Annotated in this window: 101 protein-coding genes, 9 pseudogenes, 2 riboswitches and 1 other annotated feature (1 of these 113 running past the window's edge); of the genes and pseudogenes, 89 read left to right on the plus strand and 21 right to left on the minus strand. The window is 54.7% G+C overall.

Annotated elements, in window-relative coordinates; genetic code table 11:
- Positions 1–521: 521 nt before the first annotated feature.
- The 3 genes from AC3WQH_RS05750 (at position 522) to AC3WQH_RS05760 (ending at position 3955) form a co-directional block, all read left to right on the plus strand.
- On the plus strand, positions 522–1772 hold the full coding sequence (locus AC3WQH_RS05750) for a GNAT family N-acetyltransferase (RefSeq protein WP_005836153.1): 1251 nt from the start codon (positions 522–524) through the stop codon (positions 1770–1772).
- A gap of 428 nt (positions 1773–2200) precedes the next feature.
- Positions 2201–2677 (plus strand): PilZ domain-containing protein, encoded by a 477-nt coding sequence (locus AC3WQH_RS05755; protein ID WP_007776518.1) that lies wholly within the window; start codon positions 2201–2203, stop codon positions 2675–2677.
- A 129-nt stretch (positions 2678–2806) separates the two neighbouring features.
- Positions 2807–3955, plus strand: coding sequence for a DUF2087 domain-containing protein (locus tag AC3WQH_RS05760; RefSeq protein ID WP_005836149.1), 1149 nt, complete (start codon positions 2807–2809; stop codon positions 3953–3955).
- 50 nt (positions 3956–4005) lie between these two features.
- On the opposite strand, the gene AC3WQH_RS05765 is transcribed toward AC3WQH_RS05760, so the two are convergent.
- From AC3WQH_RS05765 to AC3WQH_RS05775, 3 genes and pseudogenes are all read right to left on the minus strand, one after another.
- Positions 4006–4314: a hypothetical protein gene (locus AC3WQH_RS05765; RefSeq protein WP_310670035.1), complete on the minus strand. Its 309-nt coding sequence runs from the start codon at positions 4312–4314 to the stop codon at positions 4006–4008.
- A gap of 121 nt (positions 4315–4435) precedes the next feature.
- Positions 4436–4855: a spore coat protein GerQ gene (gene gerQ, locus AC3WQH_RS05770; protein ID WP_007776523.1), complete on the minus strand. Its 420-nt coding sequence runs from the start codon at positions 4853–4855 to the stop codon at positions 4436–4438.
- 26 nt (positions 4856–4881) lie between these two features.
- Positions 4882–5304 (minus strand): annotated as a pseudogene (locus tag AC3WQH_RS05775) (cell wall hydrolase).
- A gap of 183 nt (positions 5305–5487) precedes the next feature.
- On the opposite strand from AC3WQH_RS05775, the gene AC3WQH_RS05780 reads away from it, so the two are divergent.
- From AC3WQH_RS05780 to AC3WQH_RS05790, 3 genes are read left to right on the plus strand one after another with little or no spacing between them, the layout of a single operon-like run.
- Entirely contained in the window at positions 5488–5904 is a 417-nt protein-coding gene (locus AC3WQH_RS05780) for a MerR family transcriptional regulator (RefSeq protein ID WP_005836143.1), read from the plus strand.
- Positions 5901–7472, plus strand: coding sequence for a class I adenylate-forming enzyme family protein (locus tag AC3WQH_RS05785; RefSeq protein WP_310670034.1), 1572 nt, complete (start codon positions 5901–5903; stop codon positions 7470–7472). Before AC3WQH_RS05780 ends, AC3WQH_RS05785 begins: the two co-directional genes overlap by 4 nt.
- Positions 7469–9280 (plus strand): acyl-CoA dehydrogenase family protein, encoded by a 1812-nt coding sequence (locus AC3WQH_RS05790; protein ID WP_122953456.1) that lies wholly within the window; start codon positions 7469–7471, stop codon positions 9278–9280. The genes AC3WQH_RS05785 and AC3WQH_RS05790 overlap by 4 nt, the downstream gene beginning before the upstream one ends.
- A 74-nt stretch (positions 9281–9354) precedes the next feature.
- Here AC3WQH_RS05790 and AC3WQH_RS05795 read toward each other — a convergent pair whose 3' ends face one another.
- The gene (locus tag AC3WQH_RS05795; RefSeq protein WP_005836138.1) at positions 9355–9921 is read right to left on the minus strand and encodes a YqaA family protein; all 567 of its coding nucleotides are present in this window, start codon (positions 9919–9921) and stop codon (positions 9355–9357) included.
- A gap of 311 nt (positions 9922–10232) precedes the next feature.
- Between AC3WQH_RS05795 and AC3WQH_RS05800 the strand changes: the two genes are divergently transcribed.
- From AC3WQH_RS05800 to thrS, 4 genes are all read left to right on the plus strand, one after another.
- Positions 10233–10451, plus strand: coding sequence for a hypothetical protein (locus tag AC3WQH_RS05800; protein ID WP_005836136.1), 219 nt, complete (start codon positions 10233–10235; stop codon positions 10449–10451).
- Between the two features lie 163 nt (positions 10452–10614).
- On the plus strand, positions 10615–11721 hold the full coding sequence (gene mqnC, locus AC3WQH_RS05805; RefSeq protein ID WP_005836134.1) for a cyclic dehypoxanthinyl futalosine synthase: 1107 nt from the start codon (positions 10615–10617) through the stop codon (positions 11719–11721).
- 182 nt (positions 11722–11903) lie between these two features.
- Positions 11904–12824 carry a putative sporulation protein YtxC gene (ytxC, locus tag AC3WQH_RS05810; RefSeq protein WP_007776531.1) on the plus strand — a complete coding sequence of 307 codons (921 nt, stop codon included), beginning with the start codon at positions 11904–11906 and terminating at the stop codon, positions 12822–12824.
- 28 nt (positions 12825–12852) lie between these two features.
- Positions 12853–13116: a binding site (T-box leader), on the plus strand.
- A gap of 55 nt (positions 13117–13171) precedes the next feature.
- Positions 13172–15085, plus strand: coding sequence for a threonine--tRNA ligase (gene thrS / locus AC3WQH_RS05815; protein WP_007776535.1), 1914 nt, complete (start codon positions 13172–13174; stop codon positions 15083–15085).
- A gap of 74 nt (positions 15086–15159) precedes the next feature.
- Here thrS and AC3WQH_RS05820 read toward each other — a convergent pair whose 3' ends face one another.
- A complete protein-coding gene (locus AC3WQH_RS05820; RefSeq protein WP_327953587.1) occupies positions 15160–16890 on the minus strand; it encodes a methyl-accepting chemotaxis protein in 1731 nt (576 codons plus the stop codon).
- 136 nt (positions 16891–17026) lie between these two features.
- A riboswitch (cyclic di-GMP riboswitch) is annotated at positions 17027–17110 on the minus strand.
- Positions 17111–17407: 297 nt separating this feature from the next.
- On the opposite strand from AC3WQH_RS05820, the gene moaA reads away from it, so the two are divergent.
- From moaA to leuB, 12 genes are all read left to right on the plus strand, one after another.
- Positions 17408–18421 carry a GTP 3',8-cyclase MoaA gene (moaA, locus tag AC3WQH_RS05825; RefSeq protein ID WP_193373869.1) on the plus strand — a complete coding sequence of 338 codons (1014 nt, stop codon included), beginning with the start codon at positions 17408–17410 and terminating at the stop codon, positions 18419–18421.
- Positions 18422–18683: 262 nt separating this feature from the next.
- Positions 18684–19187, plus strand: coding sequence for a translation initiation factor IF-3 (gene infC, locus AC3WQH_RS05830; RefSeq protein ID WP_005829338.1), 504 nt, complete (start codon positions 18684–18686; stop codon positions 19185–19187).
- A 30-nt stretch (positions 19188–19217) separates the two neighbouring features.
- Complete coding sequence (gene rpmI / locus AC3WQH_RS05835) at positions 19218–19415, plus strand: 50S ribosomal protein L35 (protein ID WP_005829336.1); 198 nt, start codon at positions 19218–19220, stop codon at positions 19413–19415.
- 91 nt (positions 19416–19506) lie between these two features.
- Complete coding sequence (gene rplT / locus AC3WQH_RS05840) at positions 19507–19866, plus strand: 50S ribosomal protein L20 (RefSeq protein WP_005829335.1); 360 nt, start codon at positions 19507–19509, stop codon at positions 19864–19866.
- 273 nt (positions 19867–20139) lie between these two features.
- Positions 20140–20370, plus strand: coding sequence for a hypothetical protein (locus AC3WQH_RS05845; RefSeq protein WP_025844160.1), 231 nt, complete (start codon positions 20140–20142; stop codon positions 20368–20370).
- 159 nt (positions 20371–20529) lie between these two features.
- Positions 20530–21231 (plus strand): phosphoadenylyl-sulfate reductase, encoded by a 702-nt coding sequence (locus tag AC3WQH_RS05850; protein WP_283858922.1) that lies wholly within the window; start codon positions 20530–20532, stop codon positions 21229–21231.
- Between the two features lie 23 nt (positions 21232–21254).
- Entirely contained in the window at positions 21255–22406 is a 1152-nt protein-coding gene (gene sat, locus AC3WQH_RS05855) for a sulfate adenylyltransferase (RefSeq protein ID WP_007776549.1), read from the plus strand.
- A gap of 605 nt (positions 22407–23011) precedes the next feature.
- On the plus strand, positions 23012–24748 hold the full coding sequence (gene ilvB, locus AC3WQH_RS05860; protein WP_025844158.1) for a biosynthetic-type acetolactate synthase large subunit: 1737 nt from the start codon (positions 23012–23014) through the stop codon (positions 24746–24748).
- 1 nt (position 24749) lies between these two features.
- Positions 24750–25256, plus strand: coding sequence for an acetolactate synthase small subunit (ilvN, locus tag AC3WQH_RS05865; protein WP_005829326.1), 507 nt, complete (start codon positions 24750–24752; stop codon positions 25254–25256).
- A 57-nt stretch (positions 25257–25313) separates the two neighbouring features.
- Complete coding sequence (gene ilvC / locus AC3WQH_RS05870) at positions 25314–26336, plus strand: ketol-acid reductoisomerase (RefSeq protein WP_005829324.1); 1023 nt, start codon at positions 25314–25316, stop codon at positions 26334–26336.
- A gap of 56 nt (positions 26337–26392) precedes the next feature.
- Entirely contained in the window at positions 26393–27928 is a 1536-nt protein-coding gene (locus tag AC3WQH_RS05875; protein WP_005829322.1) for a 2-isopropylmalate synthase, read from the plus strand.
- Between the two features lie 78 nt (positions 27929–28006).
- Positions 28007–29101 (plus strand): 3-isopropylmalate dehydrogenase, encoded by a 1095-nt coding sequence (leuB, locus tag AC3WQH_RS05880; protein ID WP_492331941.1) that lies wholly within the window; start codon positions 28007–28009, stop codon positions 29099–29101.
- A gap of 155 nt (positions 29102–29256) precedes the next feature.
- On the opposite strand, the gene AC3WQH_RS05885 is transcribed toward leuB, so the two are convergent.
- Positions 29257–30699 (minus strand): aminotransferase-like domain-containing protein, encoded by a 1443-nt coding sequence (locus AC3WQH_RS05885; protein WP_005829318.1) that lies wholly within the window; start codon positions 30697–30699, stop codon positions 29257–29259.
- A 178-nt stretch (positions 30700–30877) separates the two neighbouring features.
- Here AC3WQH_RS05885 and AC3WQH_RS05890 point away from each other — a divergent pair, with 178 nt between their 5' ends.
- The 19 genes and pseudogenes from AC3WQH_RS05890 to AC3WQH_RS05980 all read left to right on the plus strand — a co-directional run bounded on the left by AC3WQH_RS05890 (position 30878) and on the right by AC3WQH_RS05980 (position 47013).
- Entirely contained in the window at positions 30878–31384 is a 507-nt protein-coding gene (locus tag AC3WQH_RS05890; protein ID WP_005829317.1) for a MogA/MoaB family molybdenum cofactor biosynthesis protein, read from the plus strand.
- Between the two features lie 140 nt (positions 31385–31524).
- A complete protein-coding gene (locus AC3WQH_RS05895) occupies positions 31525–33303 on the plus strand; it encodes a B12-binding domain-containing radical SAM protein (protein WP_005829315.1) in 1779 nt (592 codons plus the stop codon).
- Between the two features lie 51 nt (positions 33304–33354).
- A complete protein-coding gene (locus tag AC3WQH_RS05900) occupies positions 33355–34020 on the plus strand; it encodes a DNA alkylation repair protein (protein ID WP_035423007.1) in 666 nt (221 codons plus the stop codon).
- A 181-nt stretch (positions 34021–34201) separates the two neighbouring features.
- Positions 34202–34819: a DedA family protein gene (locus AC3WQH_RS05905; RefSeq protein ID WP_025844155.1), complete on the plus strand. Its 618-nt coding sequence runs from the start codon at positions 34202–34204 to the stop codon at positions 34817–34819.
- 3 nt (positions 34820–34822) lie between these two features.
- The gene (locus AC3WQH_RS05910) at positions 34823–35182 is read left to right on the plus strand and encodes a DUF1294 domain-containing protein (RefSeq protein ID WP_026557750.1); all 360 of its coding nucleotides are present in this window, start codon (positions 34823–34825) and stop codon (positions 35180–35182) included.
- Between the two features lie 181 nt (positions 35183–35363).
- Positions 35364–36128: an IclR family transcriptional regulator gene (locus tag AC3WQH_RS05915; protein ID WP_327920771.1), complete on the plus strand. Its 765-nt coding sequence runs from the start codon at positions 35364–35366 to the stop codon at positions 36126–36128.
- 235 nt (positions 36129–36363) lie between these two features.
- A pseudogene (locus tag AC3WQH_RS05920) lies at positions 36364–36902 on the plus strand (3-hydroxyanthranilate 3,4-dioxygenase).
- Positions 36903–36911: 9 nt separating this feature from the next.
- Positions 36912–37355: pseudogene (locus tag AC3WQH_RS05925) on the plus strand (amidohydrolase family protein); the annotation flags it as partial.
- Positions 37356–37640: pseudogene (locus AC3WQH_RS05930) on the plus strand (acetaldehyde dehydrogenase (acetylating)); the annotation flags it as partial.
- Between the two features lie 25 nt (positions 37641–37665).
- Positions 37666–38345 (plus strand): annotated as a pseudogene (locus tag AC3WQH_RS05935) (hydroxymethylglutaryl-CoA lyase-like TIM-barrel protein).
- 3 nt (positions 38346–38348) lie between these two features.
- A pseudogene (locus AC3WQH_RS05940) lies at positions 38349–39073 on the plus strand (2-keto-4-pentenoate hydratase).
- Between the two features lie 56 nt (positions 39074–39129).
- Positions 39130–39324: a 4-oxalocrotonate tautomerase gene (locus AC3WQH_RS05945; protein ID WP_007776590.1), complete on the plus strand. Its 195-nt coding sequence runs from the start codon at positions 39130–39132 to the stop codon at positions 39322–39324.
- Positions 39325–39346: 22 nt separating this feature from the next.
- Positions 39347–40630, plus strand: coding sequence for a kynureninase (gene kynU, locus AC3WQH_RS05950; RefSeq protein ID WP_197187647.1), 1284 nt, complete (start codon positions 39347–39349; stop codon positions 40628–40630).
- Between the two features lie 56 nt (positions 40631–40686).
- A pseudogene (locus AC3WQH_RS05955) lies at positions 40687–41133 on the plus strand (amino acid permease); the annotation flags it as partial.
- A 262-nt stretch (positions 41134–41395) separates the two neighbouring features.
- Positions 41396–41878, plus strand: a pseudogene (locus AC3WQH_RS05960) (LVIVD repeat-containing protein); the annotation flags it as partial.
- 140 nt (positions 41879–42018) lie between these two features.
- Positions 42019–43554, plus strand: coding sequence for a spore germination protein (locus tag AC3WQH_RS05965; protein WP_492331942.1), 1536 nt, complete (start codon positions 42019–42021; stop codon positions 43552–43554).
- Between the two features lie 11 nt (positions 43555–43565).
- Positions 43566–44711, plus strand: a complete 1146-nt coding sequence (locus AC3WQH_RS05970) for a GerAB/ArcD/ProY family transporter (RefSeq protein ID WP_242507395.1) — start codon at positions 43566–43568, stop codon at positions 44709–44711.
- Entirely contained in the window at positions 44704–45849 is a 1146-nt protein-coding gene (locus AC3WQH_RS05975; protein WP_026557756.1) for a Ger(x)C family spore germination protein, read from the plus strand. The genes AC3WQH_RS05970 and AC3WQH_RS05975 overlap by 8 nt, the downstream gene beginning before the upstream one ends.
- A gap of 12 nt (positions 45850–45861) precedes the next feature.
- A complete protein-coding gene (locus tag AC3WQH_RS05980; RefSeq protein WP_005829292.1) occupies positions 45862–47013 on the plus strand; it encodes a GerAB/ArcD/ProY family transporter in 1152 nt (383 codons plus the stop codon).
- 41 nt (positions 47014–47054) lie between these two features.
- On the opposite strand, the gene sspI is transcribed toward AC3WQH_RS05980, so the two are convergent.
- Positions 47055–47291, minus strand: a complete 237-nt coding sequence (gene sspI / locus AC3WQH_RS05985) for a small acid-soluble spore protein SspI (protein WP_005829290.1) — start codon at positions 47289–47291, stop codon at positions 47055–47057.
- 191 nt (positions 47292–47482) lie between these two features.
- On the opposite strand from sspI, the gene AC3WQH_RS05990 reads away from it, so the two are divergent.
- Positions 47483–48136 carry a potassium channel family protein gene (locus tag AC3WQH_RS05990; protein WP_005829288.1) on the plus strand — a complete coding sequence of 218 codons (654 nt, stop codon included), beginning with the start codon at positions 47483–47485 and terminating at the stop codon, positions 48134–48136.
- A 2-nt stretch (positions 48137–48138) separates the two neighbouring features.
- Positions 48139–48954: a 23S rRNA (guanosine(2251)-2'-O)-methyltransferase RlmB gene (rlmB, locus tag AC3WQH_RS05995; RefSeq protein WP_492331943.1), complete on the plus strand. Its 816-nt coding sequence runs from the start codon at positions 48139–48141 to the stop codon at positions 48952–48954.
- Between the two features lie 300 nt (positions 48955–49254).
- On the opposite strand, the gene AC3WQH_RS06000 is transcribed toward rlmB, so the two are convergent.
- Positions 49255–50139 carry a LysR family transcriptional regulator gene (locus AC3WQH_RS06000; protein WP_007776612.1) on the minus strand — a complete coding sequence of 295 codons (885 nt, stop codon included), beginning with the start codon at positions 50137–50139 and terminating at the stop codon, positions 49255–49257.
- A gap of 411 nt (positions 50140–50550) precedes the next feature.
- Between AC3WQH_RS06000 and AC3WQH_RS06005 the strand changes: the two genes are divergently transcribed.
- Positions 50551–51093, plus strand: a complete 543-nt coding sequence (locus AC3WQH_RS06005) for an NADPH-dependent FMN reductase (protein ID WP_283858942.1) — start codon at positions 50551–50553, stop codon at positions 51091–51093.
- Positions 51094–51134: 41 nt separating this feature from the next.
- A pseudogene (locus AC3WQH_RS06010) lies at positions 51135–51368 on the plus strand (alcohol dehydrogenase catalytic domain-containing protein); the annotation flags it as partial.
- A gap of 214 nt (positions 51369–51582) precedes the next feature.
- Here AC3WQH_RS06010 and AC3WQH_RS06015 read toward each other — a convergent pair.
- Positions 51583–52302, minus strand: coding sequence for a DUF2225 domain-containing protein (locus AC3WQH_RS06015; RefSeq protein ID WP_025844144.1), 720 nt, complete (start codon positions 52300–52302; stop codon positions 51583–51585).
- A 455-nt stretch (positions 52303–52757) separates the two neighbouring features.
- Here AC3WQH_RS06015 and pheS point away from each other — a divergent pair, with 455 nt between their 5' ends.
- The 5 genes from pheS to larB all read left to right on the plus strand — a co-directional run bounded on the left by pheS (position 52758) and on the right by larB (position 58273).
- The gene (gene pheS / locus AC3WQH_RS06020; RefSeq protein ID WP_005829276.1) at positions 52758–53792 is read left to right on the plus strand and encodes a phenylalanine--tRNA ligase subunit alpha; all 1035 of its coding nucleotides are present in this window, start codon (positions 52758–52760) and stop codon (positions 53790–53792) included.
- Positions 53793–53807: 15 nt separating this feature from the next.
- A complete protein-coding gene (pheT, locus tag AC3WQH_RS06025; protein WP_122952555.1) occupies positions 53808–56231 on the plus strand; it encodes a phenylalanine--tRNA ligase subunit beta in 2424 nt (807 codons plus the stop codon).
- Positions 56232–56312: 81 nt separating this feature from the next.
- Positions 56313–56588: a cell division protein ZapA gene (gene zapA / locus AC3WQH_RS06030; protein WP_005829271.1), complete on the plus strand. Its 276-nt coding sequence runs from the start codon at positions 56313–56315 to the stop codon at positions 56586–56588.
- 73 nt (positions 56589–56661) lie between these two features.
- Positions 56662–57528, plus strand: a complete 867-nt coding sequence (gene larE / locus AC3WQH_RS06035; protein ID WP_005829270.1) for an ATP-dependent sacrificial sulfur transferase LarE — start codon at positions 56662–56664, stop codon at positions 57526–57528.
- On the plus strand, positions 57521–58273 hold the full coding sequence (larB, locus tag AC3WQH_RS06040; RefSeq protein ID WP_007776633.1) for a nickel pincer cofactor biosynthesis protein LarB: 753 nt from the start codon (positions 57521–57523) through the stop codon (positions 58271–58273). The genes larE and larB overlap by 8 nt, the downstream gene beginning before the upstream one ends.
- A gap of 69 nt (positions 58274–58342) precedes the next feature.
- Here the strand turns inward: larB and AC3WQH_RS06045 are convergent, their stop codons facing one another.
- Entirely contained in the window at positions 58343–58717 is a 375-nt protein-coding gene (locus AC3WQH_RS06045) for a phage holin family protein (protein ID WP_005829266.1), read from the minus strand.
- A 198-nt stretch (positions 58718–58915) separates the two neighbouring features.
- Here AC3WQH_RS06045 and AC3WQH_RS06050 point away from each other — a divergent pair, with 198 nt between their 5' ends.
- From AC3WQH_RS06050 to AC3WQH_RS06070, 5 genes are all read left to right on the plus strand, one after another.
- Complete coding sequence (locus AC3WQH_RS06050) at positions 58916–61273, plus strand: endonuclease MutS2 (RefSeq protein ID WP_005829265.1); 2358 nt, start codon at positions 58916–58918, stop codon at positions 61271–61273.
- Positions 61274–61293: 20 nt separating this feature from the next.
- Positions 61294–61704, plus strand: a complete 411-nt coding sequence (locus AC3WQH_RS06055) for a DUF350 domain-containing protein (RefSeq protein ID WP_005829263.1) — start codon at positions 61294–61296, stop codon at positions 61702–61704.
- Positions 61705–61750: 46 nt separating this feature from the next.
- Positions 61751–62068 carry a 2Fe-2S iron-sulfur cluster-binding protein gene (locus AC3WQH_RS06060; RefSeq protein WP_005829262.1) on the plus strand — a complete coding sequence of 106 codons (318 nt, stop codon included), beginning with the start codon at positions 61751–61753 and terminating at the stop codon, positions 62066–62068.
- A 299-nt stretch (positions 62069–62367) separates the two neighbouring features.
- Positions 62368–63666 (plus strand): nucleotide sugar dehydrogenase, encoded by a 1299-nt coding sequence (locus tag AC3WQH_RS06065; RefSeq protein WP_007776639.1) that lies wholly within the window; start codon positions 62368–62370, stop codon positions 63664–63666.
- Positions 63667–64010: 344 nt separating this feature from the next.
- Entirely contained in the window at positions 64011–64211 is a 201-nt protein-coding gene (locus AC3WQH_RS06070; protein ID WP_005829259.1) for a cold-shock protein, read from the plus strand.
- 267 nt (positions 64212–64478) lie between these two features.
- On the opposite strand, the gene AC3WQH_RS06075 is transcribed toward AC3WQH_RS06070, so the two are convergent.
- Both AC3WQH_RS06075 and AC3WQH_RS06080 read right to left on the minus strand, forming a co-directional pair.
- Positions 64479–65306 (minus strand): M55 family metallopeptidase, encoded by an 828-nt coding sequence (locus AC3WQH_RS06075; protein WP_007776642.1) that lies wholly within the window; start codon positions 65304–65306, stop codon positions 64479–64481.
- Positions 65307–65473: 167 nt separating this feature from the next.
- Positions 65474–66607: a glycosyltransferase gene (locus AC3WQH_RS06080; protein ID WP_005829255.1), complete on the minus strand. Its 1134-nt coding sequence runs from the start codon at positions 66605–66607 to the stop codon at positions 65474–65476.
- A gap of 232 nt (positions 66608–66839) precedes the next feature.
- Between AC3WQH_RS06080 and AC3WQH_RS06085 the strand changes: the two genes are divergently transcribed.
- Positions 66840–68195 carry a glycosyltransferase family 4 protein gene (locus tag AC3WQH_RS06085; RefSeq protein ID WP_492331944.1) on the plus strand — a complete coding sequence of 452 codons (1356 nt, stop codon included), beginning with the start codon at positions 66840–66842 and terminating at the stop codon, positions 68193–68195.
- 79 nt (positions 68196–68274) lie between these two features.
- Positions 68275–69432, plus strand: coding sequence for an MFS transporter (locus tag AC3WQH_RS06090; RefSeq protein ID WP_007776646.1), 1158 nt, complete (start codon positions 68275–68277; stop codon positions 69430–69432).
- Positions 69433–69534: 102 nt separating this feature from the next.
- On the opposite strand, the gene AC3WQH_RS06095 is transcribed toward AC3WQH_RS06090, so the two are convergent.
- From AC3WQH_RS06095 to AC3WQH_RS06105, 3 genes are read right to left on the minus strand one after another with little or no spacing between them, the layout of a single operon-like run.
- On the minus strand, positions 69535–70353 hold the full coding sequence (locus AC3WQH_RS06095; RefSeq protein ID WP_007776647.1) for a hypothetical protein: 819 nt from the start codon (positions 70351–70353) through the stop codon (positions 69535–69537).
- Positions 70346–71974, minus strand: a complete 1629-nt coding sequence (locus AC3WQH_RS06100; RefSeq protein WP_005829249.1) for a DMT family transporter — start codon at positions 71972–71974, stop codon at positions 70346–70348. The genes AC3WQH_RS06095 and AC3WQH_RS06100 overlap by 8 nt, the downstream gene beginning before the upstream one ends.
- 4 nt (positions 71975–71978) lie before the next feature.
- Positions 71979–73241, minus strand: a complete 1263-nt coding sequence (locus AC3WQH_RS06105) for an O-antigen ligase family protein (protein ID WP_122952549.1) — start codon at positions 73239–73241, stop codon at positions 71979–71981.
- Positions 73242–73495: 254 nt separating this feature from the next.
- On the opposite strand from AC3WQH_RS06105, the gene murJ reads away from it, so the two are divergent.
- On the plus strand, positions 73496–75022 hold the full coding sequence (gene murJ / locus AC3WQH_RS06110) for a murein biosynthesis integral membrane protein MurJ (protein ID WP_005829246.1): 1527 nt from the start codon (positions 73496–73498) through the stop codon (positions 75020–75022).
- Here the strand turns inward: murJ and AC3WQH_RS06115 are convergent.
- A complete protein-coding gene (locus tag AC3WQH_RS06115; protein WP_492331945.1) occupies positions 74997–76130 on the minus strand; it encodes a phenylacetate--CoA ligase family protein in 1134 nt (377 codons plus the stop codon). The genes murJ and AC3WQH_RS06115 overlap by 26 nt on opposite strands.
- Before the next feature lie 431 nt (positions 76131–76561).
- Between AC3WQH_RS06115 and AC3WQH_RS06120 the strand changes: the two genes are divergently transcribed.
- Positions 76562–78199: a polysaccharide biosynthesis protein gene (locus AC3WQH_RS06120; protein ID WP_005829244.1), complete on the plus strand. Its 1638-nt coding sequence runs from the start codon at positions 76562–76564 to the stop codon at positions 78197–78199.
- 41 nt (positions 78200–78240) lie between these two features.
- Here AC3WQH_RS06120 and AC3WQH_RS06125 read toward each other — a convergent pair whose 3' ends face one another.
- Entirely contained in the window at positions 78241–79098 is an 858-nt protein-coding gene (locus AC3WQH_RS06125) for a class I SAM-dependent methyltransferase (RefSeq protein ID WP_005829242.1), read from the minus strand.
- Between the two features lie 27 nt (positions 79099–79125).
- Positions 79126–80223, minus strand: coding sequence for a polysaccharide pyruvyl transferase CsaB (gene csaB / locus AC3WQH_RS06130; protein ID WP_005829241.1), 1098 nt, complete (start codon positions 80221–80223; stop codon positions 79126–79128).
- Positions 80224–80685: 462 nt separating this feature from the next.
- Between csaB and AC3WQH_RS06135 the strand changes: the two genes are divergently transcribed.
- From AC3WQH_RS06135 to AC3WQH_RS06220, 18 genes are all read left to right on the plus strand, one after another.
- Complete coding sequence (locus AC3WQH_RS06135; RefSeq protein ID WP_005829239.1) at positions 80686–81633, plus strand: 50S ribosomal protein L11 methyltransferase; 948 nt, start codon at positions 80686–80688, stop codon at positions 81631–81633.
- A 38-nt stretch (positions 81634–81671) separates the two neighbouring features.
- On the plus strand, positions 81672–82847 hold the full coding sequence (locus AC3WQH_RS06140) for a thiolase family protein (RefSeq protein ID WP_025844136.1): 1176 nt from the start codon (positions 81672–81674) through the stop codon (positions 82845–82847).
- Positions 82848–82986: 139 nt separating this feature from the next.
- Positions 82987–83982, plus strand: a complete 996-nt coding sequence (locus AC3WQH_RS06145) for an LCP family protein (RefSeq protein WP_005829236.1) — start codon at positions 82987–82989, stop codon at positions 83980–83982.
- A gap of 213 nt (positions 83983–84195) precedes the next feature.
- A complete protein-coding gene (locus AC3WQH_RS06150; protein ID WP_007776675.1) occupies positions 84196–85896 on the plus strand; it encodes an AMP-binding protein in 1701 nt (566 codons plus the stop codon).
- 205 nt (positions 85897–86101) lie between these two features.
- Positions 86102–86692 carry a fatty acid metabolism transcriptional regulator FadR gene (gene fadR / locus AC3WQH_RS06155; RefSeq protein ID WP_005829233.1) on the plus strand — a complete coding sequence of 197 codons (591 nt, stop codon included), beginning with the start codon at positions 86102–86104 and terminating at the stop codon, positions 86690–86692.
- A gap of 117 nt (positions 86693–86809) precedes the next feature.
- The gene (locus AC3WQH_RS06160; protein WP_005829231.1) at positions 86810–87583 is read left to right on the plus strand and encodes an enoyl-CoA hydratase; all 774 of its coding nucleotides are present in this window, start codon (positions 86810–86812) and stop codon (positions 87581–87583) included.
- A gap of 54 nt (positions 87584–87637) precedes the next feature.
- The gene (locus AC3WQH_RS06165; protein ID WP_005829229.1) at positions 87638–88405 is read left to right on the plus strand and encodes an electron transfer flavoprotein subunit beta/FixA family protein; all 768 of its coding nucleotides are present in this window, start codon (positions 87638–87640) and stop codon (positions 88403–88405) included.
- Positions 88406–88425: 20 nt separating this feature from the next.
- Complete coding sequence (locus AC3WQH_RS06170; protein WP_005829227.1) at positions 88426–89385, plus strand: electron transfer flavoprotein subunit alpha/FixB family protein; 960 nt, start codon at positions 88426–88428, stop codon at positions 89383–89385.
- A gap of 122 nt (positions 89386–89507) precedes the next feature.
- On the plus strand, positions 89508–89900 hold the full coding sequence (locus AC3WQH_RS06175; protein ID WP_492331946.1) for a hypothetical protein: 393 nt from the start codon (positions 89508–89510) through the stop codon (positions 89898–89900).
- Positions 89901–90059: 159 nt separating this feature from the next.
- Positions 90060–90377 carry a thioredoxin gene (gene trxA, locus AC3WQH_RS06180; RefSeq protein WP_005834940.1) on the plus strand — a complete coding sequence of 106 codons (318 nt, stop codon included), beginning with the start codon at positions 90060–90062 and terminating at the stop codon, positions 90375–90377.
- 257 nt (positions 90378–90634) lie between these two features.
- A complete protein-coding gene (locus AC3WQH_RS06185; protein WP_005834938.1) occupies positions 90635–91831 on the plus strand; it encodes an ABC transporter substrate-binding protein in 1197 nt (398 codons plus the stop codon).
- Between the two features lie 159 nt (positions 91832–91990).
- Complete coding sequence (locus AC3WQH_RS06190) at positions 91991–92857, plus strand: branched-chain amino acid ABC transporter permease (RefSeq protein WP_007776691.1); 867 nt, start codon at positions 91991–91993, stop codon at positions 92855–92857.
- A gap of 5 nt (positions 92858–92862) precedes the next feature.
- Positions 92863–93819: a branched-chain amino acid ABC transporter permease gene (locus AC3WQH_RS06195; RefSeq protein ID WP_035316637.1), complete on the plus strand. Its 957-nt coding sequence runs from the start codon at positions 92863–92865 to the stop codon at positions 93817–93819.
- Between the two features lies 1 nt (position 93820).
- The gene (locus AC3WQH_RS06200; RefSeq protein ID WP_026557763.1) at positions 93821–94582 is read left to right on the plus strand and encodes an ABC transporter ATP-binding protein; all 762 of its coding nucleotides are present in this window, start codon (positions 93821–93823) and stop codon (positions 94580–94582) included.
- Between the two features lies 1 nt (position 94583).
- Positions 94584–95297 carry an ABC transporter ATP-binding protein gene (locus tag AC3WQH_RS06205; RefSeq protein ID WP_026557764.1) on the plus strand — a complete coding sequence of 238 codons (714 nt, stop codon included), beginning with the start codon at positions 94584–94586 and terminating at the stop codon, positions 95295–95297.
- A gap of 132 nt (positions 95298–95429) precedes the next feature.
- On the plus strand, positions 95430–95681 hold the full coding sequence (locus tag AC3WQH_RS06210; protein WP_005834928.1) for a DUF2164 domain-containing protein: 252 nt from the start codon (positions 95430–95432) through the stop codon (positions 95679–95681).
- 36 nt (positions 95682–95717) lie between these two features.
- Positions 95718–97499: an excinuclease ABC subunit UvrC gene (uvrC, locus tag AC3WQH_RS06215; protein ID WP_492331947.1), complete on the plus strand. Its 1782-nt coding sequence runs from the start codon at positions 95718–95720 to the stop codon at positions 97497–97499.
- An 86-nt stretch (positions 97500–97585) separates the two neighbouring features.
- Positions 97586–97772: riboswitch (Lysine riboswitch) on the plus strand.
- A gap of 244 nt (positions 97773–98016) precedes the next feature.
- A complete protein-coding gene (locus AC3WQH_RS06220) occupies positions 98017–99258 on the plus strand; it encodes an aspartate kinase (protein WP_005834924.1) in 1242 nt (413 codons plus the stop codon).
- Between the two features lie 127 nt (positions 99259–99385).
- Here AC3WQH_RS06220 and AC3WQH_RS06225 read toward each other — a convergent pair whose 3' ends face one another.
- Positions 99386–99838 carry a DUF2507 domain-containing protein gene (locus AC3WQH_RS06225; protein ID WP_005834922.1) on the minus strand — a complete coding sequence of 151 codons (453 nt, stop codon included), beginning with the start codon at positions 99836–99838 and terminating at the stop codon, positions 99386–99388.
- Between the two features lie 325 nt (positions 99839–100163).
- Between AC3WQH_RS06225 and AC3WQH_RS06230 the strand changes: the two genes are divergently transcribed.
- The 3 genes from AC3WQH_RS06230 to sdhB are packed head-to-tail and all read left to right on the plus strand — an operon-like array spanning position 100164 to position 103319.
- A complete protein-coding gene (locus AC3WQH_RS06230; protein WP_005834920.1) occupies positions 100164–100775 on the plus strand; it encodes a succinate dehydrogenase cytochrome b558 subunit in 612 nt (203 codons plus the stop codon).
- Positions 100776–100793: 18 nt separating this feature from the next.
- On the plus strand, positions 100794–102551 hold the full coding sequence (gene sdhA, locus AC3WQH_RS06235; RefSeq protein ID WP_005834917.1) for a succinate dehydrogenase flavoprotein subunit: 1758 nt from the start codon (positions 100794–100796) through the stop codon (positions 102549–102551).
- 18 nt (positions 102552–102569) lie between these two features.
- Positions 102570–103319, plus strand: coding sequence for a succinate dehydrogenase iron-sulfur subunit (sdhB, locus tag AC3WQH_RS06240; protein WP_005834915.1), 750 nt, complete (start codon positions 102570–102572; stop codon positions 103317–103319).
- A gap of 32 nt (positions 103320–103351) precedes the next feature.
- On the opposite strand, the gene AC3WQH_RS06245 is transcribed toward sdhB, so the two are convergent.
- Positions 103352–103813 carry a MarR family winged helix-turn-helix transcriptional regulator gene (locus AC3WQH_RS06245; RefSeq protein WP_005834913.1) on the minus strand — a complete coding sequence of 154 codons (462 nt, stop codon included), beginning with the start codon at positions 103811–103813 and terminating at the stop codon, positions 103352–103354.
- Positions 103814–103992: 179 nt separating this feature from the next.
- Here AC3WQH_RS06245 and AC3WQH_RS06250 point away from each other — a divergent pair, with 179 nt between their 5' ends.
- The 8 genes from AC3WQH_RS06250 (at position 103993) to AC3WQH_RS06285 (ending at position 113927) form a co-directional block, all read left to right on the plus strand.
- Positions 103993–107757, plus strand: a complete 3765-nt coding sequence (locus tag AC3WQH_RS06250; protein ID WP_429782467.1) for a S8 family serine peptidase — start codon at positions 103993–103995, stop codon at positions 107755–107757.
- 66 nt (positions 107758–107823) lie between these two features.
- Positions 107824–108219 (plus strand): hypothetical protein, encoded by a 396-nt coding sequence (locus AC3WQH_RS06255; RefSeq protein WP_122952547.1) that lies wholly within the window; start codon positions 107824–107826, stop codon positions 108217–108219.
- 79 nt (positions 108220–108298) lie between these two features.
- The gene (locus AC3WQH_RS06260; RefSeq protein ID WP_005834907.1) at positions 108299–108757 is read left to right on the plus strand and encodes a chemotaxis protein CheX; all 459 of its coding nucleotides are present in this window, start codon (positions 108299–108301) and stop codon (positions 108755–108757) included.
- A gap of 303 nt (positions 108758–109060) precedes the next feature.
- Entirely contained in the window at positions 109061–109924 is an 864-nt protein-coding gene (locus tag AC3WQH_RS06265) for an ABC transporter permease subunit (protein ID WP_025844125.1), read from the plus strand.
- A gap of 34 nt (positions 109925–109958) precedes the next feature.
- Positions 109959–110882: an ABC transporter permease gene (locus tag AC3WQH_RS06270; protein WP_005834904.1), complete on the plus strand. Its 924-nt coding sequence runs from the start codon at positions 109959–109961 to the stop codon at positions 110880–110882.
- 468 nt (positions 110883–111350) lie between these two features.
- The gene (locus tag AC3WQH_RS06275; protein WP_003387736.1) at positions 111351–111572 is read left to right on the plus strand and encodes a helix-turn-helix domain-containing protein; all 222 of its coding nucleotides are present in this window, start codon (positions 111351–111353) and stop codon (positions 111570–111572) included.
- A 292-nt stretch (positions 111573–111864) separates the two neighbouring features.
- Entirely contained in the window at positions 111865–112881 is a 1017-nt protein-coding gene (locus tag AC3WQH_RS06280; protein ID WP_242507393.1) for a hypothetical protein, read from the plus strand.
- 167 nt (positions 112882–113048) lie between these two features.
- Entirely contained in the window at positions 113049–113927 is an 879-nt protein-coding gene (locus tag AC3WQH_RS06285; protein ID WP_025847156.1) for a hypothetical protein, read from the plus strand.
- Between the two features lie 663 nt (positions 113928–114590).
- Here AC3WQH_RS06285 and AC3WQH_RS06290 read toward each other — a convergent pair.
- Positions 114591–114803 carry a PLDc N-terminal domain-containing protein gene (locus tag AC3WQH_RS06290; RefSeq protein WP_005836646.1) on the minus strand — a complete coding sequence of 71 codons (213 nt, stop codon included), beginning with the start codon at positions 114801–114803 and terminating at the stop codon, positions 114591–114593.
- A 466-nt stretch (positions 114804–115269) separates the two neighbouring features.
- On the opposite strand from AC3WQH_RS06290, the gene AC3WQH_RS06295 reads away from it, so the two are divergent.
- Positions 115270–115343, plus strand: the beginning of a protein-coding gene (locus AC3WQH_RS06295) for an ROK family transcriptional regulator (RefSeq protein WP_005836648.1). Its footprint extends 1132 nt past the window's final position; the window shows 74 of its 1206 coding nt (coding positions 1–74); the start codon lies at positions 115270–115272; its stop codon lies off the right edge, out of view.

Genomic DNA, 115343 nt, shown 5'->3' on the forward strand with positions numbered 1-115343 from the left:
CCAAATCATTCCTAGCGTTTGTATATGTCGCGTCCATCTTTAAACTAACTCAATAATGAGTTTTCAGACACATCCTAGATTTGGTTGAACTATTTTCTTTCCTTCGTCAGCGGCAAATGTCGGAGAAATTGAAGTAGCTAAAGACAGCGTAAGAGAAAGTGCAGCAACAAACCCCTCTTGCATATTTTTGGATGATATAGAATATATTTTATATATTAAAGGAGATCTGATGGAAAAAACGTAGAAATATGTAAAATTATGAAGTTTTTATATTCTGAACATTATTTCTTTAATTGATTTAATGGATGAATTCATTTAATTAATGAATGCGTTACTCTCTTTAGCTGCATAATCTAGGCGTCGGCCGCCCGGTCGGCGCTTTTTGCGGTAGACAGACAAAGGTGGCTGAATAGGGAGTTTTCCAAAATATCCAAAAATATGTTGCCATGCCCCACTATGATTCTATAAAATTTTTTTAGACGGAAGTTCATTCGAGCGTGTACAGACAGGAGTGTGTGACGATGGACGAGATTCGCCCTGTTTCTCGAAACGATATTGACGAGGTAGTCAGAATAGCCGCCATGGCCTATCCGGGAAGCAACCTCCTGGGGACGGAAAGCAGACAGCAGTTCGCAGAACGCGTCAAAAGCACGCTGGAAAATGACCCGAATGTCAGCTATCACGGGTGCTATCGGGATGGTCGGCTCGTAGGGATCATGAAGTGGTACGACCTTTCCATGTATGTGTACGGCATCCCGCTGCTGACGGGGGGAATCGGTACGGTGGCCGTGGACCTGCTGCACAAAAAGGAAAAGGTCGCAAAAGCGATGCTGCATGGATTCCTCTCGGCTTATCGGGAGCGGGGGATTCCGCTCGTCTCGCTCTATCCGTTTCGTGTCGATTTTTACAAGCAGATGGGCTTTGGCGCAGGCAGCAAAATCTATCAATACAAATTCAAGCCGGCGAGCCTGCCCTATACAGGCAAGGAACAGATCGTGTACTTAAAAAAAGAAGACAAGGAGCAGGTGCTGGCCTGCTACCAGCGCGTTGCCCGGCAGACGCACGGGATGATCCGGCGGACGGAGCGGGATATCGACAGCCTCTTGAACGTGCCGGAAAAAGTCGTGGTCGGCGTCCAGAAAGAAGGCAAGCTGACAGGCTATATCGCCTTCCAATTTGAAAGCGCTCACGCGGAAAACAAGATTTACAACAACCTCGTGGTCAAGGAGCTTTTGTACGAGTCGCGCGAATCGCTGGCCCAGCTCCTTTCGTTCCTGCACAGTCAGGCAGACCAAATCCAGCGGATCGTCTTGACGACGCCTGACGAAGATTTTCACCTGCTCTTGTCTGACCCGGGAAATGGCACCGACAGGCTTTTGCCCGGCGTCTACCATGAGAGCCATGTCTCGGGAGTCGGGCTGATGTACCGGGTGATTGACGTGCCGGGCTTTTTCCGCCAGCTCGCCGAGCATCGCTTTGGCGCAGAGACAATAAGCTTGCGCCTGACCGTGCGCGATTCGTTCCTGCCGGAAAACGAAGGGACGTGGCTGGTGCAGTTCCAGCACGGACAGGCTCATGTCGCCCGCGATGGACAAGCCGACGTGTCGGTCGAACTGGACATTTCCGATTTCTCCTCGCTCGTGATGGGGGTTGTCCGTTTCAGCAAGTTGTACGAGTACGGAATGGTCGAGCTGGACGATACAGCTTTCTTGCCGCAGTTGGATCGGCTCTTTTCCTCCGCGCAGAAGCCGCAGAGTATGACCGCTTTTTAATTTTGGAATTGTCATTATTTTGCCACGAATGGTAATCTTATTTTGCTCCTCCCCATATCTTGGTAACAAATGGGGAGGGGGCGGAACTTATGATTTATTTTACCATGGTCATCTTTTTTGCTTTTTTGCTGGTTGTCTGGTTTGTGATAAAGCTCCTCTTTCGATTGGAAAAGCGCGACTCGATTGAGTATGACCAAAGAGAGCTGTGGGAACAATTTGGCACAAAGTTGCAGGAAATACGGCACAAGAAGCAGAAAAAATAAGCGAGGCGTCAGCTATAACGACGCTTGTTTTTCTTTTGCGGCATAAGCGCTTCCAGTCGATGGCGACGCTTGCGAATAAGCGGCAGAGGCAAGCTGGTGCCGGACGCGTAAAAGCGCTTCACTTGACTGTTTGGCCGAAGTACAATGTAAAGGAAGATGGGGACAATGGCAGGTAGACCAGAGGGCAATCGACGCGAACATTTCAGACTGAAGCTGGAGTATCCCCTCTGTGCGGACATGACTATTGTCCTGGTAAAAGGAAGAACCATGGAAATTGGTAGTTCGAAGGTATTGGTTCAGGATATCGGGGCAAGAGGATTGTGTTTTTTGTCTCACCTCAAAATGCCTGCCAGCGATCAGCTCGTCCTGCAGTTTGAGATGAAGCTGTGCGCAGTCCCGCTGAAAATATACGGACATGTGGTGCGCTCCCGCTTGTGGGAGCAGGCGTTTTATGAATATGGGGTTTTTTTCACGATGGACGAAATCCGGCATCTGGAGGTCAGTCGATTGGTGAACCGGCTGGCGATTCGCTATCGGCAAAATCGGGGAATAACAGAGGGAAACTATTGGAAGGGTGATCGGCAAGCCTTCCTGCGAGAGCTTGCCCTCGTCAGCCAGACTTTGGAGACGATAAAAGCATAGCGGAGGCGATAGACAAAAAGCTCCCTTGTTTGCGCAGTTGCGCGGCATGGAGCTTTTTTCTTTTGACATAAAACAAACATAGTGTTAAATTGCCTATAATAAAACAAACGAATTGAGGATGTGTTTGATTTGAACGTGATGGAACAGTTTTGGAACGCATCTTTGCAGGAAGCCAAGCAAGGGTTTGTGGAGCGGACGCACGATTACTTGTGCCTGCTGTGTGGGGAGCAAGTGGAAAAAGGCATCATTTACCCGGTCGACGGCGCCCTGTTCGAAGCGTCTCGCTATATGCGCCACCATATCGAGCAAGAGCATGAATCGGTGTTTGCCCATCTGAGCGGGCTGGACAAACGGCTGAGCGGGCTTTCCGACCATCAGGCAAGCCTGCTGCGTCTGTTTTTTGCCGGCAAGTCAGACGCCGAGGTGCAGGCGGAGCTGGGCATTGGCAGCGCTTCTACGATCCGCAACCATCGCTTTGCGCTAAAGGAAAAGGAGCGGCAGGCAAAAGTGTTTTTGACGCTGATGGAGCTGCTGCGCGAAGCGGATCAGGACGGCCCGCCTGCTGCCGCGAAAAAGGGGAAGCCGCAAAAGCAGGAGGAAGTCCAGGTGGAGTCCGGCTCTGCCGAGTATGAAGCGATTTTGCAAAAATATTTTCCGCAGGGGCGAAGCCATGCTCTGGACCGGATTCCGCGCAAGCACAAGCACAGGCTCGTCGTTTGCCGCGAAGTCGCCAAGCACTTTGCGCCGGACAAAATTTACAGCGAGCAGGAAGTCAATGACATTTTGCAAGCTGTCTGCGCCGATTACGTCACGCTGCGGCGGTATTTGATCGATTACGGCTTTTTGACCAGAGAGGCAGATGGCAGTGCCTACTGGCGCACGGATCAGGACAGCGGCGAAGAGGCGCAGGAGGAGAAGTCTGCGAATCGCAAGCAAGCGCTCAAGCAGATGTACAAAGAAGTCAAAAGCGAAGCGGGAGTCTACCAGATTCGCAACAAGGTGAACGGCAAAATTTTGGTGGCGAGCAGCGCGAACTTAAAAACGATCAACGGGAAAAAATTCATGCTGCAGCACGGCTCGCATCCGAATCGCGAACTGCAAAAGGAATGGAACGAGCTGGGGGCGGACGCGTTCGAGTTCGAGGTGCTGGAAGTGCTGAAGCACCAGGACGACCCGAATGTAGATGTCAAGGATGCTTTGGAAAAACTGGAAGAAAAATGGGTGGAGAAGCTCGCTCCGTACAACGAGCGCGGCTACCATCAGGAAAAGCGGATGTAGTGGGGCCGATCAGCAGCAGGCTGCCTTTTTGCGGGCGGCCTGTTTGCCGTTTAGTCGTCCAGCAGGCGAAAGCGCTCCAGATGGTCGCAAAGCCCTGTCCGCTGCAAAATCTCTTTTTGTCTGGGCCCGATCAGGTCAAAGTGGGGAAACGGCTGGCGATGGTGGATATAGGCGGGGTTCAGCCCGTTCGCTGTGCACCAGTCCGCCAGCTTTTGCGTGTCGGCACAGCCTACCTTCGTCACCGTCTTTATCCCGGGAAAACGCGGGTCCAGCCAGTAATGAGTCAAAAAAGCGATTTCCCCGCGCAGTACGGCCTGTTTCCATTGGTGCAACTCGGCGCGTGAAATGCCAAATGCCACGAAGGCTCCTCCTCTTCTTTTCCAGCCGGCTCGCCAACTGGTCGTTCCCCCTATTATAACAAAAAGACAGCTTCTGTCCGGCGCGAGACGGAAGCTGTCTTTTTGGGTTTGCAACCAAAGCTTAGCGCACTCCTGGCGGGAGGGAAGGAGGAATGTAGTTCAGTTCTTCATCTGCCGTGATGTAGTCAGTATTGACCATGAGCAGCAAGTAGCGCTTGCCTGTTTGCGGGTCGCTGAGGATGATGTGGTCGCGCCCGGCTGTCTCCAGCACGCCGCGGAAAATTTTGGCGTTCCATTGGCTGTTGTTTTCAAACGTTTGGTAAACCGTAATCACTTTGCCGCGATTCATGCGCAAAATGTTTTCGATGTACGATTCTTCCATGACTTGCCCAGGCGTGTAAGGCGTGCCGGGGATCAGCGCGCCGCTTGGCTGCATAGGAACCAATTGCGGCTGCTGTTGCTGCATCCCGTAGGGAAACTGGGTGGAAGGATACATGTCATACCCGTATGGATAAGGTTGGTAGGGGATTTGCTGACTCATGATGAACTCGCTCCTTTATCTATCTGCTAGTAAACGCGCGGACAATCCTCTCGTGAGGGAACGTAGAAGCAGTGCGCCTTGTAACGCCCGGAATTCGCCTGATTCCACCAGGTAGGGGGGCAGTTTCCGGTCGGGCGGTAAAACCAAAGCGCATTGGTGGCGGGACGGGTTCACTCCCCGTTAATTGTGCGCTGGGCCAAACGTCTTTCCCGATCGCGGGCGCGCTGGTAAAAGTACGGTTTTTGGACGGCTTCATACCCGCCGGGAGATTGGTACACCATATCGCGCATCGTCCGAATGTTTTTAAAATCGAGGCAGTTGGCGAGAATGCGGTTCACGCCGACGTTGCCGACCATGAGCATGCCCAGCTCGCCTTCTCCTTCGGCTTCAGCGCGGATCAATCGGGCAAGCATATCGACGTCATTACTGTTCGCTTTGATGACGGCCATTGCTTCACCTCCTCCTAAAACTCACAATGACAATATATGGGCGTATAACAGATCGGTGAATGTTCCTACGAATTTTTTCGCAGCAAGGAAGCTTCCGTTGACGTTAACGTAAACGGGAGGTAAAATATGGTTAGTCAATTATTTCTGAATATTTAAAAAAGTGTCGTGAAGGAGCAGGCGTACATGAACAGAGAAGCCGACGAAAAGCGAACATCATGGTCGATCTCTGATCTTGCCCAAGAATTGGATGTCAGCACGAGAACGATCCGCTACTACGAGGAAGTCGGCTTGATTTTGCCGGCGCGAACGGAGCGGGGAATCAGGTACTACAGCCGCCAGGACCGGGCCAGGCTGCGCTTGATTTTGCGGGGAAAGCGCTTCGGGTTCTCCCTGGAGCAAATTCGCGAGATGATCGAGCTGTTTGGCGAGGACCGCAGCGGACGCGCCCAGCTTTTGCGCGCGATTGAGTACGGCAACCAGAAGCTCGCGGAGATTGATGAAAAAATCAGGGAGCTGGGCCAACTGAGGGAAGACATTCTCGCCTACAAGCAAGGATTCGAACAAAAACTGCTGGAAGAACATGGGGAGGGAAAACGATGAACGTATCAGCTTTGCTTGCTGCCAACGGACGCAAATATCCCGACAAGCCTGCGCTTGTTGCGGGAGAGGTGGAAGTTACTTTTTCCGAGTGGAACGAGATCGCAAGCAGGTGGGCTTACCGCTTGAGACAGCAAGGGGTCGAGCCGGGCGATCGCGTCGTGATGATGCTGCCGAACTGCCCGGAGTTTGCTTTCTTTTACATAGCCGTCATTCACTGCCACGCGCTTGTCGTGCCGATCAATGCGCGGTCGACGAAGGAAGAGGTGCGCTATATTTGCGAGCACGCACAGGCAAAAGCGCTGATCGTTCACGAAGCTCTCGTCCATGCCGTCAATGAGTGGATCGAAGAGGAGCCAGGGCTGATCGCGATCAAGACGGGGAACAGCCAGGGAGCGTGGGTAGGGACCGCGGCCTGGGAGACGGAAGAAGACGTCCTGACGCGGCTGGATGAATTTGCGATCAACCCGGACGCTCCCGACCTGACGGAAGACAGCGAAGTCAGCATTTTGTACACGTCAGGCACGACCGGGCGGCCAAAAGGTGTGCTCTATACGCACAGAAGCTTGCTGACCGTCGCCAAGATGATGGCGATCGAGCTGTCGATCCAGCATCGTTCGCGGATTCTCCAGCTCATGCCGCTCAGCCATTCCGCACCGCTGCATCTGTTCTTCATCTCGGGGCTGATGGTGGGAGCGACGCAGGTGATGGCGCTCACCTTTTCTCCGGAGCTGCTTTTGTCGCTCGTGCAAAAACACCGGATTACGCATTTCTTCGGGGCGCCAGTTGCGTACTTGCTGACGATGAAGCATCCCGAGTTTGCCAAGTACGATTTGTCGTCGATCGAATATTGGATGTACGGCGGCGCTCCTTTGTCCAAGGAAATGGCTACGCAGATGGAGCAGGCATACGGGCGGGACAAACTGGCGTGCGTCTACGGCCTGACCGAAGCCGGGCCTACTGGCACGCGCTTGCTGCATCGCGAGCACCCGGACAAGGTGGGCAGTGTCGGGAACCGCGGCGTTTTGTTTGCCGAAGTGGAAGTCGTGGATGAAAACGGCCTTCCCGTCCCGGCGGGTACCCCCGGCGAAGTGCGCGTGCGCGGCGAAGGCTCGATGAAGGGCTACTATAACACCCCCGAAGCGACCATAGAGACGCTGCGCGACGGCTGGATTTACACGGGGGACATCGGGCGCTTCGACGAGGACGGCTTCCTGTGGATCATCGACCGGAAAAAAGACGTCATGATTACGGGCGGGATCAATGTTTACCCGAAGGAAATTGAACAACTGCTGGAGCGCCATCCGGCGATTGCCGAAGTGGCCGTCGTAGGCTTGCCGCATCCGGAGTGGGGCGAGACGGTGACCGCCTATCTGGTGCTGCGCCCGGACGTGGACGCGAACCGCGATTGGCTGGCGGAGGTGCGCGGCTTTTTGAGCGGCCATCTCGCCGATTACAAGCTGCCGCGGCAGGTGGCAGTCATTCCTCAGTTGCCGAGAAATACGAGCGGAAAAGTGCTCAAGCACGTCTTGCGCGATTCGACCTCGGAAAAGGAAGTGGAGCTGACATGAGCGAGCTGCAAGCGAAAATCGACCAGCGCCGGTACAGTGACAACATCCCTCATCCGCGCCCGGGCAGCGAGCAAAACTTTTTCGCCGCCGATCCAAATCTTCATTATTTGCTCCAACGCTATTTGCCTGCCGCCATGCACGAGTGGGCGACACAGCAACTGCATTGGCTGGGAGCACAAGCGGCGGGGCCATTGGAAGAGCGGGCCGCCTATACGGATCGGGAAGGCAAGCCGCGCCTGCGCAAATACAACCGGCTGGGCGAGGACGTCTCGGAGATCATCACGAACGAAGGCTACAAGGAAACGGTGGCGGACGTGTACGGAGCGGGGATTGTCAGCTATTTGTACCACGACATTCCGGAGCTTGGACGCAAGGCGCCCTACAGCTATTCGTTCTTGATGGGCTATCTCGTCAGCCAGACCGAGCCGGGCTTTTATTGCCCTGTCACGCTCACGATGTCGGCGGCGTACTTGATCGACCGCTACGGAAGCGACGCGCAGAAAAAGCAGTATCTCAGCGGACTGACCTCGCGGGATCGCACCCGGTTGTACGAGGGCGCGACCTGGCTGACGGAGCGCCAGGGCGGCTCGGATGTGGGAGCGAATCTCACGGTGGCGAAGCCCGTGGAGGGGCAGTCTGGCGTCTATCGGCTGACAGGCGAAAAGTTTTTCGCGAGCAATGCAGGGGCGATGGTCGCCACCGTGCTGGCGCGAATCGACGAGAGCAAGCCGGGCACAAAAGGGCTGGGACTGTTTCTCGTCCCGTGGCTCAAGCCGGATGGGACGCGCAATCAGATCGAGGTGCGGCGCCTGAAGGATAAGCTCGGCGTGAACGCGGTGCCGTCTGCCGAGATCCTGCTCCATGGAGCGGAAGGCTACTTGATCGGCCAGCCGGAAAACGGCTTCAAATACATGGCGGAGGCGCTTAACCTGTCGCGCATTTGCAACGCGGTGGCATCCATCGGCATTATGCGCCGGGCGCTGTACGAAGCGAAATATTACGCGAGCCAGCGCCGGGCATTCCAAAACCCGATCGACCAATATCCGATGGTCAGAGAGATGCTGGTCAGCCTGCTGCTCGATACGGAAGTGAGCACTGGCGCGGTGTTTGACATGATTGCCGTGTACGACCGCCTGCAGGATGGCTCGGGAAGCCGCGAAGACATGGCGCTCGCCCGGCTGCTGATTCCGCTGCTGAAATACCGGACCGGAGAGGAAGCTGTCGAGGCCGCCCATGCGGCGATCGAGATTCACGGCGGCAACGGTTTTATCGAAGAGTACGTTACGCCGCGCCTGCTGCGTGACGCCCAGGTTTTGACGGTCTGGGAGGGCACGTCCAACATCCTCGCCCTGGACATTTTGCGCGTCATGCAAAAAGAAAACAGCCATGTCGTGTTCGCCCGGCTGCTGCGCTCCCGTATCGAAGGCTGGCGTCACGCCTTTTCACAGCCGTTTGCCGAGCTATTGCAAGCAGAGCTTGCGGTTTTGGAGGAAAATATCGCCTATCTTTTCCGGCAGTCGCCTGATTATGTGACATATAAATTGAAGGCGCTCGCCGACCACATGATCGACCTGTACGCGCTCTCCTGCATCGTCAGCGAGGCCGAGGACCAGGTGGCCAAAGACAACAACGCGCGCAAATACGTGCTGGCAAAGCTGTATGCGCAAAAGCATTTGACGCCAAAAGCAAAGCGCGGCATTCAAGGCGACGAACTGCTGGACGTCCAGTTTTTCCGCGAGCTGCTGGACTGCGAGCCGATCCCGGTGGAAGCGCTCCAGCAGCAGACGGCCTTTGCTTCCGCTACCTGAAAAAAACAAGCGAAAAAACGCCCGGGCAGTTGCACATGGCACGCCCGGGCGTTTTTGGTTGTCACGACAGCTTTTCAGGCATAGCGTTTTCGGCGCTTGTTCCAGATGAACCAGCCGATCGCCACAAGCGCGGCGGCGCCCAGCAGAGTGACCTCCAAGTATTCATCCAGCAGCACTTTGGCATGCTTGCCGTACAGGTGAAACAAGGTTCCGATCAGAAAAAATTTCAAGCCCCGGCCGACGATGGCAAAGAGCATGAGCTTTGTCAGCGAGTAGTTGAACACGCCGCTCAGCACGGTAAACACCTTGAACGGAATCGGAGTAAAAGCGCCGATCAGCACGGCAGCGTCCCCGTTTTTGGCGAATTTCTCGGTGGCGACCACGACCCATTTTTCCGGAAGCAGCTTTTGCAAAATCGGTTTGCCGAGCCATTTGCCGAGCAAAAAGCCGATCGGCGCGCCGAGAATCGAGGCGGTAAAGGCCACGGTCGCAAAGCGGAGCGCTGAACCGGGGTCGAGCAGACTCATCGCAATTTGCATAAAAAAGGGAGGAATCGGACTGATGAACGAATCCAAAAATGCCATGCCAAAGAGTCCCCATATTCCATATTGCATGAACAGTTGTGTGATTTGATCGAGCATGAGCATCTCCTTAGGACGTTTCCTCTCGGGTTTCCATTATACAGGAAAAAATCGCATTTCAGTAGTTAGGATATGCCGCTTTGTCCAAACACAGACCGCCAATTGGCTGATCCAACAGTAGGGGATACGTTTTTCTACGCCGGGGGGTTACGTTTTCCTGGCGTCTTCTCGCTTTGGGGAGATTCGTCCTGCGCGATTCGGCCCGGAAGAAGAGGAGGCGGGTGGTAAAGAAGTCCCTCGCTTTTTCATTGACGATAGGAAATAATATCCATTAGTATAGAAAAGAAGGACATACAGTATTGGAGGAACCCATGAAGACATTGGGATCGGGGAAAGTCGTTTTTTATGCGCCGGATGGAACCAGCTTGCAGTTGACGGGAGAAATTGACGTGCGCGGAGATCGGGTAGCCGTGACGGAAATCATTTACTTTAACGGCCAGCCGAATGGCGCGCGCGAAACCAATCTGCCGCTTTCGCAAACCGTCATTTATTGGGAACCGGAAGTGTATGAGCAGATCGGATATGAATGATACCTATAGCAACAGAAACGGACAGCCCTGCTTTTGGCGGGGCTGTTTTTCGTCGTACCATCGTCGCGCCCTGTTTGTGCCAGCACCCCGAACTATAGCCGTTATGTCCCGATTGTGATATCATGTGGAATGGAATTTACGTAAGGTACGAGGAGTGATCCTTATGATCGATGCTATATTGGAACGTGCCCTTGCCGGGGAACGACTGGGCCTGGAAGACGGCCTCGCTCTGTTTGCCAGCAATGAAATTGAGAAGATCGGACACTACGCCAATCTGGTGATGCAAAAGCACCACCCAGAGCCCATTGCCACGTTTGTCATCAGCCGAAATGTGAACTACACGAACATTTGCGATACGTATTGCCGCTTTTGCGCCTTTTACCGTCGTCCCGGTTCAAGCGAAGGCTATGTATTGCCCAGAGAGACTATTTTCCAAAAGATTCAGGAGACAATTGACGTCGGCGGCACGGAAATCTTGATGCAGGGCGGGACCAACCCGGATCTGAAGATCGACTATTTCACCGACCTGCTGCGCGCGATCAAGCAGCGCTTCCCGCAAATTACGATGCACTCCTTGTCGGTAGCGGAAGTGATTAAAATCGCGGAAGTTTCCAACATGACGGTCGAAGACGTGCTCAAGGAACTGAAGGCCGCAGGGCTGGATTCGTTGCCGGGAGCGGGCGGCGAAATTCTCGACGACCGTACCCGCCGCAAAATTTCCCGCCTGAAAGGCTCGTGGAAAGAGTGGATCGACACGCAAAAAGCTGCTCACCGCATCGGCTTGCCAGGTACGGCGACGATGGTCATCGGCTTCGGCGAGGAAATGGAAGAGCGCGTGCTATCCCTGATGCGCATTCGCGAAGCACAGGACGAGACGCACGGCTTCAAGGCGTTTATCGTCTGGACGTTCCAGCCGGACAACACGAACATGAAAGCCGTGAACAACACGCCGGAGGAATACCTCAAGACGCTGGCGATCAGCCGACTGATGCTGGACAACTTCGAAAATCTCCAGGCTTCCTGGGTGACGATGGGTCCAGAGTACGGCCAGCTTTCCCTTTCCTACGGGGCAAACGATTTCGGTCAGACGATGATGGAAGAAAACGTCGTCTCGGCAGCCGCATGTACCTACAAGGTGAACACCAACCAGATTCTCGAACTGATCCGCGGCGCAGGCAAAATCCCGGCGCAGCGCAACACCCAGTACGACATCTTGCGCGTGTTCAAGGACGGCGAGATGGCGGAAAGAGATTTTGTGATGCAAAACTAAATGAAAAAACGTTCAGCAACACGCTGCCAGATCGTCTTTTCGCAAGAGCGGAACAGACGATCTGGCAGCGTGTTTTTCTATCCCCACGAGCAACTTCCAATCCCCGGTTTCCAATCGTTTAAAAGTATATCGCCCATAAAGGGACATATACTGTAACTACAATTGCGGTTGGGGGGATGAAAATGCAAACGTTTCGCGTCTTGCTGGAGAATGTCCCTGAGCATAGTGGCACGTATCGCGTTATCGTAAATGAGATGATGGAGCGGGTCAATACTGCCCCGGTGCGCATTACATACAAGGAGCAGGAACAGGACGACTACTGCACGTTCCTTTTTCAAAGCTGGTGCGAAGAGGAATACGATGCGCAGACGATAGAGTGGGCGAGAGCTTTTGTGGCATTGACATTGGCGGAGTGGGTGACGCAGGTCAAAGAGCCGGCGATCATGCAGGAAATGGCTGCCGATCTGTTGGCGGCGGAGCAGATGGAAGAAGAATGGCCGGAAATTTTTCCCTACATTGAGCGCATGTGCCGAGAGATCGAGCTGGACGGACGCGAACTGCTGGCCGCCACGACTCGAAAGGCAAACGTCTACCGCAAAGCCTTTTTATACTTGGAGCAGGAGCGAACTATCAACGTATTGGGGTTCGTCAGGTTCCGGCTGCAGGAGCATTGGAATGAACTGTTCGAGCTGGTCGAATCGGGAATCGACGAATATTTGGAAGACAAGCAATACCAGGAATTTGTCGAGCTTCTGCGCTATTTTATCGCCGTACAGGAAGTGAAACAGGAAGTGGTCCATGTTGTTCCTAGTGTGGACAAACCTTTCCATCTTTATGACAAAAAGGGAGACCGCCTTTGGCTGGAACAGCTCGATTCCGTGCTGAGCATGGACGAACAAAAATGCCGCGATGAAGATTACTTGGTCAGCGCGCTGGTTACACTGGCACCGGAGAGCATCGTTCTGCACATGGCCGGGGAGAAGCCGGGGCTTGTGCAAACGATCCGCAGCATTTTTGACAGCAGGCTCATCACCTGCCATTCCTGTTCGTTATGCCTTGGGCAAAGACGTGTACTTGACGGGAACAATCCGACTAAACTATAATTAGCAGCAACAAGAGTGAATATCGCTTACAAATACGATGAGAAGGACATGGACGATATCGAGATCGCTCTAGAGAGGCGGGCCTTGGCTGGAAGCTTGCTGCGAGACGATATGGATCTACCCCCTTCGAGTAGCAGCCGGGAACGAAGCGTACGCTTTTACTAACGGCTTGCCGGTTCCATACCGTTACCATGTCAATGAGGAGTTTGTTCGGGCATCCGTTTTGCACGGCCCGTTTTGTAAAAACAGACTTGAATTAGGGTGGTACCGCGAGAATACACTCGTCCCTTCTGGGATGGGTGTTTTTTATTTTCTCAAAAACAACAAACAGGAAGGAAGAATCCAAGGTGGCACAAATTAACGTAACGTTCCCGGATGGAGCAGTCCGTCAGTACGAAGCTGGGATCACCATCGAAGAGATCGCAGGCTCCATCAGCGCGAGCCTGAAGAAAAAAGCAGTAGCCGGCAAAAAAGACGGCAAAGTCGTGGATCTGTACACGCCGCTTGAGGATGACGCAGCAATTGAAATCGTGACCCTCGATTCGCCGGAAGGCTTGGAAGTTTACCGTCACAGTACCGCTCACTTGCTCGCCCAGGCAGTAAGACGCCTGTACGGCAGCGAAGTCAAATTCGGGATCGGTCCTGTGATCGAAGACGGCTTCTACTACGACATGGACATTCCGGTCTCGCTCTCGCCAGAAGACTTGGGCAAGATTGAGGCGGAAATGGAAAAAATCGTGAAGGAAGACTTGCCGATCCGCCGCAGAGTCGTCAGCCGCGACGAGGCGACAAGAATTTTCCAAAACCTCAACGACCATCTGAAGCTGGAACTGATCCGCGACTTGCCGGCGGATGCGACGATCACCCTGTACGAGCAGGGCGAATTTTTCGACCTCTGTCGCGGCCCGCACTTGCCGTCCACTGGCTACATCAAAGCGTTCAAGCTGATGAGCGTGGCAGGTGCATACTGGCGCGGAAAAGCGGAAAACCAGGTGCTGCAGCGCGTCTACGGTACCGCTTGGCCGAAAAAAGCGGATATGGACGAATATCTGCACTTCATCGAAGAGGCGAAAAAGCGCGACCACCGCAAACTGGGCAAAGAGCTGGAGCTGTTCATGTTCTCCGAGGAAGCGCCTGGCATGCCGTTCTACCTGCCAAACGGCTTCACTGTCCGCAACGAGCTGGAGCAGTTCTCCCGCCGCCTGCAACAGCTTGCCCAATACACAGAGGTGCGCTCGCCGTTCCTCATGAACGAGCGCCTCTGGAAAGAATCCGGTCACTGGGATCACTACAAGGAAAACATGTACTTCTCTGAAGTCGACAACGCGACTTACGCCTTGAAGCCGATGAACTGCCCAGGACACATGCTCATTTACAAAAACGCAATGCATTCCTACCGCGACTTGCCGATTCGCTATGCCGAGTTCGGCCAGGTTCACCGCCACGAATATTCCGGCGCGCTGAACGGCATGCTGCGGGTTCGCACCTTCTGCCAGGATGACGCACACGTATTCGTCCGCCCTGACCAGATCGAGAGCGAAATCAAAAACATGATTAAGCTGATCGACAAAATCTACAAAGTGTTCGGCTTTGAATACAGCGTAGCACTTTCGACTCGCCCGGAAGATTCCATGGGCTCCGACGAGCTGTGGGAAACAGCGGAAAGCTCCTTGAAAAAGGTGCTGGAGCAACTGGAAATGCCGTATGAAATCAAGGAAGGCGACGGTGCGTTCTACGGACCGAAGATCGACTTCCAAATTACCGACGCGCTGAAACGCCGTCACCAATGTGGAACCATCCAGCTCGACTTCCAAATGCCGGAGAAGTTCGACCTGACTTACGTGGGCCAAGACAACGAAAAGCATCGTCCGGTTGTCTTGCACCGTGCGATGTACGGCTCCATGGAGCGTTTCATCGGCATCCTGATCGAGCACTACGCAGGCGCATTCCCTGTCTGGTTGACTCCAATCCAGGCGCGCTTGATGAACATCAGCGAGGTGCACATTCCGTACGCCGAGCAAGTCAAAGAAAAGCTGCAACAAGCTGGCATCCGCGTAGAGCTGGATGCGCGCAACGAAAAAATCGGCTACAAAATCCGTGAAGCGCAAGTGCAAAAAATCCCGTACATGCTGGTTATCGGGGAAAAAGAAGTGACAGACGGCACTCTGTCTGTACGCAGACGCGGAGTAGGCGATGAAGGCGCCATGACCGTTGATGAGTTCGTGGAAAAAATCCGCGCCGAAATCAACGAAATGAAGTAAAGCAAAAAGGGCAGTTCTCACCCGAACGGTGGGAACGGCCCTTTTGTTTTTGGCGAAAACGGTGGCGACAACTGCTACAGCTCATTTTCCAGACGGGCAAGCAGTGTTACGACTTCATGGGACGCCCGTTGAAGCTGCTCGTACGCTTCCTGGGCGCCGGCGAGATCCTCGGCCTGGTATTTTTCCACTGCCTGCTTGGCGTAAAAATGTACTAATTTGTGCGGCTCCTCCAGCTTTTTGAATGTCGGGTTGTTGCGCACAAGCGGCGGCAAGTCGCTGTAGTACCACGTCCCCAGTCGGCAGTGATGGTGCGAGGCCATTTCTGCGGCGACCAGGTTTTCCAAACCAAGGAACATGTTGTAAATTTTCCATTTCCACAGCAAATGATCCGTTTTGGCCACGCGCACGATGTCTTTGTAGCTCAATTTGACATTGATCGTAAAGAACGTCTTGCGGTACTCATCCATTTTCCGGCTCAGTTCGAGAATGATTTGCGCGGTGTCTTTGGCGATTTGCTGCGAATGTGTGCTCAGGTCAAAAATCGTGGAGTTGCGGTGGGCGATATCCGTGACAGAAGAAGCCTGTTCCTCGGTCATGGCGGCAATTTGCGAGGTGGATTGGCTGATTTCCTGCATGGTGGACACAATCTTGTTCAGGGCGACATCGGCGAACTGGGCTTCCCCGACGCTGCGCTCCACCAGCTTGCTCGTGCTGTCCATCTGCTCCGTCACTCGCTTCGAAACTTGTTGCAGCGACTCCATGTTGTCTGTGATCCGGTTGATCTGTTCTTTTGTATGCTCGGCCAGCTTGCGCACCTCAGTGGCTACGACCGCAAAGCCGCGCCCTTGCTCTCCGGCCCGGGCGGCCTCGATACTGGCGTTCAGCGCGAGCAGGTTGGTCTGCTCGGCGATTTCCCGAATGATGCGGATGACGTCCTGTGTCTGATGAATCTCCTGATTGAGCTGGTTTACCCTGCTCATGACCTCGACAAAGACGTGGCCCACCTGGCGGATGTCGCCGAGAGCGGCATTGATGATCTGTTTGCTCTGTTCAGCGGATTGCACCGCTTCGTCTGTCCCTTCTGCGACTTTGACCGCGTGGTTGGCGACTTCCTGAATCGAGGCGCTCATTTCTTCCGTTGCGGCGGTGACGCTGTGGCTTTCCTCGATCTGCTCGTCCATTCCCGAGATAAGCTGCTTCGTCGTGTCGAGCTGGGTCATATGGTTGAGCATGCCGGAGATGCCGAACAAAAACGATTTGAACGTCTCTTCCATATACACTTCCACAATCAGTTGCTGATCGAATGCTGCCAATTTTTGCACAGCGGTGACCATTTTCATCATCTGATGCGGCTGATTGCTCCATTTTTCCATCAAAATCGTGGTCATGATCTGAATCAGCAGATGGTGTGCAGAAATAAAATGATCGGCTGTCAGATGAATGCGGCTGTGAACTTGCCCGATGACAATTCTCGTTTTCACGTACTCATGGTTGACTTCTGCTGTGAGAAACTGCTCCAGGTGGACCTCCAAAGTTTTTTTCAACCGCTCCAGGCTGGAGTTGTCGAGGATGATCTTCTGGAGGTGGGGAACGTTAGTGATCGACTGGTAAAACTTGGATACGATCTCTGCTTTAAAGGGGTAAAGCGTGGTAGCAGCCTCTTTGACGTGCGCCAATGTATCCTGATCCACGCCCAAAAAAGACAGGCGCTCTTTCACGCGTTCGCCCACTTCGGTAATGTCAGTTGCGTGGGAAGCTTTCACATACTCATTCCATGGCTTTGCTTTCTTTGCAAAAAATTGCATGCAGACCTCCGAATTTTACATTTTATTGATTTACTCAAAAATTGAGAAAGAGGGGGCGATTGCCATTGCTGCAGCTTGCCGTTTCTGAGCAGTGGACAAGGCCTTTGTTCTGGGATAAAATAAACCGACCCTACAACGAAAATAGGGTCGGTTGCACTACTCGCTCCCAGCCATTCAAGTGCCCACATACAAACGGCTGATCTTCGCTTTCCTTATTGAAGGGGAATATATAGAGCATAATATATAGTCATATTATCCTATGTTTATACAAAAGGGAATAGTCAAAAAAACGGTTTGCACATTGGCGTGCACCGGGTCATTTTTCCGATTTTCATCGGCTTGCGACCGCTTTTGCAACAGCGAAAAGTGCAGGAACAGGAGCCGTTCGCAGGCGGAATATGGTACGCTAATAAAAAGCCGGAATCGCATGTTGGACATCAATACGAGACAAACTGGAGATAGAGTGGCATGCCAGGCTCAGCCAGGAAAAGGAGGGTGACCACCAGTGCTAGAGCAGATGCAAGTACGTGACACACGAAAGCGTCCTCTCCGTGATCTGCGCATTTCCGTGACAGACAAATGCAATTTTCGTTGCCGGTACTGTATGCCGGCTGAAATTTTCGGGCCGGAGTTTGAATTTTTGCCGCAGCACAAACTGCTGTCATTTGAAGAAATTACCCGCTTGACCCAAATATTCACAGCGCTCGGCGTGCGGAAAATCCGGATTACGGGCGGAGAACCGCTCGTGCGCAGGGATTTGCCTGAATTAATACGAATGATTCGAAAAATAGAGGACGTTCACGATATCGCCATGACGACCAATGGCTCGCTGCTCGCCCGCCATGCCCAGGCTTTGAAGGAAGCCGGGCTTGATCGCGTCACCGTCAGCCTCGACAGCCTGGACAACGAGCGGTTTGGCATGTTAAACGGCAGAGGCTATCCGGTGGATGCCGTGCTCGACGGGATTCGCGCGGCGGCGGAAGCGGGACTCGGGGTGAAAATCAACATGGTCGTCCAGCGCGGTGTCAACGACCAGGACATTTTGCCGATGGCCCGTTATTTCCGCGAGCAAGGCCATACGCTGCGCTTCATTGAGTTCATGGACGTAGGCAACAGCAACGGCTGGAAGCTCGATCAGGTCGTGCCTTCCAGCGAAATCGTCCGGATGATCGACGCAGAAATGCCGCTCGTCCCGGTCGAGGCGAACTACTTCGGCGAGGTCGCTTCGCGCTACCGCTACGAGGGGAGCGATCAGGAGATTGGGCTGATCTCGTCGGTGACACAAGCCTTTTGCTCTACCTGTACGCGGGCGCGGCTGTCGGCAGAGGGGAAAATGTACAACTGCCTGTTCGCCTCCGCCGGCTATGACTTGCGCGAGCCGCTGCGCAGCGGGCGAAGCGACGAAGAAATCCAGGAGCAGATTCGCGCGATCTGGGAAAAGCGCGACGAGCGCTATTCGGAAGAACGGCTGGACGAAACGCCGGGGCTGCAAAAGCGTCCGAAGGTGGAAATGTCCCACATCGGAGGATAAAAAGCGATAAGCCTTGACAAAGACAACTCTACCTTGTATTATAAGTTGCGTGTATAAACACTTCATACTTCGAGAACAAGCAGAGGCGCCCAGCTTCTCACCTGGGTCGACGTCCGACACGACTGTTGACAGGTAACTCTTATGCAAAGATCCTTGGATCTGATGAAATTGCTTAGGTGAGATATGTGCGGGCGCAGATGCGTTCGCACATTTTTGTTCCTTCTCGAAATTGACGGAGGTGGCAAGTATTAGCAAGGATCAAATGTTAATCAACGAAGCGATCCGTGCCCGTGAAGTCCGTTTGATCGGCGCTGACGGGAGCCAATTGGGAGTCGTACCCTTCAGGGAAGCGTTGCGCATTGCCCAGGAAGCCGAACTGGATCTGGTAAACGTTGCTCCGACAGCCAAACCGCCTGTATGCCGTATCATGGACTACGGAAAGTTCAAGTACGAGCAGGCGAAAAAGGAGAAAGAAGCACGGAAAAACCAGAAGATCATCGAGCTGAAAGAAGTGCGTTTTTCTTCTAACATCGAAGAACACGATTTTCAAACCAAGCTTCGCAACGTCCGCAAGTTCTTGGAGGATCACCACAAGGTGAAGTGTACGATCCGTTTCCGTGGACGTGAAATCACCCACTCCGAAATCGGGCTTGGCGTTATGGAGCGTGTAGCTGCTCAGTGTGAAGATCTCGCTACGCCTGAGCGTAAACCGAAGATCGAGGGCCGCAGCATGATTATGATTCTGGCTCCGAAAGCGGAAAAGTAAGATAGTAGTTTAGACAGGAGGACTTTTCAGATGCCTAAAATGAAAACCAACAAGGCTGCTGCAAAACGTTTCAAAAAGACTGGAAGCGGCCAATTGAAGCGCGACCGCGCATTTGGTAACCACATGTTCGCCAACAAAACGACTAAGCAAAAGCGCCACCTGCGCAAAGCTGCACTCGTTTCCAAAGGCGATCAAAAACGCATGGAGCAAATGCTCACTTACCTGTAAGTTTTCGCATCATTACACACATTACGCAGCATGAGCTCCCTAAGCGCCTAGCAGTAGGCCGCCATGCTGGAAAGACCAGGAGGAGTTTAGTATGCCAAGAGTAAAAGGTGGCATTGTTACACGCCGTCGTCATAAGAAAATCCTGAAGCTGGCGAAAGGATACTTCGGTTCCAAACATCGCCTGTTTAAATCCGCTAATGCGCAAGTAATGAAATCCCTGCTTTATGCATACCGCGACCGTCGTCAAAAGAAACGCGACTTCCGCAAACTGTGGATCACCCGTATCAACGCGCAAGCTCGCCTGAACGGTCTGTCCTACAGCCGTCTGATGCACGGCCTGAAAGTGGCTGGCATCGAAGTGAACCGCAAAATGCTGGCTGACCTGGCTGTGAACGACAAAGCTGCGTTCAACGAACTGGCAGCAGTTGCAAAAGGCAAACTGAACGCGTAAGCACATACGCAAAAAGCAAAGCCGATCTTTCCTGGTGGGGAAGGTCGGCTTTTTTTGCTTGTCGGAGAGGCTCTCCCCTATGAATGAACATCCGAAAAGCGCAAGGGCAGCAAGGAAACGCCATCGTTTTTTTAAAGAAAATGGACAACGGGCGTAGAGGCGGCTCCGTCTCAGGTTGGAGCAAAAAACAATCTCCCGTCCGTGTCGAGAGGATGGCTCCCTGCCGTACAATAAAAAGCGTCAAAGGAAAACATTGGATAGGAGAGAGTAGAGATGAAAAAACAAAAGTGGATGGTAATGATGGGTGCAACTGCGGTGATCTGTTCGGCGCTGTTCGTTCCGGGAGCGTTCGCCAAAGAAAAGGATGATGCCTACGTAGCACCCGTCGTCTTCATCACAGGAGCACCGGCGGCACAAAATGTAGACCAGGCGAATCTCAACACGATTCCGACAGGCAGTTCGTTTATTTTCCCGGCAGCAAACAGTGACTCTGACAAAAAATAAGAGGGAGCAATCCGCGAGGAGCGATCGGGCTACAGGTCTGGTCGCTCTTTTCGATTCTTTCGGTGCCGTCGCGGCAGTTTTGTCAGCAGGACGAATCGCCACTTCCTGCCTCCCGACATATGATGGTGGGGGAATCCTAGCAGGAAAGGAGTTTCGCTGATGAACAATCGCCAGAGGATGGCGGACGAAGAGCTGCAAGTGTGGGCGTACCGGATGGAAGCCAAATCCCCGCAGGATGTGCTTGTTCTGGCGGTGGAACACTTCGCAGGCAACCTCGTCCTCGCCTCAAGCTTCGGTGCCGAGGATGTCGTGCTGATCGACATGCTGCACAAACTGGCCCCGACGATACCTGTTTTTTATCTCGATACGAACAAACATTTTCCCGAGACGTACGAGACGCGCGACAAGCTGGAGGAGCGGTACCAGACGAAATTTATCCAGGTGCTGCCCCAGATGACTCTGGCTGAGCAGGAGAAGAGCCACGGAGACAAATTGTGGGAGACAGACCCGAATCTGTGCTGCCAAATCCGCAAAGTAGAGCCTTTGACACGGGTGCTGTCCGGCTACGACGCCTGGATTACCGGCATTCGCCGCGATCAGGCGCCTACCCGCGCCAATGCGAAAAAAGTGGAATGGGACGATAAATTCAAGCTGGTGAAGTTCAACCCGCTCGCGGACTGGACGATGGACCAGGTGTGGGCATATATACACGCGAACGATGTCCCCTACAACCCTTTGCACGACCGCAATTATCCAAGTATTGGCTGCAGTGTTTGCACCCGGCCTGTCCAGTCAGGGCAGGACCCGCGCGCGGGCCGCTGGGCCGGCTTTGACAAGACCGAATGCGGCCTGCACAAGTAAGGGAACAAAAGGGAGGACACGCTATGCATACGATCTCGCCACACGGTGGGACGCTGATTGAACGGCTGGAAAGTCAGCCGGAAGCGATAACCAGAGCCGCTGGCAAAAAAGCAATCGTGGTCGATCAATGGACGTTGTCTGACATAGACTGCCTCGCCATTGGCGCCTTTTCCCCGCTGACAGGCTTTCTTTGCGAGGACGACTACCATTCCGTCGTGGAGCGGATGCGGCTCGCAGACGGGACGGTTTGGCCGCTGCCCGTGACGCTGGCAGTCGATGCGGCCGAGCACGCGGACATCGAGCCGGGGGATGCGGTATGGCTGCGCGGCGAAGATGGCGAAGACTACGCCATACTCCAGGTGCAAAGCCTCTACCAGCCCGATAAAGCCCGGGAGGCAAGACAAGTGTTTCGGACAGCGGACCGGGCGCATCCGGGAGTGAAAAAGCTGATGGAAAAACCGGGGCTGTACGTGGGCGGTCCGGTGCATGTGCTCAAGCGGCCGCAGCCCGAGCGGTTTGCCGAATATTATTTGACGCCGCGCGAGACGAGAGAGCTTTTTTCCCAAAACGGCTGGAAGAGCGTCGTCGGCTTCCAGACGCGCAATCCCGTCCACCGGGCGCACGAATATATCCAAAAGGCGGCAATGGAAATCGTCGACGGGCTTTTTCTCAACCCGCTGATGGGGGAAACCAAGTCAGATGACATCCCCGCGCAAGTGCGGATGAAAAGCTACCTCGCCCTGCTGGAAAACTACTACCCGAAAGAGCGCGTGCTGCTCGCGGCCTTCCCGGCGGCGATGCGCTACGCAGGTCCGAGAGAAGCGGTATTCCACGCGCTCGTCCGCAAAAACTACGGCTGCACGCACTTCATCGTAGGCCGCGATCACGCGGGCGTGGGCGATTACTACGGGACATACGACGCGCAGCACATCTTCTCTGCATTTGCGCCAGAGGAGCTGGGCATCCAGTTGCTGTTTTATGAGCACAGCTTTTATTGCACAGCCTGCCAAGGAATGGCGACGGCCAAGACGTGCCCACACGCTGCAAGCGAGCATCTGACGCTGTCCGGGACAAAAGTGCGCGCGCTTTTGCGCAGCGGCCAGACCCCGCCGCCGGAATTTACCCGTCCCGAGGTGGCGCAAATTTTGATCGAGGGACTTCGCGACAATCTGTAAAACAAGTTTACGAACAAAAGGGAAGGGCGGGCATTGCCGGTCCGTTTCCTTGCCCGAGAAAGGGGACAAGCCGAAAGAAAATGTATCCGCTTTCACGCAAAAACCGCGCCGTTCCGGCATTTTCTACTGAGCATTCGTTCGGACGAAAGTATAGTAAAATCTTTTTGTTTTCGTTGACACCCCCAAAGTGCCTAGCTATAATCAGACGTAACACTTTATTTTCTGACAACAACAATATTAGAAATATTGTTATAATAGCAGGCTATGACGAGGATGGTGCGCGTCTCCCCTTTTACAGAGAGCCCTGGTTGCTGAGAACGGGCATAGGGTACGCTGCATTGCTCACCTCTGAGCTGTTTTGCTGAAATTTGCCTCGTGCAAAAAGTAGGGAAAACCGACTGACACCCGTTAGCGTGTTACAGTCCGCATTTGCTGTGACTGGCTGAGATCGGCTGACCGCGAGGCGCCGATAAAGTTGGGTGGTACCGCGAACCCTTTCGCCCCAAAAGACATGGAAACCGAACCGTGTCGGGGCGAAAGGGTTTTTCTATGTGTCCATAGGTATTTTTTATAGCTGCTTTAAGAAGTGGGAGGAGGAGAGGAAAATGAGTGTTGAAATGGCCGAATTGCAGAAAAAGAACGGCATTCCACCGATTCAGTTCGGGGAGGAAGTGACAGGAGCAGAAACGCTTCTGCGCTGTCTGATCCTGGAGGAAGTCGAATACATTTTCGGCTACCCAGGCGGAGCGGTGCTCCCGATCTACGATTCCTTGTACGGGAGCTACTTCAAGCACATCCTGACTCGCCATGAGCAGGGCGCGATCCACGCAGCAGACGGATACGCCCGCGCTACTGGCAAACCGGGCGTATGCATCGCCACTTCCGGTCCGGGGGCGACCAACCTCGTAACCGGAATTGCGACAGCCCAGATGGACTCGGTTCCGCTGGTGTGCATCACCGGAAACGTAGCCCAGTCGCTGATCGGAACCGACGCGTTCCAGGAAGCGAACATTACCGGAATCACCATCCCGATTACGAAGCACAGCTACTTCGTCCGCGATGTCCGCGAGCTTCCGCGCATCGTGAAGGAAGCGTTCCACATCGCTTCTACAGGTCGTCCGGGCCCGGTCCTCATCGACATTCCAAAAGATGTGGCCAACGCGAAGGCGCCGTTCACTTATCCCGACAAGGTCGAGATTCGCGGCTACCGCGACACGCTCGTGCCGACAGACGAAGAGGTGCAGACATTTGTTGACGCGATTGGCGAAGCGAAGCGCCCGGTCATTTTGGCAGGCGGCGGCATCATCGCCGCAAAAGCCGAAGCAGAGCTGCTCGCTTTTGCGGAGAAGACGCGCATCCCGGTTATCAACACGTTCATGGGGCTGGGCGGTTTCCCGGGCACGCACGAATTGGCGCTCGCCATGCCGGGCATGCACGGCAGCTACACAGCCAACCAGGCGTTGCTCAATGCGGACTGTGTCATCGGCCTCGGCGCTCGCTTCGATGACCGGATCACGATGGGACGCACCAAGGAGTTTGCTCCGAAAGCCCGCATCGTCCACGTCGACATCGACCCTGCCGAGCTGGGGAAAAACGTCGAGACAGCCGTCACTGTGGCAGGCGATGTGAAAAGCACCCTGGCCAAAGCGATTCCGGTTGCCCGCAAATGCGATTCCGAGGCGTGGATCAGCCAGTTGAAGGAATGGCAGGCACAGTATCCGTACAAGTACAAAAAAGACGGCGACGTACTGAAGCCGCAAGCGGTCATTGAGCTTCTGTACAGCTCCACAGATGGGGAAGCGATCGTCACGACAGACGTTGGACAGCACCAGATGTGGACAGCACAATACTACAAGTTCAAGCACCCGCGCTCCTTTATCTCTTCCGGCGGCCTCGGCACGATGGGCTTTGGCTTCCCGGCAGCGATTGGCGCACAGATCGCGCACCCGGATCGCACGGTAATCGCCGTAGTGGGCGACGGCGGCTTCCAGATGACCAACCAGGAGCTGGCGATCGTCTCCCAGTACAACATTCCGGTGAAGGTCGCGATTGTGAACAACCAGTGCCTGGGGATGGTTCGCCAATGGCAGGAGCTGTTCTACGACAATCGCTACAGCCAGATCGACCTGACGTGCAGCCCGGATTTCGTCAAGCTGGCGGAAGCGTACGGCGTCAAAGGCTTGCGGGCCACCACTCCGCAAGAGGCAGAAGCCGTTTGGGCCGAAGCGCTGCGCCATGATGGGCCAGTCGTCGTGGACTTCCGCGTCGCGCAGGAAGAAAACGTGTATCCGATGGTAGCGTCGGGCGACACATTAGATCAGATGGAATTGGGGGACGACTAGGATGCAAACACATACGATCGCCGTACTCGTCAACGATCACCCCGGCGTATTGACCCGAGTCGCGACCTTGTTCGGGCAACGCGGCTTCAACATCGACAGCATCACGGTGGGAGGAACAGAGGAGCAAGGGCTGTCCCGGATGATTATTACCACCGGAGCGGATGACCGCCAGATTCAACAACTGATGAAGCAACTGCAAAAGCTGATCGACGTCATCTCGGTGACGAACCTCAGCGAAAACCCGTACGTTTCCCGGGAGCTGGCGCTTATCAAGGTGAGCGCATCACCGAGCCAGTTGGCCGAGTTGAACGGGATTGTCGAGCCGTTCCGCGCCGCGATCGTCGATGTGGGACCTACCTCGCTGATCGTGCAAGTAACGGGTGACACCGAAAAAATCGACGCGCTGCTTGTGCTTTTGCAAAGCTACGGGGTGCTCGAACTGACGAGAACAGGATCAGTAGCGATGGCGCGCAGTATTGTTCCAGCAACAGCCGCAGCAACGGTTTAAATTGCAAAATTCAGAATAGGAATTCAAACTAAACATAATTTTAGGGAGGCTACACAAATGGTAAAAATGTATTATGAAGCAGACGTAAACAAAGAGGTACTGCGCGGCAAAACAATCGCCATCATCGGCTACGGCAGCCAAGGACATGCGCAAGCGCAAAACCTGCGCGACAGTGGCTATAAAGTAGTAGTAGGTCTGCGCCCAGGGAAGTCTTGGGACGTAGCGGCAAAAGACGGCTTCGAAGTGTTGACAGTGGCCGAAGCAACCAAACGCGCTGACGTGGTGCAAATCCTCATGCCAGACGAGCGCCAGGCGCAAGTGTACCGCGACGAGATCGCGCCAAACCTGAAATCCGGCGCAGCACTCTGCTTCTCCCACGGCTTCAACATCCACTACGCGCAAATCGTGCCGCCTGCTGACGTAGACGTTATCATGTCTGCGCCAAAAAGCCCGGGTCACCTCGTGCGCCGCGTGTACCAAGAAGGCTTTGGCGTACCTGGCCTGATCGCGATCTACCAGGATGCGACTGGCAATGCAAAAGACCTCGCACTCGCATACTCCAGCGGAATCGGCTGCACAAAAGCAGGCGTGATCGAAACGACTTTCCGCGAAGAGACAGAAACAGACCTGTTCGGGGAGCAAGCAGTATTGTGTGGCGGAGCAAGCGAGCTGGTAAAAGCAGGCTTCGATACGCTGGTAGAAGCAGGATACGCGCCAGAGATCGCCTACTTCGAGTGCCTGCACGAGCTGAAGCTGATCGTCGACCTGATGTACGAAGGCGGTCTGGCTCGCATGCGCTACTCCATCAGTGACACGGCTGAGTACGGTGACTACAGCACAGGCCGCCGCATCATCACAGAAGAAACGCGCAAAGAAATGAAAAAAGTGCTGGCTGAAATCCAAGACGGTACATTCGCTCGCAACTGGATCCTGGAAAACCAGGCAAACCGTCCTGGCTTCACTTCCCGCCGCCGTCTGGAAGCAGAGCACGGCATCGAGGTAGTCGGACAACAACTGCGCGGCATGATGTCCTGGCTGAACAAAGAAACGAAAAAAGAAGAAGCGAAAATCGGGCAATAAGGACCCGTATAGAGAGACATATATAATGTAGGAAAAAAAGTGGAGGTGAAAAGTTCATGCGGACCATTGAGATTTTTGATACGACATTACGCGATGGGGAGCAGTCTCCGGGCGTCAACATCAGCACGAACGAAAAGGTGGAGATCGCCCTTCAACTGGAAAAGCTGGGCGTAAACAGAATTGAGGCTGGCTTTGCGGCTGCTTCCCCAGGCGACCAAAAGTCTGTGGCCGAAGTGGCGAAGCGGGTGAAAAACTCCACCGTCGTAAGTCTCGCACGTGCCGTCAAAGACGACATGGATAAGGCGTACGAAGCGCTGCGCAACGCGCAAAACGCATCCCTCCACGTCTTTCTTGCAACGTCTCCGATCCATCGCCAGTACAAACTGAACATGAGCAAGGAGCAGGTCCTTGCTCGTGCGGTGGAGGCGGTCACCTATGCGAAAAAATACTTCACAGAAGTACAGTTTTCCGCAGAGGATGCGGCGCGGACAGAGATCGACTTTTTGGCCGAGGTAGTGGAAGCGGTCATCAAGGCAGGCGCGACAACCGTGAACATTCCGGACACCGTCGGCTACATGACGCCGTACCAGTACGGCAACATTTTCCGCGAACTGAAAAAGCGCGTGCCAGAGACAGAAGGAATCCGCCTGAGCTGTCATTGCCACGATGACCTGGGCATGGCTGTCGCAAACAGCTTGGCTGCCGTGGAAGGCGGAGCTACACAGGTAGAAGGTACGATCAACGGGATCGGCGAACGCGCAGGCAACGCGGCGCTGGAAGAAGTGGCGCTCGCACTGGAGACACGCAAGGACTATTACCAGGCGACAACCAAGCTTCATCTGAAGGAAATTGCGCGGACCAGCCAGCTCGTAAGCCGTTTGACAGGAATGATCGTGCCGGGCAACAAAGCCGTCGTAGGCGCGAACGCTTTTGCCCACGAGTCCGGCATTCACCAGGACGGCGTCTTGAAGGAAGTCACCACCTACGAAATCATTCGTCCGGAGTCGGTCGGCTTCAAGTCGAACAAACTGGTGCTCGGCAAGCACTCTGGCCGCCATGCGTTCAAGGAAAAGCTGGTGGAACTGGGCTACCACCTCGACCAAGAGGAAGTCAATGCCGCCTTTGCCGCCTTCAAGGCATTGTGCGACAAGAAAAAAGAAATTACGGACGACGACATTCTTGCCCTGATCGATACAAAAATGGTTCGCGGTGCCGAAGCGTTTCAGCTCGAATCGGTGCAGCTCGCCTACGGCAACATTTCCGTGCCGACGGCAAGCGTCCGCCTGAAGCGGGCTGACGACTCGGTCGTCGAGGAAGCGGCGATTGGCAACGGCTCCGTCGATGCGATCTACAAGGCGATTGACCGCGCCACAGGCGAAGAAGTCACCTTGATCGACTACAAAATTCTCTCGGTCACGCACGGACAGGACGCGCTCGGCGAAGTGTTCGTCCGCCTCCAGCAAGGCGAGCTGACCGTCACTGGCCGCGGAGTCAGCACAGACGTGCTGGAAGCGAGCGCGATCGCCTACGTGCGCGCGATCAACAAAATTTTGGAGCGCCGCGGGGAATCCGTGCCAGTCGCTGCAAACTAGAACAAAACGGATTGGATAGGAAAAAAGAAACCAGCAAGGAACGAAAAACCATTACAGAAAAGAAAAGCGGGATAAACGATGAAGAAAAATTATCGCATCGCCGTTCTTCCTGGTGACGGTATCGGACCAGAGATCATGCAGGAAGCAGTCAAAGTCCTTCAGCTTGTAGGAGAGCGAGAAGGCGTCACATTTACGTGCGAGGAAGGCCGGATCGGCGGAATCGCCATCGACACCGACGGAACTCCGCTGCCGGAAGCGACCGTCAAGCTGGCGAAGCAGGCCGACGCGGTGCTGCTCGGTGCAGTAGGCGGCCCGAAGTGGGATCAAAATCCGGGGCACCTTCGCCCGGAGACAGGACTTTTGGGGATTCGCAAGGAGCTTGGGCTGTTTGCCAACATTCGCCCGGCGACGATGCACAGCTCGCTCGTCGAAGCTTCTACGCTCAAGCCGGAAGTGGTGTCCGGCGTAGATTTGATCGTGGTGCGCGAGCTGACCGGAGGCATTTACTTCGGGGAGAAAAAGCGCTACGACGGTCCGAACGGCGAAGTAGCCGAAGACCAATGCATTTACACCGAAGCGGAAGTCGAGCGGATTATCCGTGTAGGCTTTGAGATCGCTCGCAAACGCCAAAAGCGTCTCGTGTCTGTCGACAAGGCGAACGTGCTGGAAAGCTCCCGCCTCTGGCGCAAGGTAGCAGAGCGGGTAGCGGCCGACTACCCGGATGTCGAGCTGTCCCACCAACTGGTCGACTCGTGCGCGATGCAGCTCGTGCGCGCTCCGAAGCAGTTTGACGTCATCGTGACGGAAAACATGTTCGGCGACATTTTGAGCGACCAGGCCGCGATGCTGACAGGCTCGATCGGCATGCTGGCCTCGGCAAGTCTGGCAGCGGGAAGCTTCGGGCTGTACGAACCGGTGCACGGCTCCGCTCCTGACATCGCCGGAAAAGGCATTGCCAATCCGCTGGCAACGATCCTCTCTGTCGCGATGATGCTCCACCTCTCGCTCGGCATGGATGAGGCTGCGGCGGCAGTAGAAAACGCCGTCTGGTCCGTCCTCGAAGCGGGACACCGCACAGGCGATATCGCGGCAGATCCGAGCAAGGCGATTGGCACAGTAGCAATGGGCCAACTCGTGCGCGACGAGCTGTCCAAACAATGGCAGCCTAAGTAAAAAAAGCAAAAAAGAACCCTGCCACGGCGTCCAGATGGACAGCGGCAGGGTTTTTGCGCGTTCAGCCGATGGTGATTGAGCCATTTTGGCGAGCGAAAATACGCCCTCTGCTCTCGCCGGCATACGGGCGTATCGTTGTCTGGCCCCCGATAATATTACCGCAGCAGCGCAGCTCCCAAGCGATGCAGCCAATGCTTCAGCTCCCGTTCCTCCATCGGAGCGAGCGGGAAGCGCACAGCCGGGCGGCGCTTCGTGTCAGCAGGCTCGTCGGCTACGCGGAACGCATGGCCGCAGGTCAGCTCCAGACCTTCTTCGCGCAGGATGGCGACGACTCTTTCTTCCAGCTCGGTCGCGTTTGCGGTCGGCGTGCCCCACTCGATCCACGTGTTGAGCCCGCCCGTGATCGGGTACATGCGCGCGTGGGCCGGGAGAGCGTGGTTCTTTTCCTTCCACAGCCGCAAAAAGCGGGATTGGAACAGTGCGCGGCGGTCCGCCAAATACACCTCGGAAAACCATGGATCGTCGAGCAGCCGGACCGCTGCCTCGACGACGAGCAAGGACGGCTCTGCTCCGGTCATGGACACGATCTGCCTGTAGCGTTCCAGTTCCTCTTCGCTAAAATCGGCAGGCAGCATCAGGACTCCTAGCTGCAGGTCGCGCGCCAATGTTTTCGACAGAGAGTGCAGGTAGTACACCTCGACAGGGCTTTTTTGCTGAAAAGCCATCTCGTAGATCGGCTTGCTCGGCTCCTCGAACCAGAGGTCGCCGTAGTGGTCGTTTTCCACGATGCGCACGCTGTGCCGTTCAGCCCAGGCGAGCAACTCTTCCTTGCGCTTCAACGAGTAGCTGATGCCTGTCGGGAAGTGGTAGTGCGGGTTGATTAACAGCCAGTTGGCCGGGTAGTGCTCCTGTTCGGCATCGAGCGCTTCGATGCTGACTCCTTCTTCGTCCAGGCGGATCGGGCGGACGGTGATCCCGCACTGGCTGAGCAGGCGCAAAAAGACCGGGTAGCTGTATTCCTCTACGTAGACGACATCGCGCGGATTCATGACACGCTGCGCGAGAAAGGCGAAGCCGCTGGTGCTGCGGTTGAACAGCAGCACGCGCTCGGGCGAGTGCGGCAAGCCGCGTCTCTTCAGGTGATCGGCGAATACTTTGGCCGCCTGTGTCCGTCTGATTTTCTTTTGCGCGGAAGGCTCGTCCAGCACGGTCAAACTGTCGTAAAAAGCGCCGCGCAGCCGCTTGACCAGCTCTTCGCCAGGGCGGGGCGAGGAGTCAGCCAGCGAGGCAATCGGGATGTCGGTCAACGGCAAGCGGCTTTCCAGACGAGCTTCCTTTGCGAGCGTCGTCAGGTAGTAGCCTTTGCCGTGCACGGCTTCCAGCCAGCCTTCCAGCGCGAGATGGTCGTACGCCTTTTTCACGGTTTCCAGCGAGCAGCCGCTGACGGTTTTCATGTCCCGCAGCGAGATCAATTGTTGTCCGTCTACAAGAAAGGCCCCGCGCAGAATAGCCGTTTTCAGTTGGTCGGCTAGCTGCACATAAATCGGCGTATGGGATTGCTTGTGAAAATGAAACGAAAAAAATGGGCGTTCTGCCATCCGGGTACGCCTCCTTGTCTGTCAAAAATAACTGTCACCAGCATTATATCGAAAACAGCGTCCTCTAGGGTAGAAGAAGTGAAGAAATCGTTGCAAAAGGACGGTTGGCAAGACCCGTGCCGAGAGAAAATGGTAGAATAAGAGAAACAAGCCAGCAGAAAATGAGGGAGATCACGATATGAGCACACAGGAGCACAAGGCGCTGTCACCAAAACAGGTGACGTGCATGGTCATTACCGTTTCCGATACGCGAACCGAAGAGACGGACAAGAGCGGACAATTAATGAGGCAACTATTAACCGAGGCAGGGCATCACGTCGCCCTCTACCAGATCGTCAAGGACGAGCCTGCCGAGGTGACTGCCGCGATTGAAGCGGGAATCGCGCATCCCGAGGTGCAAGTCATCCTGCTCAACGGCGGGACAGGCATCTCGCCGCGAGACAACACGTTCGAAGCCGTCTCCGGTTTGCTGGAAAAGGAAATGCCCGGCTTCGGCGAGCTGTTTCGGATGCTGAGCTATACGGAGGACATCGGGTCGGCGGCCATGCTCAGCCGCGCTGTGGCGGGCACCAGAGGGGGAAAAATGATCTTTTCCACGCCTGGCTCGACTGGGGCAGTCAAGCTCGCGATGAATCGGCTGATTGTGCCTGAGCTGGGGCATGTCGTGCGCGAACTGAATCGCTGAGCGGGGCCGGGCCGGATTTGCCGTGCTCTGGCCTCGTATGGTACTGTTACGAAAGGAATCGCCCGGTTGGACGCCAGACCATCGTTTGCCTGATGGTTTTTTTCGTCGCCGGATTTTGTGCAAGGAGAGTAGACCCATCCATGAAGATTGTACTATCGACCTTAAATGCCAAGTTCATCCACTCCTCGCTGGCCTTGCGCTATTTGCGCAGCTACGCCCAGAAAGCTTTTCCGGGCATCGAGCTGGTGGAGTACACGATTAACGATGTGACGCTCAACATCGTCGCAGACATCTACAAGCGACAGCCCGATATCGTCGCTTTTTCCTGTTATATCTGGAACATTCGCGAGACGCTCGATGTGATCCGCAATCTGAAAAAAGTATGCCCCGACGTCGCTGTCATTCTCGGCGGGCCGGAAGTGACCTACGACGCGGACGAGTGGATGAAAAAGCATCCGGAGATTGACGTGATCGCCATCGGAGAAGGGGAGCAGACTTTTTTGGAGCTGCTGCAAGCCTATCAGGAGGCGAAAGCCGAGGGCAAGCCTCCTCGCCTGCGGGATGTAGCGGGAATCGCCTATCGCGACGACGAGTACGTTCGTTTTTCGGCACCGAGAGCCCAGATTGAAGAGATGGATACGATTCCGTCGCCCTATGCGGATCATCTCGACGAGCTGAACAACCGCGTCGTCTATTTCGAGGCATCCCGGGGGTGTCCGTTCAAATGCCAGTACTGTCTGTCTTCCATTGAAGACGGGGTGCGCTACTTCAGCCTGGAGCGGGTCAAGGAAGACTTGCTGCGGCTGATTCGCCACGGTGTGAAGACGATTAAATTCGTGGACCGCACGTTTAACATCAATAAAAAGTATGCAATGGAGATTTTCCAGTTCCTCATCGACAACCACAATGGAACGGTGTTTCAATTTGAGATTACGGCCGATATTTTGCGGGCGGACGTGCTCGACTTTTTGACTGAAAACGCACCGCCGGGCATTTTCCGCTTCGAAATCGGCGTCCAATCCACCAACGACGAGACAAACCGCCTCGTACAGCGGATTCAACGCTTCGACCGTCTGGCCAGAACCGTGACGCAGATCAAGGAGTCGGGCAAAATCGACCAGCACCTGGACTTGATCGCAGGCTTGCCGGAGGAAGACTACCAGTCGTTCCGCAAGACGTTCAACGATGTGTTCGCCCTGCGCCCGGAGGAGTTGCAGCTCGGCTTTTTGAAAATGCTGCGCGGGACCGGAGTGCGAGCGCGTGCCGCCAACCACGGCTACGTGTTCATGGATGAAGCGCCGTACGAGATTTTGGGCAACAACGTCCTCTCGTTTGCGGACATGCAAAAGATCAAGCGGGTGGAAGACGTCCTGGAAAAATACTGGAACGCACACCGGATGGACCTCACGCTGGAGTGGCTGTTGGCGAATCAGTTCGAGACGCCGTTTGACTTCTTCCAGACGTTTGGCGACTATTGGGAGCAGCAGGGCTGGAGCCGCATCGGCCATCAGCTTGAAGATTTGTTTTTGCGACTGCAAGCTTTTTTGCAGCACGAGAACGTGGAGGGACTTGGGCATGTGCAGAGCTTGATGAAGTTCGATTACTTGCGCAACCAGAAGCATCGTCCGCGCAAGCTGTGGTGGGAGGACGTCCTGGACAAAGAGGCGATGCAAAAGACGTACGCCGCCATCTACGAGCAGCGCGACCGGCTGCGCGAAGACTTTGCCGCGCATGCCGCTCTGGAAAAAGACTATTTCAAGCACACGGTAACGGCGAAGGTGACGTTTGACATTGAGACGTGGCTGAGAACCGGGGAAGTTATCGAGGGCGATTTTACGCTGGTCGTGTACTATCCGTATAAAAAGGAAGATAAGAACGATTTTGCAGTCGTGAATCAGGAGGTACATGCTGCCGGCTGATCGCAGGGAAAGCGAAGCAGCACGAGCTTTCACGGGGAAGGAGGGAGCGCGATGACGTGTGCCTTTACGACAGCGGCTATCCGCTTGCTCGCGAGCCATGCGGATGCCAAGAACGCCGGGCCGATGGAGCGGTACATGAAAAATCAGTTTCCTTTTTTGGGGATCAAGGCTCCGCTGCGCCGCGAGCTGTCCAGACAGTTGTTTCGCGAGCACGGCATCCCGCAAGACTGGGAGCAGGTCGTGGCGCGCTTGTGGGCATTGCCTGAGCGCGAGTACCAATACGTGGCAATGGATCTGTTGGCAAAGACGAAAAAGCAACTGACACCCGAGCACCTGCCGCTTGTAGTCAAGTGGATTACAACGAAGTCGTGGTGGGATACGGTCGACTATCTCGCCGCACATACAACAGGCACGCTTTTTTCCCGCTACCCCGAGCTGATCCGCCCGAACACGACTGACTGGGTCAAAGGCGATAATATGTGGCTCGCGCGGACGGCGCTCCTGTTTCAGCTTTCTTACAAGGCCAAGACGGATCGGGAGCTGCTTTTCGCCTTGATTGAGTCCTGTGCGGCTTCCAAGGAGTTTTTTATCCAAAAAGCAATCGGCTGGGCTTTGCGGGAGTATGCCAAGACAGAACCGGAAGCAGTGCGTGGCTTTGTGGAAAGGACTGTGCTGTCGAACCTGAGCAGGCGGGAGGCGCTCAAGCATCTTGGCTGATGGACGGGCTGTTTTTGTCCGTGATTTCTTCGCTTGATAAAAATGGTTCATCTATTGCAAAATAGACAAGTACCTTTTTACGTGTTTGTACGTAATTACTAAGAGTCACATACTGCACGAGAGCCGCTGCCAGCCTGCGCAAGATTTTGCCGCCAGTGGCGAAGATAGGGGATTTTGCCTCATGGAAATCAACCTGCTGATGTCAATCATAGAGCAATACGGCTACGTCGCGATTTTTTTCCTGCTCTGGCTGGGAATCGTCGGCTTGCCCATTCCGGATGAGCTGGTCGTGGCGACCGGAGGCTTTCTCGCCTCGATCGGCCTTCTGGACCCGTTTTACTCGTTTTTGGCCGGGTACATGGGCGTTGCCTCCGGATTGACCATCGGTTTTTTGTTGGGAAAATACTTCGGAAAGCCGATCCTGCAATGGCTGTCCAAAAGCGAAAAGATGCGGCACGCCGTCGAGCGGTCCACGGGTCTTTTGGAGAAATACGGGACGACGGCTTTGTGCATCAGCTACCTGTTCCCGGTTGTCCGCCACGTCGTTCCGTATTTGGTGGCGCTGGGCGGCATGACGTATCGCCGCTACGCGCTGCTTTCGTATCCGATCGGGCTTGTCTGGACCATCGCGTTTTACTTCCTCGGCTACGTGTTCGGAAACAACGTGGAGGCGATTATCGGGATGATTCGCCAGTACGGCTTCTACGCCTTGCTGGTCATCGTAGTCGCGCTGGCCGCCTGGCTGATCGTGCGCAAGGTCATCGTCAGCAACCGGGCGTTTCGGGCAAAAGGAGAGTAGGCGATGAGACATGAGCAGGTGGCAATCCACAGGCGCAATCGCAATCTGGTGCTTGCGGCCGGATGGCTCCTCGTCCTTGCGGGGTATTTCAGCTACGAGGCGATCGTCGTGGCTGCGGGCGCCCTCGTTTTGAACGGCTATGCCTGGTTTTTGATGCGTGCGGACAAGCGTCTGGCGAAAAAGAAAAGCTGGCGGATTCCCGAGGCCAGTCTCCTTTTGGCCGCTTTTCTCGGCGGAGGGCCAGGCGCATTGGCGGGGATGCTGATTCATCGCCACAAGACCCGGCACGCCTCCTTTTTGTTTTTGGTCCCACTGTTTTGTATGTTGCAAATTGCGCTGGTCGTCTGGATCGGCCGACAATAAAGCAAGAATCTCGTGAGCAACGATGGCGCGAGGTTCTTTTTTTGTTTGGCTGCTTGCAAAAAAGATTACTGTCAGAAAACTCTGAATTGTAGATTGCGCATTTCGGGAATCAAGCCTATAATAAGAAATGTAGTCAACATTATCGAATATCGTTCGATAATATCGAACGAAGAGGAGGAACATGAGCGAGAAGTTTATCCAATCGGTAGATCGAGCCATCGACATCCTGGAGTTGTTTTCTCTCACCGAGCCAGAGCTGAGCGTCAAGGAGATCAGTGATCGCCTGAAGCTGTCGAAAAGCACGGTTCATGGCTTGATGAAAACATTGGAGCACAGGGGGTACCTGGAACAAAAGCCGACCGATCAAAAGTACAAGCTGGGGCTGCGCCTGTTCGAGCTGGGAAATCTGGTCGGCAGTGGAATGGAGCTGCGCAATCTCGCCTATCCGATCATTCAGAGCCTCGTGGCGACGCTGCAAGAGACGGTTCACCTGGTCGTGCTCGACAAAGACGAAGTGGTGTACGTGGAAAAAGTCGAGGCGCCTGCTTCTCTGCGGATGTACTCCATGCTCGGAAAGCGCGCTCCCTTGTACTGTACGGGGGGAGGGAAGGCGTTGTTCGCCTATTTGGACGAGGCGACTGTCGATCGCATCTTGCAACAAGCAGATTTGAGAGCGCTTACCCCGTTTACGCTGACCGACCCGGAGGCGATCAAGCGGGAGCTGCAAAAAATTCGCGAGCAAGGGTACGCGATTGACGACGAAGAGATCGAGATCGGCTTGAAATGCGTAGCCGCACCGATTTTCAACCACGAGGGGAAGGTGATCGCCTCCATCAGTTGTGCCGGGCCCAAGCACCGTTTCTCCGACGACAAAATGACGACGTTCATTCAGGAAGTCAAGCATGCCGCACTGGCGCTTTCCAGGCGGTTTGGGTATCGAGGCTGATGGGCAAAAAAAGAGACTTCCCTCTTGCTGGAGCAGTTTTCAAGCGGCCACCCGAAAACACCACAGAAAGAAGTCTGTACAGAACCATTCGTCAACCATACCCAAACCCCTGCCGCCTGTTCGAAGAAATGTGCCGTTTTGCCAGGGAGAGCTGCTGCTTTTGCCGCCCCCGGCCGACGATGACGTTGTTTTGCAGCAAACCAATCCAAACCAGCCAAAGGGAGCGTGTCGTATCATGAGCACCATCACCAAACCGGTCAACATCTGGAAGTTTATCGAGGAAAACAAGGACAGTTTGAAACCGCCAGTGAACAACAAGGTCGTCTGAAAAATGCCGAGCTGATGATGATGGTGCTGGGCGGCCCGAACAAGCGCCGCGACTTCCACGTCGACCCGTCCGAAGAAATTTTTTACCAGCTCAAGGGCGATTGCTACGTGGAAATCATCAACGCCGAAGGCAAGCGGGAGGTAGTGACGGTGCGCGAGGGGGAAATGTTTCTCTTTCCAGCGAATGTCCCGCATTCCCCGCATCGCGTGGCAGATACGATCAGCCTGGTCATCGAGCGCAACCGCGATCACGGCGAGCTGGAAGACCTCGTCTGGTTCTGCGAAAAATGCGACCACGAGATGCATCGGACACGCGTGCAGTTGACAGATATCGAAAAGCAAGTAAAAGAAGCGATTCATGCGTTCAATGGCAGTGAAGATTTGCGGACATGCAAAAACTGCGGGCATGTAGCATCCGAGGAAGTGAACGAATGGCAGCCAGAATAGACTTCCTCTGCAGAGGCGGCGGAAGCGATGGCCCGGCTGCAAAACGATTTCATCGCCGACACGGTGCGCCAATATCCCGATCGGTTCATCGGACTCGGAACGGTTCCGCTGCAGGACGTGGACCGCTCGATCCGCGAGCTGGATCGCTGCATTCATCAGTTAGGGCTGAAAGGAATCGAGATCGGCACGAACATCAACGGGCAAAACCTCGACGATCCGGCCTTCCTGCCGTTTTTTGAAAGCTGCGCGAAGTGGGACGTGCCGCTGTTTGTCCATCCGTGGGAGACGCTGGGCCGGGAGCGGATGCCGCGCCTGGACCAAGGCTGGAACGTCTGGCCGCATCTGCGCGTGACAGAGCAGCCGCCAAGCTTCTATACGAAAAACTTTTACTTCGACTCGCTGAGTTACGAGCCGCTGAACATCCGGCTGTTGCTCGAACGGTTCGGCCACGAAATGCGCGACACCGTTTAGTGCGAAGTAAAGCAGATGGACGAGGCGGCGATTCGCCAGTCTGTTTTGGAGATCGTCGAGCAGGTGCAAGCGTACGTTCCCGGCTATCGGCTGAAGCAGGAGCCGCTGTTCGAAGAAAATCGCGTGACCGTATTTCTGGAGGTCGAAGGTGCGGGAGACTACTTCCCGCCCTACGCTGGCAATTTGGACATCATGACGGCTGCGGCTGTGCGGGTGGGAGAAGAGGTCGCCCGTCATCTTTTGGATGGGAGAGGGGTAAGCCTTTGAACAAAATAGCGATCGACCAATCAAAATGACAGAAGTTTGCTTGCGCGACGGCAGCCACGTCGTCGCCCACCAGTTCACGCGCGAGCAGGTGCAGGCCGTCGCCCGAGGGCTGGATGAGGCAGGCGTTCCTTACATCGAGGTGAGTCACGGAGACGGTCTGGGCGGCTCGACGATCCAGTACGGTCGCTCGCTCGTCGACGAAATGGAGCTGATCGAAGCGGCGGTCGCTTCGTGCAGGCAAGCAAAAGTCGCGGTGCTGCTCATACCGGGCATCGGCACGGTGCATGAACTGAAAGAAGCGCAAAAGCGCGGGGCGGGACTTGTCCGGGTAGCCACGCATGTGACCGAAGCGGACGTCTCGGCGCAGGAGCGGGCAACGCGCAGACAGAGGTGTTGATCGCGGTGCTCGATCGCATGGGCGTCGATCTCGGCATCGACCTGTACAAACTGATGGATGTCGCCGAAGACATCGTCGGTCCAATCATGCCGCATTCGCAGGAAATCCGCAAAGGCAGTCTCGTCATGGGCTATGCGGGAGTGTACTCCAGCTTTTTGTTGCATGCAGAGCGGGCGGGCAAACGCTTCGGCGTCGATCCGCGGGATATTTTGCTCGAAGTCGGCAGACGCAAAGCCGTCGGCGGGCAGGAAGACATGATTATTGATGTGGCGGCTGAGCTGGCGAAGCTGCAAAGGGCGGGGAGATGACAAATGGCAGTGACGCAGGAAGTACAGAGAGAGATGGTCGAATATTTACTTGCGGCATACCGCGAGTGGCGCGAGGTGGAGAAGCTGACAGCCCGCTGCCCCGATTTGCCCATTGCGACGGCCTATGAGCTTCAGCAGCAACTGATTGCGCGCATGGAAGCGGATGGCGAGCGCTGCATCGGCTTGAAGCTGGGCTTGACCAGCCGGGCCAAGCAGCAGGTGATGGGCGTGCACGAAGCGATTTACGGCTACTTGACGGACGGGATGCTCGCGCTGGAGTGGGAGCCGCTTTCCTACCGACGCTTCATCCATCCGAAGGCCGAGCCGGAAATCGCGTTTTTGCTCGGGGACGATCTGGCGGGCACAGCCGTTACGAAAACTTCCGCTTCACCCTCCCGGACGTCGTGGCGGACAATTGCTCCTCTTCGGCTTTTCTCGTCGGCAGCAAATGGGTAGCGCCCGACGAATACGATCTCGCCCTGGCCGGTGTGGTCATGAGCAAAAATGGCGTCATACAAACTACAGGCTCTGGAGCGGCCGTGCTCGGTTCGCCCGCAGCGGCGATGGCCTGGGCTGTCAACAAGCTGGGCGAGCGCGGCCTGGGCTTGAAAAAAGGCCAGATCGTCCTGTCCGGCGCGATCACGGAAGCGATTCCGTTCGAGCCGGGGGATGTCATTACGGTCACTGTCGACGGCCTCGGCAGCGTCTCCTTTGGCTGTCAGGCATAGACAGCCAACACGGGCAGCGACTTTTCGGACTGCCGAAAAAGACAGAGGTGGTTTTGATGCCGATTGTACAGGTGTCCATACTGGAAGGGCGAGACAAGGAACAGATCAGGCAAATGATCGAGGGAATTACCCAGGCTGTCACTGCCAGCTTGCAAGTAAAGCCGGACCAGGTCCGCGTGCTGGTAACAGAGCTTCCCCCTTCCCACTGGGGCGTGGGGGGAGTCACAAAAGAACAAACCCGTTTTCTGTAACGGAAATTTCAAGGAGGTTACGATGGCTCAATCATCCATTCCACTCAGCAAAAACTACGCGCAGCAACTGGATGCCCAGGACGAGTTGGCGAAATACCGCGAAGAGTTTTACTTGCTGCCTTCGATGTACCTGGATGGCAATTCCTTGGGACTGATGTCCAAACGAGCGGAGAAAAGCTTGCAGGACATTTTGCAGTCGTGGAAAGAGCTCGGCATTGACGGGTGGACAACCGGCGAGCATCCGTGGTTTTTCCTGCCAGAAAAACTGGGCGAAATGAGCGCATCTCTCGTCGGCGCGGAGCCCGAGGAAGTAATCGTCACAGGCTCGACCACGGTCAACTTGCACCAGCTCGCCGCCACCTTTTATCACCCGGAAGGTAAAAGAACGAAAATCATCGCGACCGAGCTTGATTTTCCGACAGACATTTACGCCTTGCAAAGCCAAATCAAGCTGCACGGCCTGGACCCAGAGAAAGAGCTGATTCGCATCGCTTCGCGGGATGGCCATCTGATCGAGGAGGACGACATCATCGCCGCCATGACCGAGGAAGTCGCGCTCGTCATCTTGCCGACCGTGCTCTATCGCAGCGGACAGTTGCTCGATATCGAACGGCTGACCAAAGCGGCGCACGAAAGAGGCATCCTCATCGGCTTTGACGGCTGCCACTCGGTCGGAGCGATCCCGCACTCCTTCAGCAAATGGGGAGTCGACTTCGCTTACTGGTGCAACTACAAATACGTCAACGGCGGCCCTGGCAGCGTCGGAAGCCTGTATGTCAACCGCAAGCATTTTGGTAGAGTGCCGGGCTTGACTGGCTGGTACAGCTCGAAAAAAGACAAACAGTTCGATATGGAGCACACGCTGGATGTATGCGAGACGGCAGGCGCTTATCAACTGGGCACACCGCATATGCTGAGCGTCGCACCATTAATCGGCTCGCTGGAAATGTTCCAGGAAGTGCCAATCGGGAAGCTGCGGGAAAAATCGTTGAAGCTGACCCGCTACATGATGGACTTGATCGAAGTGGAGTTGGCAGGCATGGGCTTTGCCATTGCCAATCCGCAGGAAGACGAGCGCCGCGGCGGCCACGTCAGCCTGGAGCACGAAGAAGCCGTCCGGATTTGCAAGGCGTTGAAGGAGAGCGGCATCATCCCTGACTTCCGCGCTCCGAACATCATTCGCCTCGCTCCGGTTGCTTTTTACAACACGTACACCGAGGTGTGGGAAAGCGTGCAGGTGCTAAAAGCGATCATGCAAGAAAAACGGTACGAAAAATTCGAGAACAAGCGCGGTGTTGTCGCCTAGTCGCTTGGGCAAAGGAGTGTGCGCAATTGTCAAAGCAAAACCATTTTCAGGACATCATGGAGCGTGAAAAAGGGCTGCAGCGCGGGTTAACCACCCGCCAGCTAGCCATGATTGCCATCGGGGGCGCAATCGGTACCGGGCTGTTTTTGGGAAGCGGGATGGCGATTGGCTTTGCCGGGCCGAGCGTGATCGTCAGCTATTTGATCGGGGCGGTCATCGCGCTTTTGCTGATGGGCTGCCTGGCTGAAATGACCGTCGCGCATCCGACGACAGGATCGTTCGGCGCTCACGCGGAGCGCTACGTCAATCCGTGGGCAGGCTTCTCCGTCCGCTACGCCTATTGGTTCAGCCTGGTCTGCGCAGTCGGCACCGAAGTGTCCGCGATGTCTGTCTACATGAAATACTGGTTCCCTGATGTGCCGGGCATCGTCTGGATCGTCATTTTCTCAGCCGTACTCCTTTATGTAAACGCTACCAGTGTGAACCTGTTCGGTACTGTCGAAGACGAAAAAACAGGCAGGGGGGAATATTCATTGAAAAAGAAACAGACGAAGCGGGTGGTCAGTGCATGGCTTGCCACTGCGCTCGCAGCAGGTGCGCTTTTTCCACTGACGGCAGTGGATGCAGCCGGGGCAACCCAGACCAACAGCTTTGTTGGCAGGCCACGTTTGACCTGAACGGCCGCCGGTATTTGTACGACTACGAGACGACGATGTACAACGTGTACGACATTACTGACCCGCGCAAGAAGGCGGCAAGTACGGGTATGCGGCCATGGGCGGCTACGGCTTCTTGGTGGTTGACATCAGCGACCCGAACAACATGAAAGCCGTGTCCCACATTGACATGCCGATGAGCGTGAGCGGAACCGGAGGCGACAACATCGACGTGACCAAGGTCGAGACGACGGGAATGGTCTACTACAGCGGCTATGCGGCGATTCAGCCGGGCACGCCTAGCCAGACCGTGATGCCGTATGCGTTCTACAACGCGGGTGTGCAAGTGTTTGACCTGAAAGACCCGAACAAACCGACGATTGGCGCTTACTTTGTGCCGAAAATGTCCGGCGAGTATTTGCGCAACGACGGCAGCAGTTTTGAGCAGAGCGAGCATTCCAACCCGGTGCACAGCATTTTCGTTGAGTGGGACCGCAACCTGATCTGGGCCTTCTCCAACCACGGCATTTACGTTCTTTCCACTCCGCTGCTGGGAGAGCCGGTAAAAGGCTTGCCCGCAAGCAAACAATAAGTCGAGCGCAGCTATATGAGAGAGGTCCGACATCTGTCGGGCCTTTTTCGTTTCTTCGCATAAAATGGGTTTTCATTTCCTTTCTTGGGCACACTATCCGTACTCGAAATCGCATGCCCACGATCTAGGAGGGGAAAGCGTTGAGCCAGTTTTGGAAAGCGTGGCAAAAGCGGAAGGAAACCCTTCAGGAGAAGGCGTTACACCATCATGCCGATCGAAGCATGGAAAGTGTCTCGGATATAGAGCTTTCGCTGGATGTGGATGAAAACATTACCATGATCGAGAAAGAGCTGGGAAAATGCGACGACCTGGTCGTCCGCCGCTTTCGCGACAAGCGCGACACCGATTGCGCCATCGTTTTTCTCGACGGGATGGTCGAGCGCAACATCATCAGCGAGTTTATCATTGTGTACATGTCCGATCCGAAAATTCCCGACGACCTCCCGGCATCCAATGAGCTGGAGTCGACGGACGGGCTGAGACAGGTCATTCGCAACATCTTGTCAGGAAGCGCCGTGCTCATGCGCAATGGCGACAACAAAGCGTATTTGAACAACACGCGGGGCTGGGACCGCCGAAGCGTCGACGAGCCGCAGACCGAGTCTGTCGTGCGCGGGCCGCGGGACGGCTTTTGCGAGACGCTTTGCGTCAATTCCGCCTTGATCCGGTTTCGCCTGAAAGACCCGAACCTGAGAGTGCGCCATATGGTGATCGGCCAACGGACGCAGACAGATGTTTACGTCATGTACATTGATGGCCTGGCCCATCCGCCGATGGTGCAAGAAATGCTGGCGAGATTGGAGAAAATCAACGTCGATTCGATTTTGGAGAGCGGCTACATCGAGCAACTGATTCAGGACCGCCGCTGGTCGCCCTTTCCGCAGATTCAAAATACGGAGAGGCCGGACAAGGTCGTGGCAAACTTGCTGGAAGGCAAGGTGAGCATTCTGGTGGACGGAACGCCTTTTGCCTTGATTGCCCCGGCTGTTTTTTCCCAGTTTTACCAAAGTCCAGAGGATTATTACGAGCGGTTTTACATCGCGACGTTGCTGCGATTTATCCGCATTATCAGTATTACGATTGCGCTGCTGTTGCCTTCGCTCTACATCGCCTTTAGCTCGTTTCATCCTGAGATGATTCCTTCCCGGCTCGTCATCGCGATGGCGGCAGGGAGATCGACGGTGCCGTTTCCTTCGCTGGTAGAGGCGCTGTTCATGGAGCTGGCGATTGAGATTTTGCGGGAGGCGAGCGTCCGGCTGCCAGGGCCGATCGGACCTACGATCGGGATCGTCGGGGCGCTGGTGGTCGGGGAGGCAGCCGTATCCGCGGGTCTGGTCAGCCCTGTCATGGTTATCATCGTGGCGGTGACGACCATCGGTTCCTTTGCTTCGCCCAGCTACAGTGCGGCGATTGCCATTCGGATGCTGCGCTTCCCGGTCATGCTGCTCGCAGGAATGTTCGGCCTGTACGGAATCATGCTGTTTTTGATCGTCATCCTGATTCATTTGTCATCGCTCAAGTCGTTCGGCGTGCCCTACATGTCGCCGCTTAGCCCGTTGAATCTGAAGGGGATGAAGGATTTGTTCATCCGTGCGCCCCATCACTTGTTGAGAACTCGCCCGACGATGTTTCACATCCAGGATGAAATCCGCATGAGAGAGGATGAAAAACCGTGAGCAGGCAGGACGTGAGCAGCCGACAACAAACGTTTTCCTTGTGGCAGCAGACGTCCTTGATTACCAGTACGCTGATCGGCGTAGGCATTTTGACATTGCCGCGTTCCACCTCAGCCATCTTGTATGAAGCGGGCTGGATGTCGCCTGTATTCGGTTCCGTCATTGCCTTTGTGTCTGTCTGGATGATCGCAAAGCTCAGCCAGCGTTTTCCGGGAATGACCTTCGTCGAGTACAGCACGATCGTCTGGGGGGCCAAAAAAAATTCGCGGCTGGGCAAGTGGCTCAGCTTCCCCTGGATTCTCGCCTATCTCGGCTTCATGTACCTTGCGACCGGGCTTGTCTCCCGCATCTTTGGCGAAGTCGTAGTGACTTCCGTTTTGCTCGACACACCGCTGGAAGTCATCATTATTACCATGTTTGCGCTGGCATTCATCCTCACGTTGCACGATCTGGATGTCGTGGCCCGGATCAATGAGCTGTTGCTGCCGCTCGTTTTGCTCCCTGTGCTGTTCATTGCGCTCGCCTCGTTTCAAAAAGCGGAGTGGAACAATCTGCTGCCGCTTTTTCGAGCGACCGGCCCGTCGCTGCTCAAGGGAGCTTACGAAGCGGTCTACTCTTTTTCCGGCTACGAAATCATGCTCATTTTTTTCGCCTACGCGCACGAAAACAAGAGCAAAGTAAAAGCTGGTTTTTACGGCATCGCGATCACGCTGGTCGTCTACACCTTGATCGTAGTGGCGGGCATCGTCGTCTTCGGCTACGAGGAGCTGCAGCGTGTAGCCTGGCCAACCTTGGAGCTGGTGAAGACCACACAGGTGCCGGGACTGATTTTGGAAAGGCTGGAATCCGCCTTTCTGGCCGTGTGGGTAACGGCTGTTTTTACTACCGTGGCCAACGCCTACTACGCTTTCATTTACGGCTTGCGCCAGTTGTTCAACAGAGGGATGGGTTTTCAGCGAATCCTCTCGGCAGTCATGTTCATCCCCCTTTACTTTATCGCGCTGTGGCCGCAAAACATCGTAGAACTGTTTTGGATCAGCTCCTATTTGGGCGTTTACAGCCTCATCCTCAATTTGGGGATCCCTATTCTCTATTTGACAATGCTTTTCATCCGGGACCTGGGGCGAAAACAAAAGGAGAGGAATGCAGATGGCTAAAGGATGGCTTGGGCTGGCAGTTCTGTGCGTGTGCGTCTCTCTTTTGACGGGCTGCTGGGACAGAAGGGAGCTGGAGGAGCGCACTTCCGTACTTGCCATTGCGGTAGATATGGTAGAGGGACAAGAAGAGTTGTACAGATTGACTGTGCAAATTCCGATCCCGATCAAGATCGCCGGAAGCAGTGGACAAGGCGGCGGCGGAAATGCCGATGCGGTCAAGATCATGAGCGTGACGGGCCGGACGATTCTCGATGCCAACAACAATCTGCAAATTCGGCTGAACCAGAAGCTGTTTTTGGGCCATACCCGCGTGCTTGCCGTCAGTGAAGAAGTAGCGAGAAAAGGCATCGGCGACATTATGGACAGCTTTCGCCGGGAGCCGCAAATCCGCCGCCTGATGTGGCCGATCGTCGTCAAGGGGGAAGCGGCCACCTTGCTCAAAATCAAGCCGCAGCTCGCGCAAGTCCCCGTCGTGTTTCTGATGGACCTGATCGAAAACGGAGCGAAGATGGGCACGATTCCCGATCAGACGCTGGGAGACTACTTCAACCAGACCTCGAACAAGACGATGGAGCCTTTTCTCAACTACGTTCAGGCGAGCGCGACCGAGGTACGCTGGAGAGGCGTGGCCGTCTTTCGCGGGCACAAAATGGTAGGGACGCTCAACGAAGTGCAGTCGTGGTCGTTTTTGCAACTGCGAAACGAAGAGCGCGGGGGCGATGTCGTCATCCCGCTGCCCGGTACGGACAACGGCTATGTGACATTCCGGCCTCACTTTGTCAAAACGAGACTGGATTTGAAAGGAAGGAACAACAAAGGGGCGCTTGCCGCGATGTTTTCCTGCGAGCTGCAGGGAGATATCGTGGAAGTGACCGCCAATACGAACATGTCCCCGGAAGTTTTCATCCAGAAAATGCAGAGCTTGATTAAAAAGGAGATGGAGGAACGGGCGAAAAAGCTGTTTCACCAGTTGCAAAAGGAGTACAACAGCGACATTTTGAGGCTCGGGCTGGCGCTTCGAGCGCACCACTACCGGGATTACTGGGAGAAGCACGACTGGAAGAAGGATTTTAAAAATTTTCCAATTGGCGTTGACTATACGATCAAAATTCGCCGTTTAGGTATGGAAATGCAATAGGAGCCGATAAAGATGGGAAATCAAAGGGGCAACATCAGTACATGGCAACTAATCGCAATCCTGATTAGCTCGATGATCGGGGTGGGAATCCTTACCTTACCGCGTACCGCCAGCACGGAACTGCAGGAAGTGGGCTGGCTGGGGCCTCTCGTTGGCGGGTTGATTGTGGTTATCCCTCTTATGGCGATCATCTATTTGAGCAGGCAGTATCCAGGACTGACCTTTGTAGAGTACGGCCCGCTCGTCTTTGGCGGCCATCGGCACCCGTGGTTGGGAAAAATTCTCAACATCCCGTGGGTGCTTTTGTACCTCCTGTTTCAATTTTTGAATACGGCGATGGTCGCCCGCGGGTTTGGCGAGGTCATTGTCACGTCTGTCCTGCTGGACACGCCCCTTGAAGTGATTTTGCTGACTTTGCTTTTGATCGTCTTGTACTTGTGCATGCACGAGTTCGAGGTGCTGGTCAGGGTCAACGAGCTGTTGTTTCCGATCATGTTTGTGCCGATCCTCATCATCCCGTACGTGACGATCAACAGTGCGAACTGGTACAATCTGCTGCCGCTGCACATTGATTCATGGCAGGGAGTGGCCAGCACCGCGATTGGAACGTTTACGATGTACACGGGATTTGAGCTGATGATGATCTACTTCGGGCTGGCGATGCCGGGAGCGCGGATTTCGCTGGCGGCCTGGAGCGGGTTTGCCTTCACGATCGTGTCGTATGTGCTGACCGCTGCGGCGGGCATCGTGGTGTTTGGCTACGAGGAGTTGCAGCATCTGATCTGGCCGACGCTGGATATGGTCAAAACCGCGCAACAAACCGGCTGGTTTCTGGAACGGATAGAGTCGGCTTTTCTCACGATCTGGATGGCGTCCGTGTTTACGACGTTCGGCAACATGTACTACTCGATGATTTTCGCCACGCGGCTGTGGTTGAAAAAAGGGATCCGCTTTCAGCGCATCATCGCGCTGATCTTCTTCTTCCCGCTTTTTTACGTCGCGTTGTGGCCGCAAAACATCGTCGAATTTTTTGCCTACGCCCAAAAGCTGACGTATTTCAGCTACTTGCCAACGGTGCTCTTTCCGATTTTGCTGGCTGTGCTTCAGTTGATTCGTTCGCGCTCCTCGCAGCAGGTGGCAGAAGACAAAAAGGGAGAGACGTAGTGGCGTCTCTCCCTTTTGCTCGTGTTCGGTTGGCTTTCCAATTAAATCGGCTTTTCCGCTTGAGCGGGCAGATGGGAAGCGATAGTTTCGACCATCTCCTGGCGGGAGGAAGCATCGCTGTTTTGCCACAGCACTTCAAACAGGACGCCGAGACCAGGCAAGGTTTTTTCCTGGCCGCTTGCGATCGCATCGCTGATCGTTTCTTCTACCGCTCCGGAATCCGAGCCTTGCATTTTGTACATGATCGCTTGACGCAAATTGAGCGAGGCAATGTTCATACCTTAGCCAGCACCTCTCTTGTGAGAATAAATTCATGAGTTAGTATTTGTCTTCGCCGGATTGCTCATACCCCTTTGTCGCGAAGCGATTTCATTGTACACGGGCATCTTTTGGTTTCGCCTGTGCAAAGCTACGCTGTCTAATGCTATAATGCAAGTTATTGGATATAGGATCGAAGGAGAAGATCAGCATGTCAAAACAGTTTGCCATCATCGGAATGGGCCGTTTTGGTTCCAGTGTTGCCAGGACGCTGTACGAGATGGATTACGAAGTCATGGGCATTGATGAAAACGAAGAGCGCATCAATGAAAATATTCAGTATGTCACCCACGCTGTCGCGGCTGATTCGACAGATGAACGCGCCTTGAAGGAAATCGGCATTCGCAACTTCGACGTAGTGGTCGTGGCGATCGGGGTCGACATTCAGGCGAGCATCCTCACTGTCTTGACGCTGAAGGAGCTGGGCGTGAAAAAAATCGTCGCCAAAGCGCAAAATGAGCGGCACGGACAAGTGCTGTACAAAGTAGGGGCCGACCGCGTCGTTTTCCCGGAGCGGGACATGGGCGTGCGTGTGGCGCACAATCTCATCTCCGCAAACGTCCTCGACTTTATCGAGCTGGCGGAGGACTACAGCGTGGCAGAGGTCGTCGTATCGTCCAAGCTGGTCGGGCAAAACTTGAGACAGCTCGACATCCGCAGAAAGTACGAGGTCAACGTCATCGCGATCAAAAGCGGGGACAAATTCAACATCGCTCCAAGCCCGGATGAAGTGATCCAGTACGGAGACGTTCTTGTTGTAATCGGAAACAACAAAGACTTGAAAGCATTTGAGGAGCGGGCATAACGATGGCACATGAAATCATTACTTCAGTTCAAAATCCGCTGGTGAAAAGACTGCACCAGTTGCTCGATAAAAAAGGCCGGGAGGAGCAGGGACGCTACCTCGTCGAAGGCGCGCATCTGGTGGAGGAGGCGCTGAACAGCGGGGCGGAAGTGACGACCATCCTGTACGATCAGGAGCGCAGCCTCGATCCCGCCTGCCAGCGGGCATTGGCGAACCATCCCCAGGCTACGCAAGTAATCGCGGCGTCCGCTGCGGTTTTGGCCAAGCTGTCGGAAACGAAATCGCCGCAAGGAATCGTCGCGGCAGTGAAGAAGACGGCGAGTCAGTGGGACGAATGGGTTGACAAGCTGTCAGCCAAGGAAAATGCCCTGCTTTTGTTCCTCGATGAAATCCAGGACCCGGGCAATTTGGGCACGATTTTGCGAACGGCAGAGGCCGCCGGTGTGGATGGAGTCGTGCTGGGCAAGGGCAGCGTCGACATTTACAACGGAAAAGTCGTGCGGGCCACGATGGGCGCCATGTTCCGCCTGCCTGTCTTTTCGCGGGAGCTCGCTGCCACGGCAAACGAGTGGAAGCAGCAAGGCGGGCGTGTCCTCGTCTCGTCCGTGGCGCAAGACAGCGTGTCCTACGATCAGGCGAATTATTGCGGCAAGATCGCGCTCGTCATCGGCAACGAAGGCCGAGGCGTGTCCAAAGAGATGCTGGCCTGCGCCGACCAGCTCGTGCACATTCCGCTGTACGGCAAAGCGGAATCGCTGAATGCCGCCGTCGCGGCGGGCATTTTTGTGTATGAAGCGCAGCGCAACAGAAGACAGTGACAGCAAAGCAGGGATACTGGGGAAAAGAGTCCAGTGTCCCTGTTGTTTTTCGGGTGAATTTTGGGAGGGCGATCAGCAGGGCAAGGTGAAAGGGGGCGTGCTGTAGTTTCTGGATGGTGCGTTTTAGCTCGCGTGGCATTACAGTTTGCGCGGTATCCCAGCCCGAGCCGCCTTGCTGTCCGCGCCGCGCCTCGCAGCCCGAGCCGCTTTGCAGCCCGAGCCGCCTCCCAGCCCGCACCGCCTCACGCCGCATCAAAGTCCGCACCTCACCACCACCGACACCCTACCTCACCGCGCTTCTCATTCCCCGGTTTCCCCCACTTCCGCAAAGTACCCGATGAGAAAGTCGCGAAACTTACGCGCAGCAAGCGATAAGTACCGCTTCTCGTTCCAGGCAATCTGGAAATTGCGCTGGCACACGGGAAACTCAATCCGCAGCAGGTTCAGCGGGGAGCCCGGGCCTCCGCAGTTGCCTACGAGCGCGACGCCTAGCCCCGCCCGGACGAGGCTGGCAATGGCGGCAGGCTCGTCGACCCGGCAGACGAAGTTAGGCGTGATCCCGGCTTCTCGGAAAAACAAATCGTTCATTTTTTGAAAAGGAAACCCTTCCTTGTACCCGATAAACGGGTCCTCCGCCAGTTCGCTCAAGCGAACGCTTTTCCTCCCCGCAAACCGATGTCCGTGGGGAACGGCCAGGTACACTTCTTCTTTCAGGAGGGACACCGCGCTAATGTCGGGCCGATTGATTGGCAGCGCTGTAAAGCACATGTCGACTTCGCCAGCCTCCACCAACTGCGTCATTTCTTCCATCGAAGCTTGCGTAATCCGAAAGCTGACTTCCGGATACAGCGCGAGAAACTCGCCCAGCGCATCCGTCAACCGATCCAGCGTCGACGTGGCGAGGTGAATGCTCCCTTGTTCAAGTCCGGCCAGCTCGGACACTTCTTTTCTGCCTTCTTCCAGCAGGGTGAGCGCCTTTTCGACTTTGTCCAGAAAAGCTTTGCCGAACGCATTCAGACGAATCCGGCCTCTGTGTCGGTCGAACAAGGGAACTCCCAAGTCTTCCTCCAGCCTCGAAATCGTCTTGCTCAGCGCAGGCTGCGCGATGCACAGCTCTTGGGCTGCCTTCGTCATGTGCTCCGTCCGGGCTACCGTGCGAAAATAGTGCAACTGCAACAACTCCATGCGCATGCTCTCCTTTCCTATATACCTGAGTATATGATCTGTATGATTTAAGATATATTTTTGTTTATATGTAAGTGATTGTAAAATAAAGCATGCAAGGAGCACAACACACTTTGGCTCAACGTCTCCCAAGTGACTCGCTGGGCAGTGTCAGAGTGGAGGCTGAGCGTCCAGAAAGGTGCCGCCCACCAGCAAACAGCCTAGCGAAAATTCGCCCCACACCTGCCTCGCGCGCCCGTTTCCATCCAGCTTTCCTGGTTCTTGGGGCGCTCTGCACGAGCATAGTATGGTTTTGTTATATGCCTATGTGCCGTAGCCGTATGGTGATAGGCAACGAGGAAGGAACAGGAAAGCCGCTCAAAAGGTGGAGGACACGAAGCGAACAAACATCGAATGATGGGAGGATTCTTCATGAAACAATTGCAAATTGGCATTATTTTGGGAAGCACGCGCCAAGGGCGGGTAAGCCCGCAAGTCGCAAACTGGGTGAAAGGCATTGCCGATGGCCGCGGAGATGCGACGTATGAAATTGTAGATATCGCCGAGTTTCAATTGCCTTTTTTCGGGGAAGGCACAGGCAATGAGCCTGGCCTGGTCGCTTGGTCCAAAAAGCTTTCCAGCTTGGATGGATTCGTGTTCATCGTCCAGGAGTACAATCACAGCATCACGGGAGCATTGAAAAACGCGCTGGATTCGGCACGCACGGAATGGAACAACAAGGCTGCGGGCATCGTCAGCTACGGATCGACGGGCGGGGCGCGTGCAGCCGAGCATTTGCGCGGAATTTTGGGAGAGCTGCTCGTGGCAGACGTCCGCGCGCACCCGACATTTTCGATCTTTGCCGATTTCGAAAATTTCCAAACATTCAACCCCGCCGAACTGCACGTAGGTAAAGTAAACGCCATGCTAGACGAACTGATTGCCTGGAGCGGCGCATTAAAAACATTGCGTTAAACGTTGTTACCCAATCCGGAAAAATATAGGAGAGTTGCACAATGAGAGCAGCAGCATTTCGTTCAATAGGCGGACCAGAGGTCATGGAGGTCATGACGTTTCCCGATCCGCAGGCGGGTCCGGGGCAAGTTAGGGTCCGCGTGAAAATGGCCGGGGTACAGCATTACGATTGCGCGATCCGAAGCGGCTGGACACCCCAAGGCATTTCCGTAAAGCTTCCGCAAATTCCCGGCAACGAGTTCGCTGGCATCGTGGACCAGGTAGGCGAAGGCGTTAAAAAGTCCGCCTCCCCTTGCTTGGCGAGCTCAGCGCTGACAGCCGCGAACTGATCTGCCGCCCGCTCGCACAAAACAAAAGGCAAAAAGGCGAGAGCCGTTCAGAGAAAACCATTCTCCGGCGCTACCTCTTTCGCTTCTCCCTGCGCCATGCAAAAGAAAAACAAAAAGGCATTCCAACAACAAAGTTGAAATACCTGCATTCATGCCGCTATCAGCCGATCTTTTGCTCGCTTTTTTTCTCTTTAAATTCCTCGCGCGCCAGTTGCCACTGATCCTGCGCCATGCGGATGATACCGCTCTCAATCGTATGGTTGCGAAAAGCGAGCGCCTTGCCGAAATATTTGATCGCCAGTTCGAATTTTTCCAGACGGCGGTACAGCTCGCCGATCAGGTACAGCAGTCTGACCTCGGACATTTCCTTGTCACCGCGGGCATAGTCGGAGTGAATGTACGATTCCTCGTACTCGTCGACCGCCATCGCGATGAAGCGCAGCTCTTCCGGGAGATTGTCCATGTAGCGGTACAGCCAGGCGAGCCGCAAGTACAGGCCCGCTTTGACCGAGTGCGGCTGATCGGTCAGCTCGGCGGCGTAAATCGCCAGCTTGTAGCTGACAATCGCTTCCTGCACCTTGCGAATGGAGCCGAAATCTTTTGGCTGCCACTTCATGGAGATGTGCTCCTCGACGGCCTGTTTTTGCCACGGAGCGAGCTTGCTTGTGAACTGATCGGTGAAGGCGAAGCCGCATACCGGGCAGACGTTGACGGTATATAAAATCGGATTCAGCGACTGCTCCTTGAACGTGGTATAGAAGTCGCTGTCGCGGTGAATCATGGTAAGAGCGCCGGTTCTGATCCGTTTGGTGGAAAAAGTTGCTTGGCAATGCCGACAGACGCATGTCTTATCATAAAGGGCCGTAACCTTCTCGATCATGTCAAAAGTCCCCTTTCGGATTCGCGAAAATCGAACTAGGGAGAACAAGTGATATGTAACATTTGTATAATTGAAAGTTCTCTCTTGTTGCGCTATAATTTTCCTACATCTCGATTATAACGCAAAGCGATGACGGAGACTAGTACGCAGGTCCTATCTGTTTTTCAGGGAGAAGGTGCCACAGACTGCGAGCATCTTTAGCACGATAGCTGCCGAATTCACTCCGAAGCCGCACTCTGAACCGCTTTCGCGCAGTAGGAGCAGCCGGGTCATTCCCGTTACCAATGAGCTGAAGTGAGACAGAAGTCTCGTTCGCTGTTAGTGATATTGTCACAGCTTTGTCACGAAAGCGAGCCGTCTGTCTAACAAGGGTGGTACCGCGAGAAAAAAGTAACTCGTCCCTTTTTGGGGCGGGTTTTTCTTTTTTTATCTACAGAAAAAAGGAGCGATACGAAGTGCAAACTCGGTTGCAAGAAATGAAGGAGTCCGCGCTGGGGCAAATCAGCCAGGTGACGGAAGCTGCACAACTTCAGGAGTTGCGCGTCAAATATTTGGGGAAAAAGGGCGAGCTGACAGAACTGCTGCGCGGGATGGGCAGCCTGTCTCCCGAAGAGCGTCCGGTAGTCGGGCAACTGGTCAACGAAGTGCGGGAAGCGCTGGAGACAGCTTTTTCCAGCAAGCAGCAGGCGATTGAAGAAGCGGCGCTGAACGCGAAGCTGTCGTCCCAGACGGTAGACGTAACCTTGCCAGGGCGTCCGGTGCCTGCCGGAACGATGCACCCGCTCTCCCGCATCATCGAGGAGATCGAAGACATTTTCATCGGTCTGGGCTTCGAGGTGGCAGAAGGACCAGAAGTGGAGATGGACCACTTCAACTTCGAAATGCTCAACCTGCCAAAAGACCATCCGGCGCGCGACATGCAGGATACGTTTTACGTGACGGACGAAATTTTGATGCGCACCCATACGTCTCCGGTGCAGGCGCGGACGATGCTGAAAAAAGAAGGCAAGACGCCTGTGAAGATCATCTGTCCCGGAAAAGTGTATCGCCGCGACGATGACGATGCGACCCACTCCCACCAGTTCACGCAGATTGAGGGCCTCGTGGTTGACAAAGGCATCGGCATGAGCGATCTGAAAGGGATTCTGCTGACGTTTGCCCGCCAAATGTTCGGGGAAAACCAGCAAATTCGCCTGCGTCCGAGCTTCTTCCCGTTCACCGAGCCTAGCGCAGAGGTCGACCTGCAATGCTTCAACTGCGGCGGTCACGGCTGCCGCGTGTGCAAGCAAACGGGCTGGATCGAGATTTTGGGCTCCGGCATGGTGCACCCGCGCGTGCTGGAAATGGCCGGCTACAATCCGCAGGAAGTCAGCGGCTTTGCCTTTGGCATGGGGGTAGAGCGTATCGCGATGCTCAAATACGGCGTGGAGGACATCCGCCATTTTTATACCAACGACGTTCGTTTCCTGCGTCAGTTCAACCGAGGCTAGAGAGGAGAGGCAAAGATGAAGGTATCGTATCAATGGTTATCCGAATACGTCGATCTGAGTGGAACGACGCCCCAGGAGCTGGCTGAGAAGCTGACTCGCAGCGGGATTGAGGTAGACGCGGTAGAATCGCGCAACGCAGGTGTTTCCGGTGTAGTGATCGGGTATGTCAAAGAACGCAGCAAGCACCCGGACGCTGACCGTCTGAGCGTATGCGTGGTCGATGCGGGGCAAGGCGAAGACCTGCAAATCGTCTGCGGAGCGCCAAACGTAGACAAAGGGCAAAAAGTACCCGTCGCGCTGATCGGCGCAAAACTGCCCGGGGGCCTGAACATCAAGCGCTCCAAGTTGCGCGGCGTGGAATCCCAGGGCATGATTTGCTCGGCAAAAGAGTTGGGGCTAAACGACAAGCTGCTGGCAAAAGACCAGCAGGAAGGCATCATGGTATTGCCGGAGGATGCGGAAATCGGTATGGACGCAGTCTCCTACCTCGGGCTGGACGACTACGTGCTGGAGCTTGGCCTGACGCCAAACCGCTCTGATTGCCTGAGCATGCTCGGCGTTGCCTACGAGGTGGCCGCTATCTTGGGCAAAGAAGTGGTGCTGCCGCAAATCGAGCTGACCGAAGACGGCGGGGAGAACCCGCTGGAAGTTACGATCGCAGCCGAAAACGAATGCTACCAATACCACGGCCGCCACTTCACGAATGCCAAAATTGCGTCTTCCCCGCAATGGATGAAAAATCGCCTGATGGCAGCAGGCATTCGCCCGATCAACAACGTGGTAGACGTCACCAACTACGTTTTGCTGGAGTACGGGCAGCCGCTGCACGCGTTTGACGCGGCGCAGGTTCAGGACCGCAAAATTGTCGTCCGCCTGGCAAACGCAGGGGAAAAGCTCGTTACTTTGGATGACCAGGAGCGCGAACTGGATGAGCAGACTCTCTTGATCGCCGACCCGGCAAAAGGCTTGGCCATCGCCGGCGTGATGGGCGGAGCCAACTCCGAGATTACGAACGAGACGAAGGAAATCATTCTCGAAGCCGCCTGGTTTACGCCAAAAACAGTCCGCCGCACCGCCCGCACACTCGGCATGCGCACAGAAGGCTGCGTCCGTTGGGAAAAAGGCGTCGATCAGGCGCGCGTGCAGGAAGCGGGAGAGCGTGCCGCTGCTTTGATCCAGCAACTGTCCGGGGCCAGCGTGTCCAAAGGCATCCGCTCCGCAGTCGTAAACGAAGCGAAGCCGGCCGTTGTCACCGTGACATTGGACAAAATCAATCAACATCTGGGAACGAGCCTGTCTGCCGCAGACGTTTCCCCGATTTTTACGCGTTTGCAATTTCCGTTCACAACCGAAGGCGAAAGCTGGACCGTTACCGTGCCGACGAGACGCGGCGACATTACGCTGCCGGAAGATTTGGTGGAGGAAGTGGCGCGTCTGTACGGCTACGATAACATCCCGACCAGCCTGCCGACTGGCTCGACCACGCAAGGCCAACTGACGCACGAGCAAAAGCTGCGCCGCACGATCCGTCACCATCTGATCGGCACGGGCTTAAGCGAGGCGATTTCCTACGCACTGGTGCACCCGGACCGCGTGGAGGCAGTTGCGGGTCTGCATCAGGAAAAAGTAAACCCGGTGTCCCTCTTGATGCCGATGAGCGAGGAGCATAGCACGCTGCGCACCAGCCTCGTTCCAAGTCTGTTGGAAACCGTCGCGTACAACAAAAATCGGCAAAATCACGACGTCGCCATTTTTGAGCTGGGCCGCGTGTTTTTGACGCGCGAAGAGTCGCTGACGCAGCTTCCGGAAGAGCGTCTGTACGTGGCAGGTGCGCTGACAGGGCAGCTTTTGCCGCAAAACTGGATGGGCGCGAAACAGCCTGTAGACTTTTATCAGGTCAAAGGGATTGTCGATTCGCTCCTGGCGCGCCTGGGCATCCGCACAGCCCAGTACAAAGCGGCAGCGGACATTGCCGGCATGCACCCAGGCCGTACAGCGGAAGTATGGGCAGGCGACAAACGGTTGGGCTATCTGGGGCAAGTACACCCAGGTACGGAAAAAGCGTACGATCTGTCTGAGACGTACGTGTTCCAGTTCGATGTGGCTGTGCTGATCGAGGCGGCTGCCGAGGTTGGACACTACAGCCAGTTGCCTAAGTTCCCGGCGGTAACGCGCGACCTGGCGCTGGTCGTAGACCGCAGCGTGCCTGCGGGTGCGTTGGAAGCGACTATTCGCGAAGCGGCGGGCGAGCTGCTGGAGTCGTTGACCTTGTTCGATGTGTACACAGGCGAGCGGATTGCACAGGACAAGAAGAGCATGGCGTTTGCTCTCGTGTTCCGTCACGCGGAGCGCACCTTGCAGGATGAAGAAATCCAGCAGGTGACAACCGCTGTCGTCGAAGCGTTGAAAAACCGGACGGGTGCCGAACTGCGGATGTAAGATGGCTTGACGAACTCTGACATTTTCAGTAACCTAAAAAGGATACAGTAGAGCAAAGGTCGCAGTAGGGAGGAACCCCTCGTGCAAGGTGATGGGAAAAATCGTTTGACGGTGGATATCTTCGGCCAACAATACCGGCTCAGTGGCAAGGCAAGTGTCAATCACATACGCATGGTGGCCGGTTTCGTTGATGACAAGATGAACGAAATCGCGAACGGCAACCATCGACTGGACACCGCTAAAATTGCCGTACTCTCTGCGGTAAACATCGCGGATGAATACTTCCGCTTGCGGCAGGAGTACGAAGAACTGCTGAAGATCCTTCAGGAAGATGCAAATGATAAGCCGATAGATTAAGGAGAAAAGAGGGGCGCTGGCCTCTCTTTTCGCGTTGTGCGGCAAAAGCTTGGACAAAAAGGAGGGGCAACTCATGGAAGTGGGCAACCAACTGGCTACAGATAGCGAAGACTGGACGCTGGCAGAAAAAAACGAGAAACTGGGAGCGGTCTTGCGCGAAATGGGGACAGTGCTGGTGGCGTTTTCAGGCGGCGTTGACAGCACGTTTTTGCTGGCGAGGGCGGTTGAGGAACTGGGCGAGGCAGCGATTGCCGTGACTGCCGCTTCGGAAACGTTTCCCACCCGCGAGTTTGAGGCGGCGAAGAGGCTTGCCGCCCAGCTTGGCGCACGGTTTGTCACAACGGAAATTCGCGAGATGGAAAATCCGAATTTTGTGTCCAATCCGGTGAACCGCTGCTTTTATTGCAAAGACGGCCTGTACGAGCATTTGGGCCGGATGGCCGAAGAAAACAGCTGGAATGCGGTCATTTGCGACGGAGCGAACATGGACGACCGCGGCGATTACCGTCCCGGCCGTGCCGCCGCCGCCCAGCGCGGTGTGCGCAGTCCGCTACAGGAGGCCGGGCTATACAAAGACGAGATCAGGGCGCTGTCCAAGGAGAGGGGATTGCCTACGTGGAACAAACCGTCCTTTGCCTGTCTTTCCTCCAGGATTCCCTACGGCTCGGAGATTACGCTGGAAAAAATCGACCAGATCGACCGGGCGGAAGGCTATCTGCTCAGTCTTGGCTTTCACCAGGTCAGGGTCCGCCACCACGACACGATTGCGCGCATTGAGGTCAGCCCGGCGGATTTCAGCCGCCTGCTCGCCCGCCATGTCGAGATCAACAGGACGCTGCAAGAGATCGGCTTTTCCTACGTGACGCTCGATTTGTTCGGCTATCAGACGGGCAGCATGAACGCTGTGCTGGGAACGGAAGTGAAAAAGCAGCATGGATGACGTCAAACGCATTTTGCAGCAAGTCGCTTCCGGACGGTTGAGCGTGGAGCAGGCCGAGGAGCAGCTTTCCGGGATCAGCCGCCTGGACTACGCCACTCTCGATCTGGCGCGTTCAGCGCGGACGGGATTTCCCGAAGTCGTCTACGGAGAGGGCAAAAGCGCCAGTCAGCTCGTCGGGATTATGGAACGGCTGCGCGAGCATCAAAAGCTCGTTTTGGTCACCAGGGCAAGCGAGCAGCAAGCAGACAAAGTCCGGAAGCGGTGGCCAGACGTCCAGTACATAGCAGAGGCGCGCTTGCTTTTGTCCACAAAAGAGCTGCTCGTGCCGGAGCGTGACGGCTACGTCGCGGTCGTGGCAGCGGGCACGTCAGACTGGCAGGTGGCGCAGGAAGCGGCCTGGACGGCGCGCTGCTTTGGCAGTGAGGTCAAGGTGATTGTCGATGTGGGGGTCGCCGGAATCCATCGGCTGTTCCAGCGCCTGGAGGAGATCAGGGGTGCCAGCGTCATCGTCTGTGTGGCCGGCATGGAGGGGGCGCTCGCCAGCGTACTGGCTGGACTCGTCGACAAGCCGGTTATCGCGGTGCCTACGAGCGTCGGCTACGGCGCCAGCTTTGGCGGCGTTTCGGCGCTGTTGACCATGCTCAACTCGTGTGCTAACGGAGTCGCGGTAGTCAATATCGACAATGGCTTTGGCGCAGGCTACCTGGCTGGGATGATTCATCGCCAGTCTGCACAACCGCAATAGAAGGCCGATCAAACTGAAAAAGAGCCAGCCCGCATGTGACGGGTTGGCTCTTTTCGCGTAAAGCGGATCTTACGTTTCCTGGCGGTTTCCGGCATCCCCATTGCGCATGTCCATATGGGTCTTGATCGGAATGAACAGGTCGATGATCCCGATTACCAAAGACGCCAGAAGCGCTCCGATGACAGTCACATGGAAACCGGAGACGATAAACTGTGTCAGGTAGATCACGACAGCGCTGACGAGGAAGCCGATGATTCCGCGATTGTAGGGGGAAATGCGATCTCCGAACATGGCTTCCACGACCCAGCCCAAGAGGGCGATTACGACAGCGGCAAGAAAAGCAGTCCAGAAGCTGCTTACAGAAAACCCGGGTACCAGAAAGCCGACGAACATCAGGACGACGGAAGCGACGACGAAGCGGACGAGATGACGCATGATCGTCATGTAAACTCCTCCTTTTGGATTGGTTCATTTTCATTCTGGCTATTTCCGAGCCGAACTATGCCAAAGCGGGTGCGTGTAAAATTATCCTTGGAACGGCTGACATGATATAATGAGGAAATCGCAGTGATTGAAGGTTCAGACCGTTGTACTTATCCGCTTAAGTCCGACGGTCGCCGGTGAGGAAATAAGGAGGATACAGTGGAACAACGGGTATTAAAAACTTTGGAATACGATAAAATTATCGCCCTGTTAGTCGACAAGGCATCTTGCACATATGGAAAAGAAAAAGCAGCGGAACTGACCCCCTTCGTGCGGCTGGACGAAGTGAAAATCGCCCAGCAGGGCACCGAAGAGGCTGCCACTGTCCTGCGCCTGAAAGGCAGCGCTCCGCTCGGCGGCATTCGCGATATCCGCGGTTCTGTGCAGCGCGCCAGGCTGAATGCGATGCTCGCGCCGATGGAGCTATTGGACATCGCCAGCACGGTCATGGCGGGGCGCCGTTTGAAGACGTTTTTGCTGGACATGTGCGAGGACCACGAAATGCCGCTCATAAAGCAGCAAGCCGAGCGCATCGAAGGCTTGCGCGAGCTGGAAATGGAAATTCGCCGCTGTATTGACGAAAACGGAGACGTCATGGACAGCGCCAGCATGGAGCTGCGCCAAGTGCGCCAGGAGATCAGGCAGGTGGAGTCGCGCATCCGGGAAAAGCTGGACCAGATGACGCGCTCCTCTTCTTATCAAAAAATGCTGATGGAAAACATCGTCACGATTCGCGGCGATCGCTTTGTCATTCCCGTGAAGCAGGAATACCGCCACGTGTTCGGCGGGATTGTCCACGACCAGTCCGCTTCCGGAGCTACGCTGTTCATCGAGCCGGAAGTGATCGTGTCGATGAACAACAAGCTGCGTGAACTGCGACTGCGGGAAGAGCGCGAGGTAGAGCGGATTTTGTACCTGCTCACCGAGCAAGTCGCTTTTGCCGTGGATGCGCTCGTCGAGAATGTCGATGCGCTGACCGAGCTTGACTTCATGTTCGCCAAAGCCCAGCTTGCCTGGAGCATGAAAGCCGTCTGTCCCAAGCTGAACGACCGCGGCTATTTGAACATGAAAAAAGCGCGCCATCCGCTGATCCCGCGCGAGGTCGTCGTTCCTGTCGACGTCGAGCTGGGCGGCGAGTACCAGGCGATCGTCGTGACGGGTCCGAACACGGGCGGGAAAACCGTCTCGCTTAAAACGATCGGGCTTTTGTCGCTGATGGCGATGGCGGGACTGCACATTCCGGCAGAAGAAGAGAGCGAGATGACGGTGTTTTCTTCCGTGTTTGCCGACATTGGGGATGAACAGTCTATCGAGCAAAGCCTTTCCACCTTTTCCAGCCATATGAAAAACATCATTTCCATTCTGGAAAAGATGGACGCGAAAAGCCTCGTGCTGTTCGACGAGCTGGGAGCGGGTACGGACCCGACAGAAGGGGCGGCGCTCGCCATGTCGATCATCGACCACGTGATTGACTCTGGAGCCAGACTGGTCGCCACTACGCACTACAGCGAGCTGAAGGCGTATGCGTACGACAGGCCCGAGGTCATCAACGCCAGCGTGGAATTTGACGTGCAAACCTTGCGCCCGACGTACCGTTTGCTCGTCGGCGTGCCGGGACGCTCCAACGCTTTTGCCATCGCCAGACGTCTCGGACTGCCCGAGGCGATCATCGAGGTGGCCCGCGGCTCCATCAGTGAGGAAGACAACCAGGTGGAGAGCATGATCGCTTCTCTGGAGCGCAACCGCAAATCCGCCGAGGCTGACCGACTGGCGGCAGCGGCGGCGAGAAAAGAAGCGGAGGAATTGCGCCGTCAGCTCGAGGAAGAACGCGCCCGGTTTGCCGAGGAGAAAAACAAGCTGATGGAACGGGCGGAAGACGAAGCGCGGATCGCCGTTCAATTGGCAAAAGAAGAGGCGGAGACGATCATTCGCGAGCTGCGCGAGATGAGAGACGAAGGCGTGGAGATCAAGGAGCACCGGCTGATCGATGCGAAAAAACGACTCGGCAATGCCGTGCTTGAGCTGGAGAAGGAAAAAGTGAAAAAGCCGGCCAAGGCCGTTCGCGCCACCCAGATCAAGGTGGGCGATGAAGTCATGGTCACCAGCTTCGGCCAAAAAGGAACCGTGCTGGAAAAGGTGAACAACGACGAGTTTCTCGTCCAGATCGGCATTATGAAAATGAAGGTCAGACGCGAAGACATGAACGTGCAAAACTCGATTACGCAAAAGCCGCAAGCCGCGCCGTACACATCCGTCAAGCGCAGAACGGCCAGCATTAAAATGGACCTCGACTTGCGCGGATACAACGTCGAGGACGCCATCCGGGAAATGGACCAGTTTCTCGACGATGCGCTTTTGGCTGGACTGCACTCGGTTTCCATCATTCACGGACACGGTACGGGCGTTTTGCGCAAAGGTGTGCATGAATATTTAAGAAGCCACCGCAACGTCAAATCTTTCCGCCTGGGCGGACAGGGGGAAGGCGGCGTTGGCGCGACCATTGCCGAACTGAAATAGAGATGTCGGGAGGAGATTCCATGGCAGGCCTTCTGCACAATCCATATTTTGCAACTGCTGCTTACTTTACCGTTACCGGACTCGCGATGATTTTGTTTTTGGCGATTTTCGAGCTGGTGACGCGCTATCGTGTATGGGCAGAGCTGAAACGTGGGAACATGGCCGTCGCGATGGCAACGGGCGGAAAAATTTTTGGCATCGCCAATGTTTTCCGCTATTCGATTCAGGCGAATCTTTCTTTAGGGCAGGCTTTGATCTGGGGTTCATTCGGTTTTTGCTTGCTTCTGATCGCTTACTTTATTTTTGAATTTATGACCCCCTCGTTCAAGGTGGATGAGGAAATAGCCAATGACAACAGGGCGATCGGCTTCATCGCGATGGTCCTGTCCATCGGCTTTTCTTATATTATCGGAGCGAGCCTGTCCAAGTAGGGCGCACTGTTTTTCGATCAGAAGCGGGGAGGGAAAGCGTGTGGGGATGGGAAGCAACCGTCCGGAGCAGTTCGCAGCAACCGTATGGGAAGGCGGCAAGGAGCGCAGCATCTCGCTTGCGCGGGGGGAAAACTTGCTGATGGCGCTGGTGCGCGCGCAGCTTCCGATCGATTTTTTCTGCACGACGGGAAAGTGTCGAACTTGTATGGTCAGGATGAATATTCCAGCAGGCTCGGCCCCTCCGCCGTCCGAGACCGAGCAATACCGTCTGGGAGAAGCCGTGCAGCAAGGGTATCGGCTTGCCTGCCAAGTTTATGTGACCGGGCCGCTGACCGTATTTTTGGACACTTCCGGTTCGGCATGAAAACAAACCCTTGTTGAACGATATTTCAATCGAGAGTATAATTAGGATTTGGCAGAGAGTTCCGCACTTTTTTTCCCAGACGGGTGCGGTCCCATGCCCTTTTGGACAGGGCCAAAGCCGACAATATGAATCATGGGGAGGAGCAGCCTTGGAGACGTTGTACAAGGTCCTCATAGGATTGTGCGTGGTTTTTATCGCTGCGGGCATTTACTATCTGTCATAAGCAATTTGCAAGTTGGCCGCGCGACTGTACGGTTGCACGGACCTTACCTTAGAGAACGTGAAAGAGGAGATACGCAATGACTCAGCCTGTGCGCGTAGCTGTAGTGGGATTAGGGTTTGTTGGCTTGCCGCTTGCTCTTACCTATGCCATGAAGGGAGCAAACGTCGTCGGCGTTGACGCCTTGCCTCACGTCGTGGATGAAATTAATGCGGCGCATTCCCACCATTTGGAGTCCTATCAGGGGAAAACCTTGCCGGAGATTCTCAAGGAACAAATTGAAGCAAAGCGTTTCCGCGCTACCACTTCCTACGAGGAAGCGGCTGCGGAAGTCGATCATTATATTGTGACCGTCGGTTTGCCGGTGCATAACGGCGACCCGGATCTCGGACCGTTGAAAAGCTGTGCCCAATCGCTCGGCAGCGTGCTGAAAAAGGGCGATACGATCATGATTCGCAGCACGGTCGTTCCAGGGACCACGGAAGAAGTGCTGAAGCCGATTCTCGAAGAAGTGAGCGGCCTCGTCGCAGGCGTCGACTTTTATTTGACGTACTGCTCCGAGCGGATTGCCGAAGGACGAGCTTTTGAAGAGTTCATCCACATGCCGCTCGTGCTTGGCGGCATCAACGAGCAGAGCGCCAAGAAAGGAAAAGAGCTGCTTTCCTTCATCAGCGAAACAGACATTACGATCTCGGACATCCGCGTGGTCGAAACCGCCAAAGTCATCGAAAACATCCAGCGCGACGTCAATATCGCGATGGTTCAAGAGTTCGCCCGCTTTTCCGAGGCGTTCGGGATCGACACGTTCGAGCTGATTAAGGTTGCCAACACGCACAAGCGCGTGAACCTATTGACGCCTGGTCCTGGCGTTGGCGGCTTCTGCCTGCCGAACGCCCTGTATTACTTGCAGCCAAAAGCTCGCGAGCTGGGCGTGTCGCTGCCGATCTTGCAGCAGGCGCGCATGACTAACGATGCTGTGCCGGAAGTGCTGATCGGCATGCTGGAAAAAGCGTTGCAGCAAAAAGGCAAGACGCTTGCAGGCAGCCGTGTAGCTGTACTGGGGCTTGCGATGAAGGACTTCTCCAACGACGACCGCGTCAGCCCTGTGCACGACATCATCAAGCTGTTGCTCGCCAAAGGAGTCGAGGTGCGCTCGTATGACCCGGCGGTACCGACTGCGTACGAGCACAAGCAAGACAGTCTGGAGGCAGCCGTTCGCGGTGCCGACGCCTTGATTTTGACGGCTGTGCAAAAACAGTTCGCGGACGTAAACTGGGATGAAGTAGCGGCGCAAATGGCCGACTCCGCGATTTTGTTCGATACGAAAAACCGCATTCCGCTCAACTCGGTCAGCAAGGCTACTGTTGTGCGCATTTAATCAAGCGCAAATGACAGCAAGTGGTCGACCGACCGCTCTCCGATAGCGAAATACCGCGTGCTGGGAAGTTGCGCGAGGGTACGGGTGCAACCAAACCGGAAAAAAAGAGCCTCTGTAAACGCCTAGCGAAAGCGTTTATGGAGGCTCTTTCGTCTCGCAATCAGGCAAGTTAGAGAGCTTTTCGACTGTCTTGAACCGGAGTGCTTTTTCGCAGCAAGGAGGGCTGGCAGAGCCGTTTTCGCCGCGCTCTCTTTTTTGGATGTATAACTCGTTTCGTTTATGGCAATAGTAACCAGGTAAGATCATATTTCAATCATGTAAGGGATACATGCTAGGAGGCAAAAATGGAACGTGGTAGAGTAAAATGGTTCAACAGCGAAAAAGGTTTCGGTTTTATCGAACGGGATGGTGCGGATGATGTGTTCGTCCACTTCTCCGCGATTCAGGGAGAAGGCTACAAATCCCTGGATGAAGGGCAAGAGGTCGAGTTTGACGTGGAAAACGGTCAACGCGGCCCACAGGCGACGAACGTTCGCAAACTGTAAAAGCCAAAAACGACAAACAGGCCCACTTGCTGGGCCTGTTTTTTTGCATTCCGGCGCAATCGCCTTTTTTCCCACACCCTTTGTCCGGCGGCTGCATTCCTGGCGCCACGCGGACGCATCGGCCACACAGGTTGCGGGCGGAGGCGGAACCTACAGCACAGGAGGCACCCATGCTGCGCAAAGGAAGGCAGAAAAGCAGCTCATAACGGAGCGCGAAAAAGGCACGGCGCTATGCCCTGCCTATTTCCTTTTGCCACGAGTAAAGTCCTAGAAAAACTCTGCCTCGGAAGCGAGGTTCAGCATCGCCCGCATCGTTTTGTACAAGTCCTGCGGATCGTCCGTGCTGTAATAAACGGTGTTTGTCGCCGTCTCATAGCGGGTGTGAGGGACGATTGCCGCCATTTCGGCTTGGCCGGCATGGGAAAACTCCATGGCCAGCGTAAGCGGACTGTCGTTCGTAAACGGAGCGATGGCGGATACATTGCCAAGCGCAAGCGCCGCCTGCTCCTTCAGTGCGGCGGTCGCGTCCTCGCGCGACAGACAGATAGCGGCTGTGCGCGACACCGCTTCCTTGACGATCGCTGTACGGATGCCAGGAATCAGCTCCCGCGCTTCTTCGGCGATGAGGTTGTCGCCGGACACCATGATGACCGGAACGTTGTACAAGCCCGCGATTGCCGCGTTAAAGCCAAATTCGCCTACGACCCGTCCGTTGATGTACATGTTGCGGACGACGCCGGACATGGTGTGGCTGAGCACGCCAGGGACCCCTTGGCGGGTATGGTAGCCGATAAACATAGCGGCATCGAAGCTCTCATCTAGCCCCTGCATCATCGAGCAATCGCGGGGCGAGCCAGCGAGCAGCCGCGCTTTCGGGTGCAGCTTTTCCCACAAAATGTTGTTCATCGTATTGTGGCTGTCCGCCACGACGATTTCCGTCGCGCCGCTGGCAAGCGCCGCTTCGATCACCGCGTTGGCGTCATCGGTCATGAACTGGCGGCCGCGCTGGTAGTTTACGCCCGAATCAGGATTGATGTAGCTGGTGTCGACGATGCCGGAGATGCCTTCCATGTCTACCGAGAGAAAAAGTTTCATGCTTCGTGTCATCCTTTCACGTGCGATTCATAATTGTTCCAGTTCTATGTAACCAGATTGTCCCTGCGGAGGCAACCATGAATCCAGATTGTTCAAACAGTTTTTACCCGCCAGCGGCAGCGCAAAAAGCACGAGCAGCGTCCATCAGACGGCCAGTCGTGCTTCGCTTATGACAACAGCTTTCGGTACAGAGACAAAATTTGAGCGGTCATCTGCTGAATCGTGAAAGTGGCTTCGACCTTTTCCAAGGCGTTTTGCGCCAGCGTCTCGCGCAGTTGTGGCGAAGTCCAGAGCTGTTCCATTGCTCGCGCCAATGCTGCGGAATCGTTCGGCTCGACAACCAGTCCCGTGCGCTCGTGGAAGACGAATTCCTTCACGCCGCCCACGTTGCTTGCGACGACAGGCACTTTGGCGGCCATCGCCTCGATAATCGTGTAGCCGAGCCCTTCGTACAGGGAGGAGTGAACAAAGCCGTCGATGGCATGCAGGCAAGCCGGAATGTCCTGCCGAAACCCGGCAAAGCGGACGCGCTCCGCAAGGCCCAGCTCCTGCACCTTCGCTTCCAGCGCCGGACGTTCCGAGCCGTCGCCGATCAGCACGAGATAAGGCGACGCTGCTTTGTCCTGCACAAGCGCGTGAAAGGCGTCGAGCAGAATCGGCAAGCCTTTGACTGGAACGAATCGCGCTACGGTTCCGAACAAAAAGGCGTCCTGCGGCACGTTCCACTCCGCGCGAAAACGGCTGCGGTCGCTCTCGCGAAGCTGATCCTGCTGGTAAGGAGACAAATCCATCCCGTTGTAGATCACGCTGATCGCGGAACTTTTCACGCCCTGCTCGCGCAAGACGTCGGCAATGGCGCCGCTGATGGCGATGTAGTGCCGATTCCAGTGGCGGGTGCTCCGTTCCATCATGCAGACGATCGCGTAGGCCAACGCGCCTGCGTAATCGTAGCGCAGCGAGCTGTGTACGGTCGTCAAGAGAGGCACCTTCATGCCGAGCGCGGCCAGCCGGGAAAAAAAGTTGGCCTTGATCCCGTGCGTATGGATGATCGCTGGCCCAAAAGCGAGGAACGTGCGCCGCAAAGCTTGCAGCAGACGAATGTCAAATCGGCCGAACTGGTTCAACGCAATCACCTTGATGCCAGCAGCCCGCAGCTTCTCGGCAAAGAGCGAATCGTAGAAGCAGACGACGGCGACGTCTACTTCCTCCGCAGGAAAAGTCGTAACCAGATTGAGAATATGTTGTTCCGCACCGCCAAATTCCCCCCCGCCAATCACGTGGAGGACGCGTAGTTTGCTCATGTAAATTCACCCGAATCTTATTCAAGAAAACCTCTGTCGAGGCTTGTTCATGGAGGAGCGATTGTTTTTTTAAAAAGAAAAAAGCTGGCACAGCGCCGCGAAGGGCTGCGAGCCTTCCATGCGTAAACAAAGCCATTCTCACTATAGCAGATGGCTGATAGATTCGCAATAAGACAGCACTTGTGGTATCGTTTAGGATGGAAAACGTAAAAACGAGAAGGACGGTTACAAGATGAAAGCGCACAACGTGTTAATCATATGCTACATATTTCCTCCCATCGGCGGCGGCGGTGTTCCACGGCCGTTGAAAATGGCCAAATATTTGGGGGAGTTCGGCTGGAACGTCCACGTGCTTACCGTCGATCCAGTCTACCACGCCACGCTTGATCCTTCACTTCTGGCGCAGCTTCCAGGCGAGGTGAACATTCATCGGGCAAAAGAGTGGCAACTGCTGCCGGGGAGAGGACAAGCCGCTGCCGTTGCCGCAGGTAGCTCGACTGACGCCGCCCCGCGTGTATCGTTGAAGCAGCGGGTGAAAAAGCAGGTCGTGAACGTCTTGAAAAAGCTCAAGCCGTACTTGTTGATCCCGGACGACCAAATTCTCTGGCTGCCCAATGCGCTCAAGCTCGGACGGGAAATCATGCGCCAGGAAAAAATCGACGTGATTTTTTCCACCTCTGGCCCTGTTACCAACCACTTGATTGCCGAGAAGCTCGCGGATGAGTTCGGCTGCAAATGGGTAGCGGATTTCCGCGATCCGTGGACGCAAAACATGCACACCTCTGGCATTGCCTGGCGCGAACGGTTGGAGGAGCGGATGGAAGCGAGAGTGATGGCAAAGGCCGATGCGATTACGACCGTCACCGCCACTTTTGCCAAAAACTTCCAAAATAAGCATCAGGAGCGAATCAAGCGGATGGAGCTGATTTACAACGGCTTCGACCAGGCCGACTTTCAGGAGCTGACGCCAAGCTATGCGGCGCCGGGAAAATTCCATGCGGTCTACGCGGGCATTTTGTATCAAAAGCGCAATCCGCGGCTGTTGCTGCAAGCGATCCGCGAGCTGATCGACGAGGGGCAGGTAGACAGGCAGGAACTGCTGCTCAGCTTCGCAGGCGTGTTTGACTATCCCGGGTATTCGGAAAACCGGGATTGTGTGGAAGCGCTGGGACTTGCTGACATCGTGCGCGTATTGGGCAACCTGCCGCACAAGGAGGCGCTCGGCTTGATGAAAGCAGCCGATGCCCTGCTGCTCATCGGGGACGTGTCCGCTGACGCGGGTGCGTACATTCCGGGCAAGCTGTACGAATACATGGGGATCGGCAATCCGATTCTCGCGCTGAACAAAGCAGGGGAAGCGACAGAGATTATCGAAAAGTTCCGTCTGGGCCAGGTGGCTGATCCGGAGCATAAGGATGCGATCAAGCAGGCGTACTTGCAACTGTATCGCGAATGGAAGGAGCAGAGCGGGAAGACGGGCAGCGGCGAGGCGCGCGGGGCAGATTTTGCGGAGCGCGTGAAGCCATACGAGCGCCGCGAGCAGGCGAGACAGCTTGCCGACCTGATGAACGAGCTGGTGAGCGGATAACGGAACAGCGTGCCGAGCCTCGGGCCTTGCAAAAGGCTGCGGGGCTATCTTTCTATGCCAAAACAAGATGAGGTGGAACGTGAATACTGCCATACTGAGCTTGCGGGCGTACAATTTCTTTTATTTTTCCCTGTTGTCCATTTTCATTTCGTTTTTGCCCGTCTATTTGACTTATCGCGGCATCACGCCGGCGCAAATCGGCGTACTGATCGGGGCAGGTTCGTTTATCGGCATATTGTCCCAGCCGTTTTGGGGGATGATGAGCGACCGCTACAAGACGATCAGGCGGATCATCCTGTTGACCTTAGGTCTGTCCATCGCGGCAGGAGTCCTGCTGTTCACCTCGGCTTCGTTTTTCGCGCTGTTTTTGCTGGTCGGCGCGATGTATTTTTTCCTGCTGCCGACCGATCCGTTGACCGAGAGCCTCAACTACCGGATTGCCGAACTGCACGGCACAAGCTTCGGCTCGATCCGCACGTTTGGCGCAGTCGGCTACGCAACGGCGTCGCTGTTCATCGGCTGGACGCTCGATCGGCTGGGGATGGGGCAGCTCGTCTGGCTGTTTGTCGGCTACGGCGTGTTTGCCTACGCATGCGCGCTCGTCATGCAGGATGCGCCTGCCAGCAGCAAGTCGTTGTCCTGGCAGGAGTTGAAGCAGTTTTTCCTCTATCCGCAAACGCAGCGCTTCTTTCTGCTCGTGCTGATTGCGGCGACTCCGCACCGGACGAACGACAGCTTCCTCGGCGTCTACGTGCAGAGCCTGGGCGGCACGACGGGGGATGTCGGGCAAGCGTGGTTTTTGGCGGCGGTGAGCGAGGTCGCGTTTTTCGCGATCAGTGCCAGACTGCTCGCCCGCTGGAGCGAACTCAGGCTGATAATGCTCGCCTCCGCGCTGTATGCGATCCGCTATGTGCTCTGTGCAATCGCCCCTTCGGCGGAGTGGGTCGTTTACTTGCAATTGACGCAAGGCGTCACGTTCGTCCTGTTTTACACAGCTACGATTCAGTACTTGTACAAAATCATCCCGGAAGAGTGGAAGGCGACAGGGCAAACAGTACTGGCCGTGTTGTTTTTCGGCATTTCCGGCATCATTGGCTCGCTCGTCGGCGGCTGGCTGTTCCAGCAAGGCGGAGGGGCGGCGCTCTACTGGGCGATGGGGATATGCTCGGCAGCCGCCTTCGTCTACAGCCTGATCCTGGCCAGAGCCGGCAAGGCAGCGGGCGGCCTCGGGCTGTAAGAGAGCGACGCCTTGACGAAGCGCAGCAAACAAAAGAGCCTGCCGCGAATTTACTCGCAGCAGGCTCTTTTTTGTTGCCAGCGGCTGTAGCGAAGCCAGCCCCTAGTACAGCAAATATTTTTCCACTTCTTCCGGCTCTTTGATGTTGATGCCGCCTGTGTCGCCGTACTTGTACAGGTTGAACTTCACCTGCTGGTCCATCGTTCCGGCCTCCGGCAGCGGCAAGATGATCCATGTCTCGTACTGGTGGATCAGGCGATCTTCCTTGCCGTACCAAAACGTCGCCTTGATTGTCGATTCTTTCAAAATATATTCGAGGTCAGGGCGGTCGCCGACCAGCTTTTTCAACGGTTCAAACAGCGGGCTTTGGCTGTCTTTTAGCCATTGTGCGCCCGTCATCTTCACCTGGAAAGGCACGCAGACGACGCCGATTACTTTTTCATCCGGCAATTGCACTGCCCGGTCCATGAACGGCAGCCAGTCCTCGAAGCCTTTCAGCACGTCGAATTCGAGCGGCTCATCCGGGGCTGTCACCCAGTAATCATTCGTGCGGATGTAGCGCTTGTCGCCGATGCGATAGTACGTATAAGGCTGTGCGGCGATGCGCGTGCCGACGTTGTACCCTTTGTCGTTGAGGACGGCTCCGTCGAACATGCTGGTCGTCGTCCGGGCGAGGATACGGTTAAGCACGTGGCCTCTGTACCAGAATGCCTGTGCTTCTTCCGCCGTTTTCCCTTTTTCCAGAGCGGTTTTCAGCCATTCGGCAGCCGATTCGGTTTGGGCCGTAGTCGGCGGCGCGGGCTGCGTATCGAAGTTGGTGGTGGCAAATGCCTTCGTGCCGGACTCATACGTGCAGCCGCCGAGCAGGGAGGCTGTGCAGATGGCAGCGAGCAATGCCCATGCCTTTGTCAGTTTACGCATGGCGAACCCTCCTTACGACTCCGTAAACGAGCAGTCCCGCGAACAGAACGATGGTCAGCCAGAATACAGGGATGCTGTGCTGTTTGAACACGAGAATGCGGTGCGTATTTTCCATGGAGGCGATGATTTCGTTTTGCTTGTCGCCGTCGATGTCTCCAATCTGGACGTTGATGAGCGGCAAGTAAATGCGCCAGTTTTGCTTCAGGCCCTCCGGCGTGTAGTCGTAGCCGGACAAGTAAGGCGCGTCCGTCGTGCTGACCCAGCTTCTCGCCTTGGCGATGATCTCCGGCGTCTGGTCGCTGCCAACCGCGGCGAAGTTGGAGAAGCGGAAGCTTTTGTCGTGAGCGTTGCTCGCCCAGAGAATGTCCCAGGTACCGTCTGGCTTTGGCTTCAGAATGTACGAAGGGCGGCCTGCTACGAGCAGCTCGTCTACTTTGTCGTGGTCGATGTCGGCAGGGATGAACTCGCCTGTTGCAAGCTCAGCCTGCTTGCGGGTCAACTGGTACGCTTCTGTCAGCGTGCCGTCCGGTTCGACAGCCAGCACACTCAAATGCTCGCCAATGACAATCAGACCTTCGCGGCCATCCGGCAGCATCATCGTCGAAAGCAGCTTGGTGGCTTTTGTAGTGCCGCCAAATGGTCTGCCGTCATACGTACCGGTCAGCATGCCGTTTGTGATGTGCAAGTTTTTGTAGTTGCGGCCCAGCTCCTGGCGCACATCCATGCTGCCCTGATTTTGTTCCAGCATGTTGGCGATGTTGTTCAGATCGAGCACAAAGGCGCGGTGAGCCGTTGTGCCCGCCTGCATCATCGCTTCGGAATACGACTGACGCTGCACGTTCGGTACGAGTTGCCCGTCCTTCATGGTGTAATACGGGAAGCCAGGGTAGTCGGTCGGCAGCATTTCCTTGATTCGCGTCATGGCTTCTGCCGGGATTTGCTCGTTTGGCATCCGCACCATTTGTCCGTCTTTCCAGGTCAGGATGTAGAGCGTGAGCGGCTCCGCTTGCAAATGGCGCAGCTTTTCTGCCAACGCCTGTTTCTCTTCCTCTGTCTCCGGCTTTTCTGTCTTTTCGGGCAACGGCAGTTCCTCGGCGTTGCCGTAGGTGACGATCTCCATTTTGCCGTCGCCGTCGACGTCGTACAGCGTCATCGGGAAGTAGTTCACCCAGTCGCCGTTATACAGCCGGCTGGACTCGTACTGCACGGTAAAATGGCTCAAAGCCGTCAGCGTATAGCGGTTGAATGTGACATTGGCCAGCACGGCGATCAGCACGAGCGAGCCGACTGCGCGCCAGTTCAGGCGGCCGTACCATTTGGCGAGCAGGGCAATGACGATGATGGCAACCGCGCCACCGATCAAAAGAGCCGCTGTCGTTTTGACGTCCACGCGGGTCAGGGCGCGATCCAGCAGCAAAAAGCCGATCGTAAACACGAGCACCTGGCGCCGTTCAGACGGATGAATCACGTAGTAGCAAAAAGCGAGCAACGGCAGGAAAATCAGCAAAGCGATCCACGTCAAGTCAAGAAACGCGGGCTTGACGAGCAAATGGTAGATCAAAAACAGGGCAATGGCGTACAGCGCCCAGCTTATCGTAGAGAGAATAGGATTGCGGCGCATAGGTTCACCACCTTTTGTTTTGTGTTTGGTCGACGTACAGAGCGCAGAGGAAGCCGCCAAACAGCCAGAAATAGAGGGCCATGAACGGCACCTCGAAAATATTTTCCACGAGGTTGTGCGTCGCGACCGCAATCAACCCGCCAAACAGTCCGAGCACCGAGAAAAAGTGCGGCGAGCCTTGCAGCTTGGAAACAAGCCCGGCTCCGTATTTGAGCATGGAGACGACCAGGCCGATCAGCAGGATAATCCCGATCAGGCCGTACTCGGCGAGACTTTTGAAGAAGTAGCTGTCCGAGTAGATCGTGCCAAAATGCCTCGACGCCACGGCTCCCCCGTGATGGCCGAGCCCGACGCCAAACAGCGGCTCGATGCGCATTTTGTCATACGCCTCACCCCAGCGGCCTACACGTCCGCCCTGGCTGCTCGATTCGAAGTATTCAGGGGTAAACAGGGTGAAAATGCGGTTTTTCACCGTACCTACCATCGGAACCGATTCCGGGACGAAGAACAGGGCCACGAGCCCGATGATGCCCGCGAGCACCAAATACCCGGCGATCCGCTTGTTCCATATGTAAAAGCAGACGAACAGAGCGAAAGCCAGCGCAAACCAGGCTCCGCGCGATCCGGTCAACAACAGGGCGAGCAACGTCGTCAGGGTGACGATCGCCCACACCCATTTTTCCTTGGGGCTGGTCGCTTTCATGAACAGTCCGGCGGCCACTGGCGCGATCAAGGCCATGTAGCTTCCGAGCACGTTCGGGCTGGTGACGAACGAAAAGGCGCGTGTCGTGATCGCTTCGCCTTCCTGCACCCACGATTCGGGCGTTTTGACTCCGAGCACGACTTGCATCACCCCGACGACGGCAGCCAAAAAGCCGATCAGGGCGAGTCCTTTCATAAACTTGTCCAGATCATCGGCGGACTTCAGCAAATAAAAGCCCATCAAAAAGGCGATGATGTACTGGTAGACGGAGCGAAAACCCTCCACGCTCGCCTCCCAGTTGGCCATGTCCGTCACCATCAGGGCGAGGCCGAGGACGAAAAACGCACTGAGCAAATGCTTGATTCCAGGCATGGTCCGGTTCGTTTGCAAAAAGGCGCCGAACGTAAACACCATCAGGATGATGAGCAACGCTTCATCCCAAAAAGACGAAACGACTGGAATCGGTAGAATCTTTCGCAAGACATAGTCGATTACCGGATAGGCCAACAGCAGATACAACCACGTGGTTGATTGGCTTCCCCACTTCAACACGGTTTCTCTCATTTTGTTTGTAGTCCTCCTACAGGTAGGGATTAACCTACCCATTATAATGAATCCGGCAACCTGCAAGCAAGCTGGGGCGGAAAGAGGTTGGTAGGAACGCTAGAAATAAGATATGATAACAGGTGTGTTTGAGACGGAACAAGCTGGGGAACCAGACGTCTCGATCTTGCTACGAACGAAGAAACAGGCTGTGCCCGATTGCTGTCGATGCGACGGACACCGTAGTTTTGAACGAGAGATAGGAGAATTGGGTCATGAGTTTGTTGAGGATTGCTTCCATGATTGTCGTGCTGACTCTCGTGGGAAGATTGCTGGGCTTTTTTCGCAGCGTGTACGTATCCAGTCTGTACGGCACAGGAATGGAGGCGGATGCGTTCAACATCGCCGCCACGATTCCGCTGACGCTGTTTCTGGTCGTGCCCGGCGCGATCAACGCGGTGCTGATCCCGACGATGCGCGGACTGATTGAAAAAAAAGAGCCGACTGGCGAGCTGTATCACAAAATGCTTGCGATCATTCTGGGAATATTCGCACTGCTGTCTGTGCTGGGCATCGTCTTTTCCCACCAGCTTGCCGCGATGTTCGGCCTGTCCGGGGAAAAGCTGGCGCTGACCGCCGAGATGCTGCAATGGATGTGGCCTTCCGCCGTCTTCATCGGGCTGACTGGCTTGTGGTCGAGCCTGTGCAATGCGCACCAGCATTTTTTTACCCCGACATTGGGGACGGTAGCAAACGGAGCGCTCGTGATCGCCGGCATGTATGTGCTCGTGCCGCTGTACGGAGCGGTGGGCCTAGCGATTGCGACGAGCATCGGCTATTTGGCGGCGATGCTTGTAATGCTGCCGACCTTGCGCGGCTTTGGCTATCGGCACCGCTTGTCGCTCGCCTGGCGTGACGACGCTTCCTTAAAAGGAATGGGGGAGCGCGTCATCCCGATTTTGATCGGCGCTGTCGTGGCACAAGCGACGACCTTTATGGAAAGAGGCTTCGCAGAAGGGGTAGGAACGGGCGTCGTCTCGGCGCTTGCCAACGCGAACCAGATCGTGCAAATGCCGATGGCGATTTTTGTCGGCGCGTTTACGCTGCCGCTGTTCCCTCTGTTGGCCAGCCACGTGAAACGGGGAGAGATGGCCGAGATGAAGCAAATCCTGCAAAAAGGACTTGCCTATCTGTTCATCCTGCTCGTCCCCGTCACGGTCGGACTTGCCCTGTACGCAGAGCCAGTCGTGCGGCTCGCCTTTGAGCGCGGCGCATTCGATGAGCACTCGGTTGCCTTGACGGCCTGGGCGTTGCCGTTTTACGGCCTGGGGCTGTACTTCCTGGCAGCGCGCGATTTGCTCACCCGCGCTTTTTACGCTCTGGAAAACACCAAGACGCCCGTCATTATCGGGGCGATCGGAATTGGTGTGTACGTGCTGGCCAACTGGCTGTTGATCCCGCTCTTGGGACACGGCGGCATCGCGCTGGCGAATGCGGTATCCGCCATCTGTCAGGCGCTCTTGCTGTTCGTCCTGCTCTGGAGGGCGGTAGGCAGCCCTGTCCGGGCGAGTTTTCTCAAAACGGCAGCCAGGACGCTTTTGGCCTGCGCGATCATGGGCGCGGCGATTGTGCTCGTCGACCCGTGGCTGTCGCTTCTGTCCGTCTGGCTGTATGTGCCGATCGGCATTGCAGGCGGCGCATTAGTCTACGTGGCCGTGATGGCGCTCCTGCGCGAGCCGCTCGTCTCCGAGCTGTTGCAAAAGGTCAGGAAGCGCTCTACTCCGGCGGCAGGACGCTCGTAAGCGGACATTCGCGGATCGCGTAGCGAATTTTTCCCGAGCCGGTAGGCGGGATGTGGTCGACGTATGACACCTGCACGCTCACTTCGCCCAGCGCGGAGCGGATTCCCGCCAAAAGCTTCGCTTCATCGGCGGGCAAAAAGCGGTCCGGCTCCTTCACGAGTTTCAGGCTTAGCCGCTGCGGCTCGTGCTGGACGATCTGGAAGGTGCGAAAGCTGTCCAGGTTGCGGACGATGTGGTTGAAGTAGTGGCCGTGCACGTACTGCCCGTGCTGGGAGATGAACATGTCGTCCTCCCTGCCGTCGATCGCTTCGAGCAGCGGAAACGAAATGTCGCACGAGCACGTTTTCGCAGAGAGCGCGACGACATCGCCCAGTTGATAGCGCAGGCGCGGCATCGCTTTGTTGTGCAAATCCGTGACGAGCAGGGCGCCGGGAACACCGGGAAACACGGGAATGTGCGTGAGCGGATCGACCACTTCCAAATAGCTGTTTTCGGAAAAGGCGTGCATGTTTCCGGCAGGGCATTGGTAGGCGATAATCCCGCCGTCGCGCGCGCCGTACTCGTTGACGACAGGCGCTGCGAAGGCGGCTGCGATCGCCTGGCGCTGATGCTCGTGCAAGCTCTCCGCCGTGGAGACGACCGCTTTGAGCGGGATGCCGAGCGTCGTGCCTCTTTGCAGCATCATTTGCGCGAGCGTGTACAGAGCCGAGGCGTAGCCGTACAAATAGGCAGGGCGGAACCGTCTGATGAGCTTCAATTGCGTATCCAGACGGCGTTCGTCCAATTCGTAGGCGGAGAGCAGCAAGCGGTTTTTCAGCCAGCGCTCCTTCCAGCGATATTGCCTGGCCTGCTGCTGGTTAAGCTCCAGCGGCGAGCCCCAGAGCATGACACACGGGTCGCCGATCTGGATGCCGTGCCACGAGAGGCCCAGCCAGCGTGCCGCCTCGTAATGTTCGACAGCCGGACGGTCGTGGTAGAAGCGGGTCGGTTCCCCGGTAGAGCCGCCCGTGCGGTTTTGGATCAGCTTGTCGGTTCGAATCCCGCTGCTCAAGTACGCGTCGGGATTGCGCCGAAAACGCGTCTTGTCGAGGGGCGCAAGCTTTTGCAATTAAGCGTTCCGGCGCTTCCCGATACTCGCTCCAGACCTCAGTGTAGTCGGCGTAGGCCGGCACGTGCCGGACAGCGTGATCGAGCAGCCTTTGCAGCTTTTCGCGCTGGCGGCTTGCCAGCACCTCCCTGGACAAATGCTGGGCGGCTTGCAGCTTTCGCATGTACGGGCGCGTGCGGTTTTCCTTCAGTACCTCCATCAAGGGCCACTGTACTTGGCGAATCAAAAAACCCGTTAGGGCTATCCTTATTCCTCCTACGCTTCCCATCAGACGATTCGAAGAAGTCAATGGAATCTGTTTTTCACCAGTATTCCAGCCAAATTCCATCGATATACCTGTTTGCTGGAAGGAGGAAATGATAGTAGGATAGAGGGTGGGTTCATGGCGATAGCCAGCCCCCAAGTCAAAGCGACGCAAAAAGGAGTTACCCATGTTGAAAAAAAGTCACTTTCTCGCAGGGGCGCTGATTCTGGCCATCGCGGGAATTTTGTCAAAAGTAATCGGGATGTTTTACCGCATCCCTCTGCAGGAGATCGTCGGGGACAACGGTCTTGGACTCTATCAGGAGGTGTACCCGCTCTACCTGACTTTCCTCATTTTGGCGACGGCAGGTGTGCCAGTCGCGCTGTCGCGGGTCATTGCCGAGGCGCTCGCCGAGGGCAAGCAAGGCTCTGTCGGGCAGATTTTGGCGCGGAGCATGGTGATGATGGGCGGGATCGGGATTGTACTGTTCGCGATTTTGTACGTCAGCTCGCCGCTGATTGCCAAGCTGATGGGCAACCCGCATCTGATCGAGCCGATCCGGGCCATTTCGCTGTCCTTGCTGTTCGTGCCGCTGATTGCCGTCATTCGCGGCTTCTTTTACGGCCATCAAAAAATGCTGTACGTCGGTCTGTCGCAGATCGTGGAGCAGACGTTGCGGGTGATTTTCATTCTGGTCGCTTCGCTCTACCTGGTCAGGCTGGGAGAGGACACCGATACGGTCATTACGGGCGTCAACTTCGGGACGATGATTAGCACGCTGCTCAGCCTCGGCTTTCTCGCGCTGCTCATGTGGCTGCACAACCGGAAAAACTCCGTGTTTGCACACGCAAAGTGGGGACGTCTTGACTGGTGGTACGATCGCGCGTTTTTCGGCTCCATGTGGCGAATCGCCTGGCCGATCTGCGTCAGCGCGCTCGTCATTCCGATTTTCAGCTTGACCGATTCGTTTCTGGCGATCAATATTTTCCGCTACATATGGAATGTAGACGGCTTGACGGCGGATACGTGGTTCGGCATTTACAGCCGGGGCGGCCCGCTTTTGCAAATGGCGAGTTTGTTCGGCTCCTCCATTGCGCTCTCGATCGTTCCTGCGATTGCGGAAGCCAAGCGGCAAAAAGACCAGGAGCGCGTCACGACCTTGACCAAGCTGTCGCTGCGCTTCGCCTGGCTGATCGGCCTGCCGGCTGGGCTTGGACTGACAGCCGTAGCCGAAGGGGCCAACCTGGCGCTCTACGGCGACATGGAAGGGACGCGGGCGATGGCGATTCTGGGCATCAGCGCGATTCCGCTCTCGCTGCTACTTGCGACCAACGGCATTTTGCAAGGGATCGGCAAAGAGAAAATTCCTGCGCGCCATCTCTTGTACGGCGTGATCGTCAAGGTCGCAACGACACTCGTGTTCACCTCCATGTTCGGCATGGACGGGCTGTCCTTGTCGTGGCTGTGCGCGACCGCGTTTGTCTGCATTCTCAACATGCGGGTCATCAGCAAGCTCGTGCAGGTGCCGATCCACTGGCGCTTTGATACGATTTATCCGCTGCTCGTCGCCAACCTGATGCTGCTGCTCGCATGGGGCGCGACCGAAGCCGTTGGCCTGCTGCTCGCGGGCAAGGAAAAAGTTCGCCTGCTTGGCGCCATCGAAACGGTTACGGGCGTAGGCGTGGGACTGGTCGTCTATTTGGGCCTGCTGCTGTTGATCCCGCTGATCGAGGACAAGGAGCTGGACTGGCTGCCTGGCGGGGCCAAGCTGCGCGCCTTTATCAACCTCATCCGCAAGAAACAGGCGTCGTCGAAGGCGCAATAACGCAAGTTTGGCTGGGCAAAAGAAAATCCCCTTTCTCCACATCAGGAGGAAGGGGATTTTTGATACACGCAGACGACCATTTTGACGAAAAACTCGCGGAAGCCAGGCACGTTTGCCAAGCCCTTAAGCTGGTTGCGCAGCGGAATCTCGCGCTCGTAGACGGCAGGATGCTTCACGCCTTTTTGAATGTTGCGGAAACGCTTGATCGTCATCCGGTTGATGTAGGAGATCGTCTCGCTGCCATCTGGCCGTTTGTCAAAGCGGAACGAGATGCGGTCAGAACCGTCCGGCAAATCGCGCACCAGCTTTTTGTAGGCGTCGATCAGCGCCTGTTCGGAAAAGAGGGCGTGCACCCACGGAATGCCGATCGCGTCCGACAAATGCGCACCGTACGGGTGATAGTACGGCGGGAAGTTGATGTACAAGTGTCCGCCGGGCTTTAAGATGCGGAAGCACTCTTCCAGCGTCTTTTCCGGCTCGCCCACGTGCTCCATCGCGTCGTTCATGATGATCGTGTCAAACGTGTTGTCGGCAAAATCCGTGCGGGCAGCGTCGCCTGTCATGAAGGAAACGACGTCAGCGAGCCCCTTTTCCCGGGCAAAGGCATTGCCTTCCTCGGCGTAGTGCGGAACGATGTCAATCCCGATCATCTTTTTCGGGCCGAAGGTGGCGTAGTAACATGTTTTGCCGCCGCCGCCACAGCCGATGTCCAGCACCGTTTTGTCGCTGAACATTTGCTCTTGGGAGTGGAAGGGGAGGAAAAACTGAATCGTCTGGTCCCCTTTTTGAAACTGCCATTCGGTATAGCTCATCTCCCCGTTGTTCGCCAGGTTGAACGGGTGAACGGGGAGCGGGAAAAGCCGGTTTAATCCGAGCAATACTTGCGAAGAAAAGGACATAAGCGCGTCCTCCTTTCCTGTAAAGCCTTATTTTCGCAGCGCCTGAAGAACCAGCTCGCTGCTTTTGGCCGCTTCTACCGCAAGCGTGCGGGAATGCGCGGTCACGACCTCAATCTCGGCGTCGAGCTTGTCGATTTTCTCGGCCAGCAGCGCGAGAAGCTGAGTCTCGTCCAGCTTCGTGATGTGGCCTGCATTCGGCATCCCGGCGCGCTCGACAAAGCGGTCGATTTTCGGATCGTAGGAGATGCCGATAAACGGAATGCGCAGCATGCAGGCGAGAATGAGCGAGTGCAGGCGCATGCCGACGACGTAGTCGCACTGTTTCAAAACAGACATGATATCGTGAAAAGTAACGGGCGCATCGAGTAGACGTGCTCCTGTCTGGGTCATCTGTGCCATGATTTCTTTGGATGGCGCCAAATCGCTGGGAACGTGCATCGGGAGAAACAGGACATTCCAGCCGCGCAAGACAAACCAGTCCGCCGCTTTGGCGATGGTCCGCTTGAACGCCTGTTCCTGCTTCCAGTCCCGCACGGAGATCGCTACCAAAGGCTTGGCAGGGTCGGCGAACATGCCTTGAAGCAGTTCTTTTCCGCGCGCATCCGGTATATCGTCAGGGGAGATCGTCAGGGCAGGATCTGCTGTGACATGGATCGGCGCTTTTTTGACGCCGCACGCCTTGAAGTCTTCTCCCGATTCATAGTCTCGCACGGTAATGACATCAACCCGGTTCACTACGCGTTTGATGACCTGGCGGCTGAGTGATTTGAGAATAGGGCCAAACCCTTGAGCGTAAAAGACCACGGGCTTGCGGAGAAGCTTGGCGATGGTGACGATGCCCAAATAGTAGAGAACACTGCGCGGACTGGTCACGTCCTGCATCAGCGTTCCGCCGCCCATCACTAGCATGTCGCTGCGCGAAAGCTCACGGACGATGGTTCCAAAGCTCCAGCGGTCATAAGCTTCAATCCCGAACAATTCCGCAGTCCGATCAGGTTGATTGGACAGAACGGCGAGAGAGATATTTGGTTGTTCCCGCGTAAGAGAGCTGATGATGCCGTACAGGACCACATCGTCTCCGGCATTGTTAAAGCCGTAGTACCCGGAGATGAGAATTCGCGACATGGAGTGAACCTTCTTTCTATATCAAACGTACAGGAAAAATACATTCTCAAGTATAATCGAGTAAACAAGAGGAAGTAAAGCGACCCCGGTACAAAACTTGGCGTCCGGCTTTTCGCGATAGACCTTGGGCTAGCTGGTTTTCATAGGGTATAATGAAAGCGCGCGCGAACAATCGGGATGGGCGCCTTACACGAACAGATAAAAGAACCCCATCGCAAACATGCCGATGCCGAGCAGGATCAAGGCAATCATCACGACGAGCAATCCTTTGTTTTTCCGGCGTCGGTAAAAAAATTCGTCAAACATGGCAAGCCTCCCTGCAGTAAAATAGTCCATTCTACTATCATACCATGTTCCCTAGCAAACTTGCCAACAGCAGATGCAATAGCGGTACGGCGTTGCCGGGAACGGGCAAGTCAACTGCCATGTGGCGAAAGCAACCTGGAAGGAGCAAGATTCATCATGGAAAGCATGTGGTTGAAATACACCTTGTTGGTAGAGCAAATGACAGAGGATTTATTTGTGGCGGAAGTGTTGGGCAGCCCGTACACGCTCGGCTGGGTCGAGCCGCAGATCGAAATTTTGACGACGGAAAACGGCTATGATTACGCGGAAAATACGGAAGGGCCTGTCGTGGCGTACTTGTTTGAGCCGAAGCAGGATAGCGAAGAGGAGCATGTCGCGCGGCTTCAGGCGTACATTTCCCGCTGGAACGGCCAGGTGCAGGTCAAGGAAGTCGAGCAGGTAGCCGAAGAAAACGAGTCGTGGAAGGACGAGTTTCGTGAGGTGCGGGTCGGCAACTGGTGGGTGGCGCCTAGCTGGACGGACCCGCAGTTGCTGGCCGACGCCGAGCATGTGCTGTGGATTGATCCGGGGGCGGCGTTTGGCACCGGCTATCACGGGACGACGCAGGATATTCTTTTGCTATTGCAAGAGATGGATCTGACGGGCAAAGTCGTTTTCGACATCGGGACAGGCTCGGGCATCCTCTCCCTGTTCAGTGCGCGCAACGGTGCGCAGCATCCGGTCTGGGCCGTTGATATCAACCCGGAGAGCGAGTATCAGGTGCAAGTCAACGCGGCGAACAACGAGCTGCCAGAGGACGCGGTTCGCGTCGTGATCGGCGACGCTTCCGACGCAGAGGTCGCGGCCCAGCTCCCGCCGCAGGCTGATCTGATTTTGGTCAACATCGGAGGGGACGAGAACGTCTCCATGCTTCCGCTGATTCGCGAACGAATCGCACCGGGCGGGCAAATTATTCTCTCCGGGATCGTAGACTGGAATCGGGAGGCCGTGCTCGCGGCATTCGAGGAGGCGGGCTTTCAGAAGGAAACCGAGCGCCATTCGGACGAGTGGGTGACGGTGTTGATGAAGAATACGGCTGTGAACCATTTTGTAACTACTGTGTGAGAACATAAAAAACAATCATGACAGTGGAGGGGAAAGAAATGGAGCATGTCGTCATTGCTGCTGCCGGACGTACGCCAATCGGTACGTTTGGCGGTGTCTTAAAAGATGTAAGCGCTCGCAAGCTGGCGGAGGTGGCCATTCGCGGCGTCATGGCGAGAGCGGGCCTGGAAGCATCACAGATCGACGAGGTTATTTTGGGCAACTGCATCCAGCGCACAGATGAACCGAACATCGCCAGAGTCGCGGCTATTGACGCGGGGCTGGGCAAGGAAGTGACGGGCTTTACTGTGCAGCGTCAGTGCGCGTCCGGGATGCAGGCGATTGCCAGCGGCGCGTCGCAAATTTTGCTCGGCGAAAACGAAGTGGTGATCGCAGGGGGCACAGAGAGCATGAGCAACGCTCCTTACGTGTTGAAAAACGCCAGATGGGGCCGCAGGCTCATGCACGGGGAAATGACTGATGCGATGTGGGAGCTTTTGACGGACCCGCATCACCAGATTTTGATGGGCGAGACAGCCGAGCGTCTGGCCGACTTGTACAACATCAGCCGCGAGGAGCAGGACGAAATCGCCATGCGCAGCCAGCACAACGCGATCCGGGCAATCGACAATGGGCTGTTTGCGGAGGAAATCATCGGCGTGCCGATCAAAAAACGCACCGGAGAGGTCGTCGTCACGGAAGACGAGTTCCCGAGACGCGGCGTGACGATGGAGAGCCTCGCCAAGCTGAAGCCAGGCTTTCGCGAGGATGGCACCGTGACGGCGGGCAACGCTTCCGGGCTGAACGATGGAGCTTCCGCTGTCGTGCTGATGCGGGAAGCCAAAGCGAAGGAGCTTGGTATCGAGCCGCTCGGCAGAATCGTCTCGTGGGCGACAGCCGGAGTAGAGCCGGACCTGATGGGCTACGGCCCGGTGCCCGCTGTGAAAAAGGCGTTGGCGAAGGCGGGCATGACGCTGGCCGACATGGAGCTGATCGAGGTGAACGAGGCGTTCGCCGCCCAATACCTCGCTGTCGAAAAGCTGCTCGAGCTGCCGCGCGAGATCACCAACGTAAACGGCAGCGGAATCTCGCTCGGCCATCCTGTCGGCTCCACCGGATGCCGGATCGTCGTGACCTTGCTGCACGAACTGAAGCGCCGCCAGCTCAAGCGCGGATTGGCGACACTGTGTGTTGGCGGCGGCATGGGCATGGCGATGGTCGTCGAGCGGGCGTAGCAGCAAAAGCGTTTTCTGTTGCCGCGCGCACGAAGCACGTTTAAATCAAGTCTCCCCTGTTAAAAATGGAAGCAAGCCCTGCCTCTTGAAGCAGTAGAAAAAGGCAGCGGCTGTGCTTGCAAAGGGGGAGGCTTTTTTTATGGCATTTTTTTCATTTTTGAAGCAATACAAAAAACAGATCGCGTTTCACCTGTTTTCCTGCCTGCTGGCCGGAGCGCTCGTTGCGATCGGCTACAGTGCCTATCAATATAAGCAGATGACGGAAAAATGGTACGCGCCCCTCGACGGACAGGCAAAAGGCGGGGCCAAGCAGGCGGCTGCCACTTTGCCGCCGCCGCGCGACCTGTTGACGGGCAGCGAGCCGTTGAAGCCGTTCGTCGTCATGCTGCTCGGTGTGGACAGCCGGGACGGGGAAAAAGCGCGGTCTGACACGCTGATGCTCGCCGCCGTTCATCCCGCGAAGCAGTCCGCCTACCTCATCTCGATTCCGCGGGACAGCTACATGGAGCTGCCCGGCAAAGGCCATGACAAAGTGAATCATGCGATGGCTTTTGGCGGACCGAAGCTGGTCAAGGAGACGCTGGAAACATTTCTCGATATCAAGATCGACCGCTACGTCTCTGTGGACTTCGAAGGCTTCCGCAAAATCGTCGACGAGTTGGGCGGCGTCTCGATCGACGTCAAAAAGCGGATGAAGTACAGCGACCCGAGCGACGACACGTACATTGACCTGATGCCAGGCTTGCAGGTGCTGTCCGGCGAACAGGCGCTGGGTTACGCGCGCTACCGCAAAAGCGATCTGGGCAAAGAAGACAGCGACTACCAGCGGATCAACCGCCAGCAGGAGATTTTGGCCGCCCTGGCGCAAAAGGGCACTTCGGCGCAAATGTACACGAAGGCGTTCAAGCTGATGGAGATTTTGGGCCAGCACGTCAAAACCGATCTGACCGATCAGGAAATCGCTTCGCTGCTGTTGAGCTACGGCGACGGGACGCGGAACAAAATCAAGACCGATACGCTGGTCGGGCAGGACGAGCGCATCTGGCACAACGGCATCGTAGGCTGGTATCATCTCGTGCCGACAGCGGAGCGCGAGCGGGTTCGCCAGCAGGTGCTCGCGGCGCTGCAGCCGTGACGAACGAGGGAAGGCGCTGAAAACAGACATACTCCGCTTGAACGGGACGACGAAGGCTTCGCCAATCTATTTGGCGAAGCCACGTTTTCTTATCCAAAAACATTTTTAATTGGAAAATTAACTATCTTTCGAATACAATAGCAATAAGGAAGAGATTATGAATGACGATCATAGGGGAGGGGCAAGGCCATTGAAGGGATGGAGGGAATGACTATGTCAAATGCCAAGCCTTGGATTGCCAATTACCCGTCCGAAACTGCACCGTCACTGGATTACCCCCGTATTCCGCTGACGCAATTTCTCGTGCAGTCGGCTGCATCGTACCCGGACAACAACGCGATTTACTTCATGGGCAAGACGATTTCGTACCGGGAGCTTTTGGAACTGTCTTACCGATTTGCCAACGCGCTGGTCAAACGGGGCGTGCAAAAAGGCGACCGTGTGGCGATCATGCTGCCGAATACCCCGCAAGCCGTCATCAGCTATTACGGCGCGCTGTTTGCAGGCGCGATCGTAGTGATGACGAACCCGCTCTACACGGAGCGCGAGCTGATTCACCAACTGGAAGACTCCGGCGCAGAGACGATCATCACGCTGGATTTGCTGTACAAGCGCGTAGCGCAAGTCCGCTCGTCCACACCACTCAAACGTATTTTTGTGACAAGTGTTGGCGATTTTCTTCCCTTATTGAAAAAATGGCTGTATCCGCTGGTTCAGAAAAAACAGGGGCAAACTCCGCAGGTTACATACAGCGCAGATGTTGAGCCTTTTCTTTCCGCCGTAAAAGAAAGCGCTGTCACCCCTGTCCATGTGCCAATCGACCCGGAACAGGACATCGCCCTGCTCCAGTACACGGGCGGCACGACAGGGGTAGCCAAAGGCGTCATGCTGACGCATGCCAATCTGATCGCCAATGCGATGCAGTGCCAGGCTGTCCTCTACAAGCTGCGCAGAGGCGGCGAGCGAATTTTGGGCGTGCTTCCGCTCTTTCACGTCTACGGCATGACGACAGTGATGAACAAAGGCATTTGCATTGCCGCAGAAATCATCCTCGTGCCGAAGTTCGAGGTCAAACAAATTTTCGAGATGATCGACAAGCGCAAGCCGACCTTGTTCCCCGGCGCGCCGACGATGTACATCGCCCTGATTAATCACCCCGACCGGAAAAACCACGACCTGTCTTCGATCGAGGCGTGTGTCAGCGGTTCGGCGCCGCTTCCCGTCGAGGTCAAGGTCAAGTTCGAGGAACTGACAGGAGGCAAGCTCGTGGAAGGCTACGGCCTGACGGAAGCATCGCCAGTGACCCACTCCAACCCGATCTGGGAAAAAAGCATTACCGGCAGCATCGGCATGCCTTGGCCGGATACGGACTGTCGCATCCTCGACACGGTCACAGGAGAAGAGCTGCCGCAGGGCGAGGTCGGCGAGCTGGCGGTCAAAGGGCCGCAGGTCATGCTCGGCTACTGGAACCGCCCGGAGGAGACAGCCGCGGTCTTGAAGGATGGCTGGCTGCTGACGGGTGACGTAGGGTACATGGACGAAAACGGCTACTTCTACATCGTCGACCGCAAAAAGGACATGATAATCGCAGGAGGCTTCAACATTTATCCGCGCGAGGTGGAGGAAGTGCTGTTCGAGCATCCGTCCATCCAGGAGGCGGCTGTCATCGGCGTTCCGGACCCGTATCGCGGCGAGACGGTAAAGGCGTTCATCGTCTTCAAGGACGGCAAGCAGGCGAGCGAGGAAGAACTCGAAGCGCATTGCCGCAAGAAGCTCGCCGCCTACAAAATTCCGCGAAAGTACGAGTTTCGCACAGAACTGCCCAAGACGATGGTGGGCAAAGTGCTGCGCAGGCAGTTGCAGGAAGAAGACAAAGCTCGCCAGGAAGCACAGGACGAGATCAAAACAAGCTGACGCACAGATGCTGCCGTTCGGCTCGCGTCCCTTTGAGGAAGCGGCCATTTTTGTGAGCTTGCACGGGACAGGCTGTCGCCGTCATTCATGTTCACGCCGGGCAATTGACAGCGCCGGGTTCCTGTATTAAACTGATTTTATGAATGAATAATCATTCATTTCGGAAATTGTCTTATCATCATTGCGAGTAAAGATGGAGGTTATTATGGCAAAAAAAACGGGGGAAAAGTATCAAGCCATTATTGATGCTGCTGTACGGGTAATCGCCAGACAAGGCTATTACAGCGCCCAGGTATCCAAGATTGCAAAAGAGGCGAAGGTAGCAGACGGCACCATATACCTCTATTTTGAAAACAAGGATGATATCCTGATTTCGTTGTTCAACGAGAAGATGGGTCAGTTCGTGGACAAAAACCGCAAACGGATTTTCGAAGCGACATCCATCGAGCAAAAATTGTACGTCCTCGTGCATGCCCACTTGAGCCAGTTGGCCAAAGACCACGATTTGGCAAAAGTTACGCAGATTGAGCTGCGCCAGGCCAATCCGGTCATCAGCGAAGGCATCGGCAACGTGATGAAGCAATATTTCAACCTGATCGAAGAAATCATCCGGGAAGGGATAGAGCAAGCGGTGTTCCGGCCGGATCTGGACGTCAGGATGACGAGGAAAATGATTTTTGGCACGCTGGATGAAGTGACGACATCTTGGGTCATGAAGCAGTGCAAGTACGATCTTGTCTCTCATGTTGATTCCATTCATAACCTCTTCCTGTTCGGTATGAAGGGAAAAGAATGAAAGAAAAGCTTTTTTTGTGCGAAAACGTTTGTTACAATGGAAACAGCAAGACTGAGCGTTCGCTCAGAAGGGATAAATAGCCTGTTTGTTCATAGGGATTAGTTTGGGGGGAGAGGCATGGATTCGCATTGGAATGTAGAGATCGCTGATCGCGTCGCTGTCGTGACGATCAGCAACCCGCCCGCTAACGCACTGGGTAGAGCGGTGCTCGATGAATTGAGTGAACTTTTGAACCAGTTGGAAAACAACGCGGAAGTCAAAGCGATTGTCTTGACTGGAGAAGGCCGGTTTTTCATTGCGGGAGCCGATATCAAGGAATTTACCCAATTGGCCCCTGCTGAAGCGGAAGCGATGGCGAGGAGAGGCCAAGCGTTGTTCGACCGACTGGAGACATTCCCGAAGCCCATTATCGCAGCCATTAACGGCGCTTGCCTGGGTGGCGGACTGGAACTTGCGATGGCTTGCCATATACGCTTTGCCGCAGTCGAAGCGAAGCTGGGACTGCCGGAGCTGAATCTGGGACTCATCCCTGGCTACGGCGGAACGCAGCGCTTGCCGCGACTGGTCGGCAGAGGAAAAGCGACCCAACTGATTCTCACCTCTGAGATGATCGGCGGCGAGGAAGCTTTGCGCATCGGACTCGTGGAAGCGGTATATCCAGCCGAACAGTTGCTCGCGGAAGCGAAAAAGCTGGCCTACGCCATCACCCAAAAAAGCTCTGTCACGCTCAGGCTCGCCCTGGAGTCTGTCCACAACACCGTGCAGCTTGGCTCGGCGGAAGGACTGGAGCAGGAAGCGAAAAAATTCGGCGAGGCATTTGCGTCAGAAGATATGAAGGAAGGCGTGGCAGCGTTTTTGGAAAAGCGCGCGCCGCAGTTTACAGACAAGTAACCCGATGATTGCAGCATCACCAGTACGAGGAACCATTAAGGAGGAGGCATCCTGATGAATATCGTGGTTGTGTTGAAGCAGACGTTTGACACAGAAGAAAAAATCGTCATCCAAAACGGGCAAATTTCCGAGGATGGCGTGGAGTTCATCATCAATCCATACGATGAGTACGCGGTAGAAGAAGCGATCAAGCTCAAGGAGGAGCACGGCGGCGAAGTGACAGTGGTAAGCGTAGGGCCGGACCGCGTGGAAAGCTCTTTGCGCACTGCGCTCGCGATGGGAGCGGACAAAGCTGTGCTCGTGGATGACGAGTCTTTGTTTGGCGACGAATACACAACGGCAAAAGTGCTTGCTGCGGTTGCGAAAAAAGTCGGGTTTGACATCATCATCGGTGGACAGATGGCGGTAGACTCCGGCGCAGGCCAGGGCGGCCCGCGTCTTGCAGAAGAGCTGGGCATCAACCACGTATCCACCGCTGTGAAGCTGGAAGTAGACGGCACCACTGTTCGCGTAGAGCGCGACGTGGAAGGCGATCTGGAAGTCGTGGAAACAAGCCTGCCGGTGCTGATTACCGCACAGCAAGGGCTGAACGAGCCGCGCTATCCTTCTCTCCCCGGAATCATGAAAGCGAAGAAAAAGCCGCTGGAGCGACTCAGCGCAGACGATTTGGGCCTGACTGCCGAAGCAGTGAAGGCAAAAACCGAGATCGTCGACCAGACCTTGCCAGCGAAAAAGCAGGCGGGCCGCATTCTCACTGGCGATTTGGCAGCCCAGACGTCGGAATTGGTGCAACTGTTGCGCAATGAAGCGAAAGTGATCTAAGCGAGAGGGAGAGGATATCCATGAAAAAAGTACTTGTACTCACAGAAGTACGTGACGGACAACTTCGCAACGTGTCGCTGGAAGCGTTGGCTGCAGCACAAGCATTGGCCGAGGGTGGCGAAATCGTCGCGGGAGTATTCGGGGCAGACGCGGCAGCGCATGCGCCAGTATTGGCACAGCATGGAGCAAGCACGGTTTACACGGCGGATCACGAGGCACTCGCCCAGTACACGCCTGACGCCTATACACAAGCACTTGTGCAGTTGATCGAGCTGGCCTCTCCTGATGCCGTTATTTTGGGGCATACGGCAATCGGCCGCGACGTCGCGCCGCGGGTGGCGGCGAAGCTCGGCTACGGCCTGGTCTCCGATGTGACGAGCATCGAAGCGGGTCCTGTGTTCGTTCGTCCGATTTATGCGGGCAAAGCTTTCCAACAACGCAAATTCGTAGACGGGAAAATTTTCATCACCATCCGTCCAAACAATATCGCTATCGGCACGCCGGACGCTGCGAAAAAGGCGATTGTCGTTCCGGTTGACCTGGAAATCAAAGACTTGCGCACGATTGTCAAAGAAGTCGTGCGCAAAACAAGCGGCAAAGTGGACTTGTCCGAAGCGAAAGTCGTCATCTCCGGCGGCCGCGGCGTGAAGAGCGCGGAAGGCTTCCAGCCGCTGTATGAGCTGGCAGACGTGCTCGGTGCGGCTGTAGGCGCGTCCCGTGGCGCGTGCGACGCCGACTACTGCGACTACTCGATGCAAATCGGGCAGACGGGAAAAGTCGTAACGCCTGACCTGTACATTGCGTGCGGCATTTCCGGGGCGATCCAGCACTTGGCGGGCATGTCCAGCTCCAAGGTGATCGTCGCGATTAACAAAGACCCGGAAGCGCCGATCTTCCAGGTGGCGGATTACGGCATCGTAGGCGATCTGTTCGAAGTGTTGCCACTGCTTACTGCCGAGTTCAAAAAAGTGTTGGTCTAAGGCTGAGCAGGCCGTTGAAAATGTCAAGAAGCGTCCCGCAAGAGGGGACGCTTTTTTTGTCTCAAGCCCTTACGTTACACTGTTCTTGCTTGTTATAATAAACCCAAGGAGAGGTGAGCGGCATGAGTGAAGAGCTGTTGCAACAACTGATTCACATGGTGGGGGAGAACAACCGGATCGTCAAAGAGGTTCAGCAGGAGCTGCGGGAGTTCAAGGCAGAGATGTACGAGTTCAAGGCAGAGATGTACGAGTTCAGGGCGGAAATGTACGCGTTTCGCGACGAGATGTACGCGTTTCGTGAAGAGATGTACGCGTTTCGTGAAGAGATGTACGCGTTTCGTGAAGAGATGTACGCATTTCGTGAAGAGATGTACGACTTCCGCGACGACGCGATTCAGCGGCTGGAGCGTTTGGAGCGCCAAGACAAGCTGATCGAGGCCGATATCGACCTGCTGCACAAAAAGGTGAGCGATCATGAGCGGGAAATCAATCGCATCAAGCAAGTAGGGCAATAAAGCAAAAAGCAACCGATAAGGGAAGAAGCGACTGGATAGACTATAGCGTGAAGTGCGCACAAAGTGCGGGGCGCCATAGTCATTTTTGTTTTTGGATGATATACTGAAGTAGCATTTGACCCTTTTTTAGTAATTGACTTTTCGAGGAGGTAACTTTCCATGGCAATTGTAAATGCAACTGACAACACCTTTTCCCAGGAAGTAGAGCAAGGCGGTACGGTCCTGGTTGACTTCTGGGCTCCTTGGTGCGGCCCTTGCAAAATGATCGCTCCTGTGCTGGAGCAAATCGACGGCGAAGTCGGCTCCAAGCTCAAAATCGTCAAAGTAAACGTTGACGACAATCCGGATTCTGCAGGCCGTTTTGGCGTTATGTCCATCCCGACCTTGATCGTCTTCAAGGATGGCCAGCCTGTCGATAAAGTAATCGGTTTCCAACCAAAAGAAGCTCTCATGGCAACCGTAGGCAAACACCTGTAAACAAGCAAACAGACAGCATGAGAAAGCGGCGAGAACAAGCCGCTTTTCTCATTCCCGAAACGCTGCCGCACCCGTTTTTGGACGAGCATAATTGTAAGGGCATTCAACGTGATGGTACATAATGGTTGCGGCTTCCAACCGAGCGATCGTTTGTCAAAAAATTAAGTTTACTCAGAGAAAATTATTTGCCTTTTTTGAATGCTTTTATTAAACTTCATATATTCAGTCTATTTAGAAAGATTAAGGGAGGCTTTTCGATGAAGGTGAAGGGGTTTCAGTTGTGGCGATCTCTGGCAACGATTTCGTTAGGCGCAGTGTTGATGGCGGGATGTGGAAGCGGGGGAGGAACTTCCAGCACGCCAGCAGCAGGGAACAGCGATTCGCAGCCGGCAGCCAGTGCAGACGGGCAAGAATTTACGGCTAAAATCGGTGTGGTCAGCTTTCTCTCCGGTTCTGGCGCAGCATACGGGGAAGCGCAAAAGGCAGGCTTGGAACTGGCATTGGGCGAGCTGAATGAAGCGAATAAAGGCAAGCTCAAGATCGAGCTTAAGTTCGAGGATTCGGCGGGGGAAAAAGACGGAGCGATCAACGCCGTAAATAAACTGATTAATCAGGATAATGTCGTCGCGATCATCGGGCCGACGCTCTCGGGCGAAATGTTCGCTGCCGGACCAGTCGCGAACGAATCGGAAACGCCGATCTTCGGTATTTCCAACACATCCGAGGGCATCAACGACATCGGCGAATACGTCTTCCGCAACTCGCTGCCTGAATCGATTGCGATTCCGACAGCAATGAAAGCGGCAGTCGAGAAAAACGGCCTGAAAAAAGTGGCGCTCATTTACGCTTCCAACGACGATTTCTCTGTGAATGGCTACAAGGTCATGAAAGCTACGGCTGAAAAAATGGGCCTGGAAATTACCGGGGAAGCTACTTTTGCTAACGGAGACGTCGACTTTTCCGCCCAACTGACCAAGCTGAAACAAGGCAACCCGGACGCGCTGCTCGTATCTGCGCTGTACAAAGAAGGCTCCATGGTTGTGAAAAAAGCGCGCGAGCTCGGCATCACCGGAACGATCCTTGGCGGAAATGGTTTCAATAATCCGAAAGTTTTTGAAATTGCAGGCCCGGCAGCCGAAGGGTTGATTGTGGCGACTCCGTTCAGCCCTGAGAAGCAGGACGAAAAGGTACAAGCCTTTGTCAAGGCGTTCGAAGCCAAATACAACAAGAAGCCTGACCAATTCGCAGCGCAAGCGTACGATTCGCTGTACATCATGTCGCAGTCTCTGCTTGCAGCAGGCAAAGCCGAGCGTGAAGCGTTGCGCGAACAGCTTGCCCAGTTGAAAGACTTTACGGGTGTATCCGGCAAGCTTTCCTTCGATGAGAAGCGCAACCCGATCGGAGACGCAGTAGTCGTTGTCGCGAAAGATGGAAAATTCGTCCCGTTTGAATAGGATGATGCCCGGGGCAACCCGGGCTCTTCTTTCCCATCGGCAATGACGTTTTCTCGCTGGATCAGAAAGGACGAGGCGTGCGCTTTCGCTTGCTGATCCAGCGAGAATAACGGCTGGTTTTCGCGTGGCAGGCAACCATTTTACAGTGAGGTGAGGCAGTTGTTTTGGCAGCAATTAGTCAATGGCTTGACAGTAGGTAGCACTTATTCCTTGATTGCGCTGGGCTACACGCTCATTTTCGGCGTGCTCGGAATCATCAATATGGCTCATGGACAAATTTTCATTTTTGGCTCGCTCGTCGGCCTCGTGCTGATGACAAGCATGAACATGCCGCTTGGCGTCGCGCTGCTCGCGGCAGTGGTCATCTCGGCGGCTCTCGGACTGGTGCTGGAGTACACAGCGCTGCGGCCGCTGCGCAAGAAAAACGTTCCCCACCTGGCTTCGCTCATCAGTACGATCGGGTTTGCCATTTTGGTGGAGGAAGCGATGCACAAGTTTTTTGGCGCGGACTCGCGGGCGTTCCCGCAATCGTTTGGAAGTCAGCCGCTTGATCTGGGCATCATTCAAATTCGCAGCGTGGATCTTGTCATTTTGGGAATCTCCATCCTTCTCATGTTTGTCCTGCACTTCTGGATTCAAAAGACGAAGATGGGTAAAGCGATCCGGGCGACGGCGGAAAATACGGATACGGCAAACCTTTTGGGCATCAACACCAACATGGTGATCGTCGTCACGGTCATCATCGCCTCTGCTCTCGGCGGTGTGGCGGGCATTTTGATCGGCATGGCGTATTCCGCCCTCATTCCTACGATGGGGATGACGCTCGGGTTCAAGGGGCTGGCGGTGTTGATTCTGGGCGGCGTCGGCAGCATTCCCGGAGCGATGGTGTGCGGCGTTTTGCTCGGAATCATCGAGGTGTTTACCGTTGCCTACGGAGACTCGTCTTATCGCGATGCCGTGGCGTTCGGCCTCATCATCGTGATTTTGTTGCTGAAGCCGGAAGGACTATTTGGACGCAAAGCGTAAAGGAGGTGCAAACATTGGACATTCTCAATCCGTATAACTTACAGGTGTTTACCTTTATTTTGCTGAACAGCATCTTGGCGATCAGCATTTACATCACGCTCTCCACCGGACAGCTCTCGCTGGGGCATGCCGGATTCATGAGCATCGGCGCCTTCACGGCGAGTATTTTGACCAAGCAGGCGGACATGCCGCTGTTTGTTGCCATCCTCATCGGCGGTTTGGCGGCAGGCTTGATCGCCCTGCTCATCGGCGCGCCAACCTTGAAGCTGCACGGCTTGTACCTGGCGATTGCCACTCTCGGCTTTGGCGAGGTCATTCGCGTCATTTTGCTTAATCTGGAGATTACGAACGGGGCGTTGGGGCTGACCGGCCTGCAATCCATCGGCAATTATTTGTACGATTTTGAGAAAGCGATCGGGCTGAAAGCGACGACATTGGGCGTCTCCGTCATGCAAATGAAAGCTTTGTCTACGTGCCTGTTCATGCTGTTGTTGTTCGCTGTCATTCTCTTTTTGACGCTGCGTCTGAACAAGTCCAGGCTCGGCCGGGCGTTCGAAGCGATCAAGGCGGACGAGACAGCGGCGCGGGCGATGGGCCTGCAAGTGGCGTACTACAAAATGCTCGCCTTCGTCATCGGATCGGTGCTCGCCGGCGTGTGCGGCGGCTTGTTCGCGCACATTACGACGACGATTACGCCGGACGATTTCAACTACCACAAAGTCGTGGAAATTCTCTCCTTTGCCGTGATCGGGGGAAGCGAGGTCGTGTGGGGACCATTGTTTGGCGCGCTCGTGCTGACGGCGCTGCCGGAAGTTTTGCGCGGCCTGGCCGAATACAAAATGCTCATGTACGGTCTGATTATGGTCGGCGTGATGGCTTTCCGTCCACACGGTCTGATCGGTACCGATACTTTCAAAAAATGGTTCAAAAAAGACAAAAGCAAGGCGAAGGGGGGACTGTGAGATGTTGCTGGAACTGGCGAACGTAGGAAAAAGCTTTGGCGGCATCACGGCCCTGCGCGATGTGTCCTTTTCCGTGCGCGAAGGGGAGATTGTCGGCCTGATCGGCCCGAACGGCGCCGGAAAGACGACGATCTTCAATATGGCCACCGGAATTTTTGCGCCGACGACAGGCACCTTTTCCTTTGCCGGACAGACGCTGAACGGGATGCCGCCGAACAAAATCACGGAAATGGGGATTGCCCGCACGTTTCAAAATATTCGCCTCTTTGGTCACATGAGCGCATTCGACAACGTCAAGGTAGGTTGCCATGCGCGGATGAAGGCGGGGTTTTGGGCTTCGCTTTTGCGCACGCCTGGCCAGCGGTCCGAGGAGAAGGCGGTTGCGAAAAAAGCGGAACAATTGCTGGAGTTTGTCGGGCTGTCCGACGTGGCAGACGTCCGCTCGGATACGCTCGCGTACGGACAGCAGCGCCGTCTGGAAATCGCCAGGGCGCTCGCGACCGAGCCGAAGCTATTGCTTTTGGACGAGCCTGCTGCCGGGATGATCGAGACAGAGACGAAAGCGCTGATGGAACTGGTGCGCAAAATTCGCGATGACGGCACGACCGTCTTGCTGGTCGAGCACGACATGGGGCTGGTCATGAACTTGTGCGAGAAAGTCGTCTGCATCAATTTCGGCGTGAAAATTGCGGACGGAACGCCGGAAGAGGTACAAAGCAACCCCGATGTGATCGAGGCATACTTGGGCAAGGAGGAAGAATAGCATGCTGCACGTACAAAACCTTTCGACCTCCTACGGTCAAATCAAGGCGATTCGCGGCATTACGCTGGAAGTGCCGGAAGGAAAGATCGTCTCTCTCATCGGCGCCAACGGAGCAGGCAAAACGACGACGATGCGCACGATCGCCGGCCAACTAAAGCCGGAGGCAGGCAGCATTACGTTTTGCGGGGAGCGCATGGACGGCAAAAAGCCGCACCAGATCGTGAAAAGCGGACTGGCGCTCGTGCCGGAAGGGCGGGCGATCCTCGGCAAAATGACCGTGCTGGAAAACCTCGAAATGGGCGCTTTCCAACGCAACGACACCCAAGGCATCAAGGACGACATGGAAAAAATGATGACCTGGTTTCCGATTTTGAAAGAACGGCTGCCCCAGTTGGGCGGTACGATGTCTGGCGGGCAGCAGCAAATGCTGGCGATTGCCAGAGCTTTGATGTCGCGCCCCAAGCTGCTGCTTTTGGACGAGCCGTCCATGGGACTGGCCCCGATTGTGGTGGCAGACATTTTCAAAGTCATCAAGCAGATTAATGCGGAAGGCACGACGGTGCTGATCGTCGAGCAAAACGTCAAGCAGGCACTGAAAATCGCCGATTACGGCTATGTGCTGGAAGCCGGCCAGATTGTTCTCGACGGGGCGGCTGACGCGCTGTTGAACGATGAGCGCGTCAAAGAAGCGTACTTGGGCGGACGCAAGCATTAAAAGCTGGCTGTCAGAGGAAAACTGTCGCTTTCAGATCGAAGCGGCAGTTTTTTTGCTGCCCGATCCGTGGTACTATGGGAGTAGAACGTATATTCTTATCAGAGGAAAACCATGGAAGGAAGCCAGATGCGGATGCCAACCAAACTGACGAGAGAGCAAACGGAATATCTCGTGTTGCAAGTGCAACGGTATTTTCACGCAGAACACGGCGAGGAGCTGGGCAACCTGGAGACGGAAGAGCTGATCGCCTTCTTTTCCAGAGAGCTCGGGCCGTTTTACTATAACCAGGGCGTACAGGACAGCCGCAAGCTGTTGCTGGAGCGGATGAACGCCCTGGAGGATGAGCTGTACGTCCTGGAACAGCCCGTCATGAAAAAACGCTAAAGCGAAAGCCGTTAAAAGGAAAAAGGAGGTGCAGCCATGAACCGTACCTTGAAAGACAAGCTGGCTGTGCTGCCAGAAAAGCCCGGCTGCTACCTGATGAAAAATGCAAACGGGGAAATTATATACGTCGGAAAAGCCAAGGTGCTGAAAAACCGCGTGCGCTCGTACTTCACCGGAAGCCATAACGGGAAGACGCAGCTTCTGGTCAGCGAGATCGCGGACTTTGAGTATATCGTGGTGTCGTCTGCGATCGAGGCGTTATTGCTGGAGTGCAACCTCATCAAAAAGCACGACCCGCGCTATAACGTCATGCTTCGCGACGACAAAACCTACCCATACATCAAAATTACGAACGAAGCGCAGCCGCGGCTGGAAATTACCCGCAAGGTGCTGAAAGACAAGGCGAAATACTTCGGGCCGTACCCGAATGCAGGCGACGCGTCCGAGGTGAAAAAGCTGCTCGACCGGCTCTATCCTTTGCGCAAATGCCGCAACATGCCCAAGCAGGTATGTTTGTACTACCATTTGGGCCAATGTCTCGCCCCCTGTGTGTACGAGGTTTCGGCTGAAGAAAACCAGCGACTGGTAGATGAGATCAGCCGCTTCCTCGACGGCGGACACGAGCAGATGAAGCAGCAGCTCACGGAAAAAATGCTCCAGGCCGCAGAGGCGATGGAGTTTGAGCGGGCCAAGGAGTTCCGCGATCAGATCAAGAGCATCGAAGCGGTGATGGAGAAGCAGAAAATTACGTTCACCGATACGGTTGACCGCGACATTATCGGCTTTGCCGTGGAAAAAGGCTGGATGTGCATTCAAATTTTTTACATGCGCCAGGGCAAGATGATCGAGCGGCAGACGACCTCCTTCCCTTACTACGGAAACGAGAGCGAGGACTTCATGTCGTACGTCACCCAGTTTTACTACGACAAGCAAAACGCGCTGCCCAAAGAAATTTTGCTGCCGGAGGAAAGCGAGCCGGAGCTGTTGAGTGAATGGCTGGGAGTCAAGGTGTTGACGCCCAAGCGCAGCAAAAAGCGCGAGCTGGTACAGATGGCTTGTGAAAACGCGCGGATCGCCCTGCAGGAAAAGTTCGCCCTGATGTCCAAGGACGACGCGCGGACCGTTCAGGCGGTGCACAACCTGGGGAATGTGCTGGGGATCGGCGTCCCGCACCGGATCGAGGCGTTCGACAACTCCAACATCCAAGGAACCGAGCCTGTGTCGGCGATGATTGTCTTTACGGACGGCCGTCCGGACAAAAAGGAATACCGCAAGTTCAAGATCAAGACAGTCGAAGGGCCGGACGATTACGGCTCCATGCGCGAGGTAATCCGCAGACGGTATTCGCGCTTGCTGAAGGAAAACCAGCCGCTGCCCGATCTGATCGTCATCGACGGGGGCAAAGGGCAGATCAGCGCCGCCATGGACGTGCTGGAAAACGAGCTGGGGCTGTACATCCCGGTCTGCGGCCTGGCCAAAGACGAAAAGCACAAAACCGCGCAGTTGATGTACGGCGATCCGCCGGAGCCGGTGAATCTGAAGCGGGACAGCTACGAGTTTTACTTGCTGCAGCGCATTCAGGACGAGGTGCACCGGTTTGCGATTACGTTTCACCGACAATCCCGGACGAAGACGATGCTCTCCTCCCAGCTCGACGAAATACCGGGCATCGGCGAAAAGCGGCGCAAGCTGTTGTTTACCCATTTTGGCTCGCTGAAAAAAATGCGCGAGGCGACGGTGGAGGATTTCCGGCAGTTGGGGATCGGCGACAAGCTGGCGAAGCAGATTATCGCCCATTTGCGCAAGCTGGAATCGTAACGTTTTTTTCAAAAAGCAATTGAACCGTTCGGATTCCCGTGATATAATGCGTTTCAAACAGAATAGTTAGCCTCACTTCCCTTATGAAGTGAGGTAGAGGCGCGAAAACCAAGAGTACCACCCTGAGATCGGGTATCTGTGAAGGGAGCGGGAAAGGGGAATTCGCCGAAGTGTGGAGGAAAACCCGTAGTTCTCCATGCTGGGTCTGCATTGAACAAGTGCAGGACTGTCATCTGGCTCTTAACCGGCGTCAGATGGAGTGCTATCTCACGGTGTGTCAATGTGAGCGGTGATAGGTGTTGTCCTGTCATGTGCTGCATTGTCCGCGTGTATTGGGAGGGAGGAACCGGTATGTCGAAACAGTAGGCAGCGGCAGGTACTTATTCCTTGTCGGTGCCTTTTTTATAAAGTGACAGGTAAAATTTTCCATAAACGAGTAAGCGAAAACAAGCTAATAAAACGAGAGAAAACGATACATTCTACAAACATTGGATATGAGAAAAGGGAGAGAAGCCGCATGGGGTTGATCGTGCAGAAATACGGAGGCACCTCTGTAGGGACTATTGAGCGAATTTTACGAGTTGCGGACCGAATTATCAGCTACAAAGAAGAAGGGCATGACCTGGTAGTCGTCGTGTCTGCGATGGGCAAATCTACCGACGTCCTGGTAGATATGGCCAAACAGATCAGCGCCTACCCTTCCGAGCGTGAAATGGATATGCTGCTGACCACGGGGGAGCAAGTATCGATCGCATTGCTCGCGATGGCCTTGCATTCCAAAGGCTACGATGCCATTTCTTTGACTGGCTGGCAGGCCGGAGTGACGACAGAAGCGATCCACGGCCGGGCGCGGATCAAGCAAATTGATCCACAGCGCATTCAGGCGGAGCTCGGTCGAGGCCGCGTCGTGATTGTGGCAGGGTTCCAAGGTCTTAGCGACGAAGGAGAAATTACAACGCTCGGCCGCGGTGGATCGGATACATCGGCGGTTACGCTGGCAGCCAGCCTGAATGCTGACAAATGCGAGATTTTTACAGACGTTTCTGGCGTTTACACGGCCGACCCGCGCATGGTGCCGGCAGCAAGCAAGCTGAATACGATCTCGTATGATGAAATGCTGGAGCTTGCCAATCTCGGCGCAGGCGTCCTGCATCCGCGTTCGGTGGAGGCTGCGAAAAAATACAAGGTACGGCTGGTGGTCCGCTCCAGCTTTACTGCCGAAGAGGGTACGTACGTTGAGGAGGTTGCCAACATGGAAACAGGAAGAGTAGTAAGTGGAGTCGCGCATGACGAAGATGTCGCCAAAGTTACGGTTGTCGGGATGCCTGCAAAGGTGGGGACTCTTTCCCGCCTGTTCAATACACTCGCAGACAACCAGGTGAACGTCGACATCATCATTCAAAGCTCCTACGATGCCGCTGTCACGAACATTTCGTTTACGGTCGCGGCAGATGACTTGAAAAAGGCGCTGGATACGCTGGAAAACAACAAAGCGGAGCTGGGCTTCGAAAAAGTCGATTTCGAGCAAAACTTGACCAAAGTGTCCATCGTCGGCTCCGGCATGGTGAACAATCCGGGGGTTGCCGCTGAGATGTTCCGCGTTTTGGCTGAAAAAGAAATTTCTATTAAAATGGTTTCGACGTCGGACATCAAAGTGTCCTGCGTTATTCCTGCTGGCCAAACCGAGCTTGCCGTTCGCAGCCTGCATACGGCATACGGACTTGATGTGGCGGAAACAGCAGTCGTGCACGGCTTATAAGAAGCAAATGCTCCCTCGCCCGCTGGCAGAGGGGGCATCTTTTTGAATGATTCGCGAGTGCGGGTTCCCGCTGCCTTTTGCAATGACAAAAGTATGGCAGTATCCCGCACGAAGGCGAACGGCTTGTTTATTTTTGCGTCCGCACCTTGATAAGAATGCGGGACGAGCTTTCGATCTCCAGTTGTGCGGACGTGTCCTTGCCCTTCCACTGCTCGATGCTGCCGGCGATGATTCCGGCTTCCAGTGACAAGGCGCGGCTGAGCCGCTCGGGCGTTTGGTAGTTGTAGATAGTGTGCGAGAGCTTGTAGACGATCGCGTCTGCCGTTTCTTCCACGAGATCGAGCTGTCCCAGCCCAAGGCGGATAAAAGGGAGAATCGGGCCCGTGGAAGACTGAACCGGAATTTTCCGGCCGATGTCTTTGCCCAGCCAGTACAATATCGGGCTTTCGCTGTCTCCCAATAAGGCGTTCGTCAATGTTTCGCGGAGCAGATGGTAGCCGAGATAAGGCATGTGCATGCGTTCGGCCACCGGAATCGTGTGGGGCGGCAACAGGGCTGCCAACTGATCGGTATCTTTCATCTCGCTTCCCTCCTGTCTGTACTAGATTATGAGAGGGAGGCTTGCTTCATGACCGATTAAGAGAAAAAATAGTGAAACTAAACAAAGTTATTCTATCAATGTATTTAGTCTACTGATTGTCTTGACGCTATGTGTCGACAAGAGTACAATTGGATTTGGTCAAAGTTTTGCCCAACTTTTTTTCGTATTTTGACACATTCCGACAAAGTTAGGCGTGGAGAGAGCTAACGGTTTTTTGGCATGTCTAATGGGTCAGGCAATGGGTTAGGATATGGGAGAAAGGTCCATAAAAGAGCGCTACATACACTGAAAGGGGGACCATTGTATGGCGAAAGGCCATAGCTTTCTCAGTCACAAGCTGCACTCACTTCTTGGTTTGTTTCCGATCGGGCTCTTCCTGCTGTTCCACTTGACAGCCAACTACCAGGCGACCCGTGGAGCAGAAGCTTTCAACCAGACGGTAGGTCTGATTGAAAACGTTCCACTTCTGCTTGTAGTTGAATTTGTCTTCATCTACATCCCGATCCTGTTTCACGCTGTTTACGGTCTCTACATCGCGTTCCAAGCGAAACAAAACGTAGGGAACTTCGGTTACTTCAGAAACCACATGTTTCTGTGGCAACGGGTAACAGGTATCATTACCCTCATTTTCATTGTTTGGCACGTATGGGAAACTCGCATTCAGAAGGCATTGGGTGCACATGTTGACTTCGACATGGTCGCAAACATTTTCAGCAGCCCAGCAATGATCGTATTCTACACAATCGGGATTATCAGCACGGTTTTCCACTTCTCCAACGGACTCTGGTCGTTCCTGGTTCACTGGGGAATTACGGTTGGACCACGTTCCCAACGAATTGCAACATACTTCACTATGGTCGTATTCGTAGTTGTAACCTTCATCGGATTGCGTGCGATGTCGGCTTTCATTCTGTAGGGATAGGGGGACTAAATCATGGCAAAAGGTAAACTTATCATTGTCGGTGGTGGATTGGCCGGCTTGATGGCTACTATCAAAGCTGCAGAAAAAGGCGTTCCCGTTCAGTTGTTCTCCCTGGTTCCGGTAAAACGTTCCCACTCTGTTTGTGCGCAGGGCGGTATCAACGGTGCGGTAAATACCAAAGGGGAAGGCGACTCCACATGGGAGCACTTCGACGATACAGTTTACGGTGGAGACTTCTTGGCAAACCAACCACCAGTAAAAGCAATGTGCGATGCAGCACCTGGAATTATCTATATGCTTGACCGGATGGGCGTCATGTTCAACCGCACACCAGAAGGTCTGTTGGACTTCCGCCGTTTCGGGGGAACAAAACATCACCGTACTGCGTTTGCAGGTGCGACAACCGGACAACAACTGCTGTACGCGCTGGACGAGCAAGTACGCCGCTACGAAGCAGAAGGTCTGGTTACCAAGTACGAATATTGGGATTTCCTCGGAGCCGTTTTGGACGAGACAGGAACCTGTCGCGGGATTACCGCGCAAAACATGCGTTCCGGTGAAATTCAATCCTTCCGTGCAGATGCCGTTATTTTGGCAACAGGCGGCCCTGGTATCATCTTCGGTAAATCGACCAACTCGATCATCAACACAGGTACAGCAGCGTCTGCCGCTTACCAGCAAGGCGTAATCTACGCCAACGGTGAGATGATCCAGATTCACCCGACTGCGATTCCGGGCGACGACAAGCTGCGTCTGATGTCTGAATCCGCGCGCGGTGAGGGCGGTCGCGTATGGACGTACAAAGACGGTAAGCCTTGGTACTTCCTGGAGGAAAAATATCCTGCCTACGGAAACCTGGTACCGCGTGATATTGCGACTCGCGAAATCTTCTCTGTCTGCGTAGACATGAAACTGGGCGTCAACGGCGAAAACATGGTGTACCTCGATCTGTCCCACAAAGATCCGAAAGAGCTGGATGTAAAACTGGGCGGTATTATCGAGATTTACGAAAAATTCGTAGGGGATGACCCGCGCAAAGTGCCGATGAAGATTTTCCCTGCCGTTCACTACTCCATGGGCGGAATGTGGGTAGACTACAACCAAATGACCAACATCCCTGGTCTGTTTGCAGCGGGTGAGTGCGATTACTCCCAGCACGGCGCGAACCGTTTGGGTGCAAACTCCCTGTTGTCCGCGATCTACGGCGGTATGGTTGCCGGTCCAAAAGCGATCGAGTACATCAAAGGCTTGAATCAATCTTCGGATGATCTGTCTTCTACTCTCTTTGACAGCTACACGAGCAAAGAACAGGCGAAATACGACAGCATTTTGAAAATGGACGGAACGGAAAATGCTTACCTGATCCACAAGGAGCTGGGTGAGTGGATGACAGACAACGTAACGGTAGTTCGTTACAACGACCGTCTGCAAAAAACAGATGAAAAGATTCAAGAGTTGATGGAGCGCTACAAAAAAATCAACATCAACGATACAAGCAAATGGAGCAACGCAGGTGCTTCCTTCACTCGTCACTTGTGGAACATGCTCGTCCTCTCCCGTGCGATCACAATCGGTGCGCTCATGCGTAACGAGAGCCGCGGCGCTCACTACAAACCGGAATTCCCTGAGCGTGATGACGAGAACTTCATGAAGACAACTATGGCGAAGTTCAATCCGGAAACAACCGCGCCAGAAATCTACTACGAAGACATCGATGTTTCGTTGATCCCGCCACGGAAACGTGACTATACGTCTGACAAGAAGCATTAAGAGAGGAGGAAACGGATCATGGCAGAAAAATTGATTCACCTGATTATTACTCGCCAAGACAGCCCTGACAGCACTCCATACAAGGAAGAGTTCAAAATCCCGTACCGTCCTGGTATGAACGTCATTGGTGCGCTGATGGAGATTCAACGCAATCCGCTCAACGCGCAAGGCCAAAAAACTTCTCCGGTCAACTGGGAATCGAACTGCTTGGAAGAAGTATGCGGCGCGTGCTCGATGGTCATCAACGGAAGACCGCGCCAGGCTTGCTCGGCGCTGATCGATAAACTGGAACAGCCAATTCGTCTGGAGCCAATGAGCACGTTCCCTGTACAACGCGACTTGTCGATTGACCGTAGCCGCATGTTCGATGCGTTGAAACGTGTAAAAGCATGGATTCCAATCGATGGTACGCATGATCTGGGACCAGGTCCGCGCATGCCGGAAGTAGAGCGTCAATGGGCGTACGAGCTGTCCAAGTGCATGACGTGCGGGGTATGCTTGGAGGCTTGCCCGAACGTGAACGCGAAGTCCGAGTTCATTGGACCGTTTGCGATTTCCCAGGTTCGCCTGTTCAACCAGCATCCAACTGGTATGATGAACAAGCATGAGCGTCTGGAAGCTCTGATGGAAGACGGCGGTATCGGCGATTGCGGTAACTCGCAAAACTGCGTGCAAGCTTGTCCAAAAGGCATCCCGCTCACGACCTCGATTGCTCACATGAACAAAGAAACGACCAAACATGCGGTGAAGAAATTCTTCTTCTCCTAATCGTTTGGCAAAAGAAAAAGGCGTGCGCCGGTTTAACCGGAATGCACGCCTTTTTTTCTTGCGTCAGCGACAGCGGCGACTGCCAGTTTTTCGAACATGCGAACGAACTGCTCCCACTCTTCTTCGGTGAGGTGGGAAAACAGTTGCCGGAGCGTTTCCAGCCGCGTCTGCTTCGCCTGGGCCAAAATGTGTTTTCCGGCTTCCAGCAGACTGATATGGACGACGCGCCGATCTTCCTCATCGCGCTCCCGGCTGACGTAGCCGTGCTTGTCCAGCCGGTCGATCATCGCGGTAATCGCGCTGGGCTTGACCATCATCGAATCGGCCAGTTCGCCGACGGTACATCTTTGGCGTTGCTCCAATTGATGAAGGATGTAAAATTGCGGACCTGTCAATCCGGGAACAGGCTCGGCCATATGCGTCCCCAACGTGCGCATGATGGTGCGAAAAGCTTCTTGCAGGCGGTCAATGGACTCGGGGGAAGGGGAGGACATGCTGGTTTCAGCTCCTTGCAGCTTAATAACAATACATTTCGGACAGGAAATATTTAACGGTATTAAATATAGGCTGATTCACCTGTTTTGTCAACCTTAGGGCAAAAGACGAGAATACCCGAGCGGCTCCCAGTGAAAACTGATACATAATGGGTGTACTTCCAACAAGGGGGCAAACGATGAAAAAACAGGTGATGAGCTTAGGGTTAGTGTTGGTTTTGCTTCCCGTAACGACAGTGGGCCATACACGCGCGGATGTCTTTGCATACGGCGACGCCATCAGCTTGCGCAGTGTGGTCATGCACGATTTGGCGGAAATGAAGGAGCAATCACATACAAGCCACGCGCCGGGCGAGGCCGGAAATCATGTCCGCGCCGAGCGGGCCAACGAGTGGCAGCGTTCCGAGCATGTCGTCCTGGGCGAACAGGCTGTCAGCGCACAAGCCTCTACGCTGGAGATGATCGAAGCGAACCGCGCCTGGCGGGAGGCAGGGGTTAAAGGAGAAGGAATGCTCATCTCGGTCATTGATACAGGCGTAAACCCGCGGCATCCTGATTTGCCACCGCCGCACGACAAGCGGCTGGCTGTGCAGAAGTCAGGCTCGCCGCAAAAAGTAATTCCGGGCTTCAACTGGGCAGACCGCAATCAGACGACCGAGGACGTAGCCGAATCGCAGCACGGCATCCATGTCGCCGGGATCATTGCCGCCAACGGCAAAGTCAAAGGAGTCGCGCCGGAATCGCAAATCATGAGCCAAAAAGTATTTTCCAACTACCAGGGGGAAGTGCCAGGCTTGAGCGAGTCGATCTTGTTTGCGATTAACGATTCGATCGCCAAAAAAGCCGATGTCATCAACCTCAGCCTCGGCTCCTCCGCCGGTTATGTGGACGAGTCGAACGTCGAGCAAATGGCCGTGAAAAAGGCGGTGGACAACGGCGTCATCGTCGTGGCGGCAGCGGGGAACGACTCGTACTTCGGCAGCGACAAGGTGCGGGCGCAAAATCCGGACGTGGCCATGATCGGCTCCCCCGGGCTCAGCCCTGATGCGTTTTCCGTCGCATCCGTCAACGCGACGACGCTTGCGGGCAACAGCTTCAGCGTCCAGGGAGTGCCAGGGCTGGAACGCGTCGTCTACTTGCCTGGGCACGTGGAGAGCGGGGCGGCGCTCAATCCGATAGCTTCTCTGGTGAAGCCGTATCCGCTCGTTTACATGGGAAAAGGGAAAAAAGAAGACTACAACGTATCGGTCAAGGAAAAAATCGTGCTCTTGGAGCGGGGGGATACTTCTTTTGATGAAAAGCTCCGCCTTGCCAAAGAAGCGGGTGCCGTCGGCGCGATTATTTACAACAACGAACCCGGGCCGCTCATCATCAGCGCGGAGCATTTGAAGCAAATTCCGGCGGTGGCGGTGCTGAAGCAGATGGGCGAGCAGTTGGCGCAGGCGGTGAAAAAAGGGAAAAAAGTGACGGTCGCCTTCAATGGCGAGTACGCGCAAAACCCGATGCCTTATCCGGACGGCGGAACGATTTCCGGCTTTTCCTCCTGGGGACCGACTCCTGACCTGCAGTTCAAGCCGGAAATTTCGGCGCCGGGCGGAGGGATTTTGTCGCTCGTCCGCGATTCGGAGTACGCAGTCAAAAGCGGAACGTCCATGGCGACGCCACACGTAGCAGGCGGGATGGCGCTGCTCAAGCAAGCCTACCAAAAGCAGGGGCGCAACTTGCAAGGCCGGGCCTTGGTCGAAACGTTGAAGGCAGCGGCGATGAACACAGCCGAGCCGATTTTGGACCCGCGGGTGAGCGTGGCTGCTTCCGACAAGGCCAAAGTGAAAAAATATCCGTACAGCCCGCGCGTTCAAGGAGCAGGCTTGATGCAAATCGCCAAAGCGATCCAGACGCCTGCCGTGGTGGTCGATGCCAAAGGCAAGGCTGGCGTCTCGCTGGGAGAGATCGGGAACACGACAACGTTTTCCTTGTTTGTCGATAACAAGTTCGGGAAAAAGCCGATAACGTACCAGCTCCACGACGAGTTCGGCGTCATGACCGACTTGCGCAAGGACGGCTTGAACATGCTGACGGCAACCGCGCTGGAAGGGGCGCAACTCCGCTTTTCCGCTCCGAAGGTAACCGTGGAGCCTGGCAAGCGCGCCGAGGTCAAGGTGACGCTCGCCATCCCGCAGGGAGCAGCCCGCAACCAGTTTGCCGAAGGCTTTATCTCCTTTGCGCCGGATGACAAGTCGCTGCCTGCCTTGCGCGTCCCTTACTTCGGCTTTTTCGGCGACTGGGACGAGCCGCGCATTATGGACCAGCCTGTATGGGAGGCTGGCAGTCAGGAAAAGCGGACGGGCGTCAAGACGAGCTGGTACCACGACAAGCGCAACGACAAATGGCGCTACCGCGATTATTTGGGCGTGACCGGGGTCAAAGAGGACGGAACCGTACAGATTGATCCAGGCCAGATTGCGTTTTCTCCCAACGGAGACGGCCATTACGACATCGCGGCTCCTTCGATTACGTTTTTGCGCAACGCCCGGCAAGTGGTCGTGGAAGTAACGGATCAGTCCGGCAAGCCGATACGCGCGCTGGTGCGGGATGAAAAAGTCAGCAAGTACGACCAGTCCAAGCTGGGAACGCCTTATTACTACACCGAGCGCGAGGCGTGGAGCTGGGATGGCAAAATTTTTTCGCCGCAAAAAGGCAGCTATGTGCAAGCGCCGGATGGAGCGTACCAGTTTTTAATCAAGGCGAAAATCGACGGCCGCGATGCCAATTGGCAAACGATGACGCTGCCGATCCGGGTCGACACGAAGCCGCCAGTCCTCAACGCTTCTCTGTCCGGAAACAAGGTGCAGTGGAGCAGCCGCGACAAAGACGTGCAAGGCTATCTGCTCTACGTCAACGGGAAAAAAGTAGGCGGCCCGTATTCGCCGAAAATCACCAGCACGATCATCAATCAGCCGGAGAAAAAAATAAGCGTAGTCGCCTTCGATTACGCCGGAAACATCAGCGTAGCAAACATTAACGGGAAAAGCGACACCGTCCCGCCGTTCGTGGAATTTCCCGACGATCTGTTCAGCTATCTGAAAATATCCAAACAGCCGGATGTCGCCTTGCGCGGGAAGGTCACAGGCGAGGAGCTGCTGGATCGGGTCCGGCTCTCGATCAACAAAACGCCTGTCAAGCTGGAGGCAGACGGTTCGTTCGAGACGATTCTCCGGCTGCAGGAAGGGCTGAACTACGTCGTGTACAGTACTGCCGACATGTACGGCAACACGCGGCAGTTTACGCAACGGGTCATCGTCGACACAAGCCCGCCGATGCTCCAGCTCCAAAACGACGGGACCGAAGACATTCAGTTTGATCCAGCGACGAAAACGATGCTGCTGCCGATCCGCTTCCTGTACCGCGACCAGACGTACAAAGGACAGGCCAGCGTCAACGGCCAGATCGTCGCCAACTTCGAGGAAGACCAGTTGGAAATTCCTGTGCATAAAAATTTGACGCACATTTTGCCGATGAAACAAGGAGAAAACCGCGTCTTGATCGAAGGAAAAGATGGAGCAGGCAACCAGAGCACGCTGCTATTGTACGCGTACGTAGATGCGAGCGCAGGCACGGTCGTGCTCAGCCAGGGGGAACAGCGGTTGAACTACCGGGCGAGGACGATCGCGGCTCCCACGATCAAGCTGATGAACAATCAGGTGGAAGGCCAGGAAGGCGAGCTCCTGCCGATTGAGGGCAAGGTGACGGGAGCCGGGCCGGTCAGCTTGCGAATTACGTACGGCGATCATCATGTGCCTGTCGACGTCAACGACCGGGGAGGGTTTCGCCTGGTGCTGGACCGGATTGAGGAAGGCAAGCAAAAACTGACGGTTGTCGCGACTGATTCGCTGGGGCGGGAAGCTCGTGCCGAGATGAATGTGATCGGGAAAAAGAAGCAATAGGGATGGCCCGGCAACAGCGGATAATCGCTAGAGCCGGGCCTGCTCCTTTGGGGGGAAGCAAATTCGATGTTTTACCACGGGATAAAGTGGGAATATGTTACGAGAGAGTTTCCGCTGCTGTCGCCGAGAAGAATTGCCGGGAAACACGGCAAGGAGCAGTGCATGGATCGGCTGCACCTGCTTCAGCAGTTTGGCCTGGAGCCTGTCCATCTGCTCGAATCCGATGAGAGCTATCCGGACGAGCGGTGCATCAGGGAATGCTTGGCGTTTGGCGATACGGTGTTTGCGTTTGAGCGGCTCAGTTTGCCGATGTGGCAGCTAAGCAGGCATGAGGTCGGGGTAGAAGTGCTCGATTTGCGCACGTGCTCGGCCATTTATACCAAAAGGAATGATACCAAAGTAGAGGATTGGTTTCCGAAAATTCGCAGAACAAGTGACCTTTTGCCTATAAAGTTTTTGTGATAGTCTTGCATCTGCCAAATATCGACATTATGATAGTCCTATAGCAGAGATAATTGCCCGGGAAAGGAAGAGATCGCAAATGATAGTCCAATACCTAGATCCGTTTCTTGAATCAGCCTCCTCCGTGATTCAACAAGTGTGCAATGTAGACATTTCGCGTGGGGAATTAGCTGAAAAAGAATGGAGCAATTCGGAAGGTCACACCTGGATTCGTATCGGGATGACAGGTCAATTGCAAGGAGACGTGTTTTTTGGTCTGCAAGAGGAGTTGGCTTTGCGCATCGTCTCTGCCATGATGGGCGGTTTTCCTGTACAGGAGATGGATGAGCTCGGGAAAAGTGCGATTTCCGAGTTGGGGAACATGATCTCTGGCAACGCCAGTACGCTTTTGTCCAATCGCGGTGTGATCGTCGACATTACGCCGCCGCTGTTTGTGCAGCACCACGATTTGAAGGACGTGACAGGGACAGCCTTGACTGCTCCGCTCGACCTGCACGACATGGGACGGATGGAAATTCAAATTATCGTCATTCGGTAAGAGACGGCTGCGGCCGTCTTTTTTTTGTGCAGGTAAGAATGGGAAAGAGCGGTTTTCGCCAGAAGAAGGGCACCGTAGCGAGAGTTCGAAGCAGGGGGAGAAAGCAAGTTTTGTATCCGCTGGCTGCGAAGAGTCTGGCAATGGCTTCGCGCCATCGGGTTTTCTAATGCGCACAGCTTTGAATCTATTTGCATCTGCGGGTTGTATTGTCTGAAATATAAAAAAACATAAAATATTTTTTGATTGTATAGATGATTTTTTTTAGATGGTGTATTGTTGGAATTAGTAAGGGGGTAGGAGTGCTTGGCATATGTGAAACAACTGCTTGGGATGTTCTTCCTAGTGATCGTCGTCTGCGGCGGGCCGTTTATGCTATACACGGTCAAGGACGAAATCGTCTTCGCGCCGGAAGAGATCGTCGTTCACACCGTATTCTTGATCCAGCAGATCGCGAGTGGTTCTCTCGGCACGTACTATTTGGGCGAAAATGAGAGAAGCATTGCAGAAGATATCGTACCGTTTGCCATGAACACGTTCAAGCTGCTGTTTGCCAGCGTCAGCATCGCGGTCGTAGCCAGTCTCGTATTCGGCTTGTTTTTGCAGCGCTTCCGTGCGGTTCGTCAACTGCAAAAGGTTTTGAACCTCGTTGCCACGATTCCTGATTTTATTCTGATTTTTATGTCGATTCTGGCAGCCGTTGCCTTTTACAAGCTGACGAATATTCGCATCATCACGCTGTCGCCTACCAGCGACTCCGCCAACGACTGGTTCCCGATGACGCTTCTGGCGATCGGACCGACGATTTTCCTGATGAAAGTAGTCAGCCTCAAGTACGCGCAGATCGGCGGCGAGGACTACATCAAGACAGCGCTTGCAAAAGGAATGGGCATCTGGCACGTGCTCACCCATCACGTGTACAAAAACATCAAGCCGTTTCTCGTGGCGGATTTGAAAAAGACGATCGCGATTACGGTAGCAAACTTGTTCATCGTGGAGTACCTGCTCAACGTCGTCGGCCTGACCCGCTTTATTTTCAGCAAAGATGGCGGCTACCAGTTCAACGCGGCGGTGATGGGGCTGCTCGGGATCATTTTGCTCTCGATTTTGGTCTACGTGCTCATCCGCGCGGTTCTGTATTTGTTTGAACGGGTGGTCGTTTACAAATAACGCGATTTTTATTCGGAACGAGTGAGGTTTTTCTATGCAAAAACGATTCAACTGGTCATTGTGGATCGGCGGCATCCTGGTGGCGCTGCTCGTGCTCATCGGCGTGATCGGGCCGTATATCGCCCCGTATGAGCTGGACTTTCAGGAAAAGCTGCGCAACGAGGTCGTCAACGGCAAAACGATCATTGTCGCACCGCCGCTGCCTCCATCCGCGGAGCATTGGCTGGGAACGGATAAATGGGGGTACGACCTGCTGACCTTGCTGCTTCACGGCGCGCCTTACACCGTGTTCGTCACGCTGGCAGTGGCCGCCGTGCGATTGTTGATCGGGATTTTTCTCGGCCTGTACATTGGCGTGCAGGACAAGCCCCAGCGCTGGTGGCTGGCGATTGAAAATGCCTGGAGCTACATGCCGATCTTCATCCCTGTCTATTTCTTGCTGAAAGGGATCAGCATCAACCCGCTGATGCCGACATCCACGCTTGTGTTGTTTTTCATCGTGGTCGTCGGCGTGCTGGGAGCGCCCTCTGTTGCTTCCTCGATCCGGCAAAAGACGGAGCAGATCAAGGAGTCGCAGTACGTCCTGGCTGCCGTCTCGCTCGGGGCGGGCCGCGAGCAGATCATTTTCCGGCATATCTTGCCGCATCTGAAGGAGCAGATCATCATTATATTGGTCACGGAAATGGTCGCGATCATGACCTTGATGGGGCTTCTCGGGATGTTCGACCTTTTCGTGGGCGGGACAAAAATGACGATGGACCCGGTTCTTTTCCACTCGATCACGCACGAGTGGGCAGGGCTGCTCGGTTCGTACCGGGGCTTCGTGTACAGCAATTACACCTGGATTTTCCTCACGCCGCTGGTTGCCTTCGTGATCGCGGTCGGCTCGTTTACGCTGCTGGCAAAGGGACTGCGTGAGAAGTTTGAGCAGACGTATCATCGGACGCCGTTTATTTAAAGGATGGAAGCTTAGCGCATGCAGCCCCGCTCTTGAATGGATCGGGGCTTTTTGCTTGCGGCGTTTGCTCCAAGGGAAGGGAACCAAGCATGCAAAGAAGCTGGAAAAAGGAACCGGAAAGAAGGGAGCAGCAAGCGCGCTACTTGAATAGACTGAAGTGTCGGGGGCGGTGTTGGCCTTTGGGTTCCGACGCCAGCCTCCCCAAGCGGGCATTACGAAGCCTGTTTGGCCAAAGAGACGCCAGGCAGCCCGTCGACTCAACAAAATTTTTTCGCCACGGCGGCAAAGCCAAAAATGTTTCTTGTGTGGTGTTTCGGAACCCATTGCCCATTTTCTGAATAGGATGTAAGGCAAAAGCCTAAAATCCTTGAAATTCCGGCACCATCACCCACCCCCCATCATAGGATAAGGTGACTCTGTAATCCCTCAACCTTGTTCCTGTAGAGCCCACAAGGAGGGGTGGCACGATTGAAGGGTAGCGACCAAACCAAGCCGTTGTTAACGAATCGCGAAAGAGAAGTGTTTGAACTCTTGGTCCAAGATAAGACAACCAAAGAGATTGCCGGACAACTCTTCATCAGCGAAAAGACTGTGCGCAATCACATCAGTAATGTCATGCAAAAATTAGGTGTCAAAGGTCGATCTCAGGCAGTAGTCGAACTCGTTCGACTTGGTGAACTAGAGATTTGAACCCAGTCCACCCAGCCTCCCTTTTCTTCCCATGGTCGGAAGGGAGGGTTTTTTTATTTTGGGGGAGCGGGGGAGATAGGCAATACATAATATTGTTCTTTGCTTAAAGTATGGAATTATAGGAAATTTTATCTATAAAATTGTTTACAAGCAGATTGAAAGTATGGTATAAGTATAAATGGTAACAAAAACCAAAGTTTCCAATTAAAGATGGAGGGAGTGAAATGTTGAGCTACTGGGATAGTAGTATCAACAAGTTATTATGCTGAAAAATCAGCGGTGGTTAACAGTATTGTTAATTTTGGGGCTTCTCTTTGTAAATGCCAATGGTGTTTACGCCAGCACTACTGAGGAAGACGATGGCTATATTCAACGTAGCGAGATTGAGCATTTCATGGAAATAATGGCTGAAACCGAGACAGAACAAGCAAGAGAAATGAATAATGAATTAACCAAATATATGGAAGAAAATGAGGAGTACTTATTTGCAGAAGTAGCATCAATTGTTGATAAATATCAAGTTCCTGATACGACGAATCAGAGTGATGCAATGAGATATATGGAAGAAGTAGATCCAGAAGCACTACAGAGAGATTTCGAGCGCATAGATACACTTGCTCAAGAATATTATGATTACTACCAGATTCATAACGAGTTTCCAGAAGATGAGTCTTCCAAACAAGTATCTCTTAGGAGTATGGCAACGAGTGAAGCGCTAACTGTATTGAAAAATGCCGGGATTCGTATGACAGAAAGACAGTTGGCAGCGCGCTTGGCTGCATTGGGAGTGATTGCTGCGATTGATGGTCCACTTCCGGTAGGGGATTTTGTTGCTCTTGTTACGGGAGCCATCATTGTCAGCGATTATTTGAGTGACTATGTTGCAAGAAAAGATAGACTTGCTCAAGATATTGGGAATAACGAAGGCAGGTCATTTATTAAAATCGTTACAGAAAGTCTGTCGATTAGCGAAACAGTTACATACGAAATTAAAAGAAATAAAGTGAAGCATTTTAGAGCTTTTTTAAATCGGCTGGGTGGAGTGATTGTTGGGGATCCATTAACTCTTAGTGAAGCTAAACTGTTGGCTCGTCAGGAAAAAGACACGTTTAGCGTCCGTGAAGATTATGCTGAAAAAATTGTCGATCAACCCAATTATAAAAATGTAAAGCACACCCCTCATTACATAGATTCAAGAGGGAACAATAGGCCTGCCAATCTTCCTCATTGGCATTTAAAGAAGAAGATTAATGGTTCTTGGGAGCAAATCGAAGGACATCATTTCTTTCCATGGATTGGTTTAAAATAAATAAATTAATGGATTCCCCATGTCGAGACTTACGTCCTCTCTGTCGGAAAAAGAGTATCATCACGCTCGACCAGAACACCGTCTTCTTCGCCACCGCTTTATTCTTTCAAGTGCTACTGTCTGGGGACGTTTTTCTGCTATGATTTTAGTGAGATAAGGAGGATAGAATGCGTTTAAACATTGTGGAAATGGAAGAAATTTATATCGCAGGTATAGAGGTTGATCTGGATTTTGATTGGGATGAATTTTTCGAAGCGCCTGACCCGATCTTGTCAGAGATTGAACATGTGATGAAACATAATGTCTATTATTTCTTTTCAAGTGGGGAAAAATATATATTTGGCAAGCGAGTCAGTTCCATTGCGAATATCCCGGAAACGTTTATAGCTGCGAAAATACCTGCGGGGCTTTACTCCAAAGTACCTAGAATTTTATCTACCTATGAACATGACATGTTTTCGATGACGAATTACGAGGTGCTTGAAGGGGACGAATATAGCGAATATAGAGAGTTTGTATTTGGAGCAGCAAGCAAGTATCACGAATACGTTTATCGTTCAGTAGAATACTTGCCAGATGTCGTGAATGTGCGGCAGATTCCCGTTTTGCCAGAAGCGAGGGCAAAACTGCTTCGCAGGCAGTACATAGAAACATTTTTCGATGTAAACAGTAACCAAATTCGCAAGTTTCTCTATAAAAGATATGCAACATTGCACAGAGGATTCCTTTGGGAGTTTTTGGGAAAAGAGGCTTGCTGCAAAATGCAAGGGATGAGCTTGGCTGAAGCAACAGATTTTTTGAAAAGCAAACAAGAAGTGCTGTTTTTCTGGGACGCAACAAGCAAGTTAGGCAAAGAGTTCGCATACGGCAAAGTGTTTACGATGGATGCAGCAAAATTGATGCAATCTTACACGCGTTTCACTTTTGATATGTATCTGTTTGACTCGACCATGGACTGGACGATTATTTTTGTTCACGAAAGAATTAGCGATAAACCTGGCGATTGTTTTCTCATCAATAGGAATGAAATTGAGACAATGAGCTAAATGAGAGAAGGGGCTGTCCCTTACGTCATGGAAAATGACAGAGGAACAGCCCCTTGCATTGCGGATCGTTCGGAAATTAAGCAAAGGCTTTTAGCAGTTGAACGATTAATGGGATGAGATCTCCGATAAAAGTGAGAATCGCAATGGCAGTGTTCACAAAAGCCCCTCCTTAAAATTCCAAATTCACTATTAAGAAAAATTTTCCTTTTCATGTTTTTGTTTGGAAAAATACTGCATAACTACTTGCAAAGCCGCGAAGTGCATCACGATATGATTGCCCAGTGAAAAGCTGCGTTTTCCTGCATAGAAGCAAGAAACGGGATGTTCATCGCCAAATAAAACATAAAAAAGTTGCCGAACAGCCATACCGCTCGGACGTTGTTTTTCCGATCAATCCACCATTCAACGCGATTTTGGGCACTGGCAAGCAAGCAGCGCCCAAAAAACCATCTAGGGATTTGTTTCCTTCATCGTTCCCTCCGCATAGGTGACATGTTGAGCTGTGTAGCACGCAAAAAAATGACTGCTGGCTTAGCTTCGAGCCTGCCGGTCTATGAAAATGCTCCTTTTCGCAAAGCTGAACGGTGATTCCGTCGAGCCAGATTGGCAGGGCTGGCAGGTGAACACGAAAGAGGGATGCTCAATATCGCATCCCGGCAAAGCCTAATCCTTCCGTATAATCAAATACACAATCAACCCGATCACCGGGAAAAAAAGCAGCGCAACCAGCACGATAACGGAAAATTCTTTGCTGTTGCCTCTGCGCCGCGAATCGCGGTAGGCCCAAATGCTGATGAGGATGTTTATCGCGTTGAAAAGCAAAAATAATAGCAAGGGCAGAAACATCACAATCGAAGAGTCGCCCAAACTTGCCAATCGAATCACCTGCTTTGTCGGATAAGTATGCTACTTTTTCTAATTATACCAAAAATTAGGTTATTGCACATGCGCAGGTAGACCTCCTACAAATAGCGGCTCTCGCGCCATTTTGTCTCGTATTCTTTTTTCTTGCCCTCAATCGGGCGGAACCTTTGCAACGTCAGTTTTGAGAGGAAGCAATAAAACAGATAGGGCAGCAAGCAGCCTCTGATCTCTCGATGGAGCAAATGATGAGAACCCATAGACAGCACCACCTTTGGTTTAGTTGCGAGATTTGGGGCAAGAAGCAGACCTTCCTCTCCCCATCATACAGGAAGACAATGCCATTTCCAAAGCTCCCGACAGCAACCGGAACACGAAGAAAACTCATAAAAAACTGAAAAATCCAAATTGACACAAGCTTGAATATTCTGCTAAGATGACTTTATAAAGTCATTGGAAAAACAAAGGATGAGCTTATACGATGCGCAGGACTGGAGATTTGAAACTCATTCAAGAACTGAATCGCTTTATCATACTCGATACAATCCGCCAGCA

Source organism: Brevibacillus sp. FW301-21C12A, assembly GCF_058788915.1.

Bases quoted from the DNA above. Each gene is read 5' to 3' on its own strand.
- AC3WQH_RS05750 (WP_005836153.1), top strand. From the start codon at position 522: ATGGACGAGATTCGCCCTGTTTCTCGAAACGATATTGACGAGGTAGTC.
- AC3WQH_RS05755 (WP_007776518.1), top strand. From the start codon at position 2,201: ATGGCAGGTAGACCAGAGGGCAATCGACGCGAACATTTCAGACTGAAG.
- gerQ (WP_007776523.1), bottom strand. From the start codon at position 4,855: ATGAGTCAGCAAATCCCCTACCAACCTTATCCATACGGGTATGACATG.
- AC3WQH_RS05780 (WP_005836143.1), top strand. From the start codon at position 5,488: ATGAACAGAGAAGCCGACGAAAAGCGAACATCATGGTCGATCTCTGAT.
- AC3WQH_RS05785 (WP_310670034.1), top strand. From the start codon at position 5,901: ATGAACGTATCAGCTTTGCTTGCTGCCAACGGACGCAAATATCCCGAC.
- AC3WQH_RS05790 (WP_122953456.1), top strand. From the start codon at position 7,469: ATGAGCGAGCTGCAAGCGAAAATCGACCAGCGCCGGTACAGTGACAAC.
- AC3WQH_RS05795 (WP_005836138.1), bottom strand. From the start codon at position 9,921: ATGCTCGATCAAATCACACAACTGTTCATGCAATATGGAATATGGGGA.
- AC3WQH_RS05800 (WP_005836136.1), top strand. From the start codon at position 10,233: ATGAAGACATTGGGATCGGGGAAAGTCGTTTTTTATGCGCCGGATGGA.
- mqnC (WP_005836134.1), top strand. From the start codon at position 10,615: ATGATCGATGCTATATTGGAACGTGCCCTTGCCGGGGAACGACTGGGC.
- ytxC (WP_007776531.1), top strand. From the start codon at position 11,904: ATGCAAACGTTTCGCGTCTTGCTGGAGAATGTCCCTGAGCATAGTGGC.
- AC3WQH_RS05820 (WP_327953587.1), bottom strand. From the start codon at position 16,890: ATGCAATTTTTTGCAAAGAAAGCAAAGCCATGGAATGAGTATGTGAAA.
- moaA (WP_193373869.1), top strand. From the start codon at position 17,408: ATGCAAGTACGTGACACACGAAAGCGTCCTCTCCGTGATCTGCGCATT.
- infC (WP_005829338.1), top strand. From the start codon at position 18,684: ATGTTAATCAACGAAGCGATCCGTGCCCGTGAAGTCCGTTTGATCGGC.
- rpmI (WP_005829336.1), top strand. From the start codon at position 19,218: ATGCCTAAAATGAAAACCAACAAGGCTGCTGCAAAACGTTTCAAAAAG.
- rplT (WP_005829335.1), top strand. From the start codon at position 19,507: ATGCCAAGAGTAAAAGGTGGCATTGTTACACGCCGTCGTCATAAGAAA.
- AC3WQH_RS05845 (WP_025844160.1), top strand. From the start codon at position 20,140: ATGAAAAAACAAAAGTGGATGGTAATGATGGGTGCAACTGCGGTGATC.
- AC3WQH_RS05850 (WP_283858922.1), top strand. From the start codon at position 20,530: ATGAACAATCGCCAGAGGATGGCGGACGAAGAGCTGCAAGTGTGGGCG.
- sat (WP_007776549.1), top strand. From the start codon at position 21,255: ATGCATACGATCTCGCCACACGGTGGGACGCTGATTGAACGGCTGGAA.
- ilvB (WP_025844158.1), top strand. From the start codon at position 23,012: ATGAGTGTTGAAATGGCCGAATTGCAGAAAAAGAACGGCATTCCACCG.
- ilvN (WP_005829326.1), top strand. From the start codon at position 24,750: ATGCAAACACATACGATCGCCGTACTCGTCAACGATCACCCCGGCGTA.
- ilvC (WP_005829324.1), top strand. From the start codon at position 25,314: ATGGTAAAAATGTATTATGAAGCAGACGTAAACAAAGAGGTACTGCGC.
- AC3WQH_RS05875 (WP_005829322.1), top strand. From the start codon at position 26,393: ATGCGGACCATTGAGATTTTTGATACGACATTACGCGATGGGGAGCAG.
- leuB (WP_492331941.1), top strand. From the start codon at position 28,007: ATGAAGAAAAATTATCGCATCGCCGTTCTTCCTGGTGACGGTATCGGA.
- AC3WQH_RS05885 (WP_005829318.1), bottom strand. From the start codon at position 30,699: ATGGCAGAACGCCCATTTTTTTCGTTTCATTTTCACAAGCAATCCCAT.
- AC3WQH_RS05890 (WP_005829317.1), top strand. From the start codon at position 30,878: ATGAGCACACAGGAGCACAAGGCGCTGTCACCAAAACAGGTGACGTGC.
- AC3WQH_RS05895 (WP_005829315.1), top strand. From the start codon at position 31,525: ATGAAGATTGTACTATCGACCTTAAATGCCAAGTTCATCCACTCCTCG.
- AC3WQH_RS05900 (WP_035423007.1), top strand. From the start codon at position 33,355: ATGACGTGTGCCTTTACGACAGCGGCTATCCGCTTGCTCGCGAGCCAT.
- AC3WQH_RS05905 (WP_025844155.1), top strand. From the start codon at position 34,202: ATGGAAATCAACCTGCTGATGTCAATCATAGAGCAATACGGCTACGTC.
- AC3WQH_RS05910 (WP_026557750.1), top strand. From the start codon at position 34,823: ATGAGACATGAGCAGGTGGCAATCCACAGGCGCAATCGCAATCTGGTG.
- AC3WQH_RS05915 (WP_327920771.1), top strand. From the start codon at position 35,364: ATGAGCGAGAAGTTTATCCAATCGGTAGATCGAGCCATCGACATCCTG.
- AC3WQH_RS05945 (WP_007776590.1), top strand. From the start codon at position 39,130: ATGCCGATTGTACAGGTGTCCATACTGGAAGGGCGAGACAAGGAACAG.
- kynU (WP_197187647.1), top strand. From the start codon at position 39,347: ATGGCTCAATCATCCATTCCACTCAGCAAAAACTACGCGCAGCAACTG.
- AC3WQH_RS05975 (WP_026557756.1), top strand. From the start codon at position 44,704: ATGGCTAAAGGATGGCTTGGGCTGGCAGTTCTGTGCGTGTGCGTCTCT.
- AC3WQH_RS05980 (WP_005829292.1), top strand. From the start codon at position 45,862: ATGGGAAATCAAAGGGGCAACATCAGTACATGGCAACTAATCGCAATC.
- sspI (WP_005829290.1), bottom strand. From the start codon at position 47,291: ATGAACATTGCCTCGCTCAATTTGCGTCAAGCGATCATGTACAAAATG.
- AC3WQH_RS05990 (WP_005829288.1), top strand. From the start codon at position 47,483: ATGTCAAAACAGTTTGCCATCATCGGAATGGGCCGTTTTGGTTCCAGT.
- rlmB (WP_492331943.1), top strand. From the start codon at position 48,139: ATGGCACATGAAATCATTACTTCAGTTCAAAATCCGCTGGTGAAAAGA.
- AC3WQH_RS06000 (WP_007776612.1), bottom strand. From the start codon at position 50,139: ATGGAGTTGTTGCAGTTGCACTATTTTCGCACGGTAGCCCGGACGGAG.
- AC3WQH_RS06005 (WP_283858942.1), top strand. From the start codon at position 50,551: ATGAAACAATTGCAAATTGGCATTATTTTGGGAAGCACGCGCCAAGGG.
- AC3WQH_RS06015 (WP_025844144.1), bottom strand. From the start codon at position 52,302: ATGATCGAGAAGGTTACGGCCCTTTATGATAAGACATGCGTCTGTCGG.
- pheT (WP_122952555.1), top strand. From the start codon at position 53,808: ATGAAGGTATCGTATCAATGGTTATCCGAATACGTCGATCTGAGTGGA.
- larE (WP_005829270.1), top strand. From the start codon at position 56,662: ATGGAAGTGGGCAACCAACTGGCTACAGATAGCGAAGACTGGACGCTG.
- larB (WP_007776633.1), top strand. From the start codon at position 57,521: ATGGATGACGTCAAACGCATTTTGCAGCAAGTCGCTTCCGGACGGTTG.
- AC3WQH_RS06045 (WP_005829266.1), bottom strand. From the start codon at position 58,717: ATGACGATCATGCGTCATCTCGTCCGCTTCGTCGTCGCTTCCGTCGTC.
- AC3WQH_RS06055 (WP_005829263.1), top strand. From the start codon at position 61,294: ATGGCAGGCCTTCTGCACAATCCATATTTTGCAACTGCTGCTTACTTT.
- AC3WQH_RS06060 (WP_005829262.1), top strand. From the start codon at position 61,751: ATGGGAAGCAACCGTCCGGAGCAGTTCGCAGCAACCGTATGGGAAGGC.
- AC3WQH_RS06065 (WP_007776639.1), top strand. From the start codon at position 62,368: ATGACTCAGCCTGTGCGCGTAGCTGTAGTGGGATTAGGGTTTGTTGGC.
- AC3WQH_RS06070 (WP_005829259.1), top strand. From the start codon at position 64,011: ATGGAACGTGGTAGAGTAAAATGGTTCAACAGCGAAAAAGGTTTCGGT.
- AC3WQH_RS06075 (WP_007776642.1), bottom strand. From the start codon at position 65,306: ATGAAACTTTTTCTCTCGGTAGACATGGAAGGCATCTCCGGCATCGTC.
- AC3WQH_RS06080 (WP_005829255.1), bottom strand. From the start codon at position 66,607: ATGAGCAAACTACGCGTCCTCCACGTGATTGGCGGGGGGGAATTTGGC.
- AC3WQH_RS06085 (WP_492331944.1), top strand. From the start codon at position 66,840: ATGAAAGCGCACAACGTGTTAATCATATGCTACATATTTCCTCCCATC.
- AC3WQH_RS06095 (WP_007776647.1), bottom strand. From the start codon at position 70,353: ATGCGTAAACTGACAAAGGCATGGGCATTGCTCGCTGCCATCTGCACA.
- AC3WQH_RS06100 (WP_005829249.1), bottom strand. From the start codon at position 71,974: ATGCGCCGCAATCCTATTCTCTCTACGATAAGCTGGGCGCTGTACGCC.
- AC3WQH_RS06105 (WP_122952549.1), bottom strand. From the start codon at position 73,241: ATGAGAGAAACCGTGTTGAAGTGGGGAAGCCAATCAACCACGTGGTTG.
- murJ (WP_005829246.1), top strand. From the start codon at position 73,496: ATGAGTTTGTTGAGGATTGCTTCCATGATTGTCGTGCTGACTCTCGTG.
- AC3WQH_RS06120 (WP_005829244.1), top strand. From the start codon at position 76,562: ATGTTGAAAAAAAGTCACTTTCTCGCAGGGGCGCTGATTCTGGCCATC.
- AC3WQH_RS06125 (WP_005829242.1), bottom strand. From the start codon at position 79,098: ATGTCCTTTTCTTCGCAAGTATTGCTCGGATTAAACCGGCTTTTCCCG.
- csaB (WP_005829241.1), bottom strand. From the start codon at position 80,223: ATGTCGCGAATTCTCATCTCCGGGTACTACGGCTTTAACAATGCCGGA.
- AC3WQH_RS06135 (WP_005829239.1), top strand. From the start codon at position 80,686: ATGGAAAGCATGTGGTTGAAATACACCTTGTTGGTAGAGCAAATGACA.
- AC3WQH_RS06140 (WP_025844136.1), top strand. From the start codon at position 81,672: ATGGAGCATGTCGTCATTGCTGCTGCCGGACGTACGCCAATCGGTACG.
- AC3WQH_RS06145 (WP_005829236.1), top strand. From the start codon at position 82,987: ATGGCATTTTTTTCATTTTTGAAGCAATACAAAAAACAGATCGCGTTT.
- AC3WQH_RS06150 (WP_007776675.1), top strand. From the start codon at position 84,196: ATGTCAAATGCCAAGCCTTGGATTGCCAATTACCCGTCCGAAACTGCA.
- fadR (WP_005829233.1), top strand. From the start codon at position 86,102: ATGGCAAAAAAAACGGGGGAAAAGTATCAAGCCATTATTGATGCTGCT.
- AC3WQH_RS06160 (WP_005829231.1), top strand. From the start codon at position 86,810: ATGGATTCGCATTGGAATGTAGAGATCGCTGATCGCGTCGCTGTCGTG.
- AC3WQH_RS06165 (WP_005829229.1), top strand. From the start codon at position 87,638: ATGAATATCGTGGTTGTGTTGAAGCAGACGTTTGACACAGAAGAAAAA.
- AC3WQH_RS06170 (WP_005829227.1), top strand. From the start codon at position 88,426: ATGAAAAAAGTACTTGTACTCACAGAAGTACGTGACGGACAACTTCGC.
- AC3WQH_RS06175 (WP_492331946.1), top strand. From the start codon at position 89,508: ATGAGTGAAGAGCTGTTGCAACAACTGATTCACATGGTGGGGGAGAAC.
- trxA (WP_005834940.1), top strand. From the start codon at position 90,060: ATGGCAATTGTAAATGCAACTGACAACACCTTTTCCCAGGAAGTAGAG.
- AC3WQH_RS06185 (WP_005834938.1), top strand. From the start codon at position 90,635: ATGAAGGTGAAGGGGTTTCAGTTGTGGCGATCTCTGGCAACGATTTCG.
- AC3WQH_RS06200 (WP_026557763.1), top strand. From the start codon at position 93,821: ATGTTGCTGGAACTGGCGAACGTAGGAAAAAGCTTTGGCGGCATCACG.
- AC3WQH_RS06205 (WP_026557764.1), top strand. From the start codon at position 94,584: ATGCTGCACGTACAAAACCTTTCGACCTCCTACGGTCAAATCAAGGCG.
- AC3WQH_RS06210 (WP_005834928.1), top strand. From the start codon at position 95,430: ATGCCAACCAAACTGACGAGAGAGCAAACGGAATATCTCGTGTTGCAA.
- uvrC (WP_492331947.1), top strand. From the start codon at position 95,718: ATGAACCGTACCTTGAAAGACAAGCTGGCTGTGCTGCCAGAAAAGCCC.
- AC3WQH_RS06220 (WP_005834924.1), top strand. From the start codon at position 98,017: ATGGGGTTGATCGTGCAGAAATACGGAGGCACCTCTGTAGGGACTATT.
- AC3WQH_RS06225 (WP_005834922.1), bottom strand. From the start codon at position 99,838: ATGAAAGATACCGATCAGTTGGCAGCCCTGTTGCCGCCCCACACGATT.
- AC3WQH_RS06230 (WP_005834920.1), top strand. From the start codon at position 100,164: ATGGCGAAAGGCCATAGCTTTCTCAGTCACAAGCTGCACTCACTTCTT.
- sdhA (WP_005834917.1), top strand. From the start codon at position 100,794: ATGGCAAAAGGTAAACTTATCATTGTCGGTGGTGGATTGGCCGGCTTG.
- sdhB (WP_005834915.1), top strand. From the start codon at position 102,570: ATGGCAGAAAAATTGATTCACCTGATTATTACTCGCCAAGACAGCCCT.
- AC3WQH_RS06245 (WP_005834913.1), bottom strand. From the start codon at position 103,813: ATGTCCTCCCCTTCCCCCGAGTCCATTGACCGCCTGCAAGAAGCTTTT.
- AC3WQH_RS06250 (WP_429782467.1), top strand. From the start codon at position 103,993: ATGAAAAAACAGGTGATGAGCTTAGGGTTAGTGTTGGTTTTGCTTCCC.
- AC3WQH_RS06255 (WP_122952547.1), top strand. From the start codon at position 107,824: ATGTTTTACCACGGGATAAAGTGGGAATATGTTACGAGAGAGTTTCCG.
- AC3WQH_RS06260 (WP_005834907.1), top strand. From the start codon at position 108,299: ATGATAGTCCAATACCTAGATCCGTTTCTTGAATCAGCCTCCTCCGTG.
- AC3WQH_RS06270 (WP_005834904.1), top strand. From the start codon at position 109,959: ATGCAAAAACGATTCAACTGGTCATTGTGGATCGGCGGCATCCTGGTG.
- AC3WQH_RS06285 (WP_025847156.1), top strand. From the start codon at position 113,049: ATGCGTTTAAACATTGTGGAAATGGAAGAAATTTATATCGCAGGTATA.